The following is a 115343-nucleotide window of genomic DNA, read 5'->3' on the forward strand; positions in this document are numbered from 1 at the left end:
TACGCCGGGAATCCGGGCCCGTACGTCCTCCACCGACTCCAGCGAGAACCGGCCGTGCACCGAGCAGTGCCCGCGCCACAGGATCATCCTGGCGTTGCGCAGCTGCTCGACGGTCAGGCCGCCGTTCGGCTTGTGCGGGTTGTAGAGCACGCAGTCGTCCAGCGACATCCCCATGTCGCGGACCGCGGTGTTGCGGCCCAGGTGCTGGTCGGGGAGGAAGAGCACCTTCTCGCCCTGCTCGAACGCCCAGTCCAGGGCGCGCTTGGCGTTGGACGAGGTGCAGATGGTGCCGCCGTGCTTGCCGGTGAACGCCTTGATGTCGGCCGAGGAGTTCATGTACGAGACGGGGACGACGGTCTCCGCGAGACCCGCGTCCGTGATCACGTCCCAGCACTCGGCGACCTGCTCGGCGGTGGCCATGTCGGCCATCGAGCAGCCCGCCGCCAGGTCCGGCAGTACGACCTTCTGGTCGTCGGAGGTCAGGATGTCCGCGGACTCGGCCATGAAGTGCACGCCGCAGAAGACGATGTACTCCGCCTCCGGCTTGTTCGCGGCGTCCCGCGCGAGCTTGAAGGAGTCGCCCGTCACGTCGGCGAACTGGATGACCTCGTCGCGCTGGTAGTGGTGGCCGAGCACGAAGACCTTGTCCCCGAGCTTCTCCTTGGCCGCGCGGGCGCGCTCCACCAGGTCCGGGTCGGACGGCGAGGGCAGGTCACCGGGACACTCCACGCCGCGCTCGCTCCTGGGGTCGGCCTCGCGGCCGAGCAGCAGCAGGGCGAGGGGCGACGGCTGGACGTCGAGGTCGATCTGACGGGGCTGGGCGGTGGTCACGACACGCACCCTTTCTGTTCTGCGAGCTGCGAGAGGGGCCCGGGAAAGAAGGAACGAGGGGCCTTTTCGTCGAAATGACGCTATCTATCATAACTGCTTTACGTCACTTTGACGATGCCGATCTCGTCGATTTGACGAATTCCCCGGACGGGTCCCGGGCGGCCCTGGGACGGACCCCTGGACGGGACCCCTGGACGGAGCCCTGGACGGACCCGGGGTGGACCCTGGGCGGACCCGGGGCGGGTCCTGGGCGGTTCCCGGGCGGGTTCCCGTCACACCGCCCACGTCCCCCGAGGGGCGGGGTGTGCGAGCATGAAAGGACAAGACAGACGCTCAGGCCCGGAATGAATCCGCGGCCCCGCCGGTTGCAACCGTCGGCAAGCAGTCCGTACAACCCGGGAGAGATGTAGATGTCCGTTCAGGACGACAAGACCACCGTGAGCGACGGCATTCTCCTGTCCGACGCCGCCGCGGCCAAGGTCAAGGCCCTGCTCGACCAGGAAGGCCGGGACGACCTGGCACTCCGCGTCGCCGTGCAGCCCGGTGGCTGTTCGGGCCTGCGGTACCAGCTCTTCTTCGACGAGCGCTCGCTCGACGGCGACGTCCTCAAGGACTTCGACGGAGTGAAGGTCGTCACCGACCGGATGAGCGCCCCGTACCTGGGCGGTGCCTCCATCGACTTCGTCGACACCATCGAGAAGCAGGGCTTCACGATCGACAACCCGAACGCCACGGGCTCCTGCGCCTGCGGCGACTCGTTCAACTAGCAGGACGACGAAGGCGGTTGCCCCGGGATCCCAGATCCGGGGCAACCGCCTTCGTCATGCGTACGCACGCGGGTACGGGCCGCGCGGACACGGGCCCGGCCGGGCTCAGCCCTTCGGCACGGCCTTCCCGTCCTCGCCCACCACGCTCCGCCCCTCCAGGGGCTTCTCCAGCGTCACCGACTCCGTGAGCTTCTTCGCGAGCGCGATGCAGATCCGCTTCGGGTCCGGATGCGTCTCGACGATCCGCACCTTCACCGAGCCGCCGTCCTCGACCGCCTTCGCCGCGTAGTCGCTGCACACGCCGCCCCAGAAGGTCAGGGAGAGCTTCCGGCCGTCCGTACGGTACGACTCGACATGCCGGTCGGGAGTGGTCCCAGGACCGGCCGTGGGGTCCGTCGAGGGGCCTGCCGTCGGATCGCTCTTCGGCGGCGCGGGCTCCACCAGGAACTTCGGCTCCACCGCCGGGTACGTCACCGTGTACGGCGCCTCGCCGCCCGCCGGAGCCACCCGGAACAGCCAGGACGGCACCAGCATCCGCTGCCCGTCCGCGTACTGCGCGGCCAGGCCGAAGACCGCCGAGCCGACCGTCACCGTCCGCTGCGGCACCTGGCGCGGCTCGCACGGCAGGATCTTCCCCCGCGGAGGCGCGGGCTCCACCGGCTCCACCGCGAGGTCCGTCCCCTTCGTCTCCCTCACCGGTACGGGACCCGTGCAGTCGGTGGTCTTCGGCGGGGTCACGCCCCGCCCGGCCCCGTTGAGCAGCTCCAGGGCCTTCCCCGCGCCCACCACCGGGTACTCGGCGCCCTTGTTGAGGCCCTTCAGCTGCCCGCTGCCGCCCACCACACTGCCGTCGGGCCCGACCGGGATCCCGGTCGTCCAGCCGTACGTCGGCAGCCCGCCGACCACCGGATCCGCGTTGACCACCCGCGCACCGCCCAGCACCTGCCCCGCGTCCAGCTTCGCGTCACCGAGACCCAGCGCCTTCAGTACCGGAGCCGCCGCCTTCTTCGCGGCCGCCTCGTCCACCGGCGTGCCCGACACGCACCGCTTGCCCCGGACGCAGTCGGTGCTGCCCTTCGCCTGCGGTGCGCGCGCGAACGTCCAGGTGCCGGGCGCCCGTTCACTCACCCGCAGCTGACTGCCGGAACCGTCGGGCAGCGCCCCCACCAGCCAGGAACCACCGCTCAGCCGCGGGGCGCCCGAGACGCCGAGCGCCTTCGCCAGCCGGCTCACCTCGTCGGCGCCGACCGCGCCCTGCGCCCGGTACACCGGGGCGGAACCCGGCCCGTCCGGCAGCTTCCCGGCCGCCCGGTACACCACCCGGCCGAAGCCGCCGCCGTTCGGATCGGGCTCACCGGGGGCGATCCCGACGGGACCGCTGCCGGTCGGCCCGGACGACGTACCACCGGAATCCGCGCCGCCGGAACCCGCGTCCGTATGGCCGTTGAGCGCCAGCGGCGGAGGGTTGCCCCCGGGGCCGCCGGGCTCACCGGGGCTGCCCGCGCCGCCGTCGCCCGCGGTGGACGCCCAGTACGCGCCCCCGCCTCCGACCAGCAGCACCGCAGCCGCCACGGAGGCGGCGGCCAGCGGGGACAGCCGTCGACGGGGAGTGGGTCGCGCCTGCTGCTCGCTGCTCACCGGGTTGCTCCTTCGCCTGCGCCCGCGCGGGGCGGCTGATGCGGACGCCCCCTTTACAGGAGACACCGATGGGACGGCGCGAGCGACCTTCCGGTTCCCGGGGCGGCGGCCCCGTCCCCGCTCAGGCCCCGTACTCGGGCATCGCCCCCACCAGCCGCGCAGAGGCCGACGGCACCACGACACCGTGGATCAGCGACGCGGGCACGCTCTCGGCGACGGCCGCGGGCACCGACCAGTGCGCCACCATGCGCGCGCAGTCGCCCCGCAACTGTGCCCACCCGCCGTCCACTTCGACAGAGACGGTGACAGAGGCGGTGCCGGGGGCGGTGACGGTGGCAGCGGTACGGACGATCTGCTTCGGCATGCGAGGAGCTCCCGTGCTCTAGGGGCCCGCCGGATTCGCGGAACCCCGGACTCCTTGCACCGTATGCACCTGCGACCTCACGAAAAAAGCCCTACTATCGGGTAGTTTTGCCTCTTCGGCCGTTCGAGCGCGACCCGGTAGTTTGGGCTGCTGTCATCGTCTTCTTCCGGTCATCACCACAGGGAGCAGCCCCGCCGTGCGTATCGCAGTCACCGGCTCCATCGCCACCGACCACCTCATGACCTTCCCCGGCCGTTTCGCCGACCAACTGGTCGCGGACCAGCTGCACACGGTCTCCCTCTCCTTCCTCGTCGACAACCTCGACGTACGGCGCGGGGGAGTGGGCGCCAACATCTGCTTCGGCATGGGACAGCTCGGCACCAAGCCGATCCTGGTCGGCGCGGCCGGCTCGGACTTCGACGAGTACCGCGCCTGGCTCGACCGCCACGGCGTGGACACCGCCTCCGTCCGGATCTCCGAGGTCCTGCACACGGCCCGCTTCGTGTGCACCACGGACTCCGACCACAACCAGATCGGCTCCTTCTACACGGGCGCGATGAGCGAGGCCCGCCAGATCGAGCTGAAGTCGGTGGCCGACCGCGTCGGCGGCCTGGACCTCGTCCTGATCGGCGCGGACGACCCGGAGGCGATGCTCCGTCACACGGAGGAGTGCCGCTCCCGCACCATCCCCTTCGCCGCCGACTTCTCGCAGCAGATCGCGCGCATGTCGGGCGACGACATCCGCACGCTCCTCGAAGGCGCCACGTACCTCTTCTCCAACGAGTACGAGAAGGGCCTCATCGAGTCGAAGACCGGCTGGACGGACGCCGAGATCCTCGCCAAGGTCGGCCACCGCGTCACCACGCTGGGCTCGCGCGGCGTGCGCATCGAGAAGCTCGGCCTGGACCCGATCGAGGTCGGCGTCCCGGAGGAGGACGCGAAGGTCGACCCGACGGGCGTCGGCGACGCGTTCCGTGCGGGCTTCCTCTCCGGCCTGGCGTGGGGCGTGGGCCTGGAGCGCGCGGCCCAGATCGGCTGCATGCTGGCGACCCTGGTCATCGAGACGCTGGGCACGCAGGAGTACACGCTGAGCCGCGCGGGCTTCATGGAGCGCTTCACCAAGGCGTACGGGGACGAGGCGGCGGCGGAGGTCCGCGGCCACCTGGGCTGACGGCTCACGGGGAAGGGGCGGCCTCGCCGGGGCCGGGCCGGGATGGGCGATCGCGAGCACGTGCGGTCGTGAGGGTGGGGCTCCGAGTGGGGGCCGCCCCCTTGCCCACCCGTCCCGCCCGGCTAGCTCAGGCGGCGCACCACGTATGCCACGCCCCGTTCCCGCGACTCCTCGCCCACGTACTCCTGCCCCCGCATCCCGCACCAGGCCGGGATGTCCAGCCGGGCCGCCGCGTCGTCGGACAGCACCGTCACCGTGCCCCCCACCGGCACGTCCCCGATGACCTTCGCCAGCTCGATCACCGGGATCGGACACCGCTTGCCGAGCGCGTCCACGGTGAGGGTCGCCGAGCCCTTGACGGCAGGGGCCACGGTCGAGACCCCCAGCGACTCCCGCACCCCTCTCACCGCCCCCGGCAGCACCTCCAGGAACTTCTCCACGTCCGACGCCGCCGTCCCCCACGGCAGCGAGACCCGTACGTTCCCCTCCGACAACACCCCCATCGCCCGCAGCACATGGCTCGGCGTCAGGGTGCTGCTCGTGCAGGAGGACCCCGACGACACCGAGAACCCGGCCCCGTCCAGCGCGTGCAACAGGCTCTCCCCGTCCACGTACAGGCACGAGAAGGTCACCAGGTGCGGCAGCCTCCGCACCGCGTCGCCCACCACCTCCACGTCCTCCACCAGCTCCGGCACCCGCACCCGGATCCGCTCCACCAGCCCCCGCAGCCGCTCGCCCTCCTCAGCGGCCTCCGCCCGCACCGCCCGCAGCGAGGCCGCGGCGGCCACGATCGCGGGCAGGTTCACGAAGCCGGGCGAGCGCCCGGCCTCCCGCTCGTCGCCCACCCCCTGCGGCGCGTACCTGACCCCCTTGCGCACCACCAGCAGCCCGACCCCGGCAGGACCGCCCCACTTGTGCGCACTCGCGGTGAGCAGCGACCACGGCCCCCGGACCTGCTCCCACCCCAGCGACTGCGCCGCGTCCACCAGCAGCGGCACACCCACCTCCCGGCACTGCTGTGCGACTTCCGCCACCGGCTGGACCGTGCCGACCTCGTGGTTGGCCGACTGCAGACAGGCCAGCGCCGTGTCCGTGCCCACCTCGCGCACGAAATCGGCGACGTCGACCGCCCCGTCGCGCCCCACCCTCACCTCGCTCGCCGACCCGCCGTCCGCCACATGGGCCGCCGCCGAATGGAGTACGGACGAGTGCTCGACCGCGGAGGTGACCAGGTGGCGGCCGACACGCCGACGCGCCGCGAGGGTTCCGGCAATTCCCGCGTGCACGGCGTGCGTTCCCGAAGGGGTGAAAACGAGCTCGTCGGGGCGGCACCCGACGGCCTCGGCCGCGGCCTCCCGCGCGGCGTCCAGGAGCAGGGCGGCCCGCCGCCCCTCCCGGTACAGGCGGGCCGGATCGGCCCAGCCCTCGTCCAGCGAGGCAAGCAGCGCCTGGCGGGCAACGGGGTGCAGGGGGGCGGCGGAAGCGGCGTCGAAGTAGGGCACCCGGCCACGCTAGCCGCCGCCCGCGCCCGGCCCCGTACCGCCATCGGGGGAGGGGTCGTCAGATCCCGGGCGGAGGCAGGGGTTCCGTCCGCCGCGCACCGGTGGGCCGCGGCGGGACCACCCCTTCGGGGTGGGGCGCGGCGCGTTGGGCACCCTCCCCGCGCGACCCCAAATAGCGTCCAGTAGGGTTTGGTCCGCATAAACATCCAAACCCCTGCCCGCGTCAGGGCCGGCGACCGACCGAGTTAAGACGGCCGCAGCCAACTACACGCGCGGGCGAGACTCTCGGGAAGGCGCTACGTGAGTCCCAACGGCTCCGACCGCTCGTCGCGGCGCCCGATGCGGCGGAAGCTGCTCCAGGTGCTGACCGCGGGCGTGGTCCTGGCGACCGCCTCTGGTTGCTCGTACACATGGGAGGACTTCCCCCGTCTGGGGATGCCCACCCCGGTAACGGAAGAGGCGCCGCGGATCCTCTCCCTCTGGCAGGGCTCGTGGGCGGCAGCGCTCGTCACGGGCGTGCTGGTGTGGGGCCTGATCCTGTGGAGTGTCATCTTCCACAGGCGCAGCCGCACCAAGGTCGAGGTACCTCCGCAGACTCGTTACAACATGCCCATCGAGGCGTTGTACACGGTCGCCCCGCTCATCATCGTCTCGGTGCTGTTCTACTTCACCGCCCGTGACGAATCGAAGCTCCTGCATCTCGTCGAGAAGCCGACCCACACGATCAATGTGGTCGGCTATCAGTGGAGCTGGGGCTTCAACTACGTCGAGGACGTGGACGACAACAAGTCCACCGGTCTGAAGACCGACCCCAAGACCAAGCTGAAGACCGGCGTTCCCAAGGAACTCGGCGCGATCCCGGACAAGTACACGAAGCAGTTCCCGGACGGCGCCGACGGCGTCTACGAGTACGGCATCCCCGGCACCCGTAGCCCCGACACCGGCAACCCCGGCCCCACGCTGTGGCTGCCCAAGGGCGAGCGGGTCCGGTTCGTGCTCACCTCGCGCGAGACGATCCACTCCTTCTGGGTGGTGCCGTTCCTCATGAAGCAGGACGTCATCCCGGGCCACACCAACGCCTTCGAGGTGACGCCCAACAAGGAGGGCGTCTTCATGGGCAAGTGCGCGGAACTCTGCGGCGTGGACCACTCCCGGATGCTCTTCAACGTCAAGGTCGTCTCTCCTGAGGAGTACAAGCAGCACCTCAAGGACCTGAAGGAGAAGGGCCAGACCGGCTACATCCCGGCCGGCATTGAGCTGACCGACCCGGCCCGGAATGCGGAGACGAACAAACTGTGAGCATCCTCAACGAACCCAAGGGTGCCGCGGCAGCAGTCGACTCGTACGAGAACGAGCTGCCGGTACGGCGCAAGGAGCCGGGAAACATTGTGATCAAGTGGCTCACCACCACTGACCACAAGACCATCGGCTCGATGTACCTCATCACGTCGTTCGTGTTCTTCATCGTCGGCGGACTGATGGCGCTCTTCATGCGCGCCGAGCTCGCTCGTCCCGGCACGCAGATCATGTCGAACGAGCAGTTCAACCAGGCGTTCACGATGCACGGCACGATCATGCTGCTGATGTTCGCGACGCCGCTGTTCGCCGGATTCGCCAACTGGATCATGCCGCTGCAGATCGGTGCGCCCGACGTGGCGTTCCCGCGGCTGAACATGTTCGCGTACTGGCTGTACCTCTTCGGCTCGATCATCGCGGTGGCCGGCTTCCTCACCCCGCAGGGTGCGGCCGACTTCGGCTGGTTCGCCTACTCCCCGCTGTCGGACGCGGTCCGCTCGCCGGGTGTCGGCGCCGATATGTGGATCATGGGTCTGGCCTTCTCCGGCTTCGGCACGATCCTCGGTTCGGTCAACTTCATCACCACGATCATCTGCATGCGCGCGCCCGGCATGACGATGTTCCGCATGCCGATCTTCACCTGGAACGTGCTGCTGACCGGTGTGCTGGTCCTGCTCGCCTTCCCGGTGCTGGCCGCCGCGCTGTTCGCCCTGGAGGCGGACCGTAAATTCGGTGCGCATATCTTCGACGCGGCCAATGGCGGCGCGATTCTATGGCAACACCTCTTCTGGTTCTTCGGCCATCCAGAGGTGTACATCATTGCTCTGCCATTCTTCGGAATCATTTCCGAAGTGATCCCGGTCTTCAGCCGCAAGCCGATGTTCGGCTACATCGGTCTGATCGCCGCGACCATCGCGATCGCCGGTCTTTCGGTCACCGTCTGGGCCCACCACATGTATGTGACGGGCGGCGTGCTGTTGCCGTTCTTCTCCTTCATGACGTTCCTCATCGCAGTGCCGACAGGTGTGAAGTTCTTCAACTGGATCGGCACGATGTGGAAGGGCTCACTGTCCTTCGAGACACCGATGCTCTGGGCCGTCGGCTTCCTGATCACCTTCACCTTCGGTGGTCTGACCGGCGTCATCCTGGCCTCGCCCCCGATGGACTTCCACGTCTCCGACTCGTACTTCGTCGTCGCGCACTTCCACTACGTCATCTTCGGCACCGTGGTCTTCGCGATGTTCTCCGGATTCCACTTCTGGTGGCCGAAGTTCACCGGCAAGATGCTGGACGAGCGGCTCGGCAAGATCACCTTCTGGACGCTGTTCGTGGGCTTCCACGGCACGTTCCTGGTGCAGCACTGGCTCGGGGCCGAGGGCATGGCGCGTCGTTACGCGGACTACCTCGACGCCGACGGCTTCACCGCGCTGAACACGATCTCGACCATCAGCTCCTTCCTGCTGGGTCTGTCGATGCTCCCGTTCTTCTACAACGTGTGGAAGACCGCGAAGTACGGCAAGAAGATCGAGGTCGACGACCCCTGGGGCTACGGCCGCTCTCTTGAGTGGGCCACCTCCTGCCCGCCGCCGCGGCACAACTTCCTCACGCTGCCGCGCATCCGGTCGGAATCCCCGGCGTTCGACCTGCACCACCCGGAGATCTCCGCGATCGACCAGCTGGAGAACCACCGGGACAACGGCATCGAGTCGCTCGCCCTCAGCGCGAAGGAGACGGGCAAGTGAAGATTCAAGGCTGGCTGTTCATCTGGCTGAGCGTTTTCATCCTGATCATGGCCGGCGTGTACGGCGTGTGGTCGAAGGAGCCCGCGGGCACCACGGCGCTCGTCCTGGCCTTCGGGCTGAGCCTGATGATCGGCTTCTACCTGGCCTTCACGGCCAAGCGGGCCGACGCCATGGCCCAGGACAACAAGCAGGCCGACGTCGCGGACGAGGCCGGCGAGCTGGGCTTCTTCGCCCCGCACAGCTGGCAGCCGCTCGCGCTGGGCATCGGCGGCGCGTTCGCCTTCCTGGCGATCGCGATCGGCTGGTGGCTGCTGTTCTTCTCGCTGCCGCTGATCCTGATCGGGCTGTTCGGCTGGGTCTTCGAGTTCTACCGCGGTGAGAACCGCACGCAGTAAGGCACGGCGGAGGCCGCCCTTCCGGCGGTACCTCTTCGAGGGGCCCGTACACCTGGATACGTCCAGGTGTACGGGCCCCTCATTCGTTTGCAGTCACTTGGGGCCTGCCAACGCGCCCGAACTGACGATGATTCATATCGTGTGATCATGAGCCACGCACCCCGCACCCGGACGGTCCTGAGCTGCACCCTGCTGATCGCCTCCCTCGGGGCGGGGCTGACCGCATGCGGCGAACCCCAGGGCAGTCCGCTCTCCTCGACGCCGTACGACGCGGCGCGGCAGATCTCCTTCAACGGGACGCCGGGCAGTACCGACGCCGACCCGGAGAAGCCTCTTGAGGTGACGGCGACCGGCAACGAGGGCCGGATCACCGACGTCACCGCCGCGGACGCCGCAGGACGCCAGGTGGCGGGCGAACTCTCCGCCGACGGGTCCCGCTGGCACTCCACCGCTCCGCTGGCCGCAGGGGCCCAGTACACGGTCCGGGTCAGCACCGAGGACCTGGAGGGCGCCCCCGGCGTGCGCAGGCTCAGCTTCCAGACCGCCCCCGGCAAGAAGAAGCTGAAGGTCACCTTCGGCCCCGACGCGGGCAAGTACGGCGTCGGACAGCCCCTCACCGCCGAACTCAGCGAGAAGGTCAAGGACCCGCGCGCCAGGGCGGTCGTCGAGCGCGCCCTCAAGGTCGACTCGAAGCCCGCGGTCGAGGGCGCCTGGTACTGGGTGGAGGACAACCTCCTGCACTACCGCCCGCGTTCCTACTGGCCCGTCAGGGCCACCGTCAGGGCGTACAGCAACCTGGAGGGCATCAAGGTCGCCAAGGACCTGTACGGGGCCGCGTCGGCGCCCCTGCGGATCAACATCGGCGACAGGATCGAGGCCGTCACCGACGCCTCGTCGCACTACATGACGGTCAAGCGCAACGGCGAAGTGATCAACACCATTCCGGTGACCACGGGCAAGCCCGGCTACTCCACCCGCAACGGCGTCAAGGTCGTACTGGGCAAGGAGTACTTCGTACGGATGCGCGGCACCAGCATCGGGATCCCGACCGGCACCAGCGACTCCTACGACCTGCCGGTCTACTACGCGACCCGGGTCACCTGGAGCGGCGAGTACGTGCACGCCGCGCCCTGGTCCGTCGGCTCCCAGGGCTACGCCAACGTCAGCCACGGCTGCACGGGCATGTCCACCGGCAACGCCGCCTGGTTCTACGAGACCGTCACCGAGGGCGACATCGTCAAGGTCGTCGGCAGCTGGGGCGAGGAGATGGACCCCTTCGGCAACGGCTTCGGGGACTGGAACATCCCCTGGAAGAAGTGGCGCAAGGGCAGCGCCCTGCTCGCCTCCACCGAGGAGCAGCGCGACCGCGTCTACGCCCCCCGCCTGCGCCCGCAGGTCTGAGCGGGGCCAGGGGGGAGCGGGGAGACGGCGGGTGACCTCGGGGCCGTACGGCGGGAGTTCGGGCCCCTGTGGGCGCGGTCAGGGCCGCTGCGGGCGCAGTTCAGGCACCGACCGGTCAGGCCCTGACCGGCTTGGCGGTGCCCGCGAGGCGGTCGCGCAGCAGGCCCGCCAGGGCGGCGGCGAACCCGACCGGCTCGACGGGGAGCGTCACCGCCGCCTCCGCACGGCTCCAGGTGGCCAGCCAGGCGTCCTGCGGACGCCCCATCAGGAGCAGTACGGGCGGGCAGTCGAAGACCTCGTCCTTGATCTGCCGGCAGACGCCCATGCCGCCGGCCGGGACGGACTCGCCGTCCAGCACGCACACGTCGATGCCGCCCGCCTCCAGCGCCTTCAGGACGGCCGGCAGCGTGGCGCACTCCAGGAACTCGACCGGCGGTACGTCGGCGGCCGGCCTGCGACCGGCCGCGAGGCGCACCTGCTCGCGGGTGTTGGCGTCGTCGCTGTAGACCAGCACCGTTGCGGTCGGCTGCTGCATGGTTCCTCCGTGACGTCCGGTTGCGCGGTGATCTGCGCTGTGATCTCGGGGATTTCGGGGTTTTCAGGGCTCTACAGGCGGCCGGCCGGGCCGGTTCCGATGCGCGGATGCTACTCCGTCGCACCCCTCGTCCACACCGGTTCGTACGGTCCTTCGATGGGCCGTTCGGGCAGGACACACCCTCTTGACACTCCGAACGGCACCCCCCGGGGTGAGGGCGGGATAAGCGACCGACATAATGTCGGTCGTGGCGACAGCAACGACAGTAGATACCGGGCACGCGCACCCGTCGGTCAATCGGCCGAACCTCACCAGCGTCGGAACCATCATCTGGTTGAGTTCCGAGCTGATGTTCTTCGCGGCCCTCTTCGCGATGTACTTCACCCTGCGATCGGTGACGGGTCCCGAGTTCTGGGCGGAAAAGGCCTCGGCCTTGAACTTTCCGTTCTCGCTGACCAATACCTCGATCCTGGTGCTCTCCTCCCTCACCTGTCAGCTCGGCGTCTTTGCCGCCGAGCGGGGCGATGTGAAGAAGCTCAGGACGTGGTTCATCATCACGTTCGTGATGGGTGCGATCTTCATCGGCGGCCAGGTGTACGAGTACACCGAGCTGGTCAAGCACGAGGGCCTCTCGCTCTCGTCGGACGCTTACGGCTCGGTGTTCTACCTGACGACCGGCTTCCACGGACTGCACGTGACAGGCGGTCTCATCGCCTTCCTGCTGGTCCTCGGCCGGACGTACGCCGCCAAGAGGTTCACCCACGAGCAGGCGACAGCCGCCATCGTCGTGTCCTATTACTGGCACTTCGTCGATGTCGTCTGGATCGGCCTGTTCGCCACGATCTACATGATCAAGTAATCCGGGCGCACCAAGCTGGGCCCGGGCCCGAAACACTTCCCGCATCGACGCAGAAGATCCTGACACCGGGGTAATCCGTGAAAAAGCTCTCCGCACGACGACGCCATCCGCTGGCGGCGGTCGTCGTCCTACTCCTCGCGCTGGCGGCCACTGGGGGGCTGTACGCCGCGCTTGCGCCCGCGGGCAAGGCGCAGGCCGACGACACCTCCCAGTCCCTCGCCATTGAGGAGGGCAAGAAGCTCTACGCCGTTGGCTGCGCAAGCTGCCACGGAACCGGCGGTCAGGGCACCACCGACGGTCCCTCCCTCGTGGGCGTGGGCTCCGCCGCTGTGGACTTCCAGGTCGGCACCGGCCGCATGCCGGCGCAGCAGCCCGGCGCGCAGGTGCCGAAGAAGAAGGTCATCTACACGCAGGCGCAGATCGATCAGCTCGCCGCGTACGTGGCCTCCCTCGGCGCCGGCCCGATCACGCCGACCGAAAGCCAGACCAACCCCGACGGCGCAGACGTCGGCAAGGGTGGCGAACTGTTCCGCACCAACTGCGCGCAGTGCCACAACTTCACTGGTGAGGGTGGCGCCCTGACGCACGGCAAGTTCGCTCCGCCTCTGACGGACGTCTCGCCGAAGCACCTCTACGAGGCCATGCAGACCGGCCCGCAGAACATGCCCTCCTTCCCGGACAGCACCATGCCGGAGAAGGAGAAGAAGGACATCATCGCGTACGTCAAGGCCGTGAACGGCGAAGAGACCCCGAGCCCCGGCGGCTTCGGACTGGGCAATCTCGGCCCGGTCAGTGAGGGTCTGTTCGCCTGGATCTTCGGTCTGGGTGCGCTCATCGCAGTTGCCGTCTGGGTCGCGGCCCACACCGCTAAGGCCAAGAAGTCATGAGTAGCCAAGAGAATCCAGAAGAGGCCCTGCCTGCTGAGCAGGGCGACGCGCACGGTGAGGTAGCGCGCCAGGACGATCCGTTCGCGGACCCGGGCCTGCCCGCGCACAAGCCGCGTATCCAGGACATCGACGAGCGCGCGGCCAAGCGGTCCGAGCGTGTGGTCGCGTTCCTGTTCACGCTGTCCATGCTGGCCACGGTGGCCTTCATCGCCTCCTTCGTGGCGTTCCCGATCGACAAGATCGTGTACGTCTGGCCGCTGGGCCACGTGAGCGCGCTGAACCTCTCGCTCGGCCTGACGCTCGGCATCGCACTCTTCTGCATCGGCGCGGGCGCGGTCCACTGGGCCCGCACCCTGATGTCCGACGTCGAGGTGGCCGACGAGCGCCACCCGATCGCGGCCGAGCCCGAGGTCAAGGCCAAGGTCATGGCCGACTTCAAGGCCGGCGCCCAGGAGTCCGCGATCGGCCGTCGCAAGCTGATCCGCACCACGATGTTCGGCGCACTGGCCCTGGTGCCGCTGTCCGGCGTCGTCCTGCTGCGCGACCTCGGTCCGCTGCCGGAGAAGAAGCTCCGCGAGACGCTCTGGGCGAAGGGCAAGCTGCTCATCAACCAGAACACGATGGAGCCGCTGCGCGCCGAGGACGTCGTCGTGGGTTCGCTCACCTTCGCCATGCCGGAAGGCCTGAAGGAGAGCGACCACGAGTTCAACACCGAGATCGCCAAGGCCGCCCTGATGATCGTCCGCATCCAGCCGGACGAGATCAAGGACAAGCAGCAGCGCGAGTGGGCGCACGAGGGCATCGTCGCGTACTCGAAGATCTGCACCCACGTGGGTTGCCCGATCAGCCTGTACGAGCAGCAGACGCACCACGTGCTCTGCCCGTGCCACCAGTCCACCTTCGACCTCTCCGACGGCGCCCGTGTCATCTTCGGCCCGGCCGGTCACGCCCTGCCGCAGCTGCGGATCGGCGTGAATGACGAGGGTTACCTCGAAGCGCTGGGCGACTTCGAAGAGCCCGTCGGTCCTTCGTTCTGGGAGCGCGGATGAGTACTGCGACGACAACCGATGCCAAGCCGCAGCAGAAGGCGCCCGCCGGTGAGCGGGTCGCCGACTGGGCGGACGGACGGCTGGGGATCTACTCCCTCGCCAAGTCCAACATGCGCAAGATCTTCCCGGACCACTGGTCCTTCATGCTCGGCGAGATCTGCATGTACAGCTTCATCATCATCATCCTCACGGGTGTGTATCTGACGCTGTTCTTCCACCCGTCCATGAACGAGATCGTGTACCACGGGTCGTACGCCCCGATGCACGGCATCCGCATGACGGAGGCCTACGCGTCGACGCTGGACATCAGCTTCGACGTCCGTGGCGGTCTGCTGATCCGGCAGATCCACCACTGGGGCGCGCTGATCTTCCTCGCGGCGATGTTCGTGCACATGATGCGCGTCTTCTTCACGGGTGCCTTCCGCAAGCCGCGCGAGGTCAACTGGCTGTTCGGCTTCCTGCTGTTCGTCCTGGGCATGTTCACCGGCTTCACCGGTTACTCGCTCCCGGACGACCTGCTGTCGGGCACCGGTGTCCGCTTCACGCAGGGCGCGATCCTGTCCGTGCCGGTCGTCGGCACGTACATCTCGATGTTCCTGTTCGGCGGAGAGTTCCCTGGCCACGACATGGTCGCCAGGTTCTACTCGGTCCACATCCTGTTGTTGCCGGGCATCATGCTCGGCCTGATGGTGGCTCACCTGATCCTGGTCTTCTACCACAAGCACACCCAGTTCGCGGGCCCCGGCCGGACGAACAAGAACGTCGTCGGCATGCCGCTGCTGCCGGTCTACATGGCCAAGGCCGGAGGCTTCTTCTTCCTGGTCTTCGGCGTCATCGCGGTCATCGCGGCGGCGTTCACGATCAACCCGGTCTGGGCGCTCGGCCCGTACCGTCCGGACCAGGTGTCCACCGGCGCCCAGCCCGACTGGTACATGGGCTTCGCCGAGGGTCTGGTGCGTGTCATGCCGGGCTGGGAGATCAACCTCTGGGGCCACACACTGGTCCTGGGCGTGTTCATCCCGCTGACGCTCTTCGGTCTGATCCTCGCCGCCATCGCGGTGTGGCCGTTCCTGGAGTCCTGGGTCACCGGGGACAAGCGCGAGCACCACATCGCGCAGCGTCCGCGCAACAGCCCGACCCGCACCGGGTTCGGCGTCGCCTGGATCACGGTGTACTTCATCGGCCTCGTCGGCGGTGGAAACGACCTGTGGGCCACGCACTTCCACCTGTCGCTCAACTCGATCAGCTGGTTCGTGCGCATCGGCTTCTTCGTCGGTCCGGTCCTCGCGTTCATCATCACCAAGCGGATCTGCCTGGGTCTCCAGCGCAGGGACGCCGAGAAGGTGCTGCACGGGCGTGAATCCGGCATCATCAAGCGGCTGCCGCACGGCGAGTTCATCGAGGTGCACGAGCCCCTCAACCAGAACCAGCTGCACACGCTCACGGCGCACGAGCAGTACGCGCCGGCCGAGATCGGTCCCGAGGTGGACGAGAACGGCGTCGAGCGCAAGGTGGGCGCCACCCAGAAGCTGCGCGCCAAGCTCAGCAAGGGCATGTACGGCGAGGGCAACCAGATCGCCAAGCCCACCGCCGAGGAGTACAAGGAGATCACCAGCGGCCACGGCCACCACTGATCACCTGAACCGGTTCTGACCGAACCGTACTGTTCGCCACGGCAAGAGCCCCGTCCGTACCCCGGACGGGGCTCTTCGCCGTCCGCGGGGCTGGATAGGGTGTTCCCATCCCTTACCGGCTGCCCTCAGTGGCACATGGACTCCTGGAGCGGACCATGAACGTTGTGACCCCAGTTGGCGGCGACAGCGTGGCGGCCCGCAGCTGGCCGGGCATCCTGAACCTCCTGCTGCGCGGCGAGAACCTCGGTGTGGACGACACGGCCTGGGCGATGGACCGCATCATGACCGGCGAGGCCACCGACGCGCAGATCGCCGGATTCGCGGTCGCGCTGCGCGCCAAGGGCGAGACGGTCGAGGAAGTCACCGGACTGGTACGGGCGATGTACACGCACGCCCGCACCATCGAGGTGCCGGGCCCCAGCGTCGACATCGTCGGCACGGGCGGCGACCTCGCCAAGACCGTCAACATCTCCACCATGTCGGCCGTCGTCATCGCCGGCACGGGCGCCAAGGTCGTCAAGCACGGCAACCGGGCCTCGTCGTCGGCGAGCGGCTCCTCCGACGTGCTGGAGAAGCTCGGCGTCAATCTGGACCTGACGCCGCGCCGGGTGGTGGAGGTCGCCGAGGAGGCGGGCATCACCTTCTGCTTCGCCGTGAAGTTCCACCCCGCGCTGCGGTACGCGGCCAAGGCCCGCAAGGAGCTCGGCGCGCAGACCACCTTCAACATCCTGGGCCCGCTCACCAACCCGGCCCAGGTGCGCGCCCAGGCGGTCGGCGTGGCCGACGCCCGGATGGCCCCGATCGTGGCCGGCGTGCTCGCCGAGCGGGGGAACTCCGCGCTCGTCTTCCGCGGCGACGACGGCCTCGACGAGCTGACCACCACCGCGACCTCGCGGGTCTGGATCGTCCGGGACGGGACCGTCCGGGAGCAGGCCTTCGACCCGCGCGACGTGGGCCTGGAGCTCGTCCCCGTGGAGGCGCTGCGCGGTGCGGACGCCTCGTACAACGCGGACGTCGCGCGCAGGCTCCTGGCGGGGGAGAAGGGCCCGGTGCGGGACGCGGTGCTGCTCAACACGGCGGCGGCGCTGGTCGCCCTGAACCCGGGCGGCGGCTCGCTGAACGAGGAGATCGCGGCCGGCATCGAGCGGGCCCGCGAGTCCCTCGACTCCGGGGGCGCGCAGCGGGCGCTGGAGCGGTGGGTGGCGGCCAGCAACGCCTGACACCTCCGGCCGGGTACGCGCGCGTATGTGTCCGGCGGATACGCGTGTGTGTGTCCGGCGGGTACGCGTGTGTGTGCCCGGCAGGCACGTGGGTGTGACGCAGAGCGCAGTCCAGAATTCGGACTGCGCTCTTGCGCGTTGTTGATCGTGTGGCAGGATGCTGCACAGGTCATGAGTGACAGCGACTACGGCCCCGGCCCGCTGTCCGGCAACCCTCCGTCCGTGGCGGGGTGCCCCGGGTGAAGACCAGGTCGTAGGCAGCGAGGTCTACGGCAAGCGCGGACCCCTGCGCACTCTTTTCGGAGTGGCGCGCCCCTGGGGTCCTGGTCCTCAAGGGAGCAGTCTCGTGAGCAAGCGAATGCGATAGGGCCTTCGGCCCCGTTCCACCTTCACCTCCGTACGGCCGTCGTCTGCGACGGCCGCGCGTTGAGGCAACTCCCGTACGGTGCACGGCCGTTGAGCCGTCGTACCCGCGGGCCTTCTGAAGCCATTCCGCCTTGTCCTGCCCAGGAGTTTCGTCATGCCCGCATCGCCCGTCGCCAGCGCCACCACCGCTTCCGCCACCGCCGTCTCCGGCACTGCCGCTTCCGTCGCCGAGTCCGCCGACCCCTGCTGCGCCGCGCCGCTGCCCGTCCTCGGCCGGGACGTGGCCGTGCCGCTCGTCACCGGCGGCGAGGTCGGCTACGCGGCCCTCGACTACGCCGCCAGCGCGCCGGCCCTGCAGCGGGTGTGGGACGACGTCGCCGCGTACGCCCCGTACTACGGCAGTGTGCACCGCGGTGCCGGGTACCTGTCGCAGCTCTCCACGGACCTCTTCGAGAACAGCCGGGCGACGGTCGCCGAGTTCCTCGACTGCCGCGACGGCGACCAGGTGGTCTTCACCCGTTCGACGACCGACTCGCTGAACCTGCTGTCGGCCGTACTGCCCGCCGACTGCCAGGTGTTCGTCTTCGAGACCGAGCACCACGCGTCGCTGCTGCCCTGGCAGGACGCCAAGGTGACGTACCTGAACGCGCCGCGGACCCCGGCGCAGGCCGTCGAGACGCTGGAGCGGGCACTCGCCGACCGCGACCCTTCCCCAAGCTCTCAGCTTCGTTCGAGCAGGGGAGGCCCCACTGGCCCGGCGCTGGTCTGCGTGACGGGCGCGTCGAACGTCACCGGTGAGATCTGGCCGGTGAAGGAGCTGGCGGCGGCCGCCCACGCCCACGGTGCGCGGATCGTGCTCGACGCGGCGCAGCTGGCGCCCCACCACCCGGTCTCCGTAAGGGAGTTGGACGTCGACTGGGTCGCCTTCTCCGGGCACAAGCTGTACGCGCCGTTCGGCTCAGGAGTCCTCGCGGGCCGGGCCGACTGGCTGCAGGCGGCCGAGCCGTACCTGGCAGGCGGCGGGGCGTCGAAGAAGGTCGCACGGCGTACGGACGGCGGCGTGGACGTCGAGTGGCACACCACCGCCGCTCGCCACGAGGCCGGTTCGCCGAACGTCATCGGCGTCTACTCGATCGCCTCCGCCTGCAAGGCGCTCACCGAGGCCGGGTTCGACTCGCTGGTCGAGCGCGAGCAGGCGCTGGTGCGCAAGGTGCGCGAGGGGCTCGCCGAGGTCGGTGCGGTGAAGGTGCTGTCGCTGTTCGGCGACGACGCGCCCCGGGTCGGCGTCATCTCGTTCGTGGTGGACGGCTGGAACAGCTCGCACTTCGCCGCCGCGCTCTCCGCCGAGTACGGGATCGGCGTGCGGGACGGCCTGTTCTGCGCCCACCCGCTGGTCCGTACGCTGCTCGGCAGCGACCCGCAGGACCCGGGCGAGTGCGGCGCGCCGGAGGCCGAGCCGGGCGAGCGCTCCCTGAACGCCATCCGGGTCAGCTTCGGAGCGGGCACGCCGGACGAGCACGTGGAGCGTTTCGTACGGGCGGTCAAGGAGCTCGTCGAGAACGGTGCGCAGTGGAACTACCGCACCGAGGACGGGCGTTGCGTCCCGGCGGTCTGAGGGAGTCGTTCTCGTCGGCGGGCGGTGCGCGCGCCCAGCTGGATCATCCGCAGGGCCCGCTCGGTCGCGTCGGTGAGGAACTCGCCGCCCCGGCCGAGGGCCTCGGTCAGCGACACGGGTGCGGGCAGGATCGCGCTGTACGCGTCCGCGCCGACCGCCCTGATCTCGTGCGCGCCCTCGCCGATGGTGCCCGCCAGGACCAGGACCGGACGCCCCAACTCCCGTGACCTGCGCGCCACTTCGGCAGGCACCTTGCCGCGCGGGGTCTGGTGGTCGAGGGCACCCTCGGCGGTGATGACCAGGTCGGCGCGGGCGAGGCGGGCGTCCAGGTCGAGGTGGTCCAGGAGTACGTCGAAGCGGGGCAGGAGCCGGGCGCCGAGTGCGGCGAGGCCCGCTCCGAGGCCGCCGGAAGCGCCGGTGCCGGGGCCGTGGCGCAGGTCGGCGGTCGTGGCGAGGTCGCGCTCCAGGACGTACGCCCAGTGTTCCAGGCCCGTGGAGAGCGCCTCGATCTGCGGCGGGGTGGCTCCCTTCTGCGGGCCGAAGACGCGGGCGACGCCGTGCGGGCCGCACAGGATGTTGTGCGGGTTGCAGGCCACCAGGAGTTCGGTGACGGCCAGGCGGGGGTCGAGGCCGGTGGCGTCGATGCGGTGGAGGCGGCTCAACGCGCTTCCACCGTACGGGAGTTCCTCGCCCCTGCTGTCGAGGAGGCGTGCGCCCAGGGCCTGGAGTGCGCCGGCGCCCCCGTCCGACGTACCGGAGTCGCCGCAGCCGACGAGGACGCGGCGCGCGCCGTGGTCGAGGGCGGCGCGGACGAGCTCTCCGACGCCGAACGTGGTGGTGGCGCCGGGGTCGCGCAGGGAGCGCGGCACCAGGGAGAGCCCCGCCACGGCGGCCATTTCGACCACGGCGGTGGCGTTGTCGAGGAGTGCGAAGTGGGTGCCGACCTGCTCGCCCGTCGGGCCGGTTGCGGGCAGGGCGACGAGGCGTCCGCCGGGGGTGGCGGCGGCGAGGGTACGGGCGGTGCCCTCACCGCCGTCGACCAGGGGGATCAGGTCGAGTGCGGCGTGCGGGAGCACCTTGCGCACTCCGGCGGCGATGGCTTCGGCGGCGGCCTCGGCGGACAGGGACTCCTTGAAGCCGCTGGGGGCGATGGTGACATGACGTACCGGCACGGGAACTCCAGGGTTCAGCGGGTGGGGAGCAGGACGGGCACGCCGAGCAGCGGCCAGACGACGAGCGCGAACAGCAGCACCGTCGCGGCGGTCAGCGGGGCCAGTACGGCGGAGAGTCTCAGCAGGTCGCGCGGGGTGTAGGTCGGTGTGCCCGGGATGTCGGCGAAGAGCGTGACGGGCTTCGCCGAGGCCGGGAGGGTGTGACAGAAACCGGCGGCGGCCGTGGAGGCGAGGGCGGCGGCCACCGGGTTCACCCCGGCGGTGACGGCCGCCGCGACCACCAGCGGGACGAGGACGCTGGAGCGTGCCGAGCGGGACTGGAGCATCAGGTGCGCGGCGGTGCTGACGACGACGACCGCGGTCAGGAACGCCCAGGGCGGGAAGCCGGCCAGCGGGAGGTTCGACATCAGCCAGTGGGCGGCGCCCGACTGGGAGAGGGCCACCCCCATCGCCATCGTCGCCGCCATGAAGAGGAGCAGCGACCACGGGACGGTCGTCAGCGCCTCTTTGAGGCGTACGGTGCCGAGCGCGGGGGAGGCGGCGACGACCGCGCCGATCAACGCGACGACGGCGGGCGGGACCTGGTGCAGGGGCTCGCTGCACCACAGGAGGACGACGGTTCCGAGCAGGGCGGCACAGCGGGCCTCGGACGGCGTGAGGGGGCCGGTGACGGGGCGGTCGCTGTGCTGCTGTATCTGCGCAGGGGTGATCGCCGCGGGGATGCGGCGGTCCTCGCGGCGGGTGGTGAGGAGGAGCACGGCCTCGGCGGCGAGGTGGGACGAGACGACGGCCAGCGGCAGCCCGAGGAGCAGCCACTGGGTGAACCCGATGCGCTCGCCGGTCGCCTCCCAGAGCACCGACACGGTGATCAGGTGCGCGCCCGCGCCGATCAGGGTGGCCACGGCGGAGAGCAGGATCACCGTCGGGAAGAGCAGCGCCAGCATGACGACGACACGGCGGCGGTCGGCCAGGGCCTTGGCGAGGGCCAGGAACACGGGCAGGGCGAGCGCGGCCCGCCCCGACGTCGCGGGCACGGCGAAGGCGGTGACGACGAGAGCGGCGGTGCTGAGGTGCACGAGCTGACGCACCGAACGCGCCCCGCCGACCAGGAACGCGGCGGCACGCCCTGCGAGACCGGTGCGGGTGACGGCGGCGGCCAGTACGAACGCGCAGATCAGCAGCCAGACGGTCTCGTTGCCGAGCGTCCCGAAGAGGGTCTCGCTGCCGATCACCCCGGTGACGGTGAGCGCGAGCCCGGCGCCGAGCGCGATGTACGTGTCGTCGACGGGGGTGGCGATCCAGGCGGCGGTGGCGAGGACGAAGACGAGGAGGGTGATGCGGGCGTTGGCGGAGAGCGAGGGGGTGAGGGAGGGGAGGGCGAGGGGGACGCAGAGGGTGAGGGTGAGGAGGAGGGTGGCGTAGTGGTGGACGGAGGGGGCGCGGTGGGGCCGAGTCGAGGGCGGACTGGTTGTCGGGGTCACGGGACCGAGTCTCGTGAGGGTGGGTGAGGGGGCGGTGAGGGGGCGATGAAGGGGACTTCATGTGGGGGCGGGGGGCTGGGCGGGGGTGTAGGCGGGCGGTCGCGGAGGGGCGTGCCGCGGTGGGGGCCGCCCCCTTGCCCACCCGTTCCGCCCCCGGGGGGCGGCCCCGCTGCCCAAGAGGGCTAGGTGCTACGGCAGTCGGTAGCCCATTCCCCGTACCGTCTCCACCCGCTCCGCCCCCAGCTTCTTTCGTAGGGCGCGGACGTACACGTCCACGATGTTCGAGCCTGGGTCGAAGTCGTACCCCCACACATGGGACAGGATCTGTTCCCGTGACAGGACCTGGCCCGGGTGGCGCAGGAAGAGTTCGAGCAGGACGAATTCACGGGCCGTCAGGTCCACCGTCCGGTCGGCCGCCCGTGCCCGCCGCGTCCGCAGGTCCAGCGAGAGGGCCCCGCTCCGCAGCACCGTCACCTCCGGCACGCGTGCCGCCGTGCGCAGCCGCAGCCGCACCCTGGCCAGGAGTTCCTCGAAGCGGAAGGGCTTGGTCATCCAGTCGTCGGCGCCGCCTTCGAGACCGGCGACCGTGTCCCGTACCGAGTCCCGTGCCGTCAGTACGATGACGGGGGCCGTCACCTGCGCCTCCCGCATCTCCCGCAGCACGGTGAACCCGTCCCGGCCGGGCAGCCCGATGTCCAGCAGGACCAGGTCGAAGCCGCCCGTACAGGCGTAGTCGTACGCCGTGTCGCCGTCGGCGGCGACCGTCGTCGTGAAGCCGTTGGCGCGCAGGCCCTTCTCGACGAAGGACGCGATGCGTTCCTCGTCCTCGACGATGAGGATGCGGTTCATGAGGCGTTCGATGTCCCTTCCGGTACGGGGGCCGAAGCGGCCACGGGGTCCAGTACGAGGGCGAAGGTCGCGCCCCCGCCCTCCGTCGGCCGCAGTTCCGCCCGGCCCTGATGTCCTTCGGCGATCGCCTTGACGATGGACAGGCCCAGGCCCGCCCCGGTCGCCCGGGTGCCGCGCCTGGCCGTGCCGCGCCGGAACCGGTCGAAGATCACCGCCGCGTCCTGCGGCTGCACCCCCGGCCCGCTGTCCGCGACGTACAACTCGATCCGCGCACCGCCACCGGGCAGGACCTTCTCGCGCGAGCCGACGCTGATCCGGCTGCCCCGCGCCGTGTGCTGCACCGCGTTCTGCGCGAGCTGCACCATGGCCTGGGTGATCCGCTGCGGGTCCAACAGGGCTTCCCTGTCGGCCACTTCGGCCAGTGTCCAGTCCCGCTCGCCCAGCGCCCGCGCCTTCACGAACACGTCCGCCGTCAGCTCCGCGACCTGCACCGGCTCCGGTGCGACGAAGTCGGGGCGCTCCGCCTTCGCGAGCAGCAGCAGGTCCTCGACGATGCGGCTCATCCGGTCGAGCTCCTCGGTGACCAGGCGGACCGTCTCCTCGCGCTCCGCCGGGTCGTCGCCCATCAGCTCCAGGTGCCCTCGCACGATCGTGATGGGGGTGCGCAGCTCGTGGCCCGCGTCGTCGACGAACTCGCGCTGCGCGGCGAACGCCCGCTCCAGCCGGTCCAGCATCCCGTTGAAGGTCTCCGCCAGGGCCGCGATGTCGTCGCGGCCCTGCACCGGGATGCGCCGGGTGAGGTCCTGCTCGGTGAGCTGCGCGGCCGTCGTACGGACCAGGCGGACCGGAGCGAGTATCCGGCCCGCGACCGCCCAGCCGATGCCGGTCGTCATCAGCAGCGCCACCCCGGAGATGGCGAGGAGGGTACGGAACACCACGTCGGCGACGGCCCGTTCGCGCCCGGTGTGGAAGGCGACCACGAAGGCGCCCTCGGTGGGGCCGCCCCTGCCGACCGAGATCGGCACCTTCGCCCAGGCGATCTCCCCGTCGGCGCGCTCCAGCGTCCCCGAGGCGGCGCCGGAGGCGAAGATCTCGGTCAGGGACGCCGAGTCCTGGTGCAGCGCGGTGCCCGGCGGGAAGTCGCGGGGCTGGCGCAGGACGCGCGGGCGGGGTCCTGGAACGCGGGTGAGTCCGAGGAGCTCCTCGTCCGGGTCGGAGTACTGGCGCTGCAGGAAGACCTTGAGCAGCTGCTCGGTGTCCGTGAAGGGTCCGCCCGTCTCCGGATCGACGCCCTGCGCCACGAAGTTCGCGAACTCCCGCGTCTCCTGGGTGAGCAGCTGGCTGATCCGTCCGTCCACGTCGCGCAGCAGTATGGACCGGGTGGTCGTCGCGACGGCGCCCAGCGCCACCGCCATCACCAGCAGCAGCCACAGCAGGATGCGTACGCGCGCGGAGACGCGGAGCCCGCCGCTGCCGGGGCCGGCCGCCCCGCCGCGGCCGGGTTCAGTTGCCGTCGTCACCGGGACGCTCGCCCCTGTCGTCGAGGTCATCGTCGTCGTCCCCGGTCGCCGACGGCCCCGGTACGACGGCGTCCCCCACGGGGGAGTGCGACGGTGTGCCGGAGGGCGCGGCGGGAGAGGGGGAGGACGGGCGCGGGGTGGCCGCGGGCCCCGTGGTCAGCTCGACCTTGGGCGGCACCTTCGGTGCCTGGGGGGCGTCGGTCAGTGCGTAGCTCGTCGCCGCGATGCCCAGCGGTATCGCGACGACGGCGGCGAGGGTCGCCAAGCGGTGGGAGAAGGCCATGGTCCGAGCCTGGCAGCCGCCGGGCCTCCCGCACATGAGGGCCGGATGAAGAACCCTTCATGTACGGGACGGAGGCGTCGGTCGGTACGGGGCAGAGGCGTCAGCCGTCGAGGCCGATCGCGAACGCGGCCTCCAGGTCGTGCTGCGAGTACGTACGGAACGCGACGTGCGTGTCCGTGCCCTCGACGCCCGGGATCTTGCTGATGGAGCCGGGGATGATGTCCGCCAGGTCGTCGTGCCGTCCGACGCGCACCATGGCGATCAGGTCGTACGTACCGGTGACGGAGAAGACCTCGCTGACGCTGTCCAGCGCGGCGATCGACTCGGCGATCTCGGGGATCCGGTCCACGCTGGTCTTGATGAGCACGATCGCGGTGATCACGGCTGGCTTTCTCCCTCGGTGGCCGGTGGTACTGCTGAGCTCTTCACTCTAGTCGTACGGCGACCACGCGCAGACGTACGCCGATAGCGCGCCCACGCGTAGAGGAAGCCGACGGCGAAGCCCACCACGTGCGCGAGATAGGCCACCCCCGCCCCGGTGCCCAGTCCCTGCGCGGCCAGCCACTGGAGCACGAACCAGAAGATCAGCACGATCCAGGCGGGGAAGCGCAGCGGGAGGAAGAGGAGGAAGGGGAAGAGGCTGGTGACCCGGGCGCGGGGGAACAGGCGCAGGAACGCGCCGAGTACGGCGGAGATCGCCCCCGACGCCCCGACCAGCGTCTCGTCGGAGGACGCGTGCACCAGGGCGTACACGGTCAGGGCGAAGTAGCCGGTGACGACGTAGAAGAGGGCGAAGGCGGTGCGGCCCATGCGCTCCTCGGTCATCGCGCCGAAGACGTACAGGAAGAGCACGTTGCCCAGCAGGTGCAGCCAGTTGCCGTGCACGAAGAGGGCGGTGAACGGGGTGGCGAGGGAGTGCGGGGTGGCCCGCACCAGCTCGTCGGGGACGACGCCCCAGCGTTCGAAGTACGTGCTCTGGGCCGCGGCGAGGGCGTCGCCGGTGCCGTACGAGGGGTTGAAGCCGGAGGCCGGGCCGAGGAGGAAGACCACACAGCACACGCCGATCAGGGCGTAGGTCACGACGGGGGCGTGCGCGAGGTCCTGCCAGCGGGCGGCGACGTTCCGAGCCGTTCCGGCGGCCTTGGCCGTGACCTTGATCATGGGTTCGAGCATGACGCAACGTCCGGGCCCTTCCGGGCTGCCCCGCCGATCTCAAGGGTCGGCCGCCCTCCGCGCGGGGTACCGGTAAGGCCGTAGGGTTGCGCGCAGGGTATCCGCAGTTCGACGGCGCACCGCGGCAACGACGTACGACGGCACGCGTGCAGACGCGTGACGACACTTGAGAAGAGGACGGTACGCATGACGACGACGGTTCCCCTGCCGACTGCCGGTACCCGGTGGCGCTGCACCCTCTGCGGAAACCTCACCCGGTTCGACGTGACCCGCTCGTCGAAGGTCGTCGAGTACGTCCACCTCGACCTGGCCGGGGAGTCGAAGGTCGAGGAACGCGAGGTGGTCAGTGAGACCATCGAGTCCGTGCGCTGCCGCTGGTGCAACGCGGTGGACCAGATCGAATTGGTGGACAGGCCGGACGCCGTCTCCTAGGTAACCCTGGGAGTACCGGTGCCCGGCAGGGCAGTACCCGTGAGGGTATGGAAGGTAGTGGGGTGACGGATCGTGGAGCCTGCAAGCGGCGCTGAGCCGGCCGGCCCGGCCGACGACGCCGCAGAGGTGCTCGACCGCCCGTTGCCGGAGGGTGTGCGACGACGGGTCGTGACGCTGGTCTCGGACGCCTTCGGCGGCCTCAGCGTCGCGGAACTCCCGGCCCAATTGCGGCAGTACGCCCGATTCACCCCCACCAGACGCGCCAAGTTCGCGGGCAACGCGATGGCGGCGGCGCTGGAGAGCGACCCGGTCTTCCGGCAGCGCATCGGCGAACGGCTGCGCGAGGCGCAGCCCGAGCTGGCGAGTGCGCTGGAGGCCGGGTCGCCGCCTGCCGCCGCCGACCCCGTCGACGTCGCGGCGGCTGCGTACGTCCTGCGCCCGGTCGGCTGGGTCAAGCTGGTGGCCGCCGCGGGCGAGGAGGCGCAGCGCGCCGACGCCGAGCGCGCCGACGAGGCCGCCCAGCAGGAACTGGAGCAGCTGCGCGCCGAGCTGGCCGACGCCCGGGAGCGCACGAGGGCGGAGACCGACCGGCTGCGCACCGAACTCGAAACCGCCCGCAGGGAGTCCGACGCCGCCCAGCGCAAGCTGCGCGGCGCCCTCAGTGACGTCAAGCGCGGCGAGGCGGCGCTCCGCAAGAACCAGGCCGAGATCGACGGCATCCGCAGCGAGGCGGCCGCCCAGGTCGCCGCGGCCGAGGCGGAGACGCGGCGGCTGCGGGCCAGACTGGGGGAGGCCGAGGCGTCCGCCGAGGCCGGGCGCCGTGCCGTACGGGAGGGGCGCAGCGTCGAGGACATGCGGCTGCGGCTCCTCCTGGACACGGTCCTTGAGGCCGCCCAGGGGCTGCGTCGCGAGCTTGCCCTGCCGCCTTCCAGCGGGCGTCCCGCGGACACCGTGGACGCGGTCGAGCCGGGGCGGATGTCGCCCAAGGACATCGCGGCCAGGGCCCTTTCGGACACGGATCCGGCCGTTCTGGACCAGCTGCTCGCGCTGCCGCAGGCGCATCTGGTGGTCGACGGCTACAACGTGACCAAGACCGGCTATCCGACGATGCCGCTGGAGAAGCAGCGGCTGCGGCTGCTCGGCGGGCTCTCCATGCTGGCCGCCGCGACCGGCGCCGAGGTCACCTGTGTCTTCGACGGCGCGGAACTGGCCGCTCCGGTGCTGCTCGCGCCGCCGCGCGGGGTGCGGGTGCTGTTCAGCAAGGCGGGCGTGACGGCCGACGAGCTGATCCGTCAGCTGGTACGGGCGGAGCCGACCGGGCGGCCGATGATCGTGGTCTCCACGGACCGCGAAGTCGCGGACGGGGTCGCGAAGTCCGGCGCCAGGCCGGTCGCTTCGGCGATGCTGCTGAAGAGGCTTTCGCGCGTTTAGAGGGAGTGGGGTGTGATGCCCAACTTCTGTGCTTGTTGCCCGAATTGAAGCGATCCCATGCTGGCTTTCTGTCAACTCCCCATGACACAGCGTGTGGCGCGAGCGATGAATGTGCTGCGAGGGCGAGATTTTTCCTGTGAGGATTTGAACTGATCACAAGAAGGTCACTAAGGTCTGGGCTCGAACCTTCGCGCGGTTGATCACTCATCCGGAGTATCAGTGAGGGTCACCGCCAACCACGCCGGTCGGCGGCTGAGGAAGAAGGAGCTCGCCTCCGTGGCGTCCCACCGTCGACCCAAGCAGCCGAGCCGCTTCCGGGTGACCGCGCTCACCGTGACCGCCGCCGCAGCCGTGGTCATGTCCTCCCAGGCGGCCAACGCCGCGCCCAAGCCGGACAAGAAGGAAGTCAAGGCGAAGGTCGACGCGCTCCACGAGGAGGCGGAGGGCGCAACCGAGAAGTACAACGCGGCGAAGGAGAAGCAGGGGACCCTGGAGAAGCAGGTCAAGAACCTCCAGGACTCGGCGGCCCGCGGCCAGGGCGAACTCAACGAGATGCGCAAGGGTCTCGGTTCGCTGGCCACCGCCCAGTACCGGTCCGGTGGCATCGACCCGTCGTTCCAGCTCTTCTTCTCCTCCGAGCCGGACCAGTTCCTGGACCGCGCCGCGGCGATGGACCAGCTGAGCGGCAAGCAGGCCGAGTCGCTCCGCAAGATCCAGGCGAAGCAGCGCACCCTCGCCCAGCAGCGCGAGGAGGCGTCGGGCAAGCTCGCCGACCTCTCCGCCGTGCGCAAGGAGCTCGGCGAGAAGAAGCAGACGATCCAGGGCAAGCTCGCCGAGGCGCAGAAGCTGTACAACACGCTGACCGCCGCCGAGCGGGCCGCCATGGAGAAGAAGGAAGAAGAGCGCGCCAGCCGTGACGCGGACGAGCGCGCCGACTTCGGCGGCGGCGAGGTCGCGGCCGGCTCCGGCGTGGGTGCCGCCGCCATGGCCCAGGCCAGGACGAAGATAGGCGCGCCGTACGACTGGGGCAACAAGGGCCCCAACGCGTTCGACTGCTCCGGGCTGGTCTACTGGGCGTTCCAGCAGATCAACGTGACGGTGGGCGGCAGCACGTACAGCCAGGAGAGCGCGGGCCGGAAGATCTACGACCGGAGCGAACTGCGCCCCGGCGACCTGGTCTTCTTCAACAACCTCCAGCACGTGGGCTTCTACGCGGGCAACGGCATGTCGCTGCACGCCCCGAAGCCGGGCGCCAACGTGCGCGTCGAGGACATGAAGTACCTCGGCCCGTTCCAGTTCGGAGTGCGCGTCGGAGGCTGAGTCCGACGCATCCCCGGCACCCGGGTGCCGCTCGCGACGCGCCCGCGATACCCGGAGTCCGAGGCCGAACACACCGCCCGTTCGGGCGAATTGTGATCCGCCGTGCTGACTGCCCGCCCCGCCGATGACCTGGTCACCGGCGGGGCTTCGTGCTGTCCCGGGCCCTTTCGCGGGCGCCCGGGTCTTTGGCCGCCGTGTGACGGTCCCGCTACTGTCTGCCAGCGCAGTGACCGTCGAGGAGTCCGCCCGCCCGGGCGGCAGGGCGCTGCCACCCAGCAGTGGAAGGAGTGCGGCTTCCTGTGGCGTCACACCGTCGTCCCTCGCAGTCCGGGCTCACACAGAGCACCCGGGTCACCGTCCTGTCCGCCGCGGCCGCGACCGCGGCGGCGGCTCTCGGGGCCGGCCAGGCCCATGCCGACCCGGTGGGCGCAGGCGCGACCACGGCCACCCAGGCCACCGTCGACCGGCTCTTCGCGCAGGCCGAGAAGGCCACCGAGCAGTTCAACCAGGCCAGCGAGCGCGCCGACACGCTCCGCAAGGACGTCGGCAGGGCCCGCGACCGCACCGCCCGCGGCCAGGAGCGCATCAACCGGATGCGCGGCGTGCTCGGTCAGCTGGCCGGAGCCCAGTACCGGTCGGGCGGCATGGACCCGTCGGTGTCGCTGCTGCTGTCCGAGAACCCGGACGGCTACCTCGACAAGGCCGCCGCCCTCGACCGCATCAGCGCCCGCAACGCGGGCAAGCTGCACGAACTCACCGAGGCCCAGCGCCGGCTCGACCAGGAGCGCGCCGAGGCCTCCCACAAGCTGGCCGAGCTGGACCGCAGCCGGGCCGTCGTCTCGCGCCACAAGCGCACCGTCGAGCACAAGCTCGCCGAGGCCCGCCGGATGCTCCAGGCGCTGCCCGCCCCCGAGCGCGCCGAGTTCGACCGCGCGAACCGCAGCGGACGCGACACGATGCCAGACATGTCCGGCATCATGCCCTCGTCGTCGCGTGCCGCCGCCGCAGTCCTGGCCGCCCGCAACGCCGTCGGGAAGCCGTACGTCTGGGGCGCCAACGGCCCTTCGGGATTCGACTGTTCGGGCCTGATGCAGTGGTCGTACAGCCAGGCAGGCGTCTCCCTGCCGCGCACCTCGCAGGCCCAGCGGTACGCCGGCCAGCAGGTCTCGCTCGACCAGGCGCAGCCGGGCGACCTCGTCGCCTACCGCGACGACGCCAGCCACATCGGGATGTACATGGGCAACGGGCAGGTCGTGCACGCGCCCTACCCGGGGGCCCCGGTGCGCTACGACCCGGTGGGCATGATGCCGGTCTCGTCGGTGACCCGGGTCTGAGGCGCCGCACTCGCCCGATCCGTCCGATCCGTCCGCCGTACGATCGCCCCATGGCAGGTCACACGGGCGGCAGACGGTACGGGCGGCGGGCGGTGCTCGCCCTGGGGCTCGGCGCCGGGGGGCTCCTCGCGGGGTCCTGCGCAGCCCCGCCCGCACCGGCCGACACCGCCTCCCGGGACGTACGGCGGCTGCTTGAGCGGCGGGCCGCCGCCCTCGCCGGCCGCGACAGGGCCGCCTTCCTCGGCGTCCTCGAACCCGGCGCGGCAGGGCTGCGCGAGCGGCAGCGGCAGGAGTTCGACCACCTGGCGGGGGTGGGGCCCGCGACCTGGGAGTACGAGCTGACCGGGCTCGACAGGACCGGCGAAGGACTCGCCACCGCACGGGTGGACCTGCGGTACCGGATCGCGGGGTACGACACGGTGCCCGCCGTCACCGCCCGCCTCGTCGACCTGGTACGCCGCGCGGGGCAGTGGTACGTGGCGGGGGACCGGCCCCGGCAGGCCGGTGCGCAGGAGATCTGGCAGCAGGGCCCTGTGACCGCCGTGCGCGGGAAGCGGGCGGTCGTCCTGGGCGCCGGGCAGGACCGGGACCGGCTGCGCTCGATCGCGGACACCGCCGACCGTGCGACGGCCGCCGTCGCACGTGCCTGGCCCGGAGCGCGCGACCTCAAAGAGGTGCTCCTCGTACCGTCGACGCTGGACGGGATGGGGGCACTGCTCGGGGCACCGGCCGCCGGGTACCGGGGCATCGCCGCCGTCACCACCGGGGCGAGCGGCGGCGGGCGGCGGACATCGGCGGACCGGGTGATCGTCAACCCGGAGGCGTACGGCGTGCTGGGGGCGGCCGGACAGGAGGTCGTCCTCACCCACGAGACGACCCACGTGGCCACCCGGACGGTCACCACCGCGTCGACCCCCATGTGGCTGTCCGAGGGCTTCGCCGACTGGGTGGCCTACCGGGAGAGCGACCGGGCCCCGGTGCAGGTCGCCCCCGAACTCCGGCGGACCGTCGTGCGGGACGGGCCGCCCGCCGTCCTGCCGGACGACGGGGACTTCGGCTTCACCGGGGACGCGGAGCGGCTGGCCGGGGCGTACGAGGGCGGCTGGCTGGCCTGCCGGATGATCGCCGAGCGGTCCGGCGAGCGGGCGCTCCTCGCGTTCTACCGCTCCGTCGGCGGGCACCCGCAGCGCGACGGGGCGGTGGAGAACGCGCTGCACGGCGAACTCGGCACCGGGCTCGATGAGTTCACCGCCCAGTGGCGCGCCTACTTGCGGGCCCAGCTCGGCTGACGTTCCGCCGCGGCCGCCGCCTGTCCGGACTTCCCGGCCTGTCCGGCCTGCCCTGCCTTCCCCGCCGGTACGTGGCGCTGGGTGGGCAACGGGTGCGAGGCGCCCGCAGGTTCGGTGACCGTGTGCCGCCACAGGGTGCGGCAGGCCAGCACCGTCGCCGCCACCAGCAGGCCGTTGCGCACGAACATCAGGGACAGGCCCAGGGCGTCGCTGGAGACCACGTGCGAGAACCAGATGGGGAATTCGAGGCAGGTGACGAAGGTCGCCGCCAGCACCAGGTGCGCGGGGCGGTCCATCCGGCTGCCCCGGAACACCAGACAGGCGGCCGCGAGCCCCACCAGCCACAGCAGGTACTGCGGGCTGATCACCCGGCTCGTCGTGGTGAACAGCAGCACCGCCACGAAGGCGGCGTCGCAGGCCGTCGAAGCGGTGAACAGCCGGGCCCGCAGCCGCCACACCAGCAGCCACCCGAAGGCCAGCACGGTGAGCACCATCGCGAGGGTGCTCACCAGGGACACGTACGGGCCGAGGAACTCCACCGAGCCGTAGTTCAGCAGCACTTCGCCCTCCCAGCCGAAGTGCCGGGCCACGTGGAAGACCAGCGCACCCAGCGACTCCACCTCGGTGCCCCGGTCCCGCTGGAACGTCAGGAACGCGAGCGCACCCGGCATCGACACCGAGAACAGCAGCACCAGCGCGCCCGCCGTCAGCAGGAACGCCGTCCACGACGTCCGCGTCGTGCGCCCGCGTGCCGTCCCCGCGAGCAGCATGGCGGGCCAGACCTTCAACAGGGCCCCCAGGGCCGCCAGGGCCCCCATGGCGCGCGGCCTGCGGGCGCCCGCGAGCAGCGCCGCGACCGCGATGCCGGTGACCATCACGTCGTAGCGCGCGTACGAGGTGGGGCCGAGCAGCGCAAGACCGGCGATCCACACCCAGGCGCCCGCCATCCGCTTGCCGGGGCGGCGGCCCGCGTACAGCAGCAGCCCGGTCACCACGGCGTCGGCGAGGAACGCGAGGACGAAGAAGGCGTGGGCGTAGTCCAGGAACGGCAGCAGCCCGGGGGAGAGGACCGCGAGGGCGGCGGCCGGCGGGTACTGCCAGGTGATGTCGTCGAGCGGGAAGGTGCCGCTGCGCAGCACCTCGTACCAGCCCTGGTAGATGACCGAGATGTCGCTCGTGACGTCGGGGCCAGGGAAGACCAGCACCTTGAACACGCAGAGCAGCAGCAGGGTCCTGGTGACGACCCAGAGCGTCACGGGCGCGGCGGGTACGGTGCGTACGAAGGGTACGGATCGTACGACGGGCAGGGCCGGGAGGCCGGGGCGTCCGGTGCCGCTCGTTGTCATGACCATCCTTGTCCGGGGCGAATTCGGTAGGGACATGATGCAGGGCGCGGACGTGCCTGGGCGATGACGCGGGGCCGCCCGGTACTGTCGGCGGCGATGGACAAGACCTTGATCGTGACCAACGACTTTCCGCCGCGCCCCGGCGGCATCCAGGCGTTCCTGCACAACATGGCGCTGCGGCTGGACCCCGGGCAGCTGGTCGTCTACGCGTCCACCTGGAAGCGCGGGCGCGAGGGCGCGGAGGCGACGGCCGCCTTCGACGCGGAGCAGCCGTTCCCGGTGGTGCGGGACCGTACGACGATGCTGCTGCCGACGCCCCGGGTCACCCGGCGCGCCACGCAGCTGCTCCAGGAGCACGGCTGCACCTCGGTGTGGTTCGGGGCGGCGGCGCCGCTCGGGCTGATGGCGCCCGCACTGCGCCGTGCGGGAGCCCGCCGACTGGTCGCCACCACGCACGGGCACGAGGCGGGCTGGGCCCAACTCCCGCTCTCCCGGCAGCTGTTGGGGCGGATCGGCGAAGGCACGGACACGATCACCTATCTGGGCGAGTACACACGGTCGCGGATCGCCGCCGCACTCACCCCCGAGGCCGCCGGACGGATGGTCCAGCTGCCGCCCGGCGTCGACGAGAAGACGTTCCACCCCGGCTCGGGGGGCGCCGAGGTCCGCGCGAGGCTCGGGCTCACCGACCGGCCCGTGGTGGTCTGTGTGTCCCGGCTGGTGCCGCGCAAGGGGCAGGACACCCTCATCGAGGCGATGCCGCGGATCCTGCGTGCGGTGCCCGACGCGGTGCTGCTGGTCGTCGGCGGCGGACCGTACGAGAAGGACCTGCACAAGCTGGCGCAGGACACCGGGGTCGCCGACTCGGTGCGCTTCACGGGGGCGGTGCCCTGGGCGGAGCTGCCCGCGCACTACGGGGCCGGTGACGTCTTCGCGATGCCGTGCCGGACCCGGCGGGGCGGTCTCGACGTCGAGGGCCTCGGCATCGTCTACCTGGAGGCGTCCGCGACCGGGCTGCCGGTCGTCGCGGGCGACTCGGGGGGCGCGCCGGACGCCGTACTGGACGGGGAGACGGGATGGGTGGTGCGCGGCGGCGACCCGGCCGAGTCCGCGGACCGCATCGTGACCCTGCTCCAGGACCCGGACCTGCGCCGCCGGATGGGCGAACGGGGCCGGGCCTGGGTCGAGGAGAAATGGCGCTGGGACCTGCTGGCGGAGAAGCTCAAGACACTGCTGTAGTACACGAGCGGGGCGCCCCCTTCAGGGGCGCCCCATTAGGGGCGCGGGGCTGTGCTGATTTGCGGCTCCGCCGCGTGGGCGCGACCAGCCACAACGCACCCGCAGGTGCACCACGCCCCCCGCCCAGCGCCAGCGCTCAGCGCCCCGCGCTCACGCCCGGTAGATCGCTTCGATCTCGTCCGCAAAGTCCTTCGCCACCACATTCCGCTTCAACTTCAGCGAAGGCGTGATGTGGCCCGCCTCCTCGGTGAACTGGGTCGGCAGGATGCGGAACTTGCGCACCGACTCCGCCTTGGAGACCGCCGCGTTCCCGTCGTCGACCGCGCTCTGCACCGTGGCGAGCAGGTCGGCGTCGTCCCGCAGCGTGACCGCCGTCGAGTCCGCGGGCTTGCCGTGCTCCACGGCCCACCGGCCCAGGAACTCCTCGTCGATGGTGACCAGCGCGCCGACGAACGGCCGCCCGTCGCCGACCACCATGCACTCCGCGACCAGCGCGTGCGCCCGGATGCGGTCCTCGATGACGGCCGGGGCGACGTTCTTGCCGCCCGCCGTCACGATGATCTCTTTCTTGCGGCCGGTGATCGCGAGGTAGCCGTCCTCGTCGAGGGTGCCGATGTCACCGGTGTGGAACCAGCCGTCGGTCAGCGCCTCGGCGGTGGCCGCGGGGTTGTTCCAGTACCCCTTGAAGATGTGCTCGCCGTGCAGCAGGACCTCGCCGTCGTCGGCGATCCGCACGACCGAGCCGGGCAGCGGCTGTCCGACCGTGCCGACCTTCGGCCGGTCGTACGGGTTGAACGCGGTCGCCGCACAGGACTCGGTGAGCCCGTAACCCTCAAGCACCGTGAACCCGATGCCGCTGAAGAAGTGGCCCAGGCGCTCGCCCAGCGGGGCGCCGCCGGAGATCGCGAACTCGCAGCGCCCGCCGAGCACCGCGCGCAGCTTGCTGTAGACCAGCTTGTCGAAGACCTTGTGCTTGAGCTTGAGGCCGAGCGTCGGGCCCTCGGGGGTGGCGCTCGCGCGGCTGTAGGCGATCGCCGTGTCGGCGGCCTTGTCGAAGATCTTGCCCTTGCCGTCGGCCTGCGCCTTGGCGCGCGCCGAGTTGTAGACCTTCTCGAAGACGCGCGGCACACCGAGGATCAGCGTCGGCCTGAAGGAGGCCAGCTCGTCGGTGAGGTTCTTGATGTCCGGTACGCAGCCCAGCTTGATCGGCGCCATCACGGACGCCACCTCGACGAGCCGCCCGAAGACGTGCGCGGCGGGCAGGAACAGCAGCACCGAGCACTCGCCGGTGCGGAACAGCGGCTTCAGGCGCTCCACCACATTGCCGCACTCCGCGAAGAAGCTGCGGTGCGTGAGTACACAGCCCTTGGGGCGTCCCGTGGTGCCCGAGGTGTAGACGATGGTGGCCGGGTCGTCGGCGCCCGCGACCGCGCTGCGCTCGTCGACCGTCTCGTCGGAGACGTCCGCGCCGAGCCCGTTCAGCTGCTCGATCGCACCGGACTCGATCTGCCACACCTGCTTGAGGGCGGGCAGCCGCTCCCGTACGGACTCCACGGCGGCGGCGTGCGCCTCGCCCTCGACGAGGACGGCGACGGCGCCGGAGTCACCGAGGATCCACTGCACCTGCTCGGCGGAGCTGGTCTCGTACACGGGTACGGTCACCGCGCCCGCGCTCCAGATCGCGAAGTCCAGCTGCACCCACTCGTACCGGGTGCGGGACATCAGGGCGACCCGGTCGCCCGGCTCGACACCGGCGGCGATCAGGCCTTTGGCAGCGGCACGCACCTCGGACAGGAACTGGGTGGCGGTGACATCGGTCCATGTACCGGCGACCTTGCGGCCCATGACCGCGGTCTGCGGGTGCTGAGCGGCGTTGCGGCGGATGAGATCCGTCAGATTGCCGTCCGAGGGGACCTCGTACAAAGCCGGAAGGCTGAACTCGCGCAAGACTGCTGCTCCTCATCAGGCACCGGTCGCCACATCAGCGTGGAGCCGGCTGCGGTCCAAGGTCGGGCAGGTGCTCAGTGGGGGATGAGCACGACTGGACTGCCCGGACGTTACCCACGAGTACTCGGTTCCCGATAGGGGGTCCCGGCCAGATGTACGCTGCGTCACACTGTTCGGGCGTCGCCTACCGCACAGTAATCCACGCCGGGGGCGACTCGGAAGTAACCGCAGGTCCGGCCGGTCCGCCGGTGGCCCCGACCGCCTTCTACCGGGCGATCGGCCGGGGTTCTAGGCTGATCGCCATGCGAGTTCATGTGGTGAGCGACGTGCACGGGAACGCGGCTGACCTGGCCCGCGCGGGCGACGGGGCCGACGCGCTGATCTGTCTCGGCGACCTCGTCCTGTTCCTCGACTACGCCGATCACTCGCGCGGCATCTTCCCCGACCTCTTCGGCACCGAGAACGCCGACCTCATCGTGGAGCTGCGCACCGCCCGCCGCTTCGACGAGGCCCGCACGCTGAGCCGCCGGCTGTGGGCGGGCCTCGACCGGCAGGCCGCCACGGACGCCGCGGTGCGCAAGCAGTACGCGGAGATGTTCGCCGCCTTCCCCGAGCCGACGTACGCCACGTACGGGAATGTCGACATGCCGACGCTCTGGCCCGACTTCGCGGGCCCCGGCACCGTCAGTCCCGGCACCCGCGTGCTCGACGGGGAGCGCGTCGAGATCGGCGGACTGGTCTTCGGCTTCGTCGGCGGCGGGCTGCGCACCCCGATGAACACGCCCTTCGAGATCGGCGACGAGGAGTACGCGGCCAAGGTCGAGGCGCTCGGCGAGGTCGACGTGCTCTGCTCGCACATCCCGCCCGAGGTGCCGGAGCTGGTGTACGACACGGTGGCACGCCGCTTCGAGCGCGGCAGCGGCGCCCTCCTGGAGGCGATCCGCAGGACCAGGCCCAGGTACTCCCTGTTCGGGCACGTCCACCAGCCGCTCGCCCGCCGGATGCGGATCGGGTCGACCGAGTGCGTGAACGTCGGGCACTTCGCCTCCACCGGCCGGCCCTGGGCCCTGGAGTGGTGAAGGCCCGGCCCCGGGGCCGTGGAGGGCGGTGCCGCCGGAGCCCTGGGGAGGCGGACGGGGCCGGTCACGATAGCCTTCACGCGGCACGAGCCTTCACGCGGCACGCACCAGCCAGCCCACCCCGGTCCGGACCCTGAGGAGCCATCGCGATGGCGGAACACACGAGCTCTAGCATCACCATCGAGGCGGCACCGGCCGATGTCATGGCCGTCATCGCGGACTTCGACCGCTACCCCGACTGGACGGGCGAGGTGAAGGAGGCCGAGGTGCAGGCCAAGGACGACAAGGGCCGCGCCGAGAAGGTCCGCCTGGTGCTCGACGCCGGTGCGATCAAGGACGACCACACCCTCGCCTACACCTGGACCGGCGACAACGAGGTCAGCTGGACCCTCGTCAAGTCCCAGATGCTGCGCGCCCTCGACGGCTCGTACCGCCTCGCGGCCACCGCGGGCGGCGCGACCGAGGTGACGTACCAGCTCACCGTCGACGTCAAGATCCCGATGCTCGGCATGATCAAGCGCAAGGCCGAGAAGGTCATCATCGACCGCGCCCTGGCCGGTCTGAAGAAGCGCGTCGAGTCCGGCCCCAAGAACTGACCTGAGGGGTACGGGAGTTCTGGAGTTCGGGGGGTTCTGGCATGAGCGTGGTGCGTACGGTCCTGGTCACCGGTCCCGGCGGTGCGGGCCGCACCACAGTGGCGGCCGCGACCGCCCTCGCCGCCGCCCGCGAGGGTGCGCGCGTGCTGCTCCTCGGCACGGACCGGGAGGACACCCTGGGGGCGGCCCTGGGGACGTCCGTCGGCGCGATATCCGCCGGCCCGCCGTCGCCTCTTGAGGCGGCCCCTCCGGAGACCTCCTCTCCGGAGGCCTCTCCTCTTGAGGCCGTCCCTCCGGGGGAGGCCCCGAACCTGTTCGTCGCGCGCATCGACGCCGCCGACGACTTCCGAACGGAACTGGCCGCCCTCCAGGAGCGCGCGGGCGCCGCCCTCGACCTCCTCGGCGCCACCGCCCTGGACGCCGACGAGCTCACCGAACTCCCCGGAGCCGAGCCGCTCGCACTGCTCAGGACCCTGCGGACGGTGTGCGGCGCTCGGCCCGCCGCGTCCGGAGCCCCGTACGACCTGGTCGTGGTCGACATGCCGCCGACGCACGCCACCCTCGCCGCCCTCGCGCTGCCCGGGCAGCTGCGCCGCTATCTGCGCAGGCTGCTGCCGCCGGAGCGGCAGGCCGCCCGTTCGCTGCGGCCGATGCTGGCGCAGCTCGCCGGGGTGCCGATGCCCGCCCAGTGGCTGTACGAGACGAGCGCACGGTGGGAGGCCGAACTGGCCGCCACCCAGGCCGTGGTGGAGAACCCCGCCCTGTCGGTGCGCCTGGTCGTCGAGCCCGGTCCTGCCGCCGCGGAAGCCCTGCGCACCGCCCGCCTCGGGCTCGCGCTGCACGGCCTCGCCCTGGACGCGGTCGTCGCCAACCGGATGCTGCCCACCGCCTCCCCCGACCCCTGGCTCGCCGCGCTCTCCGCACAGCAGCAGGAGCACCTCAAAGAGGTGCACGAGGGCCCGCAGGCGGTACGCGAACTGCCCCACCTGGGACGCGCCCCGCACGGCGTGCAGGACCTGGCGCTGCTCTCGTACGAAACGGGGCGCGCTCTCGCGGGCGGTGTCCCGGAGCGCACCGTCGAGGACCGGATCGCCGAGGACGGCGTGCTGGTGTGGCACCTGCCGCTGCCCGGTGCGGCCAAGAGCGAGCTCGGCCTCGTCCGGCGCGGCGACGAACTCGTCCTGACCGCCGGGCAGTTCAGGCGGATACTGCCGCTGCCGTCCGCGCTGCGCAGGTGCACGGTGTCGGGCGCCGCACTCGGCGACGGTGTGCTGCGGGTGCGCTTCACCCCCGACCCGGGGCTGTGGCCGCAGGGCCGGTGAGTCCCGGCCGTGCGCGGCTGATCGAGGCCGTGCCGCCCGGTGGCGGAGGGGTGACGAGGCCCTGAACGGCGTACCGCTGTTCGGGTAACGTCGAAGGCGTACGGATCCGTTACTTCACCCCGCGTCGCAGGAGTGCGCCATGAGCGAAGCCACCGACCGCCCCGACGAGCCCCGTGCGTCCCAGGCGTACGACGCGGACGCATGGGCGACGGCGTGCGAGGAGGACCTGGCCGCCGAGAAGGCCCGCCGCCGCGCACAGTACGGACCGCAGTCCGGATCGGCCGCCGAGGAGCTGCGGCGGCTGATGGACGCGGTCGCCGGCAAGGTCTCCTCGCTCCAGTCGCCCCTGTTCGGCATGGCCGCACAGGGGGTCGCCCAGCAGTTCGTTCAGCAGGCGAAGGCAGTCGTCGAGCCGGTCGTGGAGCGCAACCCGCAGGTCTTCGACCACCTCGCGGCAGCGGGGAACGAGCTGCTCGCCGCCTACCGGTCGGCAGTCGCCGGACACGAGCAGCGCTGGACGAAGGAGTCCACCGATTCCGCAGGACGTACGGACAGCCGGTCGGACCGCATGGACAAGTCGCCCAAGTCATCCGAAGGTGGACCGGATGACCCCGAGGACCGTTCAAAAGGTGAACACATCGACCTCGACTGAGACCCCTCCTCGGGTACGGTGGCCCGGGGAGCCTGTCGCTGGCTCCGAGCGGGGTTCGACCTAAAACTGAGGGACACATGGGACTCACCATCGGCGTCGACATCGGCGGCACGAAGATCGCGGCCGGAGTGGTCGACGAAGAGGGACAGATCCTCGAAACGTACAAGGTGAAGACACCGCAGACCCCCGAGGAAATGGTCGACGCGATCTCCGCGGCGGTCTCCGAGGTCAGTACGGGCCACACGATCGAGGCCGTCGGCATCGGTGCCGCCGGCTACGTGGACGACAAGCGCGCCACCGTGCTCTTCGCCCCGAACATCAACTGGCGTCACGAGCCGCTCAAGGACAAGGTCGAGCAGCGCGTCGGCCTGCCGGTCGTCGTCGAGAACGACGCCAACGCGGCCGCCTGGGGCGAGTACAAGTTCGGGGCCGGCAAGGGCCACGAGGACGTCATCTGCATCACCCTCGGCACCGGCCTCGGCGGCGGCATCATCATCGGTAACAAGCTGCGCCGCGGACGCTTCGGCGTGGCCGCCGAGTTCGGCCACATCCGGGTCGTCCCGGACGGGCTGCTGTGCGGCTGCGGCAGCCAGGGCTGCTGGGAGCAGTACGCGTCGGGCCGCGCGCTCGTCCGCTACGCCAGGCAGCGCGCCAACGCCACCCCGGAGAACGCCGCGATCCTGCTCGGCCTCGGTGACGGCACCGTCGAGGGCATCGAGGGCAAGCACGTCAGCGCCGCCGCCCGGCAGGGCGACCCGGTCGCGGTCGACTCCTTCCGCGAGCTGGCCCGCTGGGCGGGATCGGGCCTGGCCGACCTGGCCTCGCTCTTCGACCCGTCCGCGTTCATCGTCGGCGGCGGCGTCTCCGACGAGGGCGAACTGGTCCTGGACCCGATCCGCAAGTCGTTCCGGCGCTGGCTGATCGGCGGCCAGTGGCGGCCGCACGCCCAGGTGCTCGCGGCGCAGCTCGGCGGCAAGGCCGGGCTGGTGGGCGCGGCGGACCTGGCACGCCAGGGCTGAACACCCGTCCGGGGCTTCATCCGTGCCCGTCGCGTCCTCTTCAGGACTCGGCGGGCACCGGTCTATGTTGGCCCGCATGGCGACCGATCTCCTGCCCCCGTCCGTCACGGAACCCGACGGCTCGGCCGTCGTCCGCGTCCTCAGCTACAACATCCGCTCGATGCGCGACGACCGGAACGCGCTGGCCCGTGTGGTCCGGGCCTGCGAGCCCGATCTCGTACTGATCCAGGAGGCGCCGCGCTTCTTCCGCTGGCGCAAGAAGGCCGCGTGGCTCGCCGCGCACAGCGATCTGGTGGTGCTGGGCGGCGGGGCGACGGCGGCGGGCCCGCTGCTGCTGTGCTCGCTGCGGGCGACGGTGGAACGGACCGAGGACGTGCTGCTGCCGCGCACCCCCGGACTGCACCAGCGGGGATTCGCGACGGCGGTGGTACGGATCGGGGGCGCGCGGCTCGGGGTGCTGAGCTGCCACCTGAGCCTCCAGGGGGAGGAGCGGTACGCGCAGGCGGGGCTGCTGCTCGATCAGCTGGCCGCGATGGGGGTCACCCATGCGATCGCCGGGGGCGATCTGAACGACCGGCCGGACGGGAAGTCGTTCCAGCTGCTGGCGAGCTCCTTGCAGGACTGCTGGGCGGTGGCGCCGTGGGGCGGCGAGTACACCTCCGTGCCGGAGAACCCGCACCAGCGGATCGACGCGATCTTCGCGACGGAGGGCGTGAAGGTACTGGGGTGCGGAGTGCCGGAACTGCCGCCGGCGGACGTGCGCGCGGCCACGGACCACTTGCCGGTGCTGGCGGCGGTACGGGTGCCGGCCGGCGGCTGAGGGGGCAGGCATTTAGGGGCGCGGGGAACTGCGCGACCAGCCACGACGCACCCGCACGAAGACCACCGGCCCGGCGGCCAGCCACGACGCACCCGCACGAAGACCACCCACCGCCCTGCGCCGAGCAGCCCGCCTCAGACCACCGCCCCGCGGCCCGGGTCCTCGTCCTCCTCGTCCGAGTGGCTCATCCGCGCCACCAGCGTGCCGAAGCCGCCCAGGAAGCCGCCGATGCCCAGGACCTGGATCCACCAGGTCATGTCCCAGCCCAGTACGACCGCCAGCAGCATCAGCAGCGGACCGCCGACCACCGCCAGCCAGGCGAACTTGGACGTGACGTCGGCCTCCGGAAGCTCCGGGTCCGGCGGCACGAAGTGCCCCTCGTCGCCGTCGTCGAGGTCGTCGTCCTTCGCCTCGGCCGGGGCGAAGTCCCGGGGGCCGCCCGCACCGACGCCCGGGGCGAAGACGACCGAGCTGCCCAGCGGCCGGTCCTCCACGGACCCGGGCCCGGAGCCCGACCTGCCCGGCCCGTCGCCGTTGACCCCGTCCTCCAGCCGCGCCAGGTCGTCCACCGACTTGAAGGGCTTCGCCCCCGGCGGGTCCGGCGGCTCGTCCCCGTACCCCGCCACGATCGCCTCCCAGACAGCGGTCTCGTCCAGAGGAGTGGCGGCGTCGTCCTTCCGGCCGTCGCTGACGGCCTCCGGCTCCCGCTCCTCCTCGCGGTCCGCGCGCTCCGCGTTGTGCTCAGCCACCGGCAGTGCTCCCCTTCTTCCCGACGCTCGGAGCGAGGCGGCCGATGAACGCGTGACTCTCGTCGAAGATCCGCTTCGCGTCATGGTCCAACGTCGCCACGTGGTAGCTCTGTTCCAGCAGGATCTCGGTGACGTCGGCCGACGAGACCCGGCTGAGGACACGGGCCGAGTCGGCGGGCGGCACCACGTGGTCCTGCGGGCTGTGCAGCAGCAGGAGCGGCTGGGTGACCTGCGGCAGCTCGCCGTCGACCAGGCGGAAGAACTTCCGCAGCGAGTGCGCCGCGTGCAGCGGGACCCGGGTGTAGCCCACTTCGTGGGCGCCCTCCAGGGCGATGTCGTCGGCCACGCCCTTGGTGGTGCGTACGAAATGACGGGCGACCGGCAGGGCGTGGGCCGCGAGGCCGTGCACCTTGTTCCCCGGGTTGACGACGACGATCCCGGCGACCGCGTCGCCGTGCTTGGCGGCCAGCCGCAGCGCGAGCGCGCCGCCCATGGACAGGCCGAAGACGAAGACCTGCGAGCAGCGCTCGGAGAGGGCGCGCAGCTCGCGGTCCACCTCCGCGTACCAGTCCTGCCAGCCGGTGAGCTGCATGTCCTCCCAGCGCGTGCCGTGGCCGGGGAGGAGCGGCAGGGACACCGTCAGCCCCCGCTCGGCCAGATGGTCGGCCCAGGGACGCAACGACTGCGGGGAACCGGTGAAGCCGTGGCAGAGAAGGACGCCTACCTCTCCGCCCTCGTGGCGGAACGGCTCGGCTCCAGGGAGGACCGGCACCGGGGTCTCCTGTTCATGAGGACGGACGGGGCGGTACGGACGCTACAGAGGGTTCGGACGGTACAGAGGGTACGGACGGTTCAAAACCGCACGGGCGAAGCGGAGAACGGGCTGCGCCGAGGGGTCCTGAAGATGACTTCACCGTACGCGACCGGACCGACACCGACCAGGTCCGTCGGCCCTCCGGCCCAGGGGCCCTACCCGTCCGAAGGACCGCCGGGCACGAGAACGCACCCGCCCCGCGGTACCGCGGGGCGCGGGCACGCGCGTGGGAGAGAGCGCAGGCCGCACACGGGTTATGGTCTTTTCGACAGACAAGGGAAGGCACACGTTGATCTACGGCGCAATGAAGTTCTCCATCGGAGGGTCCCTGAAGCTCGCCTTCAGGCCCTGGGTGGAGGGCCTCGAAAACATTCCCGCGGACGGGCCGGCGATCCTCGCGAGCAACCATCTGTCGTTCTCGGACTCCTTCTTCCTGCCGGCCGTGCTGGACCGGAAGGTCACCTTCATCGCCAAGGCGGAGTACTTCACCTCGCCCGGTGTGAAGGGCAGGCTCACCGCCGCCTTCTTCAAGGGCGTCGGCCAGCTCCCGGTGGACCGCTCCGGCGCACGGGGTGCGGGCGAGGCGGCGATCAAGGCGGGCATCGAGGTCGTCGAGGGCGGCGGCCTGTTCGGCATCTACCCGGAGGGCACCCGCTCCCCGGACGGACGCCTGTACCGCGGCAAGCCCGGCGGCCTCGCGCGCGTGGCGCTCGCGACCGGCGCCCCGGTGATCCCCGTCGCGATGATCGACACGGAGAAGATCCAGCCGCCGGGCAAGGTCGTCCCCAAGTTGATGCGTCCCGGCATCAGGATCGGCAAGCCGCTCGACTTCAGCCGCTACCACGGCATGGAGGGCGACCGCTTCATCCTGCGCTCGGTGACCGACGAGGTCATGTACGAGATCATGAAGCTCTCCGGCCAGGAGTACGTCGACATCTACGCCACCGCCGCGAAGCGGCAGATCGCGGACGCGGAGAAGGCGGCCAAGGCGGAGAAGGCGGAACTGGAGAAGGCCGAGAAGGCCGCCCAGGCAGAGCTGGAGAAGGCGGCGAAGGCCGCACAGGCGGAAAAGACGGCACGGGCGGAACGTTCCGGGGACTAGCTGCGTCGTCCGTCGCAGGGGCCGTCCGGCCCGCAGGGGCGTCCGTCCAGGGGTGGGGGAAATGGCCAAGGCTCAGCGCGAGCGGGTCGTACGGATGTCGGTCGAGCAGCCGCTGTGGCGCGCGCTCACCGGCTATCGCGTGCTCACGATGGTCTACGCGGTGCTGTTGTACGTGTTCACCAGGGACGAGTTCGAGCGTCCCTGGGTGGCGATCGCCTATCTGGCGGTGATGGCGGTGTGGACCCTCGCCACGCTCCCCAGGGTGGCGAACGCGGCCAGCTGCACCAAGCCCTTCCTCGTCGCCGACCTCACCGTCGTCATCGTCGGCATCCTCCTCACGCCGCTGGCGAACTTCCAGGCGCAGCAGATCGACGGGCCGACCCTGCCGACCATATGGGCCGCCGGATCCGTCCTCGCGTACGCCATCAAGGGCGGCTGGCGGTGGGCGGCCTTCGCCTCCACGCTCGTCGCCGCCGCGAATCTGATCGAGCGCGGCACGCCCAGTCGGGACACCCTGCACAACGTGCTGCTGGTGTGGGTCGCCTCCATCGCCATCGGGTACGTCGTCGAGGTCGCCCGCGCCTCCGAGCGCACGCTCGCCCGCGCCCTGGAGATCGAGGCGGCCACCCGCGAGCGCGAACGCCTCGCCCGGGACATCCACGACAGCGTCCTCCAGGTGCTCGCCATGGTGCAGCGGCGGGCCAGCGCGCTGGGCGGCGAGGCGGCCGAACTGGGCCGGATGGCGGGGGAGCAGGAGGTCGCCCTGCGCACCCTGGTCTCCAGCGGCCTGGTCCCCACCACGCGGGCCTCCGAGGACGCCTCGCAGGGAGCGGTGGTCCGCAGGGTCGAGGTCGACGAGCCCGACGGCCCGAGCGGCCCGGTCGACCTGCGCTCGCTGCTCGCCCCGCACGCAGGGGCGAAGGTCTGCTTCGCGGAACCGGGTGCTCCGGTGCTCCTCGAACCCGCGGCGGCGATGGAGCTGGCGGCCGCTGTCAGTGCCGCCCTGGACAATGTCCGCAGGCATGCGGGACCGGGCGCCCAGGCCTGGATCCTGATCGAGGACGAGCCGGCCGAAGTGATCGTGACGGTACGGGACGACGGACCCGGCATCCCGGAAGGGAGACTCGCGCAGGCCGAGGGCGAGGGGCGCCTCGGTGTCGCCCTGTCGATCCGCGGGCGGCTGCGGGAACTCGGCGGCAGCGCCGAACTGCTCTCGATTCCGGGGCAGGGCACGGAAGTTGAACTGAAGGTTCCGCGAACGGTGCGGGAACCACGGGGGAAGACGAAACGATGAGCGAAGTGACCGAACAGCAGCAGACGCAGCAGACGCAAGCGGACCGGGACGCACAGTCGATCAAGGTGATGGTCGTCGACGACCACCCGATGTGGCGGGACGCGGTCGCCCGCGACCTGGCCGCCGCCGGCTTCGACGTGGTCGCCACCGCGGGGGACGGCCCGCAGGCGGTGCGGCGGGCCCAGGCCGTCGTGCCCGACGTGCTGGTGCTGGACCTCAACCTGCCGGGCACGCCGGGCGTGCAGGTCTGCAAGGAGCTGGTCGGTGCCGACCCCAAGCTGCGGGTCCTGGTGCTGTCCGCGAGTGGCGAGCACGCCGACGTACTGGAAGCGGTGAAGTCCGGGGCGACCGGCTACCTGCTCAAGTCGGCGTCCACCGACGAGCTCTGCGACGCGGTCCGCCGCACCGCCGTCGGCGACCCGGTCTTCACCCCGGGCCTCGCCGGACTGGTGCTCGGCGAGTACCGGCGGCTCGCCTCGGACCCGGCCCCCGCGGCGGCCGACGAGCCGAAGGCCCCGCAGCTCACCGACCGCGAGACGGAGGTGCTGCGGCTGGTCGCCAAGGGACTCTCGTACAAGCAGATCGCGGAGCGTCTGGTCATCTCCCACCGCACCGTCCAGAACCACGTGCAGAACACCCTCGGCAAGCTCCAGCTGCACAACCGCGTGGAATTGGTGCGGTACGCGATCGAGCGCGGTCTCGACGATGCCTGAGCGCGGTCTCGACGGCGGCTGAGCGGGCGCTCTAGCTTGGTGGGTCCCAGTGCTCGGCGCAGCGAAGGGACCAGCAGTTGAAAACACACACTGCCACGAAGGTCGGAGTTCTCACCGGGGGCGGTGACTGCCCGGGGCTCAACGCGGTCATCCGCGCCGTCGTCCGCAAGGGCGTACAGAGCTACGGATACGAGTTCGTGGGCTTCCGGGACGGCTGGCGCGGCGTCCTGGACGACCACCGCACGGTACGCCTGGACGTCGAGGCGGTCCGCGGCATCCTGCCCCGCGGCGGCACCGTCCTCGGCTCCTCACGCACCAACCCCCTCACCGACGGCGAGGACGGCGTCCGCCTCATAGAGGCGACGATGGCCAGGCACGGCGTGGAGGCGCTGATCGTGATCGGCGGCGAGGACACCCTCGGCGTCGCGGCCCGGCTGTCCGGCGAGTACGGCATCGACTGCGTCGGCGTCCCCAAGACCATCGACAACGACCTCTCCGCCACCGACTACACCTTCGGCTTCGACACGGCCGTCTCCATCGCCACCGAGGCCATCGACCGGCTGCACACCACAGCCGAGTCCCACATGCGGGTCCTCGTCGTCGAAGTGATGGGCCGCCACTCCGGCTGGATCGCCCTGCACTCCGGGCTCGCGGGCGGCGCCAACGTCATCCTGGTGCCCGAGCGGCGCTTCGACATCGAGCAGGTCTGCGGCTGGATCACCTCGCGCTTCCGGTCCTCGTACGCCCCGATAGTCGTCGTGGCGGAGGGCGCGATGCCCAAGGACGGCGACATGGTGCTGAAGGACGGCACGCTGGACTCCTTCGGACACGTACGGCTGTCGGGCGTGGGGGAGTGGCTGGCCAAGGAGATCGAGAAGCGGACCGGCAAGGAGGCCCGTACGACCGTCCTCGGGCACGTCCAGCGCGGCGGTACGCCCAGCGCCTTCGACCGCTGGCTCGCCACCCGCTTCGGACTGCACGCGATCGACGCGGTCCACGACGGGGACTTCGGGACGATGGTGGCGCTCCAGGGCACGGACATCGTGCGGGTGCCGATAGGGGAGGCGACGGCGAAGCTGAAGACGGCGCCGCCGGAGCTGTACGCGGAGGCGGAGGTCTTCTTCGGCTGAACGGACCCACGGCGGCTCCTCCCGGAATCTCCCCGACGAGTGGCTCGGGCCCTCCAGATCGGCGATATTAGCTGAATCCGTCCCGAGCCTCTCGATCTGGGGTAAACCCGTGAAAATACTGGCATTCGGCGTGCAGGCCGACGAGCAGCCGCTGATCGAGAAGGCCTGCACGGACGCCGGTCTGGGCGACCCGCACTGCCTGAAGGTCTTCCTCACCGAGGACACCGCCCCCATCGCCGCGGGCCACGAGGTGATCAGCACCAGCGTCAACGCCGACCTGAACGCCCGCGTCCTGCGCGTGCTCGCGGCCGGCGGGACCCGCATGATCGCCCAGCGCTCCACCGGCTTCAACAACATCGACCTCGACGTGGCCCGCGAGCTCGGCCTCGCCGTCGCCCGCGTCTCGTACTACTCGCCCTACTCCGTCGCCGAGTTCGCGTGGACCCTCGCCATGGCCGTCAACCGCCGGATCGTCCGTGCGGCCGGCCGCACCCGCGACTTCGACTTCCGGCTCGACGGACTGCTCGGGCGCGACATGCGCGGCCGTACGGTCGGGGTGCTCGGCACCGGCAAGATCGGCGAGGCGTTCACCCGGATCGCCCACGGCTACGGCATGCACCTCCTCGGCTGGGACGTCGCCCCCAATCCGGAGTGCGTGGACCTCGGCATGGAGTACGTCGACAAGGACGAGCTCCTCGCCTCCGCCGACCTCGTCAGCCTGCACGTGCCCCTGCTGCCGAGCACCCGTCACCTCATAGATGCGGCGGCGCTGCGCTCCATGAAGGACGACGCGATCCTGGTGAACTCCAGCCGGGGCGGACTCGTCGACACCGACGCCCTCGTCGACGAGCTGCGCGCCGGCCGCTTCGCCGGGGTCGGCCTGGACGTGTACGAGGCGGAGGCGGGCCTGTTCTTCCTCGACAAGTCCCTGGAGGTCGTCGAGGACGACACCCTGGCCCGCCTGGTCACCTTCCCGAACGTCCTGGTCACCTCGCACCAGGCGTACTACACGGTCGACGCACTGGGGCAGATCATCGACGCGACCGTGCAGAACGTCACCGACTACCTGGCCGGGCGGACCGGCGAGAACTTCCTGGTCCCGGCCCCGCCCGGCTCCTCAGACCGCGGAGCGGCTGAGTAGCCCCGTCAGCAGCTCCGTCACCACCGCCGTGCCCCGCAGGCTCAGCACCGACTCCGGGTGGAACTGGACCGAGGCGAACCCGGGGCCGCGCAGTGCGTGCACCTCGCCCGTCCCGGCGTCCCCGGCCACCTCGATGCCGTGCGCGCGCAGCTCCGTCGCCTCCGCCCCGTCGCACACCGCCGTGAAGCTGTTGTAGAACCCCACCGTCTCCGGCCGCCCGAACAGAGTGATCCGCTCCTGCGCCCCCTGGTACGGAACCCGCTTCCGTACGATCTCCAGGCCCAGCTCCGTCGCGATCAGCTCGTGCCCCAGGCACACCCCGAGCACCCCGTGCGTGACGCCTCCCCGCTCGTGCCTGCTCAGCAGGTCCGCCGTCAGCGCCCGCAGCAACCGCATCTTCGGATCGGCCGCGTCCGCCGGGTCGCCGGGCCCCGGGCCCAGCACCACGGGGCCCGGGTGCGCGAGCGCCGCCTCCCGCAGCCCCGGCTCGTCGTAGCGCCGTACGGACACCTCAAGACCCGACGCGCGCAGCACGTGCGCCAGCATCGAGGTGAAGGTGTCCTCGGCATCCACCACCAGCGCATGCCCGGACAGCGTCTCGGCCCGCTCCTGCATCTTCAGCCAGAACGGCGCCAGCTGTGCCCGGCGCCCGTCCAGTGCCGCCCGCACCCGTGCGTCGTCGGCCAGCAGCGGCCGGGCCGACTCGTCCCGCGGGCGTCCCGGGCGCACCCCCAGCGCCGTCAGCACCCCCGCCGCCTTGGCGTGCGTCTCGGCCACCTCGCCGGCCGGGTCCGAGCGCCGTACGAGGGTCGCGCCGACCGGCACCCGCAGCCGGCCGTCGGGGGAGATGTCGGCGGTACGGATCAGGATCGGCGAGTCGAGGGTCTGCGCACCGGACGCGTCGTGCCCCAGGAGGGCCAGGGCGCCCGCGTAGTAGCCCCGTCCGCCCGCCTCGTGGCGCTCGATCACCCGGCATGCGTTCTGCACCGGCGACCCCGTCACCGTCGCCGCGAACATGGTCTCGCGCAGCACCTCCCGCACGTCCAGCGAGCTGCGCCCCCGCAACTCGTACTCCGTGTGCGCCAGATGGGCCATCTCTTTGAGGCGGGGGCCGACGACCACTCCGCCCATGTCGCCGACGGTGCACATCATCTTGAGCTCCTCGTCGACGACCATCGACAGCTCCTCGGTCTCCTTCGGATCGGCGAGGAAGTCCAGCAGGTCGTCGGAGGTCGGCCCGTCGGCCGGGTAGCGGTAGGTGCCGCTGATCGGGTTCATCACGACCGTCCCGCCGGACATCCGCACATGGACCTCCGGGCTTGCGCCCACCAGCGTCCGGTCCCCGGTGTGCACCACATACGTCCAGTAGGCGCCCCGCTCCCCGTCGAGCAGCCGCCGGAAGAGGGCCAGCGCGTCGGCCGCGGCGAACCCCGGGATCTCCCCCGTGTACGTCCGCCGGACGACGAAGTTCGCGCCCTCGCCCCGGCCGATCTCCTCGTCGACGACCCGTTGGACGATCTCCGCGTACTCCTCGTCGCCGACGTCGAAGCCGCCGCCCGTCACCCGCACGTCGTGCGCGGGCAGCGCGTCCAGCACGCCCTCAAGAGGCAGTTCGTACGCCTCGTCCGGGACCAGCACGCTCAGCGGCGTCCCGTCGTCGCGCACGTCGAAGCCGCGCTCCCTGATCTGCCGGAACGGTACGAGCGCGAGCGCCGGCCGCCCGGCGTCGCCCACCGGCAGGTCCGCGAGCCGCTCCGCCTCGTGCACCGGGCCGATCAGCACCTCGACGGTGTCGTGATCACGGCCGGGCGTGCGTCGGCGCAGCAGCGCGAAGGGCGGGCAGGCGTCGTCGAGCAGCCTCTGCAGGAGGTTCGTGGGGAGCATGGGGGTTCCTTCCGGGGCGGTGGGAGCCGGGGAGGGAGGAACGGCCTGAAACGCGAAAGGCCGCCCTCCTGGGGCGGCCTGTGCGTCAGTGGATGTACGCGCGATCAGTGGGCCGCCGGATGAGCGGTCCACCACCAGTTCTGCATCTGGGTCGTCGCGAACATGTGCCGCACCCTACCCCACGTACGAAGCCGGCCGCGGGGCGAAAAGAAGTTGTGCACAACCCCTCCTGTCAAGAGCGTTTATGGCCTAACTTCCGAGCGGCGGCCCCGCGGAACCGGTGCGGCGGCCGCCCGGTTCTTTCGGAAGGTGTGCTCAGTGGCTCCTCGCGTCAGTGTGATCGTCCCCGTGCGCGGAGGCACCGCGCACCACCACCTCGACAGGTGCTTCGGTTCCCTGCTCACCCAGACGCTGGGGCAGGAGCAGCTGGAGATGGTTGCCGTCGACGTTTCCGGGGGCGACAGCGGCGCGGCCCGCTGGCTCGACGCGTTCGCCCTGCACCGGGCGCAGGTGCGGGTGGTCCCGTACACCGAGGGGGTGGGGGCGGAGGAGGGAGTCGCCCGATCCATTGGCGACTACGTCCTCGTCCTCGACCCCGCCCACCACCTCGCCCCTGAGGCACTGGAACGCCTCTTGAGGACGGCCGAGGAGGACGGCGCCGACACCGTCCACGGGCGCAGCGCGGGCGGCGGCGACGGCGATCCAGGGGACGGCCCAGGGGACGGCCCCTGCATCCTGCGCCGCCGCTCCTCCCTCGGCGACGGCCCCCGTACCGCCTCCGCCGTGACCGACTACGACTGCCACTACCCGGAGGACCAGGAAGCCCGGCCCGCCTCCCGCGTGGTGCTCCGGCAGAGCCCGGCGGCCCCGGTCTGGGACGACGGGGTGCTCCTGCTGACCGGCACGGCCTCCCTGTCGCACACCGCACCGTCACCTCAAGAGGTGCGGCTGCTGCTGCGCACCGGCGGCGAGGGCGGCACCGAGATCACCGTGCCCGCCGAGACCGGCCCCGACGGCGACTACCGGGCCACGATCGACCCCGCCCGCGCCGCAGGCCCGCGCCTGCCGCTCGCCGACGGCAACTGGACGGTACGGATCCGGGTCATCGCGGGCGGCCTCACCCGTACCGCGTGGCTGTGCGCCGCCGATCCGATGCCCGCACCCGTTCCGTACCTCGCCGGCGGCGGTTCGGCGCCCGTCGTCCCGGTGGCCGCCTACGCCTCCGTACCGCACCACCACCTCAACCTCGACGTCGGCGCCCGCCGCCACCCGCTGGGCGCGGACGCCAGGGCCGTCGTCACCCGGCGCTTCCTGCGCGCCCCGTACCTCACCGCCGCCGTGACCCTGCCGGGCTGTACGGGCCTGGCGGAGCTGGACCTGCTGCTGGTCGGGGGAGAGGAGCGGGTCGTGCTCGAAGACCTGTCGGTCACCCGGCACCCCGGCGACCGGTTCACGGTGTCGGCGCCGCTCGGGGCGGTCGGCGGCGGTGCGTGGGAACTGTTCCTGCGGGTGGCCGCCGGGCCTTTCGTACGGCAACTCCCGCTCGCGCCCGCCGAGGGCGGCGCCGCCCCGCTCGCACTGACTGTTCCCAGCCATTGGCGGTGGACCCGGCGTCTCATTTCGTGAGCGCGGCGTGGAGCACCGGGTCGCACCCCGTAGGCTGGCCGGGTGACCGTGAACGCGAAGACCACCCTCACCGGTGGCAACACCTGGCGCGACCTTCCTGCGGCGCAGCAGCCCGAGTACCCCGATGCTGAGGCGCTGCGCGATGTTGTCGCGGACCTCGAATCGTATCCGCCGCTCGTTTTTGCGGGTGAGTGCGACCAGCTGCGCGCCCGACTGGGAGCCGTCGCCAAGGGCGAGGCGTTCCTGCTCCAGGGCGGTGACTGCGCCGAAGCCTTCGACGCCGTGTCGGCCGACCACATCCGCAACAAACTCAAGACGCTCCTCCAGATGGGCGCCGTGCTGACGTACGCCGCGTCCGTGCCCGTCGTCAAGGTGGGCCGGATCGCGGGTCAGTACAGCAAGCCGCGCTCCAAGGGGACCGAGACCCGCGACGGCGTGACCCTGCCGACGTACCGCGGCGACTCGGTGAACGGCTTCGCCTTCACCGAAGAGGCGCGCATCCCGGACCCCGAGCGCCTCAAGAGGATGTACCACGCCTCTGCATCCACCCTCAACCTCGTGCGCGCCTTCACCACCGGCGGTTACGCGGACCTGCGCCAGGTGCACGCCTGGAACCAGGACTTCGTGAAGAACTCGCCGTCCGGCCAGCGCTACGAGCAGCTCGCCCGCGAGATCGACAACGCGCTGAACTTCATGAAGGCCGCCGGGACCGACCCGGCCGAGTTCCGCACGGTCGAGTTCTTCGCCTCGCACGAGGCGCTGCTGCTGGACTACGAGGCCGCGCTGACCCGCGTGGACTCCCGCACCAGCAACCTCTACGACACCTCCGGCCACATGGTCTGGATCGGTGAGCGCACCCGGCAGATGGACGGCGCGCACATCGAGTTCGCGTCCCGGATCCGCAACCCGATCGGCATCAAGCTCGGCCCGACGACCACGGTCGACGAGGCGCTCGGCTACATCGACAAGCTGGACCCGGACCGCGAGCCCGGCCGGCTGACCTTCATCGTCCGCATGGGCGCCGACAAGGTCCGCGACAAGCTGCCCGAGCTGGTCGAGAAGGTCACCGCGTCCGGCGCCACCGTGGCGTGGGTGACCGACCCGATGCACGGCAACACCTTCGAGGCCGCGTCCGGCCACAAGACCCGCCGCTTCGACGACGTCCTCGACGAGGTCAAGGGCTTCTTCGAGGTCCACAAGGGCCTCGGCACCCACCCGGGCGGCATCCACGTCGAGCTCACCGGTGACGACGTCACCGAGTGCGTGGGCGGCGGCGACGAGATCTTCGTCGACGACCTGCACCAGCGCTACGAGACGGCCTGCGACCCGCGGCTGAACCGCAGCCAGTCGCTCGACCTGGCGTTCCTGGTGGCGGAGATGTACCGCGACCAGTAGGTCTCCCGCGCACGTACGACCGTGGGGCACGGATCCATGTGATCCGTGCCCCACAGTCATGTGCCCAGAAGGGCTTTTGGGAGCAGGGTCAGCCGGGTAAGGTTAGGTTTACCTGACTGGTGATCGACCTGGCTGAGGGATCGAGGTGTCCGCGTGTTCGTCTGCTCCTGCTTCGGCGTGACCGACCAGCAGATCAAGGCCCACGCCGCCGCCGGAGCGTGCACCCCGCGCCAGATAGCCTCCGTCACCAAGGCCGGCACGGACTGCGGGAACTGCGTTCGTACGATCCAGGGCCTGCTGGGCCGGGGCGCGTGCCCCCGCCGCGACCTGATCGAGAAGCACGAACTGGCGGCCGCGGCGGATCGGGCGGACCTCAAAGAGGCTGCCTAGCCCCGGGCGGAGAAACGATTGCCCGGGCGACGGTGCTGCTGGGCCCCGCTGCTGCTCAGGCCTCGCTCGGCTGCTCGATCAGCTGGGCGATGTAGAGCGGCTCACCGAGCTTCTCCACCAGCTCCAGCTGGGTGTCGAGGTAGTCGATGTGGTGCTCCTCGTCGGCCAGGATGTCCTCGAAGATCTTGCAGGACGTGATGTCGCCCTTGCCCCGCATGACCTCGGCGCCGCGCTTGAGACGGTCGATCGCCTCGGCCTCGATCTGCCGGTCGGCCTGGAACATCTCCGTGACGGTCTGGCCCACGCGGACGTGGAAGAGCCGCTGGTAGTTCGGCAGGCCGTCCAGGAACAGGATGCGGTCGGTCAGCAGCTCCGCGTGCTTCATCTCGTCGATCGACTCCGACCGCGTGTAGGCGGCGAGCTTCGTCCAGCCGAAGTTCTCCTGCATCTTCGCGTGGAGGAAGTACTGGTTGATCGCCGTCAGTTCGGCGGTCAGCTGCTCGTTGAGAAATTCAATGACCTCGGGGTCGCCCTGCATCGCTGGGCTCCTTCCAGGGGTGTGGCCGGGCAGATTGCGCGCATCCTTGCACCGCGCCTCCGGACCCGTCCAGTAAGTGCATGCTTAGTAGGAGTTGCCCGAATCGGGCCAGACCCGGTCATGACCACCCTCCGCTGTCTGTCACCATGGAGGCATGGGTCAGCCGGAAAGCCGGGAATACCGCGAAATCGAGCACTCCGAGCTTCCGCCGGGACAACGGCTGCAGCGCGGCTGGCCGGTCACTCACTACGGGCCCGTCCCCAAATTCAAGCCCGAGCGCTGGGAGTTCCGCGTCTTCGGTGCCACCGCGGACGGCGAGAAGCGCTGCTGGACCCACGAGGAGTTCTCCGCGCTGCCGTTCTCGACGGTCGTCGCCGATCTGCACTGCGTGACGAAATTCAGCATGCTGGGGGCCGAATGGGGTGGTGTGGCCGCCCGTACGGTCCTGGAACTCGCCCCGCCGGCCCCGAACGTCACGCACGTCATGGTCTGGGCCGAGTACGGCTACAGCGCGAACGTCCGGATCGAGGACTTCACCTCCGAGCGCACCATTCTCGCCACGCACAAGGGCGATGATCTGCTCACCGCCGAGCACGGCTTCCCGCTGCGCCTGGTCGTGCCGCACCTGTACGCCTGGAAGGGCCCCAAATGGGTCCGCGGCATCGAGTACATGACGGCGGACCGCCGCGGCTTCTGGGAGGAGCGCGGCTATCACAACATCGGCGACCCCTGGCGCGAGCAGCGGTACTCGTACCAGGAGGAGCCGGGGGACGGCCCCGAGCTGTAGCTGCGGGGCCGCCTCTATGAGGGTGCTTTCCGTGCTTGCTCCGGGAGTGCTCAGTGGTGGTACTGGTGGACCACCGCGTGGCCCTTGCCGCGGCCGATCATCCACTTGTTGACGGGTGTGGTGACCACGAAGGCGATCGCGAGGGCGGCCGCGAGCACGCCCCAGAAGATGCCGTCCGACAGATGGGCGTCCATCGCGCCGGGCCAGAAGGCGATCACCCCGTTGTCGATCAGCTCCATCACGGCGATCGAGAGGGTGTCGGCGGCGAGGGCGACCTTGAAGGCGGTACGGAAGTCCACGCCCGCCTTGAGGATGCCGCGCAGCGTCAGCGCGTAACCGAAGAAGAACGCCAGCACGATCGCCAGGATCATCGTCGCCGCGTTGCCCCAGCCGAGTGCGGTGCCGATCACCATGCCGAGGACCTCGCCGATGGCGCACCCGGTGAGGCAGTGGAGGGTGGCCTGTGCGGCGGCACCCCAGGTGACCTTGGAGCCGCCGTGCCCACCGTGCCCACCGTGTTCGCCATGCCCGCCGTGCCCGCTGTGTCCGCCGTGCGCGTGCTGCTCGCCGTGTCCGGAGTGCGCGTGGTGGTCTGCGTGAGCGTGTGCCTCGTGGTGCTGCACGGTGTGCCCCCAACTCGGATAGCGGTTCCTGTCGATGACAGGAACCGTATACCCCCTAGGGGTATTCCTCAAGGGTGCTCGGGAAGCCTCAGAGCGCGCGCAGCTCCTTCAGTCGGGCCACGTCCGCGGCATGCCCCTCCTTGCCGCCGGGCGTCTCGATCACCAGCGGCACCCCCTCGGTCGCCGGGTGCGAGAACAGCTCGCGGAACGGGTCCGCACCGATGTGACCTGCGCCGATGTTCTCGTGGCGGTCCTTGTGCGCGCCGGTGACGTCCTTGGAGTCATTGGCGTGGATCAGCTTCAGCCGCCCCTCGCCGACGGTGTCCACCAGCAGGTCGAGGGTCTGCTTCATGCCGCCGGGGCCCGCCAGGTCGTGGCCGGCCGCGAAGATGTGGCAGGTGTCGAGGCAGACGCCCAGCCTGGGGTGCGAGTCCAGTGCTTCGAAGTACGGACCGAAGTCCCAGGTCCGCGAGCAGAGCGAGGAACCCTGGCCCGCCGTCGACTCCAGGAGGAGGTACGGGTCGTCGTCGTGGGTCAGCTCGTCGAGCAGCGGCAGCAGGTGGGTGCGCACCTGTGCCAGGGCCTCCGCGCGCGGCCGTCCGCCGGTCGCCGACCCCGTGTGCACGACGACGCCGAGGGCGCCGATGTCGCGGGCCCTGCGCAGCGAGTGGCGCAGCGATTCCACGGACTTCTCCACGGTCGCCTCGGTGTGCGAACCGAAGTTGATCAAGTACGGGGCGTGGACGTACGCCGGGATCCGCTCCTCGGCGCAGGCGGCCCGGAACTGCTCGTCCTGCGCCGGGTTCCCGACCGGGGTCGCCCAGCCGCGCGGGTTGGCGACGAAGACCTGGACGGCCTCGGCGCCCATCTCGCGGGCGTACGGCAGGCCGACCTTGGCGAGGCCGCCCGCGACGGGGATGTGACCGCCGACGGGATTGCGGGACGCCGGGAGACCGGCCGGGAACTGGGAGGGGGTGTCTGCGGTGCTCATCACCCTCCAGGATGCCGCACCGCCGCGGAGCCCCTGCCACAGGGCTGTGGGGGCCTCTGCAGGAAGCCCCCGTCCACAGGCCCGCGGGGGCTCCGGCCCGCGGAGGCCCCGCGTCGGCGGAAGCCCCGAGCCCGCGGAAGCCCCGCGCTACAGGACCTTCGTCGTGATCGTGATCCTGCTGCCCTCCGGGGCCTGCTCCCCGCCGGCCACCGACTGCTTGTCGATCACCTTGCTGAAGGACAGGAACGGCCGCTCCACCTCGACCTCGAAGCCCGCCTCTTTGAGGATGCGGCTCGCCTCGTCGCGCTCCTTGCCGAGCACGTCGGGCACCGGGATCATCCGGGGCCCCTTGGAGACGGTGAGCGTGACGCGCTCGCCCTCGCCGAGCCGGGTGCCCGCGGCGACCGACTGGCGGCCCACCTTGCCTGCCTCCGCCGGGGAGTTGACCTGCTCAGGCGCGACGTCGACCGTCAGGCCGAGACCTTCGAGCCTGCTCCTGGCGTCCTCGACGCTCTGCCCGGTCACCGACGGCATGTCCACCGGGGAACCCTTGCTGACGACCATCGCCACCGCGGAGTCCGGCGCCCGGCCGGTCCCGGCCGCGGGGTCCGTACTGATCACCGCGCCCCGCGGGACGTCCTCGCTGAACGCCCTGGTGACGACGCCCGGCGCGAGCCCCGCGTCCTTCAGCTCGCCCCTGGCCTTCGCCAGCGGCATCCTCGTGAGGTCGGGGACCTTCACGATCTCGGGACCGCGCGAGAGGACCAGCGTCACCGAGCCGTTGGCGCGGATCCGCTCGCCGGGCGCCGGGACGCTGTTCAGGACGGTGCCGCGCGCGACGGTGTCGCTGAACTTCCGCTCCACGCCCTTCACGTCGAGACCGGCGGCCTCCAGCTTCTTGCGGGCGTTCTTCTCCGACTGGCTGAGCAGCGGCGGGACCTGCGTGAACTGCCCCGAGTTGATGTACCAGACCCCGGCGCCGAGACCGAGCGCCAGCAGGACGGCCGTCACCAGTGCCACCAGCCCCCGCCGCGAGGGCATCGGCCGCCGCCGCTGGCGCCGTACGGGCGCGGGCTCGTCCGGCAGCGGCATCCGCAGCCTGCTGGTGTGCTGCTCGGTGGGCAGGGCCCGCGGGATGACACTGGTCCGCTCCTCGGGACCGGTGCTCACGATCTCCTTCGCCTGCGGAGGTACGACGTCCAGCTGCGCGTCGTCGAGAGCGGACCGCGCGGTCCGCGCCTGCCCCAGCAGCTCGACCGCGTCGAACGGGCGGGCCTGCGCGTTGCGCGCCGTCGCGCTCGCCACCAGCTCGTCGAGCTCCAGGGCCAGCCCGGGCACGGCGGCGGACGGCGGCGGCACGTCCTCATTGAGGTGCTTGTAGAGCACCTGGGCGGCAGTGCCGCCGGAGTGCGGCTTGCAGCCGGTGAGCATCTCGTACAGGACCACGCCGCAGGCGTACACGTCGGCGCGGGTGTCGGCGGTGCCGTGCTCGATCTGCTCGGGAGCGAGGTAGGAGACCGTGCCGAGGACGGACCCCGTCGTGCTGGTGACCGTGTCCACGGCGCGTACGAGACCGAAGTCGGCGACCTTCACCCGGCCGTCGTCCCCTATCAGGACGTTCTCCGGCTTCATGTCGCGGTGCACGAACCCGGCCCGGTGCGCGGCGCCGAGGGCGGCCAGCACGGGCTCCAGGATGTCGAGCGCGGCGCGCGGCTGGAGCGCGCCGCGCTCGCGCAGCACGTCGCGCAGGGTGCAGCCCGCGATGTACTCCATCGCCAGGTAGACGTAACTGCCGTCGGTGCCCTGGTCGAAGACGCCCACCACATTGGGGTGCGCGAGGCGGGCGACGGACTTGGCCTCGCGGATGAACCGCTCGACGAAGGAGTCGTCGGCGGCCAGCGAGGGGTGCATCACCTTGAGTGCGAGCACCCGGTCGAGGCGGGTGTCCACGGCCCGGTAGACCGTGGCCATCCCGCCGACGGCGATGCGTGCCTCGACGCGGTAGCGGCCGTCGAGCAGCTGCCCGACGAGGGGGTCCTGGAGGGTCGTGTCCACGGAGGGAGTCTACGAGCCGGTAGGGACAGGTCGGGCGTGGATGTACGTGCTGCGGCTGTACTGAAGCCGAGCTGTGACGGCCGGGGGCCCGGGGGCCGGGGGCACGGGGCACCACCCCCTGGCCCCCGGACCCCGGGCCGGTCCGTACCTGCGGGTGCGTGGGGGCCGGCCGCGCAGTTCCCCGCGCCCTGTACGCGTGGCCCCGGAGCTCAGAAGGCCGGCCGCTCCGGGTCCAGCCGGGCCAGCCCCTCGCCCGGTGACGACGCCTCCGCGAAGTGGCGGCGGGGGATGCGCCCCGCCCGGTGCGCGAGACGGCCCGCCTCCACGCCGTGCCGCATCGCCTCCGCCATCAGCACCGGCTCCTGCGCCCGCGTCACCGCGGAGGCGAGCATCACACCCGCGCACCCCAGCTCCATCGCCAGCGCCGCGTCCGACGCGGTCCCCGCCCCCGCGTCCAGGATCACCGGCACCCCGGCCCGCTCCACGATCAGCTCGAAGTTGTGCGGGTTGCGGATGCCGAGCCCCGAGCCGATCGGCGAACCCAGCGGCATGACCGCCGCACAGCCCACGTCCTCCAGCTTCCGCGCGAGGACCGGATCGTCGTTCGTGTACGGGAGCACCGTGAAGCCGTCGTCGACCAGCACCTCCGCCGCGTCCAGCAGCTCGACCGGGTCGGGCAGCAGGGTCCGCTCGTCGGCGATGACCTCCAGCTTCACCCAGTCCGTGCCCAGCGCCTCGCGCGCGAGCCGGGCCGTGAGCACGGCCTCGCCCGCCGTGTAGCAGCCGGCCGTGTTGGGCAGCACCCGGATGCCCAGCTTCTCCAGCACGGACAGCACGGAGCCCCGCACGGACGGATCGAGCCTTCGCATCGCCACCGTCGTCAGCTCGGTCCCGGACGCGACGAGCGACCGCTCCAGCACCTCCAGGCTGGGCGCGCCGCCCGTCCCCATGATGAGCCGGGACGAGAAGCTGGCGCCGCCCAGTTCGAAGAGATCGTCTGCCATGTCGTCAGCCTCCCTGGACCGCGGTGAGCACTTCGACGCGGTCGCCCTCGGCGAGGGCGGTGGCCGCCCACCGGCCGCGCGGCACCACTGTTTCGTTGAGCGCGGCGGCCACGCCCGCGTGCGCGCGCGTGAGCGTCGCGACGAGGTCGCCGAGGGTGGTACCGGCGGAGACCTCGTGCCCCTCGCCGTTCACGGACACGTTCACCGGGGTGCTCATACGGGCTGCTCCTGTCGGTCCTGTCGGTCCTGCTGTTCCTGTCGTACGGGTTCGGAGGCGAAGCGGCGCGGGGTGAACGCCCTCGCCTCCTCGGGGAGTTCGCCGGTGGTCAGCACGTCCGCCATGACGTCCCCGGTGACCGGGGTCAGCAGCACCCCGTTGCGGTAGTGCCCGGTGGCGAGCAGCAGGCCCGGCAGGGCGGTGGGGCCGAGCAGCGGGGCGTTGTCGGGGGAGCCGGGGCGCAGTCCGGCCCGGGTCTCGGTGAGCGGGAGCTCGGTGATGCCGGGGACGAGCTCGTGGGCGTCGCGCAGCAGCTCGTAGACGCCGCCCGCCGTGACGGTGGTGTCCCAGCCGAGCTCCTCCGAGGTCGCGCCGACGACCAGCTCGCCGTTCTCGCGCGGCACCAGATAGACGTGACTGCCGCGCACCACGGCGCGCACCGTACGGCTCAGGAACGGCGCGTACGCGGGCGGCACCGTCAGCCGCAGTACCTGTCCCTTGACCGGGCGCACCGGCGGCAGCACCTCTTGAGGCACTCCGGGGAGCCGCCCGCTGAGCGAACCGGTGGCGAGCACCACCTGGTCGGCGGCGACCTCGGTGCCGTCGGCCAGCAGCGCGCCCGCCGCCCTCTCCCGTACGACGGAAAGCCGCTCGGCCGTCGTACGGTGCAGAACCACCCCGGCCCGCTCGCAGGCCGCCAGAAGGGCCGCTGCCAGCCGCCTCGGGTCGATCTGGTGGTCGCCGTCCACCCGCAGTCCGCCGCGCACGCCCGGCGCGAGCATCGGCTCAAGCCGGCGGCAGTCGCGCCCGCTCAGCCACTCCGACTCCAGGCCCGACTGCCGCTGCAGGGTGTGCAGTTCGCGCAGGTGGGCCCGGTCGTCGGCGTCCAGGGCCACCGCGAGAGTGCCGCACGCGCGGTAGCCGGTGTCCTGCCCCGACGCCTCCTCCAGCTCCGTCACGAAGTCCGGATAGCGGCGGGCGGAGGCGAGGTTGAGGCCGAGCAGGGTCTGCTCGCCGTAGTGGAGTTCGGTGACGGCCGCCAGCATTCCGGCCGCCACCCGGGCGGCGCCGCCGCCGGGTGCGGGGTCGGCGAGCACCGTGCGCAGCCCGCGCTGCGCGGCCCGCCAGGCCGTGACGAGGCCGATGATTCCGCCGCCGATCACCAGGACGTCGTACGGCCGTTGCTCAGAAACGTGTGGGGAAGTCTGCATGGGCGTCCAGCCCCTCCCTTCGCCGGCATGACCCGGATCAGGTTCGTACGGTCGGAGGCCCGGTCAGCCTCCCTCTCAGCCCGGTCGGCCGGGCTCCCGTGAGTGCTTGTACGGTGACCAGACTAGTCCTTGGGTTCAACAGACTGTGAGGGAGCACCCCGTGCCCCGTTCGCTCGACGGACTCGTCCTCGCACCGGTCGCCGACCAGGCCCCGGGGCAGGTCGGCACCCGCACCCGCTTCACCTACCACGAGCAGGACGGCCGGATCTGGGCCGATTACGCGGGCGGGGACGTCGTGCGCGGGCACCTCGTCGGCACGCGCGCGGGGGACCGGCTCGACTTCAGGTACGTACAGCTGAAGCAGGACGGAACGACCTCGTCCGGACATTGCCTGTCCCGGGTCGTGCTGCTCGTGGACGGCCGCGTTCGGCTGGAGGAGAGCTGGGCATGGGAGTCCCAGGAGGGCAGCGGTACGAGCGTCGTCGAGGAACTCCAGTCCTGACTGTGTGTCAGATACGTAAGGTGGTCGGGTGAGCGAGCAGAAGCGAATCGTCGTCGTCGGCGCGGGAATGGCCGGTGTGCAGACCGCCGTGGCCCTGCGGGAGCAGGGTTTCGACGGCCGGATCACACTCATCGGGGCCGAGCCCCACCCGCCGTACGACCGGCCGCCGCTGTCCAAGGCGGTGCTGCTCGGCAAGGCCGAGGGATCGGCCTTCGAGGTCGACTTCGACGCGCTCGGCGTCGAGCTCCGGCTGGGGCTCGACGTCACCGGAGTGCGCCCGGCGGACCACGAGATCGACACCCCCGCGGGGCCGGTTCCGTACGACGCCCTGGTACTCGCCACCGGGGCGGACCCCGTCACCCTTCCCGGCACCTCGGGCGTCCCCGGCGTCCACCTGCTGCGCACCGTCGACGACGCGCGGCGGCTGCGCCCCGTGCTGGACGCGCAGCACGACGTGGTGGTGGTCGGCGCGGGCTGGATCGGCGCCGAGTTCACCACCGCCGCGAGGGAGGCGGGCTGCACCGTCACCGTCGTGGAGGCCGCCGACCGGCCGCTCGCCGGGACGATGCCCGCCGAGATCGCCGCCCCGATGGCCGCCTGGTACGCCGAGGCCGGCGCCGAGCTCCTCACCCACGCGCGCGTGGCGGCGGTCGAGCCGGGCACCGTGCTCCTCGCCGACGGCCGCCGCATCCCGGCCGGCGCCGTCCTCGTCGGTGTCGGCGCCAGACCCGCGACGGCCTGGCTGAAGGGCTCCGGCATCGCGCTCGGCCCGGACGGCTCCGTCACCGCGGACGCGCACCTGCGCACCTCCGTCCCCGACGTGTACGCGGTCGGGGACTGCGCCTCCTTCCCCTCCGGGCGGTACGGCACCCGGCTGCTCGTGCACCACTGGGACAACGCGCTCCAGGGTCCGCGCACGGTCGCCGCGAACATCCTGGGCGGCGCCCCGCTGCCCTACGACCCCGTGCCGTACTTCTGGTCCGAGCAGTTCGGCCGCTTCGTGCAGTACGTCGGCCACCACGCGGACGCCGAGGAGACGGTCTGGCGCGGCGACCCGGCCGGCCCCTCCTGGTCGGTGTGCTGGCTGCGCGACGGCGCCCTGGTGGCCGTGCTCGCGGTGGGCCGCCCGCGCGACCTGGCGCAGGGACGCAGGCTGGTGGAGGCGGGGGCGGCGCTCGACCCGACGCTGGCCGCCGACCCTTCCGTACCGCTGAAATCGGCCGTACGGAAGCCGTAGGGAATCCCCCGCCCGGACGGGCCCGGGTACCGACTGTCAGTCCTGGATGGCACGCTTGTCCTGTGACCGAGATTGACGCAAAGATCGATTCCCTCGTCCCCGCCTGGCTCTACCTCCCCGACATCGCGGAGATGCTCGACCTGGAGGTGACGAAGGTGCGGCAGCTGGTGAAGGACGGCCAGCTCATCGCCGTGCGGCGCGGTGAGAACCGCTCGCTCCAGGTGCCCGCCGCCTTCCTCGACGGCGACAAGATCGTCAAGGGCCTGCCCGGTCTCCTGACGGTCCTGAAGGACGACGGCTTCTCCGACGCGGAGATGCTGGAGTGGCTCTTCACCGCCGACCCGACCCTGCCCGGCACCCCCGCGCAGGCCCTGAGCGAGAATCGCGGCACGGAGGTGAAGCGCCGCGCCCAGGCGCTCGCCCTCTGACGACGCCGCACCACACCACGGCGGTGTGCGGTCCGCCCGGCCGGGCGGACCGCACACCCGCCGCCGACCGGCGGGGGACACCCCGCCAGCACGGGGGAGACCCCGTCGACCACGGGGGGATCCGCACCATGCCCACGCCCAGCGCGCAGCTCGCCGACGCCCGGCTCTACCTCTGCACGGACGCCCGCAAGGCGCAGGGGGACCTCCCGGCGTTCCTCGACGCGGTGCTGTCCTCCGGCGTCGACATCGTCCAGCTCCGCGACAAGGGCATGGAGGCGGGCGAGGAACTGGAGCACCTGGCGGTCCTCGCCGACGCCTGCCGCCGGCACGGCAAGCTCCTCGCGGTGAACGACCGGGCCGACGTGGCGCACGCCATCGGCAGCGACGTCCTCCACCTCGGCCAGGGCGACCTGCCGGTCCCCGCCGCCCGCGCGATCCTCGGCGCCCGCAGCGACGACGTCCTGATCGGCCGCTCCACGCACGCCGAGTCCGAGGTCGACGCCGCCGTCGCCGAGCCGGGCGTCGACTACTTCTGCACCGGCCCCTGCTGGCCCACCCCCACCAAGCCCGGCCGGTTCGCCCCCGGCCTCGGCCTCGTGCGGTACGCGGCCTCGCTCGCCCAGCAGCGCCCCTGGTTCGCCATCGGCGGCATCGACGAGCACAACCTCGACGAGGTGCTGGCCGCGGGTGCCCGCCGCGTCGTGGTCGTCCGCGCGATCACCCGGGCCGCCGACCCGGCCGCCGCGGCCGCCGATCTGGCCAAGCGGATCAGGTCGTACGACCGATAGACGTCGGTCGTTGGCCGGATAACTGTCCGAAGGGTGGACAAGAAACCGGCATAACGGACCTTTGTCGCCCGGGTGGTTGGGGGTGCGGCATGCCCCTGGCTAACCTTTCGACATGGCCCTTGGCACAGCTTCCACCAGAACAGACCGCGCACTTACGGTGCGTGAGCTGCTGGAGACCGGAAAGACGTCGTTTTCCTTCGAATTCTCGGCCCGCAGGACCGAGAAGGGTGAGCAGAACCTCTGGAATGCCCTGCGCCGAGTCGAGGCGGTGGCCCCCAGTTTCGTCTCCGTGACCTACGGAGCGGGCGGCTCCACCCGCGAGGGCACCGTCAAAGCCACCCAGAAGATCGCCTCCGACTCCACCCTCACGCCCGTCGCCCACCTCACCGCCGTCGACCACTCGATCGCCGAACTGCGCAACATGGTCGGGCAGTACGCCGACGCCGGAATCCGGAACATCCTCGCGGTGCGCGGCGACCCGCCCGGCGACCCGATGGGCGAGTGGGTGCGCCACCCGGAAGGTGTGACGTACGCCTCCGAACTCGTCGCACTCATCAAGGAGTCCGGCGACTTCTGTGTCGGTGTCGCCGCATTTCCCGAGATGCACCCGCGCTCGGACACCTGGGATTCCGACATCCGCCACTTCGTGGAGAAGTGCCGGGCCGGCGCCGATTACGCCATCACGCAGATGTTCTTCGATCCGGAGAGCTATCTGCGGATGCGGGACCGCGTCCAGGCGGCGGGCTGCGACACCCCTATCATTCCTGAGGTGATGCCCGTCACGCTGGTCAAACAGCTGGACCGGCTTCCGCAGCTCAGCAACGCGCATTTCCCCGACGCCGTGAAAGAACGCATCCTCGCGGTCAAGGACGATGCGGCCGCTGTACGCTCCATTGGCATCGAGTTCGCCACCGAGTTCTGCGCGACGCTGCTTGCCGAAGGTGTACCGGGAATGCACTTCATCACGCTGAACAACTCGACGGCGACACTTGAGATCTACGAGAATCTCGGACTGCACGACACGCACCACACGCACGAAACGCACGACCAGACGTCACCGCCGACGCGGCCGTCGTCGTAGCAGTCACCACAGCTGTACTCGCGCCGCCGAGTCCACCAGGGGATCCGCGGCAGCAGGAGAGGGGCGTACATGGGCTGGACGGTCCTCTACATCGCATTCGGCGTCGTCGCGCTGTGGCTGCTCGGCGAAGTGCTGTTGCAGTACAAGGCGCGACTGCGCTGGCGGGTGCTCGCCTTCGCGGGGTTCGCCGTCGTCGTGGTCGGAGTGCTGCTGCCGTCCGTCCTGGTGATCGCGGCGGGCGCCGTCGCCTTCGCCGTCGGCCAGACGTACGTCACGCTGTCCTTCCGCCGCGGCTTCTCCACGGGCTGGGCGATCGGCGGCAACCCGGGCGCCAGCAAGCGCCGCAGGGGCAATGCGGGCGAATCCGCCGTACAGCAGCCGACCCTGCAGGTCTCTGACCTGGAGTACGGGGCGCAGGACCGGTCCGACGCCGGTCATGACGGCGCGTCCGGTTTCAACGGGGCGTCCGGTTTCGACGCCGCTCCCGGTTTCGACGGAGCGCCCGGCTTCGACACCCGGGGGCAGCACGGCACGACCGGCCGCCCCGACCCGCAGACCGCGGTCCACGAGCCGCAGCCGATGCCCGACGAGACCGGCCGGTACGGGATCTACGACTCCTCGGCGCCGTACGCCGCCTCGCAGGCCGCCGCACCCCAGCCACAGGGTGCCGCACCCCAGCCACAGGGTTTCGACGACTTCGGCAGCGGGTCCTACCCCGCCTACGACCCGCAGGGCGGCCAGCCGCACGACACCGGGGCCTACGCGTACGACGGCGGGCAGCAGCAGTACGCCGCCTACTCCGATCCGTACATCGGCTCCCAGTCCTACGGCAGCGGCGGCGACTACGACTCGTACGGCGGCCAGCACCAGTACGCCGGCGGCTACGGCGAGAACTACAGCGAGACGCCGCCCGGCGGAGTGTGGGTGCCGCACCAGCGCGACGGCGAGCAGCCGCTCGGCCCGGAGGCACCGCAGCAGCCGGCCGGTTACCCGAACGGCTACGACACCGGGGCAAACGGCCAGTACCGGTACTGACGTCCCGCACCGGTCAGCACGACGACGCCGCTCCACCCGCCGACAGCGGGTGGAGCGGCGTCGTGCTTGTCACGGGGACCTCGTCACTGGGAGCCGCGGAAGCCGTCCCCCTCCACGATCAGCCCGGCGACCAGCGCCCCCGACATCCCCGCGTGCGCGAGCCCGCCGCCCGGGTGCGCCCAGCCGCCGGCCGCGTAAAGACCGGGCAGCCCGGTGGTGTTCGACGGGGCGAGGAAGCGGCCGGACCGGCCGGCCAGCGAGGGCGGCGGAACCGCCCCGCCCGCCGCACCGGTCACGGCACGGGTGTCCCGGGGCGTACGGACCTCGCGCCAGCGGATCCGGTCGGCCAGGCCCGGAATCGCGGTGGCCGCGGCGGCCACCATGCGGTCCGCCCAGAGACCGGCCAGGTCAGGGCTGCCCCAGTCGTACGCGGCGTGCACCGGGGCGGCCGCGGTGAGCAGCACCGCCTCGTGCCCGTCGTCGGGGCGCAGGGCCGGATCGTCCGGGCGGGACACGAACACGGTCGGGGCAAGGCCTTCGCCGGCCGGGTCCGCCGGGCCCTGCCCGTCGAAGACCTCCCGGAGCTCGGCCTCCCGGTGCGCGGAGTGCACCACGCTCCGGTGCACGGCGCCCGGCTCCCGCGCCCCGTCGAGCGCCAGGAACACCGTCGTCCGGCCGGCCCGCACCGGCCCCGGCCCCGCTTCCGGCGTCCCGTGCGCGGCTTCCGGCGGTGATCCGTACGCGGCCCGCCCGCCCAGCAGTGCGGACAGCCGCTCCGGGGGTACCGCCGCGACCACCGAGTCCGCCTCGACGGCCGTCCCGTCGGCCAGCTCCACGCCCGCGGCCCTGCCGTCCTTCTCGACGACCGAGACGACCTCCGCTCCGAAGACGAACTCCACCCGGCGGGCCAGACACCGTTCGTGGAGCGCGCGGGCCAGCTCCCGGGTGCCCCCGGCCACGCACCAGCTGCCGAAGGTCTGCTCCAGATACGGCAGTACGGCGGCGGAGGCGGGGGCGTCGCGCGGGTCCAGGCCGTACGCCAGCGCGTAGCTCTCCAGCAGGGCGGCGAGCCGTGGATCGGCCAGCTCCCAGGCGGCGACCTCGGCGAGGGTGTCCGCCTGCCGGTCGCGGCGCAGCAGCCGCTTCTGCCGCACGGAGGGGTACGGATCGCGGCCCAGCACCTGGGGGTCGGGGCGCAGCGGCTCTTCGAGGAGCGGGCGCCGGGTGCGGTCCCAGGCGTCCCTCGCCCGGTTCATGAACTCGCCCCAGCGCTCGCCGAGGCCGGCCCCCAGCGCTTCCTCCAGCGCCGAGACGACACCGGCGCGCGAGGCGTTGGGAAGCGAGACCGACGTGCCGTCGGGGAAGAAGTGCCTGCTCGCCGGGTCGGTCTGCGCCATGCCGACGCACGATTCGAGGGGCTCCCTGCCCGTCTTCACGAACACGTCCCGGTACACGGCGGGCAGATGCAGCAGGTCGGGGCCCGTGTCGAAGACGAATCCGGCCCGCTCGAAGCGGCCCACCGAGCCGCCGTACGTCTCCCCGCGCTCGTACACCGTCACCCGGTGGCCCGCGACGGCCAGCCGGGCGGCGGTCGCCATCGCGCCGAGCCCGGCGCCGATCACCACAATCCGTGCCATGCCAGTGACTCTAACGGCCGCCACTGACAACTCAGCCGGGAGGCCGCCCACCCCTCTCCGCCAGGCGTTTCTCTTCGCGGCGCTGTGCTCTGCGCCGGCGGAACCGCTGGATCCGCCGGGCCAGGAAGACCAGTATCACCAGCCCGATCAGCAGCAGTGCGGCGGCGATCGACGCCGCCGCCACCGGATGGAATATGGCGAAGGTGATGACCCCCGCGACGCCCAGGTCCTCGGCGGTGCTCACCGCGATGTTGCTGAACGGCTCGGGCGAGGTGTTCACCGCCATCCGCGTCCCGGCCTTGACCAGATGGCTGACCAGCGCGGTCGAACCGCCCACCGCGCCCGCCGCCATCTCGGGCAGCGAGCCGTTCTGCCCGGCGAGCAGCGCCCCGACGACCGCGCCCGCGATCGGCCGGATCACCGTGTGGACGCTGTCCCAGAGCGAGTCCAGGTACGGGATCTTGTCGTTGACCGCCTCGCACAGGAAGAGGATCCCGGCGACCACCAGGACGTCGGTGCGCTGCAGCGAGGCGGGCACCTCGTCGGTCAGTCCGGTCACGCCGAAGACGCCGAGGAGCAGGACCACCGCATAGGCGTTGATTCCGCTGGCCCAGCCACTGGTGAAGACGAGGGGGAGTACTGACACGGAGGTGATCGTAGCCAGTCGGCGGCCCGGGCGGGGCGACTCGGCAGAGGTGACCGGGCGGCCGGATCCACCGGGCCGGACAGCGGCTCGTCGGGCCGGACAGCCGCTCAACCGGCCCGGACAGCGGCTCGTCGGGCCGGAAACGGAAACACCGGCCCGACGAGGCTCGATCCCCCCGAGCCCCGCCGAACCGGTGCACATCCCCCGTGACCCCGTTCCCCGTTGCGTCCAGGGTGCCGCGCCGCTTCCGCCGCCCCGTGTCGGCGGTCTCGGCGCGAGCGCCCCTTCCGTGTTCTCCACTCTGTCGTCCACGCAGGTGGGAGCCCATCCGCGTACCTACTCATCTCTGGTACTAGGTACGGATACTCAGGGCTGCGCGTTCAACCTCAGGCGCGGGCCGGGCCGGGGGCTCAGTGCGGGGTGCCGCCCACCCGCCCGTGCAGCAGCCGGGAGAGCGCCGAGTGGACGTCGTCCAGGGAGCGCTCGCTCTGGAACGCCTGCCAGTCCAGCGCGGCCACCAGCACCATCCCGACCAGCGCCGCGGCGGTCAGCGGGATGTCGATCTCCTCGCTCAGCTCGCCGTCCGCGACGCCCTCGGTGAGGACGGTCTCGACGACGGCCACCGCCTGCTGGCGCACCACCAGGAGCGTCGACTGCCACGCCCGGTTGGTGCGCCACAGCTCGGCCACGTACAGCTGGGTGAAGGCCGGGTAGCGGTCGATGAAGAGCAGACCGGCCCGGATCATCGCGTCCAGCGCCTCGACCTTGGTGCCGCCTCTTGAGGCGGTCTCGTCCGCCGCCTCCTGGAGGGAGGCGGTGAGCAGCCCGACGCCGTACCGCAGCAGCTCCTCGAAGAGCTCGCTCTTGCTCTTGAAGTTGTAGTAGACCGTGCCCTTGGCGACACCGGCCCGCTCGGCGATCTCCTCCACCGTGGTCGAGGAGAAGCCCTTCTCGGCGATGAGCGTCACGGCCGCCTCATAGAGCTTCTGCCGGGTGTTGCGGCGGCGCGTGCTGGTGCTGTCCATGGTGTCGATTCTCCCAGGTCTCGCGGCCTTCCCCGGGCTCTCCGACCGCGTGCTCACAGGCTCAGCTCGGGGTGCAGCCGATCCAGCGTCCAGACCTGCTTGCGCCGCGCGGACAGAGCGGTGAGGGCGAGCGCCCCTGCGGTGAAGGCGGCCAGCACCAGGCTGCCCGTCCAGACCGGCTCCAGGCCGCCGCCCGAGATCAGCCTGCGCAGCCCCTCGACGACGTACGTCATGGGCAGGAAGGGGTGGATCGCGTTGAAGAACGCCGGAGACGTCTGGACGGGGTACGTGCCGCCCGCCGACGTCAGCTGAAGCATCAGCACGGCGAGCACCAGGATGCGTCCCGCCGCACCGAAGCGGGCGTTCAACCACTGCACGATCGCCGCGAAGCAGCACGTCACCAGGGCCAGGAAGCCCAGTGTCCCGGCGGTGCGGGTCATCTCCAGGCCGAGCCCCCAGTGCAGTACGGACATCAGCGCGGCGATCTGGAGCACGCCGAGCGTCGCGACCGGCAGCCAGCCGGCGAAGGCGATCCGCCAGGCGGACGCACCCGCGGCCAGCGCCCGCCGGTTCAGCGGCTGGATCAGCATGTACGCCACCATCGCGCCCACCCACAGGGACAGCGGGATGAAGTACGGGGCGAAACCGGTGCCGTAGTTGGGCGCCTTGTGCATCGACTGCGAGGCGAGCTTGACCGGGTCGGCCATCACCTCGGTGCGCTTGTCCCGGGCGTCCTTGTCGTAGTCCGGGATCTTGGCCACGCCGTCGTGCAGCCCGCCGGCGAGCTTCCCGCTGCCGTCGGCGAGCTTGAACAGACCGCCGTCCAGGTTGTTCGCCCCGGTCTGCAGCTTGCCGACGCCCTTGTCGAGGTCGGTGGCGCCGGTACGCGCAGAGACGAGACCGGTGTGCAGCTTTGTGGCGCCCTGGGAGACCTTCTGGGCGCCGGAGTTGAGCGCGTTGACCTTGGCGACGGCGGACTTGAGGTCGTCGTCCAGGTGCGGTGCCTCGCTGACGAGGGCCTGCGACTTGGTCTGGAGGTCCGCGAGACGCGCGTCCAGGGTGGCCAGGTCGCCCTTGTTGTCCTTGACCATCGCGTTGACGTCCTCGGCGACCTTCGCGGCGTTCGCGGCGGCCGTCACGCCCCTCTTGAAGACGGGGCAGAGGCGGGCCTTGACGGCGGCGTCGGCGGCGGTGGCGTCGCCGTCGGCAGCGTCCTCGCAGAACTCCTTGTGCGCGGCGGCCAGGTCGTTGGACGCCTTGCGCGCGTCGGCCGCGGCCACCGGGGCGCCCTTCACCAGGGTGTCCAGGTGGTGGCGTGCCGCCTTCGAGGAGTCCGCGACCAACTGCGCGGCCCTGGCGATCGACTTGGCGTCGTCCTTGAGGTACGGGCGGACCTGGCCCGCGACCTTGTTGACCTTCTGGGAGAGCTCCTTGGTGCCGTCGGCGACCTGCTTGGAACCGGTCGCGAGGTCGGCGGCGCCCTTGTCGAGCTTCTTGATGCCGCCCGACAGGTCCCCGCTGCCCTTCTTGGCGTTCGTCAGCCCGTTGGCGAGGTCCTTGGAGCCCTTCTTCGCCTTCCCGATGCCGCCGTCGAGGTCCTTGGCCCCCTTGGCCGCCTTCTCGGTCGCCTCGTGGATGTCCGAGAACGAGATGAAGATCTTGTCGAGGAAGCTCCGGGAGGCGTTCGTGGACGCCGCCCTGCGCACCTCGGAGAACACCGACCGGGAGATCTGCCCGACGATGTAGTTGTTGGAGTCGTTCGTACGCACCTGGAGCGCGCCGGTCTCCGGAGAGTCGCCGGAGCTGGAGGCGATCCGCTCGCTGAAGTCGGAGGGCATGGTCAGCGACAGGTAGTAGCTGCCGTTCTCGACCCCGTCCTTGGCGTCCTTGGAGTTCACCTCCTGCCAGTCGAAGACCTTGCTGTCGAGCAGCTTCTTGGTGATCTCGTCACCGGCGGCGACCTTCTTGCCCGCGGCGTCCGCACCCTTGTCGTCGTTGACGAGCGCCACGGGGATCTTGTCGAGCGAGCCGTACGGGTCCCAGAAGGACCACAGGTACAGGGCCCCGTACAGCAGCGGCAGCAGCAGGAGCGCCACCAGTGCGGCCCTCGGCAGCTTCCCCCTGCCGAACCGCTTCAGCTCAAGAGCGGCCAGTTTCGGCGAACGCATCGGCCGTCCCCTTCTCGGTCGTGTCCTGCGTCGTGTTCTTCGCTGCGCCTGTCGCCGCGGCTGCGTCCGCGGCCGTCCCCGCGTCTGTGCCTGCGTCTGTGCCTGTGGTCGCGCCCGCGCTTGTGTCCGCGCCGGTGGCGCCGTCGCCTCTTGAGGCGTCGGTCGCGGTGCTGATCCGCAGCGCGTCCGCCGGCGGCTCGCTGCACACGGCCAGCACCGTCGTCCCCGCGTCCGCCACCGACCGCAGCAGCTCCCACGCCTGCGCGCGCTCCGCGTCGGAGAGCTTCAGGTCCGCGTCGTCCACCGCGATCAGCTGCGGCGAGGACATCAGCGCCAGTCCGACGGACAGCCGCAGCGCCTCCAGCCGCTCCAGGTCCCGTACGGACGTCCGCTCGCCCTTGGGCAGCGAGGCGAGGTCGAGCCCCGCCGCGGCCAGCGCGGCGTCGATCCTGGCCCGGGCCGCCGCCCGCCGTACCGAGGGCCGCCGCAGCAGCGAGCGCAGCGATCCGTCGAACCGGCGCTGCAGCAGGGCCCGTTCGCGCAGGTGCTCGGCGACGGTGAAGGCGGAGTCGAGCTCACTCACGCCGGCCACGGGACCCAGCGCGCTGACCCGCCGTACGCCCGCCATCTTCTTCGGCAGCCGCAGGCCGCCCACTTCGGCGTGCCCCTCGGTGGCACGCATGCGGCCGGTGAGCGCGAGCAGCAGACAGGTGCGGCCGGACCCGGAAGGACCCTCGATCGCGATGAACGACCCGGCGGGCGCGGTGCACTCCACGCCCCGGAACGCCCAGCCGCGCGGGCCCTTCAGACCAAAGTTCACTGCGGTCACTGCTGTCCCGGTGTGCGGGCTGTCCACGCACCCTCCCCATTTTTGAACTGACCGGTCAGTTCAAAAGTATGCCCTCGGATCCATCGTGCGAAAGCCCAGGTCAGGTCGGATTGTCAGTGGCGTCCCTCACAGTGGGCACATACGGCCACAGCGCCGTTGACCGACGACAGGAGGCTCGTCATGACTCGCGCTGGTGTCCACGCCGATGTCCACTCCGACGTCCACCCGGTGCAGCGCCGCTCCACGGCGCCGCCGGCCGCCCTCGACCTGCTCGCCCAGGCCCGCCGGGGGCTGGCGGACGCCGCCGCCACCGAAGCCGCCCACGAGCGGTACGCCACGGCCCACCTGGCCGCACTGCGCACCGCCGCCGCGGTCCTCGCCGCCCGCGGCCGCCCCGAGCCCGCCCCGCGCCGCAGGCAGCGCATCCGCAGCGCCTGGGAGGTGCTGCCCGAGACCGCGCCCGAACTGGCGGAGTGGAGCGCCCTGTTCGCCTCGGGCGCCGAGCGCCGGGCCCGCGCGGAAGCGGGCATACGCGGCGCGGCGAGCGCCCGGGACGCCGACGACCTGGTGCGCGACGCCGCGATGTTCCTCCGGATCGTCGAGCGGATGCTCGTACTCCAGCCGGTGCTCCCCAGGGCCAGGGACGGAGCGGAACCGGGCCCCGGGCAGACCCGCGACGCACCGGATCCCGGCACCCGGCCGGGCCCCGCGCAGGCGGGGTGACCTGGGCGGGGCCCGGGGGCCATTAGGCTGGGCGGAGCCTTGTCAGCGGGGTTGCCCGCACCGATTTGCCCCGCACCGTTCACCGAGGAGTCAATGCCGTGTCGGAATCGATGCGCCCCCGCGCCTCCCTCCGTACCGCCGTGGTCTGGGAGGTCCTCAAGGACGCCCTCGACCGCCGCGTCAAGGAGACCGGCCGCGACACCCTGGACGTCCTCGACACCGGAGGCGGCACCGGCAACTTCGCGGTGCCCGTCGCCAAGCTCGGCCACCGCGTCACCGTGGTCGACCCCAGCCCCAACGCCCTGTTCGCGCTGGAGCGCCGGGCCGCCGAGGCCGGGGTCGCCGACCGCGTCCGCGGCGTCCAGGGCGATGCGATCGGCCTGTTCGACGTGGTCGAGCGCGACGGCTTCGACGCCGTCCTGTGCCACGGCGTCCTGGAGTACGTCGACGACCCGGCCGAGGGCCTGCGCAACGTGGTCGCGGCCCTCCGCCCGTCCGGCACGCTCAGCCTGCTCGCCGCCGGCAGCGGCGGTGCCGTCCTGGCCCGCGCCCTGGCCGGCCACTTCAACGAGGCCCGTCAGGCCCTCACGGACCCGGCGGGCCGCTGGGGCGAGGGCGACCCGGTGCCCCGGCGCTTCACCGCCGAGCAGCTCACGGAGCTGGCCGACGGCGCGGGCGTCGAGGTCGGCGCCGTGCACGGCGTCCGGGTCTTCGCCGACCTGGTCCCCGGTGTCCTGGTCGACACCGAGCCCGGCGCCATGGAGGCCCTCCTGAAGCTGGAGGCGGCCGCCGCCGAGCTCGCCGCGTTCCATGCGGTGGCGACCCAACTGCACGTACTGGGCAGGAAGCGGGCCTGAGCCGAGGCCCCGCAGCACGCTCGACGGCGGCTCCGCAGTACGGCCGGCGGCGGTCCCGCAGCACGGCCGTCGGCGGCCCTGGGCCCGTCCGGAGCGGCTGCCGGGCACGTCCGGAGCAACGCCCGCCAACCCCTCGATCGGTCCCTCCACAGGGGCTGATCAGGGACGAGACCGGGTACGAGTGACGTACGGAGTCCGCCGCAGGCCCCCCGATCAGCCGCCGGGCCCCGTATGATCGGGGGACACCGTCGGCATGACGGGTCGGCCGTTGGGGAATGCACGCTTCAACAGCCAAGCCGGCACGGCGGCCCGGATTGGCGAATTGGCGTAGAGGGCGGGTTTCACGGGGGCGATTCCCTGCCTATTCTGAAAGGGCCGCATCCGGTCGCCCCCCGCGACCGACGAGTAGGAGGACTCCGTGCCGCTCTCGGAGCACGAGCAGCGAATGCTCGAGCAAATGGAGCGAGCGCTGTACGCCGAAGATCCCAAATTCGCGACAGCGCTTGAGGGAAGCGGGCTGCGTACGTACACCCGGCGACGGGTCTACCAGGCGGTCGCAGGCTTTCTTGTGGGTATCGCGCTCCTCATGGCCGGAATGGTCGCCCAGCAAATCTGGGTGAGCGTGGTCGGCTTCCTTGTCATGCTCGGCTGTGCCGTCCTCGCGGTCACCGGATGGCGCAAGGCTCCCAAACCAGGCGAACAACCCGTTCCCGGCATGGCGGCCGCAGGCCGCCGTCAGCCCAGGCAGCGCCGCTCGGTGATGAACCGCATAGAGCAGCGCTGGCAGCGCCGCCGCGACGAGCAGCAGGGCGGCTGACGCGAGCAGGGCCGACACCGGCAGGAGCGAGCAGTACGTGTGAGTTACACACGTGAGCAGTACACGTGAGGGGGCGGCCACCAGACGGTGGCCGCCCCCTCACACGTGTCCCCCACACACACCCGGGCCCCGTTCCTCACGTGTCCCCCCGTGAACCCGGGGACCGCTCCTCACCTGTCCCCACGCGCACCGGGTCCCGCTCCTCACCTGCGCCCAGGCCCCCTCGCACGTGTCCGCACGTCACCCCCGCTGACGGACCACCCGTCGGCGCACCGCCGCCGCCCTCCACCCGTCCAGCCGCGGCCGCCGCGCGGACAACCGCCCCACGAGTGCCGACCAGCGCCCGGACAGCGCCCACGCCACCCGTACGGCCGAGCGCGGCAGCAGCAGTGCCCGCAGCCGCGTCCGCCGGTTCACAGCCTCCCGCAGCCCGGCCCGTACCCGGTGCACCTCGTCCACCAGGCCACTGCTCGCCTGCGGCACCGGTGCGTAGAGCACCTGCTCCACCGCACCGGCCGCCCGGTGCACCGCCTCCGCCGGCGGACCCGCCAGCGAACCCAGCCGGACGATGCGCGCCGCCGTCTTGCGCGGCGTCTGTGAATCGTCGGGCGCGATGCCCAGGTCCCACGCCGAATCGGTGATCTCCCGCCAGGCCGCCAGGGTCCGCACCGCCGCGTCCGACGGCGTGCGGCCGCCCGAACCCAGCCGCCGGGCCCGTACCCGGGTGCGCCACAGCAGCGGGAGCAACGGCAGGAGTACGAGCGCCAGTACGCCCAGCGCGATCCCCACCACCGTGCCGGTCGGCGTACCCGTGTCGGTCGGGCCCACCGGGCCCGCCTGCGCGTTCTGACCGCAGTTTCCCTGCTTCCGCTCGGCGGCCGGGCAGCTGTCCGACGGCTTCGGTGCCGCGGTCGGCGCCGTCGTCGCGCCGGTGGTCGGCCGCGCCGGGTCGCTCGGGCTGTCCGTCGGGGTCTCCTGCCGGGTGTAAGCGGGGGCGCTGCCCCGTGTCGGGGTCGGCTCGAACCGGGTCCAGCCGAGACCCTCGAAGTACAGCTCGGGCCAGGCGTGCGCGTCCCGCAGCCCGACCGACATCGTGCCGTCCGACTTCGCCGTGCCCGGTGTGAAGCCCACCGCGACCCGCGCCGGGATGCCCAGCGTCCGCGCCATCGCCGCCATCGAGAAGGCGAAGTGGACGCAGAAGCCCTCCTTCTGCTGCAGGAAGCGGGCGATGGCCCGGGAGCCGGTGCCCGACTGCACCTGGGTGTCGTACGTGAAACCGCCCTCGGAGGCGAACCAGTTCTGGAGCAGGACCGCCCGCTCGTAGTCGTTGCCCGCGCCCTTCGTCACCTGGAGCGCCGTCTGCTTCACCACCGGCGGCAGGTCCACGGGCACCTTGGTGTACTCCTTGCGCAGCCCGGACGGGGCCGGCGGGGCCGACGCGAGGTCGTCCTTCGTCGGCTGCACGGCCAGGCTGCGGACGCTGTACCTGACACCGCTGGTGGTCTGGCCGCCGTCGCCGATCAGGGTGCGGCCCTCCGGCTCGTACCGCCAGCGCCCCTCGATGTCGACCTGCGACGCGGGGAAGGGCATCGGCAGCCAGATCTGGGAGTACGACCCGGCGGCCGAGATGTTGGTGGCGACCTCCGTGGTGGGGACGTCGGGGCCCAGACCGGCGGGACGGGGCAGCGGGCTGGTCACCTCTTTGAGCTTGCGCTCGGAGGACTTCCACGCGGTGCCGTCGAACTCGTCCAGGGCGAGGAGCCGCAGATACATGTCCTGGGTCTGCTGGGCCGTCGTCTTGTAGCGCAGCACCTCGCGGTCGATCGGCTGGTTGAGGCTCTCCTGGAGGGAGACCACGGGGTTCACCGCCGAGATCGTGCCGCCGCCCCCGCTGCCGCCGCGCCCCGGCCCCGCGCCGCCGAACAGACCGCCGTTCAGGGCGGGCAGCAGGGCGGGGACCAGCACGGCGACGCTCAGGGTGAGGGCGCCGATGCGCCGTCCGGTACGGATCGGGGCGAGCGGCGCACCGCTGCCCTGGTCCAGCCCCGCCGAGCCCTGCCGCGGCGCGCCCTGGGCGGCCCCGCCGAACACCCGGCCCCACTGGGCCAGACGGTCCCGGCCCTCGGCCAGGAGCAGCAGCAGATAGCCGGACGCGGCCAGCAGGAAGTACAGCCAGCTCGCACCGCCGCCGGACAGACCCGCGGCCACCGAGTACAGGGCGAGCAGCGGCAGCCCGGCCGGCGCCGCACTGCGGAACGTCACGGCGAGGGTGTCCACCGCGAGACCGATCAGCAGCACCCCGCCGATCAGCATCAGCCGGATGCCCTCGGACGCAGGCGCCGGAATGGCGTACCGGTTGATGTCGGCGGCCCCCGTCGTCAGCAGCCGCCCGAACTCCTCGACCGCGTCCGGGCCGGGCAGTACCCCGGCCACCGCCTTCGTCCCCGCGAACAGCAGGGTCACCAGCAGCATCGAGACGATCAGCTGGACGGCCATCGTCAGCGCCCTGGCCAGCGGCACCCGCCGCGCCAGCGCACCGACGCCCGCCTGCACGGCGAGCAGGACCGCCGCCGTGACGAACCAGCCCGCGTCCGTCACCAGCGGGATCAGCGCCGCGGACGCCATCAGGGTGGCGGCCAGCGCACAGAGCGTCATCCGCGCGCGCCCGCTCATGACCAGCCTCCCGAGATCCCCGACATCCCCGATGTTCCCGTCTTCGTGCTCAATGCGTCGACGGCGCCCGTGCGCTGCGCCTCCGCCTGCCGCCACAGGTCGGGCAGCGGCGCCCCCGGCGGTACGGAGACCGCCGTCCAGCCCGCGTCGCGCAGCAGCCGCAGCCGCTCCTCGGCCTGCTCCCGCAGGGCTCCCGCCGGGTCTTCCCCCTCGGTCCACAGCGCGCTGTCCGTGACGAACGCGACCGCCCCGCCGCTGCGCTGCCGCATCTGCGCCGCCACCGCCGCCTGCTCGTCGTCGAGGTCGCCGAAGAAGGCGATCAGCAGCCCCTCGTTGCCGCCCCTCAGGACGTCGTACGCAGGTGACAGACCGCCGTCCTCGGAGTGCCCGACGACGGCGAGGGTGTCCAGCATCAGCCCGGCCGAGTCCGCCGACTCCTGCGTGGAACCGGCGAAGCCGCCCCCGCCGTCACCCGGCACCGAGGTGCCGGTGTCCGTCAACAGTCGTACCGAAAAGCCCCGTTCGAGCATGTGCACCAGCGAGGACGCGGCCCCCGACACCGCCCACTCGAACGCCGAGCCAGGACCGGCCCCCAGATAGGCGGCCCGCCGGGTGTCGAGCAGTACCGTGCAGCGGGCCCGCTGCGGCTGCTCCTCGCGGCGCACCATCAGCTCGCCGTAGCGCGCGGTGGAGCGCCAGTGCACCCGGCGCAGGTCGTCGCCGTGCCGGTAGCCGCGCGGAATGATGTCGTCCTCGCCGGCCAGCGCGAGCGACCGCAGCCGCCCGTCGCCGTACCCGTTGGCCTCGCCCGTGAGACGTACCGGAGGCAGTGCCTCCACGCGCGGGATCACCGTCAGGGTGTCGTACGCGCTGAACGACCTGCTCAGCTCGCACATCCCGAACGGGTCCGTCAGCCGCAGCTGCAGCGGCCCCAGCGGATACCGCCCGCGCAGGTCGGAGCGGACCCGGTAGGACACCTCGCGCCGCCCGCCCGCCTCCACCTTGTCCAGTACGAAGCGGGGGCGCGGCCCCAGCACGTACGGCACCCGGTCCTGGAGCATCAGGAGTCCGGTGGGCAGCCGCGAGACGTTCTCCATCCGCAGGTGCACCCTGGCCTCCGACCCGGCGGGCACCCGGGCCGGGGCCAGCCGGCGGCTGCCCGCGACCCGGTAGCGGGTGCGGTACAGCACGATCACGCACATCAGCGGCAGCACCGCGAGCAGCAGCCCCACCCGCAGCAGGTCGCCCTGTCCCAGGACGTACGCGCAGACCGCCGCGGCGAGACCGGCGGCCAGGAAGGACCGGCCGCGCGTGGTCAGCCCGGACAGTGCCGCCCTGAAGCCGTTCTTCTCCCCGGTGCCCTGTTCCCCGGGCCCGGCCTCGGGGCCGGCCCCCGGCATCACAGCGGCCGGACGCCGGGCGTGCCGTACGGCGGCGAGGCCGCGGCGCCGCTGGTGGGCACGGGGGTGCGCTGGAGGATGTCCAGCACGACCTGCTCGGAGGTGCGCCGGTTCAGCTGGGCCTGCGCCGTCGGCAGCAGCCGGTGCGCGAGGACCGCCACCGCCAGTGCCTGTACGTCGTCGGGCAGCGCGTACTCCCGGCCGCTGAGAGCGGCGGAGGCCTTCGCGGCCCGCAGCAGGTGCAGGGTGGCGCGCGGCGAGGCGCCCAGGCGCAGGTCGGGGTGGTTGCGGGTGGCGCCGACCAGCTCGACCGCGTACCGCCGGACGGCGTCCGCGACGTGCACCGTGCGGACGGCGTCGATCAGCTTCACGATGTCGTGCGCGTGCGCCACCGGCTGGAGGTCGTCCAGCGGGGAGACCCCGCCGTGCACGTCCAGCATCTGCAGCTCCGCCTCGGGGGAGGGGTAGCCGATGGAGACGCGGGCCATGAAGCGGTCGCGCTGGGCCTCGGGGAGGGGGTAGGTGCCCTCCATCTCGACCGGGTTCTGGGTGGCCACCACCATGAACGGGTTGGGCAGCTCGTAGGTCTGGCCGTCGATGGTGACCTGCCGCTCCTCCATGGACTCCAGGAGCGCGGACTGGGTCTTGGGCGACGCGCGGTTGATCTCGTCGCCGATCACGATCTGCGCGAAGATCGCGCCCGGTTTGAACTCGAAGTCGCGCCGCTGCTGGTCGAAGATCGACACGCCCGTGATGTCGGACGGCAGCAGGTCGGGCGTGAACTGGATCCGGCGCACCGAGCAGTCGATCGATCTGGCCAGCGCCTTCGCCAGCATCGTCTTGCCCACGCCCGGCACGTCCTCTATGAGGAGGTGCCCCTCGGCGAGCAGCACGGTCAGCGAAAGCCGTACGACCTCAGGCTTGCCCTCGATCACAGCCTCCACCGACCTGCGGATCCGCTCCGCGGTGGTGGTCAGATCTGTGAGGCTCGCTCGATCGTCATAGGTCGTCACCCGGCCCTCCTCGGCCCTTTCGGGCCGGCGTCACGACGACGCGAGCGGCCCACCCCGAAACACGGACAGCGCGGCCGGAGGGTTCCCGGCCGGATGTCTTCCACGCATTCTTGTTGCCGTTACCGCTTCGTGTCACTCGCCTGTGGACAAGTGAATGCGAAATGCCGGAGTTAGGGCTTTTTTGTGCGCACTCGGACCGGATCCCCACCCGGCTCCCGGGCCCGACCTCAGGCCCGACCTCAGGCCGGACCTCAGGTCGGGTCGATCTCCCGCAGCAGGCCCTGCGTGACGTCGAAGACAAAGCCGCGCACGTCGTCGGTGTGCAGCAGGAACGGGGACGTCCGCACCCGCTGCATCGACTGCCGTACGTCCTGGTCCACGTCCCGGAAGGCCTCGACGGCCCAGGAGGGGCGCTGGCCCACCTCGTCCTCCAGCTCGTGCCGGAAGTCCTCGGTGAGGGACTCCAGGCCGCAGTTGGTGTGGTGGATGAGTATGACGCTCCGGGTGCCGAGCGCCCGCTGGCTGATGGTGAGCGAGCGGATCACGTCGTCGGTGACCACGCCGCCCGCGTTGCGGATGGTGTGGCAGTCGCCGAGCTCAAGACCGAGCGCGTCGTGCAGGTCGAGCCGGGCGTCCATGCAGGCGACCACGGCGACGTGCAGCACGGGGCGCGCGTCCATCCCCGGGTCCTCGAAGCCGGACGCGTACCGCTGATTGGCCGAGACGAGACGGTCGGTGACCGTCGGGTGGTCGGAGCCGTCGGCGCCGTCGGAGAAGGATGCGGAAGTCGACATGACTATGACGGTAATGGTCATGGGAGTGCCGGGCCCGCCGGGGAAGGGGAAAAAGAACGTCAACCGACCCTGTTGTGAGCTAACCCACAAGGCCTTCTCAAGGAATGGATTCCTTCCCTCGTACGAGTGAAAGACCGGCCGGAAGGTCTGTCGCGGGCACGGCGCGCGGTGTGCCGCCCGTTGATTGACCGCGAGGGCCGGTGGACTAAAGTGACGCGTTGTACGAAATCCAGTTAGTTCCCCGCGCGCGGCAGTGCAGCTCCTTCACCACGACGTACGGCCCGGCCTCCGCCCGCTCGTCGGTCGGCCCCTGCGGTCGGCTCCCCTTCCCGAGCGGGTGGGGACCGGGCCGTACGTAGACACACCCCAGCCGCGCGCTCCTGTCTGAGAGGGCGCATGAGCCAGACCCGACACGTCCCGGTGATGCTCCAGCGGTGCCTGGACATGTTGGCCCCGGCCATTTCCGAGCCAGGAGCGGTCGTCGTCGACTGCACCCTCGGACTCGGCGGCCACAGCGAAGCCCTCCTCACCCAGTTCCCCGAGGTCCGCCTGATCGGGCTCGACCGGGACAAGGAGGCGCTGCGGCTCTCCGGCGAGCGCCTCGCCCCCTTCGGCGACCGTGCCACCCTCGTGCACGCGGTCTACGACGAGCTGCCCGAGGTCCTCCAGAAGCTGGGCGTCCCGCGCGTGCAGGGCGTCCTGTTCGACCTGGGCGTCTCCTCGATGCAGCTCGACGAGGCCGACCGCGGCTTCGCGTACGCGCAGGACGCCCCGCTGGACATGCGGATGGACCAGTCGGCCGGTGTCAGCGCCGCCGAGGTCCTCAATACGTACGCGCCCGGCGAGCTGGTCCGCATCCTGCGCCAGTACGGCGAGGAGAAGCAGGCCAAGCGGATCGTCTCCGCCGTCGTGCGAGAGCGCGACAAGGAGCCCTTCAGTAACAGCGCCCGGCTCGTCGAGCTGATCCGCGACGCGCTGCCGCAGGCCGCCAAGCGCACCGGCGGCAACCCCGCCAAGCGCACCTTCCAGGCGCTGCGCATCGAGGTCAACGGCGAACTGGACAGCGTGGAGGCCGCCATTCCGGCCGCCGTGAAGGCGATCTCGGTCGGCGGCCGGGTCGTCGTCATGTCGTACCAGTCGCTGGAGGACCGCATCGTGAAGCAGGTCTTCGCGGCGGGCGCCGCCAACACCGCGCCGGCCGGGCTGCCGGTCGTCCCCGAGCGCTACCAGCCGCGCCTCAAGCTCCTCACCCGCGGCGCCGAACTGCCCACCGAGGAAGAGGTCGCCGAGAACCGCAGGGCGGCCCCCGCCCGGCTGCGCGGCGCCCAGCGCATCCGGGAGGAAGAAGCCGAGTGAGCAAACCGGCCAAGCAGTTGAGGGCCAGGCAGTTGAGAGGGAGGGCGGCAAGGCTCTCCGATTTGTTGCCGTCGGGTCCCCACCAGGCGGCCCGCACTCCCTTCGTGCTGCTGGTCGTGGTGCTTCTCGGCGGCGGGCTGATCTGCCTGCTCATACTGAATTCGGCGCTCAACGAGGGCTCGTTCAGGCTGAACGACCTCAAGAAGCAGACCACCGAGCTCACCGACGAGGAGCAGGCGCTCCAGCGCGACGTCGACGACCGCTCCGCCCCCGGCGCCCTGGAGCGCCGGGCCAGGGAGCTCGGCATGGTCCCCGGCGGCTCCCCGGCCTTCCTCGACCCCGACGGCAAGGTCCGGGGCACCCCCAGCCAGGCCCCGCCGCCGGAGCCCGCCCCCGAGCCCGTACGACCGCAGCGGGCACCCGCACCACCGCCCCCGGCGGCCGCGACCGCTCCGCCCGCAGGTCGGGTCCCGCCCGCGAACCGGAGCCCGGCGCCCCCGCAGGCCCCGCCGGCCGCCTCCACGACGCCGCCGCCCGCGCAGCATCCCCCGACGACCTCCGGCAGGTGACGCAGTGCCCCCGACGAAGGAACCACCGCGCCGGCGGGTTCCCGCTCCCGGCCGCCCGGCCGCCCGCAGGCCCGCCGCCCGCCCCGCAGGGAAGGCGAGGGCCGGGGCGAAGCCGAAGTCGCTGCGGCTCGGCAGCCCCAAGCCCCGGCTGCGTCTGGTCAGCCTCGGGCTGACGCTGGTGATGCTGGCCTTCGTCGTACGGCTCTTCCAGGTGCAGGCCGTCGACGCGGCCACGTACACCGACAAGGCCGAACGGCAGCGGCAGGCCCGGCACACGCTGACCGCCGAGCGCGGCGAGATCACCGACCGCAGCGGCATCGCACTCGCCGCCAGCGTCGACGCGCACGACATCACCGCCGACCCCTGGATGTACGCCCCGGAGCAGGCCAAGGTCCCGGACGCGCCGCAGCAGGCCGCCGCGATCCTCGCCCCCATCCTCGGCAGGCCCCCCGCCGAGCTGGCGAAGAAGCTGGCCACGCCCAAGACGCGGTACGTCGTCCTGGCCCGCCGGCAGACCCCGCAGGTCTGGAAGCAGATCAAGGACCTCAAGAGCGTCTACGCGGACCGGGCCGCCGCCGCGAACAAGCGCAAGCCCGACTCGGCCGTCAACCTCCTCGGCGGCATCCTCCAGGAGCCCAGCAGCACCCGCGTCTACCCCAACGGCGACCTGGCCGCCGGAATACTGGGCTTCGTCAACGCGGCCGGCCGCGGCGCGGGCGGCCTGGAGGTCCAGCTCGACAAGGAACTCGCGGGCAGGGACGGCAAGGTCACCTTCGCCCAGGCGAACGGCCGCCGGGTGCCCACCGCCGGCGCCGACGAGACCCCCGCCGTACCGGGCTCCGACATCGAGCTCACCATCGACCGCGACATCCAGTGGGCCGCGCAGAGCGCCATCGAGGAACAGGTCAAGAAGTCCAGGGCGGACCGCGGGTACGTCATAGTGCAGGACACCGTCACCGGCGAGGTCCTGGCCATGGCCAACGCGCCCGGCTTCGACCCCAACGACCTCTCCCGGGCGAACGCCGCCTCGATGGGCAACGCCGCCCTCCAGGACGCGTACGAACCCGGCTCCACCAGCAAGATCATGTCCATGGCGGCCGTACTGGAGGAGAAGGCGGCGACGCCGGACACCCACGTCGTCGTACCGAACCGGCTCAAGCGGGGCGACCGCAACTTCAAGGACGACATCGACCACCCGACCTGGAACCTCACCCTCAACGGGGTCCTCGCGAAGTCCTCCAACATCGGCACCATCCTGGCCACCGGGGAGCTCGGCAACACCCAGCCCGAGGCGAACCGGATCCTCCACTCGTACCTGACCAAGTTCGGCATCGGTCGGCGCAGCGGGCTCGGCTTCCCCGGCGAGACGTCCGGCATCCTGGCCCCGCCGGACAAGTGGTCCACCTCGCAGCAGTACACGATCCCCTTCGGCCAGGGCCTCTCGCTCAACGCGATGCAGGCGGCGTCCGTGTACTCCACGATCGCCAACGGGGGAGTGCGGATCGAGCCCACCCTCGTACGCGGCACGAAGGGCCCGGACGGGCGCTTCACGCCCGCGCCCGCCCCGAAGAAGACCCGGGTGGTCAGCGACCAGACCGCCAAGACCCTCGCCCGGATGCTGGAGTCCGTCGTCGACGACGAGGAGGGCACCGGCACCAAGGCCCGCATCCCCGGCTACCGGGTCGGCGGCAAGACCGGCACCTCCAACCGGGTGGATCCGCTGACCGGCCGCTACAAGGGCTACACCGCGTCCTTCGCCGGGTTCGCGCCCGCCGACAAGCCGCGGGTCACCGTCTACTGCGCCATCCAGAACCCCACGAAGGGCAGCTACTTCGGCGGCCAGATCTGCGGTCCGATCTACAAGCAGGTCATGGAGTTCGCCCTGAAGACCCGCCAGGTCGCCCCGACCGGCGGCAGACCCGCCCACCTCCCGGTCACCTTCACCCCGGGGTCCTGACCGGGCCCCGACCGAGTCCCGACCGAGTCCCGGCCGGGCCCCGAAGCAGGGGTCCGGCCCGGCCCCCGAAGCGGAATTCGGGGCGCTGAACCGGAATCCCCCGTACCGAAGCGGAAACCCTCAGTGACAACCCTCACCAACGACCTCCGAAAACGGGTTGCGCAGGCCCCCTGCTTTCGCCCGGAACCCGGTCCGCCGGGTACGCTCACCGCCGTGCCACACGCTGATCAGTCCCAAACCACCCAGAAGGACGCTCCGGTGAACTACCCCGGAGCGCCCAGGCCGGACCGGGTCCGCCCGACGACCCTCGGGGAGCTGGCCGAACGGCTGGGCATCGAGTCCCCAGGACCTGGAGAGACCACCGGAATCACCCACGACTCCCGCGCGGTCCGCCCCGGCGACATCTACGCGGCCCTGCCCGGCGCCCGGTTCCACGGCGCCGACTTCGCCTCGCAGGCCGCCGAACTCGGTGCCGCCGCGGTCCTCACCGACCCGACGGGCGCCGAGCGCGCCGCCGCGACCGGGCTGCCCGTACTCGCCGTCGAGAACCCGCGCGCCCGCATGGGCCAGCTCGCCGCCGACATCTACGGAAACCCCGGCCGCGACCTGCTCCAGATCGGCATCACCGGAACCTCGGGCAAGACCACCACCGCATATCTGGTGGAGGGCGGCCTGAAGCAGGCCGGAGACCTGCCCGGGCTGATCGGTACGGTCGAGATGCGGATCGGCGACGAGCGCATCAAGTCCGAGCGGACCACCCCCGAGGCCACCGACCTCCAGGCGCTCTTCGCGGTGATGCGCGAACGCGGCGTCAAGTCGGTCGCCATGGAGGTCTCCAGCCACGCCCTGGTGCTCGGCCGGGTCGACGCCTGCGTCTTCGACGTCGCCGTCTTCAACAACCTGAGCCCCGAGCACATGGAGTTCCACTCCGACATGGAGGACTACTTCCGGGCGAAGGCACAGCTCTTCACCCCGGAGCGGTCCCGCCTCGGCGTCCTCAACTTCGACGACGAGTACGGCCGCCGCCTGGTCACCGAGGCCACCGTGCCGGTGATCACGTTCTCCGCCGAGGGCCACCCGGACGCCGACTGGCGCGCCGAGAAGGTCGAGGTCGGGCCGCAGTCCAGCTCGTTCACCGCGCTCGGCCCGCAGGGCGAGCACATCCGGGCGACCGCCCCGCTGCCCGGCCCGTTCAACGTGGCCAACACCCTCGCCGCGATCGTCACCCTGGCCGCCGCCGGGTACGACCCGCAGACCGCCGCCGACGGCGTCGCCGCCGTCCCCGGCGTCCCGGGCCGCCTGGAGCGCGTCGACGCGGGCCAGGACTACCTCGCCGTCGTCGACTACGCCCACAAGACGGACGCCGTCGAATCGGTCCTGCGCGCCCTGCGCAAGGTCACCGAGGGCGAGCTGCACATCGTGCTCGGCTGCGGCGGCGACCGCGACCAGCAGAAGCGCGGCCCCATGGGCGCGGCAGCCGCACGGCTCGCCGACACCGCCGTACTGACCTCCGACAACCCCCGCTCCGAAGACCCCCTCGCCATCCTCGCCACCATGCTCGCGGGCGCCGCCGATGTGCCCGCCCACGAGCGCGGCGACGTCGCCGTGTTCGAGGACCGGGCCGCCGCGATCGCCGAGGCGGTCGCCCGTGCGAAGCGCGGCGACACCGTGCTGGTGGCGGGCAAGGGCCACGAACAGGGCCAGGACATTGCCGGAGTGGTCCGCCCCTTCGACGACCGCAAGGTGCTGCGCGACGCCATCGAGCGCCGCCGGCACGAGATGGGATGAAGCAGTGATCGCCCTCTCCCTCGCCGAGATCGCCGACCTCGTCAGCGGACAGCCGCACGACATACCGGACAGTGAAGTCACCGTCACGGGCCCGGTCGTCATCGACTCCCGCCAGGTCCGCCCCGGCAGCCTCTTCGCCGCCTACGCCGGTGAACGCGTCGACGGCCACGACTACGCGCGGCGCGCGACCGACGCGGGCGCGGTGGCCGTACTGGCCACCCGCCCCGTCGGCGTGCCCGCGATCGTCGTCCCCGACGTGACCGAGGCGCTCGGCGCACTCGCCCGCAGCGTCGTCGCGCGCCTCGGCGCCGACGTCGTGGCCCTCACCGGCTCCGCGGGCAAGACCAGCACCAAGGACCTGATCGCCCAGCTCCTGGAGCGCAAGGCCCCCACCGTCTACCCGGCGGGCAACCTCAACAACGAGATCGGGCTGCCCCTCACCGCGCTCCGCGCGGCCGAGGACACCCGCCACCTCGTCCTGGAGATGGGTGCCCGCTACGTCGGCGACATCCGCTACCTGACCGGCCTCGTCCCGCCGCGCATCGGCCTCGTGCTGAACGTCGGGACCGCGCACGTCGGCGAGTTCGGCAGCCGCGAGAAGATCGCCGAGGCCAAGGGCGAGCTGGTCGAGTCGCTGCCTGCCGACGGCGTCGCCGTACTCAACGCGGACGACGGTCTCGTACGGGAGATGGCCTCGCGCACCAAGGCGCGGGTGCTGTACTTCGGCGAGTCCGAGACCGCCGACGTACGCGCCACCGAGGTGCGGCTCACCGAGGACGGCCGCCCGGCCTTCACGCTCCACACACCCTCCGGGTGCAGTGACGTGACCATGCGGCTGTACGGTGAGCACCACGTGTCGAACGCGCTCGCCGCGGCCGCCGTCGCCCATGAGCTGGGCCTGTCCGTCGACGAGATCGCCGTGGCGCTCTCCGAGGCGGGGACCCTCTCCCGCTGGCGCATGGAGGTCACCGAGCGGCCTGACGGCGTGACGGTTGTCAACGACGCCTACAACGCGAACCCCGAATCCATGCGAGCCGCCCTGCGCGCGCTCGCGGCCATGGGCAAGGGGCGGCGGACGTGGGCGGTGCTCGGTCACATGGCCGAGCTGGGAGACACCTCGCTCGTCGAGCACGACGCGGTCGGACGGCTCGCCGTCCGGCTCAACGTCAGCAAGCTCGTGGCAGTCGGGGGCAGGGAAGCATCCTGGCTGCAACTGGGCGCCTATAACGAGGGTTCGTGGGGTGAGGAGTCGGTGCACGTGTCCGACACGCAGGCGGCGATCGACCTGTTGCGCGGGGAACTGCGTCCGGGAGACGTCGTGCTGGTGAAGGCATCCAGGTCGGTCGGTCTCGAATCGGTCGCCCAGGCACTGCTCGATCCCGCCACCGAGGGTGAGGTCGCAGGCGCATGAGCCAGATCCTCTTCGCAGGGGCCATCGGCCTCTTCCTGACGCTCATCGGCACACCGCTGCTGATCAAGCTGCTGGCCCGCAAGGGCTACGGCCAGTTCATCCGCGACGACGGACCCCGCGGCCACCACGGCAAGCGCGGTACGCCGACCATGGGCGGCATCGCCTTCATCCTGGCCACGCTCATCGCGTACGCCCTGACGAAGGTGCTGACCTCCAGTCAGCCGACGCTGTCCGGCGTGCTCGTGCTGTTCCTGATGGCGGGCATGGGCCTGGTCGGCTTCCTCGACGACTACATCAAGATCGTCAAGCAGCGCTCGCTGGGCCTGCGCGCCAAGGCGAAGATGCTCGGCCAGCTGATCGTCGGCATCGCCTTCGCGGTGCTCTCGCTCAACTTCGCCGACAGCCGGGGCCAGACCCCGGCGTCCGACCGGCTCTCCTTCGTGACGGACTTCGGCTGGTCGATCACGCCCGTGCTGTTCGTCGTGTGGGCGCTGTTCATGATCCTCGCGATGTCGAACGGCGTGAACCTCACCGACGGCCTCGACGGACTCGCCACCGGCGCCTCCGTGATGGTCTTCGGCGCGTACACCTTCATCGGCCTGTGGCAGTTCCAGGAGTCCTGCGCCAACGCACAGGCCCTGACCAACCCCAACGCCTGCTTCGAGGTACGGGACCCGCTCGACCTCGCGGTCGTGGCCTCCGCCCTGATGGGCTCCTGCTTCGGCTTCCTGTGGTGGAACACCTCGCCCGCCAAGATCTTCATGGGCGACACCGGCTCGCTGGCACTGGGCGGCGCGCTCGCCGGTCTGGCGATCTGCTCCCGCACGCAGCTGCTGATGGCCATCCTCGGCGGACTCTTCGTCCTCATCACCATGTCGGTGGTCATCCAGGTCGGCTCGTTCAAGATGACCCGCAAGCGGGTCTTCCGGATGGCGCCGCTCCAGCACCACTTCGAACTCAAGGGGTGGTCCGAGGTCCTTGTCGTGGTCCGCTTCTGGATCATCCAGGGCATGTGCGTGATCGTCGGTCTCGGTCTCTTCTACGCAGGATGGGCAGCCGGCAAGTGACCACCCAGGAATCCTGGAACGGCAGACACGTCACCGTCGCCGGTCTCGGCGTGAGCGGCATCAGCGCCGCCCGCGCCCTGGCCGGCCTCGGCGCCCGCATCACCGTCGTGGACGGCGGCGACAGCGCCACGCACAGGGCCCGCGCGGCGGAGCTCGAAGGCGAAGGCATCGCCGTACGTCTGGCGGACGCGGACACCCTCCCCGAGGGCACCGAACTGGTCGTCACCTCGCCCGGCTGGAAGCCCTCCAGCCCCCTCTTCGAGGCAGCGGCGAAGGCGGGCGTCGACGTCGTCGGCGACGTGGAGATCGCCTGGCGGCTGCGCGGCCCCGGCGCCGCCCCCTGGCTGGCGATCACCGGCACCAACGGCAAGACCACCACCACCCAGATGCTCGCGTCGATCCTCACCGCGGCGGGCCTGCGCACCGCGGCCGTCGGCAACATCGGCACCCCGATCATCGACGTGGTCCTCCAGGGCGAGGCGTACGACGTCCTCGCCGTCGAGCTCTCCAGCTACCAGCTGCACTGGGCCCCGTCCCTGCGCGCCCACTCCGCCGCCGTGCTCAACCTGGCGCCGGACCACCTCGACTGGCACGGCTCCATGGACGCCTACGCCGCCGACAAGGGCCGCATCTACGAGGGCAACGAGATCGCCTGCGTCTACAACGTCGCCGACCCCGCCACCGAACACCTGGTCGTCGAGGCCGACGTGGCGGAGGGCTGCCGCGCGATCGGCTTCACCCTCGGCACCCCGGGCCCGTCCCAGCTGGGCATCGTCGACGGCATCCTCGTCGACCGCGCCTTCGTGGCGAACCGGCAGAAGAACGCCCAGGAGCTCGCCGAGGTCTCCGACGTCACCCCGGCCGCCCCGCACAACCTCGCCAACGCCCTCGCGGCCGCCGCGCTGGCCCGTGCGTACGGCGCGAAGCCCGCAGCCGTACGGGAGGGCCTGCGCGCCTTCCGCCCGGACGCGCACCGCATCGAGCACGTCGCGGACGTGGCCCAGGTCGCGTACATCGACGACTCCAAGGCCACCAACATGCACGCCACCGAGGCGTCCCTGGCCGCGTACGAGTCCATCGTCTGGATCGCCGGCGGCCTCGCCAAGGGCGCCACCTTCGACGGACTCGTCGAGAAATCGGCGGAGCGGCTGCGTGGCGCCGTCCTGATCGGCGCCGACCGTGCTCTCATCCGCGAAGCCCTCGCGCGACACGCGCCCGAGGTGCCGGTGGTCGACCTCGACCGGACCGACACTGGGGCGATGCTGGCGGCGGTCCGTGCAGCGGCTGCACTCGCCAAGCCGGGGGACACGGTACTGATGGCCCCGGCCTGCGCCTCCATGGACATGTTCGCCAACTACAACGAACGCGGCGAGGCCTTCGCCGACGCCGTACGCGAACTGGCCGGGGCCGAGGCGGACAACGGGCGGTAGACACCCCGGCCGGCGACCGGCCCCGGCTCATCAGCGCAACTGTTGTTGGAGGGGACCACCGAGATGCCGGCCACGGCCAGAAGAACGTCAGGCGCACGTCCCGCCGCCGCGCGCGGCGGGACACCGGCCAGGACCGCGCGCGGCCCCGGTGGCCCCCGCAAGCTGTACGAGCAGGTCCGCAGGGCCTGGGACCGGCCCCTGACGGCGTACTACGTCATTCTCGGCAGCGCCCTGCTGATCTGCGGGCTCGGCCTGGTGATGGTCTACTCCGCGTCGATGATCAAGGCGCTCCAGCTCCACCTGGTCAGCTCGTACTTCTTCCGCAAGCAGTTCCTGGCGGCCGCCATCGGCGCCGTCCTGCTGCTGGCCGCCGCCCGGATGCCGGTCAAGCTGCACCGTGCACTTTCCTACCCGCTGCTGGCCGGCACGGTCTTCCTGATGGCGCTCGTCCAGGTCCCCGGGATAGGGCACGCGGTCAACGGCAACCAGAACTGGATCTCGCTGGGCGGCCCCTTCCAGCTCCAGCCCAGCGAGTTCGGCAAGCTGGCCCTCATCCTGTGGGGCGCCGACCTGCTGGCCCGCAAGCAGGACAAGCACCTCCTGGCCCAGTGGAAGCACATGCTGGTGCCGCTCGTGCCGGTCGCCTTCATGCTGCTCGGGCTGATCATGCTCGGTGGGGACATGGGCACCGCGATCATCCTCACCGCGATCCTTTTCGGCCTGTTGTGGCTGGCCGGTGCGCCGACCCGGCTGTTCGCCGGCGTCCTCGGCTTCGCCGGATTCCTCGGCTTCGTCCTCGTCAAGACCAGCTCCAACCGGATGGCCCGCCTCGACTGCGTACTGAGCACCGAGATGGGCCCCGAGGGGCAGTGCCAGCAGGCCGTGCACGGAATCTACGCCCTCGCGTCCGGCGGCTGGTTCGGATCCGGGCTCGGTGCGAGTGTGGAAAAATGGGGTCAACTCCCCGAACCCCACAACGACTTCATCTTCGCCATCACCGGCGAGGAACTGGGTCTGGCGGGGACGCTGTCGGTACTCGCCCTGTTCGCGGCCCTAGGCTATGCGGGTATCCGCGTGGCCGGACGCACGGAGGACCCCTTCGTGAGGTACGCCGCGGGAGGTGTGACCACCTGGATCATGGCGCAGGCCACGATCAACATCGGTGCGGTGCTCGGCCTGTTGCCGATCGCCGGTGTCCCGCTCCCGCTGTTCTCGTACGGGGGCTCGGCGCTGCTGCCGACCATGTTCGCCGTAGGGTTGCTGATCGCCTTCGCGCGTGACGACCCGGCGGCGCGGGCCGCACTGGCCATGAGGCGGCCCGGGACGAGATGGAAAACGATGAGACGGCGCGTCAAGAAGCGTCCGTCCGGAGAGCGGTGAATTTCGGTGCATGTCGTACTCGCCGGTGGGGGGACCGCCGGCCACATCGAGCCCGCGCTCGCCCTCGCGGACGCCCTGCGCAGGCAGGACCCCACCGTGGGGATCACGGCCCTCGGCACGGAACGGGGCCTGGAGACCAGGCTCGTACCCGAACGCGGCTATGAGCTGGGTCTCATCCCGGCCGTACCGCTGCCGCGCAAGCCCACGCCCGAGCTGATCACCGTCCCCGGACGGCTGCGCGGCACCATCAAGGCCGCCGAGCAGATCCTGGAGCGCACCAAGGCGGACTGCGTCGTCGGCTTCGGCGGCTACGTGGCGCTGCCCGGCTACCTCGCGGCCAAGCGCCTCGGGGTGCCGATCATCGTCCACGAGGCCAACGCCAGGCCCGGCCTCGCCAACAAGATCGGCTCGCGGTACGCGGCCGCCGTCGCGGTCTCCACGCCCGACAGCAAGCTGCGGGGCGCCCGCTACATCGGCATTCCGCTGCGCCGCACCATCGCCACCCTCGACCGGGCGGCCGTACGCCCCGAGGCGCGCGCCGCGTTCGGGCTCGACCCGAACCTGCCGACGCTGCTGGTCTCCGGCGGCTCGCAGGGCGCCCGCCGCCTCAACGAGGTGGTCCAGCAGGCCGCTCCGTACCTCCAGCGCGCCGGAATCCAGATCCTGCACGCGGTCGGCCCGAAGAACGAAATGCCGCGCGTGGACAACATGCCCGGAATGCCGCCCTACATCCCGGTACCGTACGTGGACCGGATGGACCTGGCCTACGCGGCGGCCGACATGATGCTCTGCCGTGCGGGCGCCATGACCGTCGCCGAGCTCTCCGCCGTCGGGCTCCCCGCCGCCTACGTCCCGCTGCCCATCGGCAACGGCGAACAGCGGCTCAACGCCCAGCCGGTGGTCAATGCCGGCGGCGGACTGCTGGTGGACGACGCGGCCCTCACCCCCGAGTGGGTGCAGGCCAACGTCCTGCCGGTGCTCGCCGATCCGCACCGGCTGTACGAGATGTCGCGCGCGGCATCGGAGTTCGGCCGCCGGGACGCCGACGAGCTGCTCGTCGGCATGGTCTACCAGGCGATCGCAGCACGCAGGGCCGGCTGACCGGCCCCCGACGCAGGAGCGAGAGGCACGTGGCAGGACCGACGACCCGCGAACGCGGTACGAAACAGAAGTCGGGCCCTGCCACGCCCCGGGCACCCCGGAAGGGACGCCCGGGAGGGCGGCTGCGGATTCCCGTCAGCCGCCCGGTCGTTCTCTGTCTCGCCCTTTCGATCCTGCTCGCCGGTGGCGCGGTCTGGGCGCTCTACGGCTCCGAGTGGCTGCGCGTGGAGCAGGTCAAGGCCACCGGGACACAGGTTCTGAGCCCCGGTGAGGTGCTCGCCGCGGCCGCGGTTCCGACCGGAGTTCCGATGATTTCCGTCGACACGGGAGCCGTGGAGGACCGGGTTCGCGAACAATTGCCCCGGATCGACACGATCGACGTGGTCCGGTCGTGGCCGCACGGAATCGGTCTGAAAGTGACGGAGCGAAAGCCGGTGCTCCTCATCGAAAAGGGCGCGAAGTTCACCGAAGTGGACCGCCACGGTGTGCGGTTCGCCACTGTGGCGAAGGCCCCGAAGGGGGTGCCCCTCCTCGAACTGGCCGCGCAGCGCTCCTCGAGCCTGCGCCGTTTCGGCGAACAGCGGCTGCTGGAGGGGGCGGTGCGCGTCGCCGGTGAGCTTCCGGCGGCCCTGGCCCGTAACCTGACGTCGGTGAAGGTGACTTCGTTCGACTCGATCACACTGGAACTCGGTCGTGGCCGAACTGCCTTCTGGGGCAGTGGCGAGGACAACGCGGCCAAGTCGCGTGCGCTTCTCGCTCTCATGAAAGCGGCGCCCGAAGCGGGACACTTCGACGTAAGTGCCCCCACCGCCCCGGCGGCGAGCGGGAGTTGACGGTCGTTCGACCTGGCCAGCCCCCTGGTTGGTCAGCGATATGGGTGATCACATAGGGTGAAAAGAAAAACGGGAGGTTCGGCGTGTTCGTTGAACGCGCACCACTTGTCGACTTAGTGTCCTGTTCGGAAGAGTCCAAGGAACAGACACACTGGTAACCCTAAACTTCAGCGTTAGGGTTCGGGTCGGCGTTCGGACCGTCCCAAATCGGCATCAGTCGTCGCGGCGCTGCAAACTCCGTGGCGGCACGTAAATCGAGGCGAGAGGCCTTCGACGTGGCAGCACCGCAGAACTACCTCGCAGTCATCAAGGTCATCGGTGTCGGCGGCGGTGGTGTCAATGCCATCAACCGGATGATCGAGGTCGGTCTCAAGGGCGTCGAGTTCATCGCGATCAACACCGACGCGCAAGCGCTGTTGATGAGCGACGCCGACGTCAAGCTGGACGTCGGCCGTGAACTCACCCGAGGCCTTGGCGCCGGCGCCAACCCGGACGTCGGCCGGAAGGCGGCAGAGGACCACCGCGAAGAGATCGAAGAGGTCCTCAAGGGGGCCGACATGGTCTTCGTGACGGCAGGCGAGGGTGGTGGCACCGGAACCGGTGGCGCCCCCGTGGTCGCCAACATCGCCCGTTCGCTGGGCGCCCTGACGATCGGTGTGGTCACCCGCCCGTTCACCTTCGAGGGCCGGCGGCGTGCGAACCAGGCGGAGGACGGCATCGCCCAGCTCCGCGAAGAGGTCGACACCCTCATCGTCATTCCCAACGACCGGCTGCTGTCGATCTCCGACCGTCAGGTCAGCGTGCTCGACGCCTTCAAGTCGGCCGACCAGGTCCTGCTCTCCGGTGTCCAGGGCATCACCGACCTGATCACCACCCCGGGCCTGATCAACCTCGACTTCGCCGACGTCAAGTCGGTCATGTCCGAGGCCGGTTCGGCGCTCATGGGCATCGGCTCGGCGCGCGGCGACGACCGCGCGGTGGCGGCGGCGGAAATGGCGATCTCCTCGCCGCTTCTCGAAGCCTCCATCGACGGCGCCCGTGGCGTACTGCTCTCCATCTCCGGCGGCTCCGACCTCGGTCTCTTCGAGATCAACGAGGCGGCCCAGCTGGTCAGCGAGGCGGCCCACCCGGAGGCCAACATCATCTTCGGCGCCGTCATCGACGACGCCCTGGGTGACGAGGTACGGGTCACCGTCATCGCCGCCGGATTCGACGGCGGACAGCCGCCGGCCCGGCGGGAGAACGTACTGGGCGCCGGCGCGGGCAAGCGCGAGGAGCCCGCCCCGGCCTCGCGCCCGGCCCCGGAGCCCTCGCGCAACACCGGCATCGGTTCCGTACCGGTGCGCGAGGAGGCCCCGGCCCCGGTCGAGCAGCCCGCGCCGGTCAACGAGGTCCCCGCCCCGCCGACTTCGCCGCACGTCCCGCCGGCCCGCCCGTCGTACGCGGACAGCGCGGCCGAGGAGCTGGACGTGCCGGACTTCCTGAAGTGACCGGAACACATAAGTGATACAGCGGTACGACGACGAGAACGGCGCGCACTTCGCCTTCACCGACAGGTGGGGCGGGGTGAGCGCCGTTCCGTACGAGCAGCTCAATCTCGGCGGAGCGGTCGGCGACGACCCCGACGCCGTACGGAACAACCGCCGGCTGGCCGCCGAGTCCATGGGGCTCGACCCGGCACAGGTGGTCTGGATGAACCAGGTGCACGGGCGGGACGTCGCGGTCGTCGAAGGGCCCTGGGCGCCCGGCGCCGAAATCCCCTCGGTCGACGCGGTCGTGACCGCCCGTCGGGGGCTCGCCCTCGCGGTGCTCACCGCGGACTGCACCCCCGTCCTGCTGGCCGACCCGGTCGCCGGAGTGGTCGGGGCGGCCCACGCGGGCCGGCCCGGGATGCTGGCCGGGGTGGTGCCCGAGACCGTGAAGGCGATGATGTCGCTCGGCGCGGAGCCCGCCCGGATCAAGGCGCGGACCGGGCCTGCGGTCTGCGGGCGGTGCTACGAAGTGCCCGAGCAGATGCGCGCCGACGCCGCCGCGATCGAACCGGCTTCCTGGGCCGAGACCAGCTGGGGCACCCCGGCGGTCGACGTCACCGCCGGAGTGCACGCCCAGCTCGCGGCGCTCGGGGTGCGCGCGCGGTCGCAGTCGTCGGTGTGCACGCGCGAGTCGGGCGACCACTTCTCCTACCGGCGGGACCGGACCACGGGTCGGCTCGCCGGATATGTCTGGTTGGACGGGTAGGACATGACGGACCGTACGGAAGGCGCCGGTATCTCGGCGCGCAAGGACGAACTCGCCTCGAACCTGGCACAGGTGGAGGAACGTATCTCTTCCGCTTGTGCAGCTGTCGGGCGCGCGCGTGAAGAAGTGACCCTGATCGTGGTCACCAAGACCTACCCGGCGAGCGATGTACGACTGCTCGCCGAGCTGGGGGTGCGTCATGTCGCGGAGAACCGCGACCAGGACGCTGCCCCCAAGGCCGCACAGTGCGCCGACCTGCCGCTGACCTGGCACTTCGTCGGTCAGCTGCAGACCAACAAGGTGCGCTCGGTGGTCGGTTACGCGGACGAGGTGCAGTCCGTGGACCGGCTCAAGCTGGTCGGTTCCCTGTCCGCGGCGGCCGTACGGGCCGGGCGCGAGACCGGGTGCCTGATCCAGGTGGCCCTGGACGCCGAGGTGGGCGAAAGGGGCGAGAGGGGCGGCGTTTCCCCCGACGGGGTCGAGGAGCTGGCGGCCGCGGTGGCCGCCGCCGAGGGGCTCAGGCTGGACGGTCTGATGACCGTGGCCCCCCTCTCCGGGGTGTACGCGGGGCGCCAACGGGCCGCTTTCGGGGCATTGATGGAAATCTCGTCCCGCCTGCGCACGGCACATCCGACTGCCACCATGGTGTCTGCGGGAATGAGTGCGGACCTGGACGAGGCGGTGGCTGCCGGTGCGACACATGTGCGCGTCGGCACTGCGGTACTCGGCGTCCGCCCTCGCCTCGGGTAACGTCGCGAAGCAGTCGGACCACAGCAGAAAATATGGTCATCCCCACTATTCGGGGGCAGGCCCAGTGGATCGCGGGCACTTGGTGACGAGGCCGATCCACCACAGAGCGGAGGACTCAGGAAATGGCCGGCGCTATGCGCAAGATGGCGGTCTACCTCGGCCTCGTGGAGGACGATGGGTACGACGGCCGGGGTTTTGACCCCGACGACGACTTCGAACCCGAGCCGGAGCCGGAGCGCGACCACCGTCGTCACCAGCCCCCGCACCAGGCCGAAAGGGAGCGGGACGAACCGGTACGAGTGGTACAACCCCCGGCCCCCCGCGAGCCCGTTCAGCTTCCGGCAGAAAGCGGACGACCCGCCCGAATCGCCCCCGTGGCGTCCATCACACCTGAACGTCCGAGCCTGGAGAAGAACGCACCGGTGATCATGCCCAAGGTCGTGTCCGAGCGGGAGCCGTACCGCATCACCACGTTGCACCCCCGGACCTACAACGAGGCCCGTACCATCGGGGAACACTTCCGCGAGGGCACTCCGGTGATCATGAATCTCACGGAGATGGACGACACGGATGCGAAGCGACTTGTCGACTTTGCCGCGGGACTCGTCTTCGGTCTGCATGGCAGCATTGAGCGAGTGACGCAGAAGGTGTTCCTGTTGTCGCCTGCTAACGTCGATGTCACGGCGGAGGACAAGGCCCGTATCGCAGAGGGCGGTTTCTTCAACCAGAGCTGACAGAGCCGAGAGCAACACAACCGGAAACAACCGGCCTTGGGGCCGGACTGAGGCGAGAGCCAGGGGAGAGGGACGCACGGGAATGGGCATCGCACTGGACGTGATCTACATCGCGCTGATGTGCTTCCTCGTCGTGCTGATTTTCCGGCTCGTCATGGACTACGTGTTTCAGTTCGCGCGCTCATGGCAACCCGGCAAGGCGATGGTGGTCGTTCTTGAGGCCACCTACACTGTCACCGATCCACCGCTCAAGCTTCTGCGGCGGTTCATTCCGCCGCTGCGTCTCGGGGGCGTGGCACTCGACCTGTCCTTCTTCGTTCTGATGATCATCGTCTACATCCTGATCAGTGTTGTGAACAACATTGGGAGCAGGGTGTGAGCGATACGGTCTTGCCGACTGCCGACGACTACGTAGAGGTGAAGAAGAGATGCCGCTGACCCCCGAGGACGTGCGGAACAAGCAGTTCACGACCGTCCGCCTCCGAGAAGGCTACGACGAGGACGAGGTTGATGCCTTCCTCGACGAGGTCGAGTCCGAGCTGACCCGTCTGCTCCGCGAGAACGAGGACCTGCGGGCCAAGCTCGCCGCAGCGACCCGTGCGGCCGCGCAGAACCAGCAGCAGCAGGGCATGCGCAAGCCCGAACCGCAGGACAACCGGCCCGGTGGCCCGGGCGCGCCCGTTCCCGCGGCCATATCCGGACCGCCGCAGCAACAGCAGCAGCCGCCGCAGATGGGGCAGCCCCAGCAGCAGGGTGGCCCGCTCCAGCTCCCGGCAGGACCCGGTGGCCACGGCCCCGGCCCGCAGCAGGGCCAGCACGGTCCCGGTCCGATGGGCCAGGGTCCGATGCAGGGCCAGCACGGTCCCGGCCCGATGGGCCAGAACCCGATGCAGCAGGGCGGCCCGATGGGCCAGCAGCAGGGCATGGGCCAGGGCCCGATGGGCGGCCCCATGGGCCAGCCCCCGATGCAGCAGCAGCCGCCGCAGCAGCAGATGCCGCAGCCCGGTGGGGACAGCGCCGCGCGCGTGCTCTCGCTGGCGCAGCAGACCGCCGACCAGGCGATCGCGGAGGCCCGTTCCGAGGCCAACAAGATCGTCGGCGAGGCCCGTTCGCGTGCCGAGGGTCTGGAGCGGGACGCCCGTGCCAAGGCCGACGCACTGGAGCGGGACGCGCAGGAGAAGCACCGCGTCGCGATGGGCTCGCTGGAGTCCGCCCGCGCCACGCTGGAGCGCAAGGTCGAGGACCTGCGGGGCTTCGAGCGCGAGTACCGTACGCGGCTGAAGTCGTACCTGGAGTCGCAGCTGCGTCAGCTGGAGACCCAGGCCGACGACTCGCTGGCTCCGCCGCGGACCCCGGCGACGGCTTCGCTGCCGCCGGCCCCGCAGATGAGCAACTCGATGGCTCCGGCCGGTGCGGGTTCGATGGGTCACTCCATGGGCGGCAACCCGTCGATGGGCGCGCCCTCTCCCATGGGCGGCGGTCAGTCGAACGGTGCTCCGTCGTACGGCGGTCAGCAGCAGATGACGCCGGCGATGACCCAGCCGATGGCACCGGTGCGGCCGCAGGGTCCGCAGCCGATGCAGCAGGCGCCTTCGCCGATGCGCGGGTTCCTGATCGACGAGGACGACAACTGAGGCGGTTGGTGCGCGTGATGAGCGCGTAGCCGTCGGCAGGCTGAGGGGCGGGCCCCGGGACTTCGGTCCTGGGGCCCGCCCCTTTGCCGTGGGCGGGGTGCGGTGTCGGGGGCGTGCGGTCGGGAGGGTGGGGCTCCGCGTGGGGGGGCCGCCCCCTTGCCCACCCGTTCCGCCCCCGGGGGGCGGCCCCGCTGCCCAAGGGGGCTAGGGGTCGGCGGCGTCAGCCGCCCACGGGGGCAGGCATTTAGGGGCGCGGGGAACTGCGCGATCAGCCACGGCGTACCCGCGGGGAGATCACCAGCCGCGCAGTGGATACCGGAAGGGCCCGGAAGCGACTGCTTCCGGGCCCTTCCTGCGGGGGAGCTAGACCTTGCGCAGGTGGAAGGTCAGGGAGAGGGGCTCGTCGGTGAAGGGCGCGCCGAACGTGGTGTCCGGGGTGCCCTCCGCGTAGTCCGTGGCCAGGACTTCGTCGGAGATGAGGGTGGCGTGGGCCGTGAGGGCTTCTGCCGTCTCCGGGGACGAGGCCGTCCAGCGGACCGCGATGCGGTCGGCGACGTCGAGGCCGGAGTTCTTGCGGGCCTCCTGGATCAGGCGGATCGCGTCGCGGGCCAGGCCCGCCCTGCGGAGTTCCGGGGTGATTTCGAGGTCGAGGGCGACCGTGGCGCCGGAGTCCGAGGCGACGGACCAGCCCTCGCGGGGGGTCTCGGTGATGATCACCTCGTCGGGGGTGAGGGTGATCGTTTCGCCGTTCACCTCCAGCGGTGCCTCGCCGTCGCGCAGGGCGAGGGAGAGGGCTGCGGCGTCGGCGGCCGCGACCGCCTTGGCGACGTCCTGGACACCCTTGCCGAAGCGCTTGCCCAGGGCGCGGAAGTTCGCCTTGGCGGTCGTGTCGACCAGGGAACCTCCCACCTCGGAGAGGGAGGCCAGGGAGGAGACGTTGAGCTCCTCGGTGATCTGGGCCTGGAGTTCGGGGGAGAGGGCGGCGAAGCCGTTCGCCGCGACCAGGGCCCGGGAGAGCGGCTGGCGGGTCTTGACGCCCGACTCCGCGCGGGTGGCGCGGCCCAGCTCGACCAGGCGGCGCACCAGGGCCATCTGGGTCGAGAGGGTGGGGTCGATGGCGGCCAGGTCGGGCTTCGGCCAGGTGGCGAGGTGGACGGACTCCGGGGCGTCCGGGGTGACCGGGACGACCATGTCCTGCCAGACCCGCTCCGTGATGAAGGGGGTCAGGGGGGCCATCAGGCGGGTGACCGTCTCGACGACGTCGTGCAGGGTGCGCAGGGCCGCCTTGTCGCCCTGCCAGAAGCGGCGGCGCGAGCGGCGCACGTACCAGTTGGAGAGGTCGTCGACGAAGGCGGAGAGGAGCTTGCCCGCCTTCTGGGTGTCGTACGACTCCAGCGCCTGCGTGACCTGGTCGACCAGGGCGCCCAGCTCGGACAGGAGCCAGCGGTCCAGGACCGTGCGGTCGGCGGGCGCCGGGTCGGCGGCGCTGGGCGCCCAGTCGGACGTACGGGCGTACAGGGCCTGGAAGGCGACCGTGTTCCAGTACGTGAGGAGGGTCTTGCGGACGACCTCCTGGATGGTGCCGTGGCCGACGCGGCGGGCCGCCCACGGGGAGCCGCCGGCCGCCATGAACCAGCGCACGGCGTCCGCGCCGTGCTGGTCCATCAGCTGGATCGGCTCCAGGGTGTTGCCGAGGTGCTTGGACATCTTGCGGCCGTCCTCGGCGAGGATGTGGCCCAGGCAGACCACGTTCTCGTAGGACGACTTGTCGAAGACCAGGGTGCCGATCGCCATCAGCGTGTAGAACCACCCGCGCGTCTGGTCGATGGCCTCCGAGATGAACTGCGCCGGGTAGCGCTTCTCGAAGATCTCCTGGTTCTTGTGCGGGTAGCCCCACTGCGCGAAGGGCATCGAACCGGAGTCGTACCAGGCGTCGATGACCTCGGGAACACGGGTCGCCGTCAGCGAGCAGCCGTCCTGGGTGCAGGTGAAGGTGACGTCGTCGATGTACGGGCGGTGCGGGTCGAGGGAGGACTGGTCCTGGCCGGTCAGCTCGGAGAGCTCGGCGCGGGAGCCGACGCAGGTGAGGTGGTTGTCCTCGCACCGCCAGATGGGCAGGGGGGTGCCCCAGTAGCGGTTGCGGGAGAGGGCCCAGTCGATGTTGTTGGTCAGCCAGTCGCCGAAGCGGCCGTGCTTGACCGTGTCCGGGTACCAGTTGGTCTTCTCGTTCTCTTCGAGGAGACGGTCCTTGACGGCGGTCGTACGGACGTACCAGGACGGCTGCGCGTAGTAGAGCAGCGCCGTGTGGCAGCGCCAGCAGTGCGGGTAGCTGTGCTCGTACGGGACATGACGGAAGAGGAGACCGCGCGCGTCCAGGTCGGCGGTGAGCTGCTCGTCGGCCTTCTTGAAGAACACGCCGCCGACGAGGGGGATCTCCTCTTCGAAGGTGCCGTCGGGGCGGACCGGGTTCACGACCGGGAGGCCGTACGACTTGCAGACCACGAGGTCGTCCGCGCCGAAGGCGGGGGACTGGTGGACGAGACCGGTGCCGTCCTCGGTGGTGACGTAGTCGGCGTTGACCACGAAGTGGGCGGGCGCGGGGAACTCGACCAGGTCGAAGGGGCGCTGGTAGGTCCAGCGCTCCATCTCGGCGCCGGTGAAGGACTCGCCGGTCGTCGTCCAGCCTTCGCCGAGGGCCTTTTCGAGGAGGGGTTCGGCGACGACGAGCTTCTCGGTGCCGTCGGTGGCGACGACGTAGCGGACCTCGGGGTGGGCCGCGACGGCGGTGTTGGAGACCAGGGTCCAGGGGGTCGTCGTCCAGACGAGGAGGGCCGCCTGGCCCGCGAGGGGGCCGCCGGTGAGGGGGAAGCGGACGAAGACCGAGGGGTCGACGACCGTTTCGTAACCCTGGGCCAGCTCGTGGTCGGAGAGGCCGGTGCCGCAGCGGGGGCACCAGGGGGCGACGCGGTAGTCCTGGGTGAGGAGGCCCTTGTTGAAGATCTCCTTCAGGGACCACCAGACGGACTCGATGTACTCCGGGTCCATCGTGCGGTACGGGTTCTCCAGGTCGAGCCAGTAACCCATCCGCTCGGTCAGCTCGGTGAAGGCGTCGGTGTGGCGGGTGACGGACTCGCGGCACTTGTCGTTGAACGCGGCGATGCCGTAGTTCTCGATGTCCTTCTTGCCGTTGAAGCCGAGTTCCTTCTCGACCGCCAGCTCGACCGGGAGGCCGTGGCAGTCCCAGCCGGCCCGGCGGCCGACGTGGTAGCCCTGCATCGTACGGAAGCGGGGGAAGACGTCCTTGAAGACGCGGGCCTCGATGTGGTGCGCGCCGGGCATGCCGTTGGCGGTCGGCGGGCCCTCGTAGAAGACCCACTCCGGGCGGCCGTCGGACGCTTCGAGGGACTTCGCGAAGACCTTCGCCTGCTCCCAGAAGTCGAGCACGGCGTGTTCGAGGGCGGGCAGGTCGACCTGTGCGGGGACCGGGTTGTACTGCGGCTTCGGCGGCGTCGGCAGTGTCATGGGGTGTTCTTCCTCCGGCGGACTCATTGCTTCCGTCGGAGGGACGAGAGCGATCGTGCTGCTCCCGCGGTACCACCCTCCTTGACCCCGGACGACGTGCGTCCGCGGCCCCCTCATTAGGGGCGCGATGCCGGGTCTACTCGCCCGCCGCGGGTGCGGGGGCTTTCTTCCGGCGGCTCCGGGGTGATGCTTCGCGCCGTGCTCGCCCCCGGGCTCTCACCGTCCCCGGATCGCTCATCGCTGCGTGCGGCGCTACTCGGCCCCATCGATGCCTTTCGCTCCGGCCAGTGTACGGGTCGGGGTGCGGAGCGGCAGACCGGTTTTCCGGGGGCGGACGGGGAGCGGGCGCGGGGTGCAGGGGCGGGCCGGCCGTGACCCGAATGGGCACACGGGGCGCTGCGGGCTCCGGGCCCGCTGGTTCGGAGCGATTACCCGGCGGAGAGCTGGGCACAACGGATGCAGGTTCGTCTCGATACGGCGTGGGGAGGGCGGAACCGGCGGCGTGCCCCGTTGCCGCGGCGTGGGGGTCGATTTATCGTCCCAGCACGATTCGCGTGCAAGATCACAAAATGTGAAGGGGCCGCGGCCATGGTGGCTGAGAAGACCGCCGCAACGAAGAAGACGGCGTCGATGAGAACCACCGGAGCGGCGGCCGAGAAGACTTCCGCCGAGGAGTTCGCGGCGGCGCTCGCCGAATCGCTCGCCGAGAAGGAGCAGGGCGCTGCCGGGAAGAAGGCGACCGGGAAGGCAGCCGGGAAGAAGGCCGCGCCGGTGAAGCAGGCGGCGAAGAAGACGGTGAAGAAGACGGCCGGGACGGCTCCGGCGAAGAAGGCCGCGAAGAAGGCTCCCGCCAAGAAGGCGGCGGCCGGGGCAGCGGCCGCGGACAGCGGGACCGGGGCGGGCGCGGCCGAGGAGGAAGCGGCCGATGCCGGGGCGCCGGTGAAGAAGGCCGCCGGGAAGAAGGCGGCGGCGAAGAAGGCCCAGGCCAAGAAGGCCGGTGCCGGGAGGACGGCTGCCGCGGATCCTGCCGCGGCGGCCGAGCAAGTGGCCGCGCCCGCGGCCGAGGGGGCGGCCGAGGCCGCGGAGACGGGAGCCGAGACGGTGGTTGCGAAGAAGAGTCCGGGCGGCGCCACGACGGCCGGGGCCACGACGGCCAGGAAGAAGGCGGTGCCGGCGGCCCGTGCCACCACGGTCGTGGTGCCGGGCGAGCTCGCCGTACGGCCCGGGGAGGACCCGTGGACGCCGGAGGAGATCGCCGAGGCACGTGCCGAGCTCGACAGCGAGATCCTGCGGCTGCGGGCCGAGATCGTGTCGTCCGAGGAGGCGCTGACCGGGCTGATGCGTGACTCCGGCGACGGCGCGGGCGACGACGACGCGGACACCGGGACCAAGAACATCACCCGCGAGCACGAGATGTCCCTGGCCGCCAACGCCCGCGAGATGCTGGAGCAGACCGAGCGCGCCCGCGACCGGCTGGACTCCTGGACGTACGGCATCTGCGAGAACTGCGGCAAGCCCATCGGCAAGGCCCGGGTACAGGCCTTCCCGCGCGCCACGCTCTGTGTGGAGTGCAAGCAGAAGCAGGAGCGGCGCTACTAAGCGCTCCGCTGGATGTGCCGCGAGGTGCCGTTGCTCATCTGCGGCGCCGTCGTGGCTGGTCGCGCCCGCGCGGCGGAGCCGCAGATCCAGTACGGCCCCGCGCCCCTGTGGGGCGCTGCCGAACCGCAGCGGACTTCCCCCGTCCCGCTCAGGGGCCCTGTGGACCGGCCCGGTCCACAGGGCCGTGGCGGGGTGCCGCCGCGGTGCCCCCCGGGGTGCGGAGGGCGTTGCAGGCCCTCGGAGTCCGTACGTGTGTGCCGTACCCTCGTCCTCATTCAGGTACGAGGGCGAGGGACTGACGTGGCAGAGGCGGAGCGCATCATCGGTACGCCAGATGTGGAGGGAGCCGGGCCGGAGCAGTCCTCGGGTGACGAGGGCGCTGCGGAGACGGCTGCCGGGAAGACGGCGGACGCCGAGCGGAAGGCCGCCGGGCCGATGGACGACGCCGAGCGGAAGGCCGCCCGGCCGGTGGCCGACGGCGAGCCGCAGGCCGGTGCCGGTGCGGACGCCGATGACGAGGCGGCGGCCGACGGTGCGGCGAAGCCCGCCGGGCGGGGGAAGCGGAAGCTCGCGATCCTCTTCGTGTTCGCGCTCGTGGCGTACGCGCTCGACCTCGGCAGCAAGCTGCTCGTGGTGGCCAAGCTGGAGCCCAGCGGCGAGACGATCCCGCTGATCGGCGACCTGCTGCAGCTGCGGGTGATCCGCAACGCGGGGGCCGCGTTCGGCTTCGGCGAGGCGTACACGATCGTCTTCACGATCATCGCGTCCTCGGTGATCGTGGTGATCGCCAGGCTGGCGCGCAAGCTCTACAGCATGCCGTGGGCCATCGCTCTCGGGCTGCTCCTCGGCGGGGCGCTGGGCAATCTCACCGACCGGATCTTCCGTACGCCCGGCTTCCTGGAGGGGGCGGTCGTCGACTTCATCGCGCCCGCGCACTTCGCGGTCTTCAACCTCGCGGACTCGGCGGTCGTCTGCGGCGGAATCCTGATTGTGATCCTGTCGTTCCGGGGCCTGGACCCGGACGGGACCGTGCACAAGAGCTGAGGTCAGGGTCCCGGTGGAGGGGCCGGGGGCGGCTTTCGGTAAGGCTTGTCGGTGCGGTCCTGCATACTCGACGGGTGAGTACGATTCCCGAGATCCGCACCCTGTCCGTTCCCGATGGCCTTGAGGGCGAGCGCGTCGACGCCGCCATTTCCCGGATGTTCGGGTTCTCCCGGACCAAGGCGGCCGAGCTCGCCGCTGCCGGAAAGGTCCAGGTCGACGGCGCGGTGGTCGGGAAGTCCGAGCGCGTGCACGGCGGGGCCTGGCTGGAGGTCGAGATGCCCGCCCCCGCCGCCCCCGTCCAGATCGTCGCCGAGCACGTCGAGGGCATGGAGATCATCCATGACGACGACGACGTGCTGGTGATCGTGAAGCCGGTGGGCGTCGCCGCGCACCCCAGCCCCGGCTGGACCGGCACCACCGTCATCGGCGGCCTCGCCGCCGCCGGATACCGCATCTCCACCTCCGGCGCCGCCGAGCGCCAGGGCATCGTGCACCGGCTCGACGTCGGCACGTCGGGCCTGATGGTCGTGGCCAAGTCGGAGCGCGCGTACACCTCGCTCAAGACGCAGTTCCGCGAGCGTACGGTCGACAAGCGCTACCACGCCCTGGTCCAGGGCCACCCGGACCCGATGAGCGGCACCATCGACGCCCCCGTCGGCCGGCACCCCCAGCACGACTACAAGTGGGCCGTGGTAGCCGAGGGCAAGCCGTCCGTCACGCACTACGACCTCATCGAGGCGTTCCGCGCCGCGTCCCTGCTGGACATCAAGCTGGAGACGGGCCGCACACACCAGATCCGCGTGCACATGTCCGCCCACCGCCACCCCTGCGTCGGCGACACGACCTACGGCGCGGACCCGACCATCGCCAAGCGTCTCGGCCTGACCCGGCAGTGGCTGCACGCGATGCGGCTCGGCTTCACGCACCCGGGCAGCGGCGACTGGGTCGAGTTCGAGAGCCCGTACCCGGACGACCTCCAGCACGCGCTGGACGTGATCCGCGCGGAGAGCGAGTGACCGCCTCCTCGTACGCGGTGCGGGTGGCCGCGGGGCCCGAGGACCTCGACGCGTGCTTCGCGGTGCGCAAGGAGGTCTTCGTCGTCGAGCAGGAAGTGCCCGCCGAGCTGGAGTACGACACGTACGACGACACCGCGGTGCACGTCCTGGCGATCGCCGAGGACGGTACGCCGCTGGGCACCGGGCGGCTGCTGTACGGCGCCGACGCGTCGGCGAGGACGGGCAGCGGCCCGGAGGTCGGCTCGCTCGGGCGGCTCGCCGTGAGCGGGGCGGCGCGCGGCCTCGGCATCGGGGCGGCGCTGGTGCGCGGCATCGAGGACGCGGCGCGGACGCGCGGTCTGACCGCGGTCGACCTGCACGCGCAGACGCACGCGCTGAGGTTCTACGAGCGGCTGGGGTACGCGGCGTACGGGCCGGTGTTCCTGGACGCGGACATCGACCACCGGGCCATGCGCCGGGAGCTCTGACCCCTCCGGCGCCGGGGCCAGGCGGTTCGGGCCGAGCGCCCTGCCGCCGTACGGCACCCCTTCTGTGACGTTTTGCCGCCCTTCGTGGCAGGCTTGAGGCCTTGATCATCGTGTGGATCACTGCTTCGAACTGCCCGGAGGGCACCCCGTGGAACAATTGGCGCTGCTGTTCGTGCTGTTGCTCGGGGCGGTGGTCTCCGTGCCGCTGGGGGAGCGACTGGGACTGCCCGCGCCGGTGCTGATGACACTGGCCGGGGTGGTGCTCGCGCTCATCCCGTTCGTACCGAATCCGGATATTCCGCCGGAGTTCATTCTTCCGCTGGTGCTGCCGCCACTGCTGTACGCGGCCGTGCAGCGGACCTCCTGGCGGCAGTTCACCGCCAACTTCCGGCCGATCCTGCTGCTCGCCGTGGCGCTCGTCTTCGTGACCACGGCGGCCGTCGCCGCCGTCGCCAACGCCGTCGTGCCCGGACTGCCGATCGCCGCCGCCGTCGCGCTCGGGGCGCTCGTCGCGCCGCCCGACCCGGTCGCCGCTACCGCCGTCGCGGGCTCGCTCGGACTGCCCCGGCGGCTGGTGTCGATCCTGGAGGGCGAAGGGCTCTTCAACGACGTCACCGCGATCGTGCTCTACCACGTGGCCATCGGCGCCGCCGTCAGCGGAACCTTCTCCTGGCCCGCCGCGATGGGCGAGCTGGTGCTGTCCGCCGTTGTCGCCGTCCTGGTCGGCGGCGGGCTCGGCTGGATCAGCAACAAGCTCATGGGGTACCTCGGCGACGCGACGCTCCAGATCGGGCTGACGCTGCTGGTGCCGTTCGTCAGCTACGTACTGGCGGAGGAGTTCCTGGGGTCGGGCGTACTGGCCGTCCTGACGTCGGCGCTCTACCTCGCCTCGCACGCGGTCGACGCCGACGACGTGCAGGGGCGGCTCGCCGGGCAGACCTTCTGGCAGATCGTGGACACCCTGGTCACCGGGGTCGCCTTCGGCCTGATCGGCCTGGAGCTGCACTCCGTCTTCGGCCTCGCGGACGGGCGGCTCGGCGAGATGCTCGGCTGGGGCGCGCTGGTGGTGGTCGTGGTCGTCGGCGTACGGCTGCTGTGGCTGCTGCCCGCGACCTGGCTCGCGAAGCGGCTGCACAAGCGGCGCGACGTGGACGAGGACATTCCGATGAGCTGGCGGGAGACCGTCGTCATGTGGTGGGCCGGAATGCGCGGGGTGGCGTCGGTGGCGCTGGTGCTCGCGATCCCGCTCAAGACGGAATCGGGCGAGCCGTTTCCGGCCCGGGACGAGATCCTCTTCGTCGCGTTCTGCGTGATCATGACCACGCTGGTGTTCCAGGGGCTCACCCTGCCCTGGCTGGTGCGCAAGCTGGGCGTACGGGCGGACACGGACGCCGAGCGCGATCTGGAGCACACCCTCGCGGTACGGGCGGCGAAGGCGGCGAAGCGACGGCTGAAGGAGATCGAGGAGGTCGAGGAGCTGCCCGACGATCTCACCGAGCGGCTGCTGCGGGGCGCCTTCGACATCGGGGCGCGGATCAGCCCGGACATCGTCGACGAGGAGCGCCGCGAGGCGTACGCGACGCGGGCCGGCCGGGTGAAGGCGGTGGCCCGCATCCAGCGGGAGATGATGTCGGCCGCCCGGCACGAGGTGCTCGCGGCGCGGAACGAGCCGGGGGTGGACCCGGAGGTGGTGGACCGGGTGCTGCACCAGCTGGACGTACGCAGTCTGAGGTAGCGCCAGGTCGTACGCGGTCCGAGGCAGCGCTTGGACCACGCGGTCCGAGGCAGGGCCCGGTCGTACGCGGTCCGAGGCAGGGCCCGGTCGTACGCGGTCCGAGGCAGGGCTGGGCGTACGCAGTCCGGGGTAGCGCCCGGAGTCCGGCTCGGCCGCTGGTGCCGGTGGTGGCCGGGGGCGGCTGCATCGAAAGGTGCAGCGCGGATCGTCACTGCTCACGACGTTCGGTGGTGATCGCCCCGAGACGATGAAGGGACCGCAAGGGCCTGATTCGCCAGGGGAGTTGAGCATGACCGAGACCGCCACGGGGACTGCAGTGGGGGCGGTGCGCACCGGGGGCGGGCGGCTGCCCCTCCTCGACGTACTGCGCGGGGCCGCCATCCTCGGCACCCTCATGACCAACGTGTGGATCTTCACCTCGCCCGGCTCCGAGTGGGGCATCCTCCAGGGCGGCATGGACTCGCCGCTCACGGACGGGACGTTCGGAGGTGCGGCGGAGGGGGCCTTCCGGCTGTTCGCGGACGGCAAGTTCCTGTCGATGCTGACGGTGCTGTTCGGGGTGGGGCTCGCCATCCAGTACGGATCGGCGCAGCGGCGCGGGGAGCGGTGGCCGGGCCCTTACAAGTGGCGGGCGCTGTTCCTCTTCGCCGAGGGGACCGTGCACTTCGTTCTCGTCTTCGCGTGGGACGTACTGATGGGGTACGCGGTGACGGCCCTGGTGGTGGCCTGGACGCTCACCCGGACGGAGCGGTTCCGGCGGGTGGCGATGTGGGTGACGGGGAGCTTCCACCTGGTGGGCATGGGGCTGCTGACGGTGGTGCTGATCGGGGGAGGCGGAGGAGAGGGCTCCGCGAAGGTGAGCGAGGAGGTCGTGCGGCTGTACGCCGACGGCGGGTACCTGGAGCAGATCGCCTTCCGGCTGCAGAACGCGATCGCGCTGCGGCTGGAGCCGGTGCTCACCTTCTCGCTGCTGGTGTTCCTGTTCCTGCTGGGCGTACGGCTGTTCCGGGCGGGCGCGTTCGGCGCGGACGGGGCGGGGCGGGCGATCCGGGCGCGGATGGCGCGGTGGGGGCTCGGGATCGGCGTACCGCTGACGGTGGCGGCGGGACTCGGTGGCGGGGACTTCTTCCTGGTCGAGCGGTACGTGGCCGCGCCGGTGCTCGCGGTGGGGTACATGGGACTGATCGGAGTGCTCCTCGACCGGGTCCGGGGGGACGGGGTGCTGGTGAGCGGCCTCTCGGCGGTGGGCAGGACCGCCCTGTCCTGCTACGTGCTGCAGAACGCGGTGTGCGTGGTGGTGGCGTACGGATTCGGGCTGGGTCTCGCGGAGCGGTTCGCGGGGAGCGGGCCCTGGTGGGTCATGGGGCTGTGGGCCGTGGTGAGCGCGGGGCTGATGGTGGGGGCTTCCCTGTGGCTGCGGCGGTTCCGGAAGGGGCCGCTGGAGGGGGCGCAGGGGTGGGTGCTGGGACGGTAGCGGCCGGGGCGCACCGGGTGCGGGCGGGGGAGCCCGCCGTGCGTGCGGCACCCGGTGCGCGCGGCGGGATCAGCCGTGGCCGGTCCTGGGTTCGGTGGTCGGGGCGGGGGCGTCGTCCGAGGTGCGGACGGTGGCGTTGTTGGTGTGGAGTTCGGAGGAGCGGGGCGGGCGGCCGTTCGACGGGTGGAGGTCAGGCCACTGGCCGTCCGGCGGGAGGACGGCGTTCGCGGTGGCGACCCGGGGGAGCGCGTAGGGGTGCTTCTCGCAGAGCCAGGCGACCATCTGCTCGCGGACCGAGCACCGTACGGTCCAGATGTCGTCCGCGTCCTTCGCGGTGACCACGATCCGCACCTCGATCGTGTTCGGGGTGGTGCCGGTGAGGGCCAGGCTCCAGTCGCGGCCGTCCCAGCCGGGGGTCTGCGCGAGTACCTCCCGGAGGTGCTCGCGCATCAGGGGCAGCGGGGCGCTGTGGTCGAGCTGGAGGAAGACCGTGCCGGTCATCTGCGCACCGCCGCGCGACCAGTTCTCGAAGGGCTTGCTGGTGAAGTACGACACCGGCATGGTGATCCGGCGCTCGTCCCAGGTGCGTACGGCGAGGAAGGTGAGGGTGACCTCCTCGACCACGCCCCACTCGCCGTCCACGACGACCGTGTCGCCCAGTCGCACCATGTCGCCGAACGCGATCTGGAAGCCCGCGAAGAGGTTGCCGAGCGTCGACTGGGCGGCGACACCGGCGACGATGCCGATGATGCCCGCCGACGCCAGCATCGACTTCCCGACGGCCTGCATGTTGGGGAAGGTCATGAGCATGGCGGCCACCGCGACCACGCACACCACCGCCGTCACGATGCGCATGATGAGCGTGACCTGGGTGCGCACCCGGCGCACCCGGGCGGCGTCCCGGGACTGCTGGGACGCGTAGCGCGCGTACGACGACTCGACGATCGTGGCGACGATCCGCACGATCAGCCAGGCCGCCGCGGCGATCAGGACGAGGGACAGGGTCTGGCCGATGCCCGCCTCGTGCTCCTCGACGAGGGCGAGTGCGGTCTGGTCGTACGCCCCGCGCAGGAGCGCGGTGAGGAGTACGACCAGCAGGGGCGGCCGGCAACGGCGCAGCAGCCCCCACAGCGGGGTCTCGTGATGACGGGCGTCGGCACGGCGCAGCAGGACGTCGACCGCCCAGCCGACGAGCAGCGTGAGCACGACCGAGCCGCCCAGCACGATCAACGGACGCAGTACGTTCTCCATGACTTCGTGACTCCGGCGCAGGCTGGCAGGATGGACGGAATGGACATCATCCTTTTCCACTCCGTCTACGGTCTGCGCCCGGCCGTGCATGCTGCCGCGGAACGGTTGCGCGCCGCCGGGCACCAGGTGCACGTGCCCGACCTGTACGAGGGTCAAACGGCCGGCACCGCCGAGGAGGGCCAGGCGCTCCTGGACCGGATCGGCCGTGAGGAGCTGCTGCGGCGGGCCGTGGTGGCCGCTGCCCCGCACTCCGACAAGGGCCTCGTGTACGCCGGGTTCTCCTGGGGCGGCGCCGTCGCGCAGAACCTCGCGCTCGGTGACGAGAAGGCCCGCGGGCTGCTGCTTCTGCACGGCACCTCGGACATCGCCGAGGACGCGGCGGTCGACGAGCTGCCCGTACAGCTGCACGTCGCGGACCCGGACCCGTTCGAGTCGGGCGACTGGCTGAACACCTGGTACCTCCAGATGCAGCGGGCCGGTGCGGACGTGGAGATCTACCGCTACCCCGGCGCCGGGCACCTCTACACGGACCCCGAGCTGCCGGACTACGACGAGACGGCCGCCGAGCAGACGTGGAAGGTCGCCGTGGGATTCCTGGCGACGCTCTGACGCTCTGACGGTTTGCGGGAGGCGGGCGGAGACGCCCGGGGGTGCGAGGCCGGAGGCGGGCGGAGACGCCCAGGGCGCGAGGCCGGAAGCCCGTCGTGTGGAACCCGGGCCTCCGCCCCCTCCGTACCCGAGGATCAGCGCACGGGCTGGTACACCCGCTCCACCTGCTGGGTGCCCGAACGCGTCCGGTAGGACCTGCGCCACGAACTCGTCGCGTCCTGGCGGGTCTTGTCGGAGATCGCGTAGTAGTCCATCTGCGAGTGCTCGGCCGTGACGTCCAGGACGCCGTAGCCGTGCGAGTCCATGTCCACGTACTTCACATGGCGGTTGGCGGCCTTGACGGCGGTGGCCGCGACCAGCGAGACGGTCTGCGGGGCGACGTGCAGCATGTCGTCGAGGTTGTCGGAGGTCACCGAGGTGACGACGAACTCGACGCCGGCGGAGCCCGACGACGGGTACGTCGCGGCCTTCACCGGCACGTCGTTGGCCCACGACATGTGGATGTCGCCGGTCAGGAAGACCGCGTTGCCGATGCCGCGGTCCCGCAGGTGCCCGATGAGCTCCTTGCGGTCGTCCGTGTAGCCGTCCCACTGGTCGGTGTTGACCGCGAGACCCTCCTTGGGCAGGCCGACGAGTTCGGCCAGCGGCGCCAGGAGGTGCGCGGGTACGGACCCGAAGGCGACCGGCGAGATCATCACGGACGTACCGACGAGCTTCCAGGCGGTGTCGGAGGCGGCCAGTGAGGACTTCAGCCAGTCCAGCTGGGCGCGGCCGGTGATCGTACGGTCCGGGTCGTCGACCTTGCCGCTGCCGACCTTCACCTGCTGCGAGCGGAAGGAGCGCAGGTCCAGGAGGTGCAGATCGGCCAGCTTGCCCCAGCGCAGGCTGCGGTAGACGGTGCCGGCGGTGGAGGCGCGCACCGGCATCCACTCGAAGTAGGCCTGCTTGGCGGCGGCCACCCGGGCCGCCCAGTCGCCCTCGGCGTCCGGGGTGTGGTTCTCGGCGCCGCCGGACCAGGCGTCGTTGGCGAACTCGTGGTCGTCCCAGATCGCGACCACCGGGTGTCTGTGGTGCAGGGCCTGGAGGTCGGGGTCCGTCTTGTACTTGCCGTGCCGGGTGCGGTAGTCGGCGAGCGTGACGATCTCGTGCTTCGGCTCGTGCTGCCGCACGACGTACTTGGGCTCGGGGTAGCCGCCCGAGGCGTATTCGTAGATGTAGTCGCCGAGGTGCAGGACCGCGTCCAGGTCGGCGCGGGCCGCGAGGTGGCGGTACGCGGAGAAGTGGCCGGACTCCCAGTTGGCGCAGGACACCACGCCGAACCGGACCCCGGCGGTGGTGGAGTCGGCGGCCGGGGTGGTGCGGGTGCGCGCGACGGGCGAGAACACATCGCCGCAGGAGAAGCGGAAGTAATAGGCGGTCTCCTGGCGCAAGCCCCTTACATCGACCTTGACGGTGTGGTCGGTGGCGGCGGTCGCGGTCGTCGTCCCCCGTGCGACGACGCGGCCGAAGTCCTTGTCCTCCGCGACCTCCCAGCCGACCGCGGTGTCCGGTCCTGCGCCGGAGCCGGGTATTGCCTCGGGGACCGGGGTGACGCGGGTCCAGAGCAGGACGCCGTCGGGCAGCGGGTCGCCGGAGGCCACGCCGTGCAGGAAGGCGGGAGCGGTGGCGGCGGAGGGTGCCGCGGCGGCGGGGAGGGCGGAGACGCCGACGAGGGCGGGGACGGCGACGGTGGCGGCAGCGGCTTTCAGGGCCGTGCGGCGGGACGGGGTCCGTGTGGCGCTGGGGACACCCGTGGCAGGAGTGAATTGACTGGTCACGGGTGATCACATTACTGATCAGTATGTGGTCGGGGTGGGCGAACTGTGAATGTTCGCCCACCCGTTGACCAGGCGTTCACTCCTCTTTGAGGAGGCGTCAGGCCCTTTGACGGAGCGTCAGGCCTTGAGGGCCTTCTCGACCGCCGCCTTGAAGTCCTCCGGCGCCATCGGAGCGCTGTCGCTGCCCTCCTTGACGACCGTCTTGCCGTCCATCTTCAGGCTCGGGGTGGCCTTGATGCCGCTGGCGTCGAACTTCGCCGACATCTTCAGCGCCCAGGCGTCGTAGGTGCCGCCCTTGACCGCGTCCTGGAACTTCTTGTTGCCCTTGAGCGCCGGGACCTGGTCGGCGATCTTGATCAGGTAGTTGTCGTCGGCGAACTTGTCGACGCGCTCGTCGGGGTGGTTGGCCTGCGAGTACAGCGCGCCCTTGAAGGAGAGGAACGCCTCCGGGCTCACGTTCAGCGCGGCGCCCAGCGCGCTCGTCGCGTTCTTGGAGCCCTCGCCGCCCGCCATGTTGTCGATGAAGGTGGCGCCGATGTACTGGATCTTGTACTTGCCGGCGTCGACGTCCTTCTTGATCTGCTCGCCGTTCGCCTGCTCGAAGCCGGCGCAGCTCGGGCAGCGCGGGTCCTCGTACAGTTCCAGGGTCTTCTTCGCGTCGGCCTTGCCGACGACGACCGTGGTGCCGTTCTCGCCCGTGGTGTTGGCGGGCTTGGCGACCGTGGCCTCCGCGGCGGCCTCCCAGGCCTTCGGCTTGTTGGCCTGGACGACGGCGTAGCCGACGCCGCCGGCTATCGCGAGGACGGCCACGACCGACCCCGCGACGATGATCTGCCGCTTGGTCTTGTCCTTCTTGGCCTGCCGCTCGCGCTCGGCGCGCAGCCGCTCGCGGGCCGCCTGCTTGTTCGCCTGGTTGTTGCGTGCGCTCATGATCGTTCCAATTCCGTGGGTGCTGAACTGCCGTATGGGAATGCCCGGCCCGGCGGACGTACGGCTGCGCGGGTTCGGCGGCAGCCGTGCGGGTACGGCGGGGCTCAGGCGGTGAGGACGAACCCGGCGGCGGGCGGCCCGCGCCGGCCCACGGAGTGCACCAGCAGCCGGTTGCGCAACACCTCGGCGGCGTCGCGGCACAGCGCGGAGCGCCCGGGACCCCGTACCGGGAAGACACCCGCCACGGAGGCGACCGCGAGCAGCAGCGGCCGGAAGGCAGCCACGGCGGCCGTACGGAGCAGGCCGGCCAGGGCCGCCTCCCCGCACCGCAGCCAGAGGGCGGCCAGCAGTCCGACCGCCACGTGCGCCCCGAGCAGCAGCCAGGGCAGCGCGGGGTCGGGGGAGGAGAGCAGGACCCAGAGGCGTTCCTTCGCCCCGGAGTGGACGAAGGGGGCGCCGACCGGCGTCCCGCCGCAGAGCACGTCGAGCCCGAAGGAGCGCAACGCACCGGCGACGGGCCCGCCGGAGGGCCCGTAACAGACGTGCTGTCCGGTGGTGAAGAGGGTGTCCGCCGCCAGTTCCAGCGGCACGAGCAGGACGGCTATGCGGCCGAAGCCGCGCTCCCGTCCGGCCAGTGCGTACGCCAGGCCGAACACGGCGGCGCCGAGGACGGCGACCGTGAGCGGGGGCAGCGGGGCTCCGGACAGCAGCACGTGCGAACCCACGGACAGCGTCACG

Annotated in this window: 104 protein-coding genes and 2 riboswitches (2 of these 106 cut by a window edge); of the genes, 65 read left to right on the plus strand and 39 right to left on the minus strand. The window is 71.3% G+C overall.

Translation table 11 applies throughout. The annotated features are described in order from the left end of the window. A protein-coding gene (gene nadA / locus ACH4SP_RS16825; protein WP_398415440.1) for a quinolinate synthase NadA crosses the window boundary here: on the minus strand, nt 1-840 show its 5' portion. It extends 354 nt beyond the left edge of the window; the window shows 840 of its 1194 coding nt (coding positions 1-840); its start codon is at nt 838-840; its stop codon lies off the left edge, out of view. A 401-nt stretch (nt 841-1241) separates the two neighbouring features. On the opposite strand from nadA, the gene ACH4SP_RS16830 reads away from it, so the two are divergent. Beyond that, a complete protein-coding gene (locus tag ACH4SP_RS16830) occupies nt 1242-1598 on the plus strand; it encodes an iron-sulfur cluster assembly accessory protein (RefSeq protein ID WP_266654790.1) in 357 nt (118 codons plus the stop codon). Nucleotides 1599-1703: 105 nt separating this feature from the next. Here ACH4SP_RS16830 and ACH4SP_RS16835 read toward each other — a convergent pair whose 3' ends face one another. Both ACH4SP_RS16835 and ACH4SP_RS16840 read right to left on the minus strand, forming a co-directional pair. Then, nucleotides 1704-3236 carry a hypothetical protein gene (locus ACH4SP_RS16835; protein ID WP_398415443.1) on the minus strand — a complete coding sequence of 511 codons (1533 nt, stop codon included), beginning with the start codon at nt 3234-3236 and terminating at the stop codon, nt 1704-1706. A gap of 121 nt (nt 3237-3357) precedes the next feature. After that, complete coding sequence (locus ACH4SP_RS16840; protein WP_398415445.1) at nt 3358-3600, minus strand: hypothetical protein; 243 nt, start codon at nt 3598-3600, stop codon at nt 3358-3360. A gap of 196 nt (nt 3601-3796) precedes the next feature. Here ACH4SP_RS16840 and ACH4SP_RS16845 point away from each other — a divergent pair, with 196 nt between their 5' ends. Further along, the gene (locus tag ACH4SP_RS16845; RefSeq protein ID WP_398415447.1) at nt 3797-4771 is read left to right on the plus strand and encodes a carbohydrate kinase family protein; all 975 of its coding nucleotides are present in this window, start codon (nt 3797-3799) and stop codon (nt 4769-4771) included. A 122-nt stretch (nt 4772-4893) separates the two neighbouring features. Here the strand turns inward: ACH4SP_RS16845 and ACH4SP_RS16850 are convergent, their stop codons facing one another. After that, a complete protein-coding gene (locus tag ACH4SP_RS16850; protein ID WP_398415449.1) occupies nt 4894-6273 on the minus strand; it encodes a cysteine desulfurase/sulfurtransferase TusA family protein in 1380 nt (459 codons plus the stop codon). A 300-nt stretch (nt 6274-6573) separates the two neighbouring features. Here ACH4SP_RS16850 and coxB point away from each other — a divergent pair, with 300 nt between their 5' ends. The 4 genes from coxB (at nt 6574) to ACH4SP_RS16870 (ending at nt 11107) form a co-directional block, all read left to right on the plus strand. Then, nucleotides 6574-7572, plus strand: a complete 999-nt coding sequence (gene coxB, locus ACH4SP_RS16855; protein WP_398415451.1) for a cytochrome c oxidase subunit II — start codon at nt 6574-6576, stop codon at nt 7570-7572. After that, nucleotides 7569-9311, plus strand: a complete 1743-nt coding sequence (ctaD, locus tag ACH4SP_RS16860) for a cytochrome c oxidase subunit I (RefSeq protein WP_398415453.1) — start codon at nt 7569-7571, stop codon at nt 9309-9311. The genes coxB and ctaD overlap by 4 nt, the downstream gene beginning before the upstream one ends. Next, nucleotides 9308-9706, plus strand: coding sequence for a cytochrome c oxidase subunit 4 (locus tag ACH4SP_RS16865; RefSeq protein WP_398415455.1), 399 nt, complete (start codon nt 9308-9310; stop codon nt 9704-9706). The genes ctaD and ACH4SP_RS16865 overlap by 4 nt, the downstream gene beginning before the upstream one ends. A gap of 147 nt (nt 9707-9853) precedes the next feature. Further along, entirely contained in the window at nt 9854-11107 is a 1254-nt protein-coding gene (locus tag ACH4SP_RS16870; RefSeq protein ID WP_398415457.1) for an Ig-like domain-containing protein, read from the plus strand. A gap of 115 nt (nt 11108-11222) precedes the next feature. On the opposite strand, the gene ACH4SP_RS16875 is transcribed toward ACH4SP_RS16870, so the two are convergent. After that, a complete protein-coding gene (locus tag ACH4SP_RS16875; RefSeq protein ID WP_398415458.1) occupies nt 11223-11642 on the minus strand; it encodes a hypothetical protein in 420 nt (139 codons plus the stop codon). A gap of 238 nt (nt 11643-11880) precedes the next feature. Between ACH4SP_RS16875 and ACH4SP_RS16880 the strand changes: the two genes are divergently transcribed. From ACH4SP_RS16880 to ACH4SP_RS16905, 6 genes are all read left to right on the plus strand, one after another. Then, entirely contained in the window at nt 11881-12501 is a 621-nt protein-coding gene (locus ACH4SP_RS16880; protein ID WP_398415460.1) for a heme-copper oxidase subunit III, read from the plus strand. 77 nt (nt 12502-12578) lie between these two features. Continuing rightward, nucleotides 12579-13388 carry a c-type cytochrome gene (locus ACH4SP_RS16885; RefSeq protein WP_398415461.1) on the plus strand — a complete coding sequence of 270 codons (810 nt, stop codon included), beginning with the start codon at nt 12579-12581 and terminating at the stop codon, nt 13386-13388. After that, nucleotides 13385-14437, plus strand: coding sequence for a Rieske 2Fe-2S domain-containing protein (locus ACH4SP_RS16890; protein WP_398415463.1), 1053 nt, complete (start codon nt 13385-13387; stop codon nt 14435-14437). Before ACH4SP_RS16885 ends, ACH4SP_RS16890 begins: the two co-directional genes overlap by 4 nt. Continuing rightward, nucleotides 14434-16071: a cytochrome bc complex cytochrome b subunit gene (locus tag ACH4SP_RS16895; RefSeq protein ID WP_398415465.1), complete on the plus strand. Its 1638-nt coding sequence runs from the start codon at nt 14434-14436 to the stop codon at nt 16069-16071. Before ACH4SP_RS16890 ends, ACH4SP_RS16895 begins: the two co-directional genes overlap by 4 nt. 155 nt (nt 16072-16226) lie before the next feature. Then, on the plus strand, nt 16227-17291 hold the full coding sequence (trpD, locus tag ACH4SP_RS16900) for an anthranilate phosphoribosyltransferase (protein ID WP_398415467.1): 1065 nt from the start codon (nt 16227-16229) through the stop codon (nt 17289-17291). Between the two features lie 167 nt (nt 17292-17458). Beyond that, nucleotides 17459-17576: riboswitch (SAM riboswitch) on the plus strand. Nucleotides 17577-17811: 235 nt separating this feature from the next. After that, nucleotides 17812-19272 carry an aminotransferase class V-fold PLP-dependent enzyme gene (locus ACH4SP_RS16905; RefSeq protein WP_398415469.1) on the plus strand — a complete coding sequence of 487 codons (1461 nt, stop codon included), beginning with the start codon at nt 17812-17814 and terminating at the stop codon, nt 19270-19272. Here ACH4SP_RS16905 and ACH4SP_RS16910 read toward each other — a convergent pair. The 7 genes from ACH4SP_RS16910 to ACH4SP_RS16940 all read right to left on the minus strand — a co-directional run bounded on the left by ACH4SP_RS16910 (nt 19233) and on the right by ACH4SP_RS16940 (nt 25657). After that, nucleotides 19233-20444 (minus strand): glycerate kinase, encoded by a 1212-nt coding sequence (locus tag ACH4SP_RS16910; RefSeq protein ID WP_398415470.1) that lies wholly within the window; start codon nt 20442-20444, stop codon nt 19233-19235. The genes ACH4SP_RS16905 and ACH4SP_RS16910 overlap by 40 nt on opposite strands. 14 nt (nt 20445-20458) lie before the next feature. Then, nucleotides 20459-21925 (minus strand): SLC13 family permease, encoded by a 1467-nt coding sequence (locus tag ACH4SP_RS16915; protein WP_398415472.1) that lies wholly within the window; start codon nt 21923-21925, stop codon nt 20459-20461. Between the two features lie 189 nt (nt 21926-22114). Next, nucleotides 22115-22774, minus strand: coding sequence for a response regulator transcription factor (locus ACH4SP_RS16920; protein WP_398415474.1), 660 nt, complete (start codon nt 22772-22774; stop codon nt 22115-22117). Further along, complete coding sequence (locus tag ACH4SP_RS16925) at nt 22771-24324, minus strand: ATP-binding protein (protein ID WP_398415476.1); 1554 nt, start codon at nt 24322-24324, stop codon at nt 22771-22773. The genes ACH4SP_RS16920 and ACH4SP_RS16925 overlap by 4 nt, the downstream gene beginning before the upstream one ends. Continuing rightward, nucleotides 24278-24577 (minus strand): small hydrophilic protein, encoded by a 300-nt coding sequence (locus ACH4SP_RS16930; protein WP_398415478.1) that lies wholly within the window; start codon nt 24575-24577, stop codon nt 24278-24280. The genes ACH4SP_RS16925 and ACH4SP_RS16930 overlap by 47 nt, the downstream gene beginning before the upstream one ends. Before the next feature lie 100 nt (nt 24578-24677). After that, nucleotides 24678-24959: an Lrp/AsnC family transcriptional regulator gene (locus ACH4SP_RS16935; protein ID WP_189821770.1), complete on the minus strand. Its 282-nt coding sequence runs from the start codon at nt 24957-24959 to the stop codon at nt 24678-24680. Then, nucleotides 24956-25657 carry a rhomboid family intramembrane serine protease gene (locus ACH4SP_RS16940; RefSeq protein WP_398416286.1) on the minus strand — a complete coding sequence of 234 codons (702 nt, stop codon included), beginning with the start codon at nt 25655-25657 and terminating at the stop codon, nt 24956-24958. The genes ACH4SP_RS16935 and ACH4SP_RS16940 overlap by 4 nt, the downstream gene beginning before the upstream one ends. Nucleotides 25658-25936: 279 nt before the next feature. Between ACH4SP_RS16940 and ACH4SP_RS16945 the strand changes: the two genes are divergently transcribed. The 5 genes from ACH4SP_RS16945 to ACH4SP_RS16965 all read left to right on the plus strand — a co-directional run bounded on the left by ACH4SP_RS16945 (nt 25937) and on the right by ACH4SP_RS16965 (nt 31556). Then, nucleotides 25937-26182 carry a hypothetical protein gene (locus ACH4SP_RS16945; RefSeq protein WP_362422100.1) on the plus strand — a complete coding sequence of 82 codons (246 nt, stop codon included), beginning with the start codon at nt 25937-25939 and terminating at the stop codon, nt 26180-26182. Between the two features lie 69 nt (nt 26183-26251). After that, nucleotides 26252-27613 carry an NYN domain-containing protein gene (locus tag ACH4SP_RS16950; protein WP_398416288.1) on the plus strand — a complete coding sequence of 454 codons (1362 nt, stop codon included), beginning with the start codon at nt 26252-26254 and terminating at the stop codon, nt 27611-27613. Nucleotides 27614-27889: 276 nt separating this feature from the next. Continuing rightward, the gene (locus ACH4SP_RS16955) at nt 27890-28933 is read left to right on the plus strand and encodes an NlpC/P60 family protein (protein WP_398415483.1); all 1044 of its coding nucleotides are present in this window, start codon (nt 27890-27892) and stop codon (nt 28931-28933) included. Between the two features lie 299 nt (nt 28934-29232). After that, nucleotides 29233-30267 carry an NlpC/P60 family protein gene (locus ACH4SP_RS16960; RefSeq protein WP_398415485.1) on the plus strand — a complete coding sequence of 345 codons (1035 nt, stop codon included), beginning with the start codon at nt 29233-29235 and terminating at the stop codon, nt 30265-30267. Between the two features lie 50 nt (nt 30268-30317). Beyond that, nucleotides 30318-31556 carry a hypothetical protein gene (locus tag ACH4SP_RS16965; RefSeq protein WP_398415487.1) on the plus strand — a complete coding sequence of 413 codons (1239 nt, stop codon included), beginning with the start codon at nt 30318-30320 and terminating at the stop codon, nt 31554-31556. On the opposite strand, the gene ACH4SP_RS16970 is transcribed toward ACH4SP_RS16965, so the two are convergent. Continuing rightward, nucleotides 31532-32902, minus strand: coding sequence for a glycosyltransferase 87 family protein (locus tag ACH4SP_RS16970; RefSeq protein ID WP_398415489.1), 1371 nt, complete (start codon nt 32900-32902; stop codon nt 31532-31534). The two genes, ACH4SP_RS16965 and ACH4SP_RS16970, sit on opposite strands and share 25 nt — an antisense overlap. 96 nt (nt 32903-32998) lie before the next feature. Here ACH4SP_RS16970 and ACH4SP_RS16975 point away from each other — a divergent pair, with 96 nt between their 5' ends. Then, nucleotides 32999-34141 carry a glycosyltransferase family 4 protein gene (locus ACH4SP_RS16975; RefSeq protein ID WP_398415491.1) on the plus strand — a complete coding sequence of 381 codons (1143 nt, stop codon included), beginning with the start codon at nt 32999-33001 and terminating at the stop codon, nt 34139-34141. A gap of 150 nt (nt 34142-34291) precedes the next feature. On the opposite strand, the gene ACH4SP_RS16980 is transcribed toward ACH4SP_RS16975, so the two are convergent. Beyond that, nucleotides 34292-36088: an AMP-dependent synthetase/ligase gene (locus ACH4SP_RS16980; protein ID WP_398415493.1), complete on the minus strand. Its 1797-nt coding sequence runs from the start codon at nt 36086-36088 to the stop codon at nt 34292-34294. A 302-nt stretch (nt 36089-36390) separates the two neighbouring features. Here ACH4SP_RS16980 and ACH4SP_RS16985 point away from each other — a divergent pair, with 302 nt between their 5' ends. From ACH4SP_RS16985 to ACH4SP_RS17010, 6 genes are all read left to right on the plus strand, one after another. After that, nucleotides 36391-37167 carry a metallophosphoesterase gene (locus ACH4SP_RS16985; protein ID WP_398415495.1) on the plus strand — a complete coding sequence of 259 codons (777 nt, stop codon included), beginning with the start codon at nt 36391-36393 and terminating at the stop codon, nt 37165-37167. A 149-nt stretch (nt 37168-37316) separates the two neighbouring features. Continuing rightward, entirely contained in the window at nt 37317-37763 is a 447-nt protein-coding gene (locus tag ACH4SP_RS16990; RefSeq protein WP_398415497.1) for an SRPBCC family protein, read from the plus strand. A 50-nt stretch (nt 37764-37813) separates the two neighbouring features. Further along, the gene (locus tag ACH4SP_RS16995) at nt 37814-39085 is read left to right on the plus strand and encodes an ArsA family ATPase (protein WP_398416290.1); all 1272 of its coding nucleotides are present in this window, start codon (nt 37814-37816) and stop codon (nt 39083-39085) included. A 139-nt stretch (nt 39086-39224) separates the two neighbouring features. Next, complete coding sequence (locus ACH4SP_RS17000; protein ID WP_398415499.1) at nt 39225-39737, plus strand: DUF5304 domain-containing protein; 513 nt, start codon at nt 39225-39227, stop codon at nt 39735-39737. A gap of 77 nt (nt 39738-39814) precedes the next feature. Continuing rightward, nucleotides 39815-40756 carry an ROK family glucokinase gene (locus ACH4SP_RS17005; RefSeq protein ID WP_398415501.1) on the plus strand — a complete coding sequence of 314 codons (942 nt, stop codon included), beginning with the start codon at nt 39815-39817 and terminating at the stop codon, nt 40754-40756. 76 nt (nt 40757-40832) lie between these two features. Further along, a complete protein-coding gene (locus ACH4SP_RS17010) occupies nt 40833-41576 on the plus strand; it encodes an endonuclease/exonuclease/phosphatase family protein (RefSeq protein ID WP_398415503.1) in 744 nt (247 codons plus the stop codon). Nucleotides 41577-41710: 134 nt separating this feature from the next. Here ACH4SP_RS17010 and ACH4SP_RS17015 read toward each other — a convergent pair whose 3' ends face one another. Next, nucleotides 41711-42325: a hypothetical protein gene (locus ACH4SP_RS17015; RefSeq protein ID WP_398415505.1), complete on the minus strand. Its 615-nt coding sequence runs from the start codon at nt 42323-42325 to the stop codon at nt 41711-41713. Then, entirely contained in the window at nt 42318-43097 is a 780-nt protein-coding gene (locus tag ACH4SP_RS17020) for an alpha/beta hydrolase (protein WP_398415507.1), read from the minus strand. The genes ACH4SP_RS17015 and ACH4SP_RS17020 overlap by 8 nt, the downstream gene beginning before the upstream one ends. Before the next feature lie 346 nt (nt 43098-43443). Here ACH4SP_RS17020 and ACH4SP_RS17025 point away from each other — a divergent pair, with 346 nt between their 5' ends. From ACH4SP_RS17025 to ACH4SP_RS17045, 5 genes are all read left to right on the plus strand, one after another. Next, nucleotides 43444-44241 (plus strand): lysophospholipid acyltransferase family protein, encoded by a 798-nt coding sequence (locus tag ACH4SP_RS17025; RefSeq protein WP_398416292.1) that lies wholly within the window; start codon nt 43444-43446, stop codon nt 44239-44241. 61 nt (nt 44242-44302) lie between these two features. Further along, entirely contained in the window at nt 44303-45535 is a 1233-nt protein-coding gene (gene macS, locus ACH4SP_RS17030) for a MacS family sensor histidine kinase (RefSeq protein ID WP_398415509.1), read from the plus strand. Next, nucleotides 45532-46248: a response regulator gene (locus ACH4SP_RS17035; RefSeq protein WP_398415512.1), complete on the plus strand. Its 717-nt coding sequence runs from the start codon at nt 45532-45534 to the stop codon at nt 46246-46248. The genes macS and ACH4SP_RS17035 overlap by 4 nt, the downstream gene beginning before the upstream one ends. Nucleotides 46249-46325: 77 nt before the next feature. Then, a complete protein-coding gene (locus ACH4SP_RS17040; protein WP_398415513.1) occupies nt 46326-47378 on the plus strand; it encodes a 6-phosphofructokinase in 1053 nt (350 codons plus the stop codon). Nucleotides 47379-47487: 109 nt separating this feature from the next. Further along, nucleotides 47488-48519 (plus strand): 2-hydroxyacid dehydrogenase, encoded by a 1032-nt coding sequence (locus ACH4SP_RS17045; RefSeq protein ID WP_398415515.1) that lies wholly within the window; start codon nt 47488-47490, stop codon nt 48517-48519. Here ACH4SP_RS17045 and ACH4SP_RS17050 read toward each other — a convergent pair. Together ACH4SP_RS17050 and ACH4SP_RS17055 are read right to left on the minus strand one after the other, a co-directional pair. Next, on the minus strand, nt 48496-50403 hold the full coding sequence (locus ACH4SP_RS17050) for an anthranilate synthase family protein (RefSeq protein ID WP_398415517.1): 1908 nt from the start codon (nt 50401-50403) through the stop codon (nt 48496-48498). The genes ACH4SP_RS17045 and ACH4SP_RS17050 overlap by 24 nt on opposite strands. A 104-nt stretch (nt 50404-50507) precedes the next feature. Next, nucleotides 50508-50567, minus strand: a complete 60-nt coding sequence (locus tag ACH4SP_RS17055) for a trp operon leader peptide (RefSeq protein ID WP_398416294.1) — start codon at nt 50565-50567, stop codon at nt 50508-50510. 154 nt (nt 50568-50721) lie between these two features. Between ACH4SP_RS17055 and ACH4SP_RS17060 the strand changes: the two genes are divergently transcribed. From ACH4SP_RS17060 to ACH4SP_RS17070, 3 genes are all read left to right on the plus strand, one after another. After that, nucleotides 50722-52029 (plus strand): glycosyltransferase family 2 protein, encoded by a 1308-nt coding sequence (locus tag ACH4SP_RS17060; protein ID WP_398415519.1) that lies wholly within the window; start codon nt 50722-50724, stop codon nt 52027-52029. Between the two features lie 42 nt (nt 52030-52071). Next, the gene (locus ACH4SP_RS17065) at nt 52072-53424 is read left to right on the plus strand and encodes a class II 3-deoxy-7-phosphoheptulonate synthase (protein ID WP_398415521.1); all 1353 of its coding nucleotides are present in this window, start codon (nt 52072-52074) and stop codon (nt 53422-53424) included. Between the two features lie 153 nt (nt 53425-53577). Then, on the plus strand, nt 53578-53814 hold the full coding sequence (locus tag ACH4SP_RS17070) for a bacterioferritin-associated ferredoxin (RefSeq protein ID WP_398415523.1): 237 nt from the start codon (nt 53578-53580) through the stop codon (nt 53812-53814). A gap of 55 nt (nt 53815-53869) precedes the next feature. On the opposite strand, the gene bfr is transcribed toward ACH4SP_RS17070, so the two are convergent. Then, nucleotides 53870-54352 carry a bacterioferritin gene (gene bfr, locus ACH4SP_RS17075; protein WP_398415525.1) on the minus strand — a complete coding sequence of 161 codons (483 nt, stop codon included), beginning with the start codon at nt 54350-54352 and terminating at the stop codon, nt 53870-53872. A 154-nt stretch (nt 54353-54506) separates the two neighbouring features. Between bfr and ACH4SP_RS17080 the strand changes: the two genes are divergently transcribed. Continuing rightward, on the plus strand, nt 54507-55139 hold the full coding sequence (locus ACH4SP_RS17080) for a sulfite oxidase-like oxidoreductase (protein WP_398415527.1): 633 nt from the start codon (nt 54507-54509) through the stop codon (nt 55137-55139). A 50-nt stretch (nt 55140-55189) separates the two neighbouring features. On the opposite strand, the gene ACH4SP_RS17085 is transcribed toward ACH4SP_RS17080, so the two are convergent. From ACH4SP_RS17085 to thiO, 6 genes are all read right to left on the minus strand, one after another. Then, on the minus strand, nt 55190-55762 hold the full coding sequence (locus tag ACH4SP_RS17085) for a DUF4396 domain-containing protein (protein ID WP_398415529.1): 573 nt from the start codon (nt 55760-55762) through the stop codon (nt 55190-55192). A gap of 88 nt (nt 55763-55850) precedes the next feature. Then, nucleotides 55851-56753, minus strand: a complete 903-nt coding sequence (locus ACH4SP_RS17090) for a deoxyribonuclease IV (protein ID WP_398415531.1) — start codon at nt 56751-56753, stop codon at nt 55851-55853. 147 nt (nt 56754-56900) lie between these two features. After that, on the minus strand, nt 56901-58808 hold the full coding sequence (gene pknB / locus ACH4SP_RS17095; protein WP_398415533.1) for a Stk1 family PASTA domain-containing Ser/Thr kinase: 1908 nt from the start codon (nt 58806-58808) through the stop codon (nt 56901-56903). A gap of 209 nt (nt 58809-59017) precedes the next feature. Then, nucleotides 59018-59812, minus strand: coding sequence for a thiazole synthase (locus ACH4SP_RS17100; RefSeq protein ID WP_398415535.1), 795 nt, complete (start codon nt 59810-59812; stop codon nt 59018-59020). A 4-nt stretch (nt 59813-59816) separates the two neighbouring features. After that, nucleotides 59817-60029: a sulfur carrier protein ThiS gene (thiS, locus tag ACH4SP_RS17105; protein ID WP_398415536.1), complete on the minus strand. Its 213-nt coding sequence runs from the start codon at nt 60027-60029 to the stop codon at nt 59817-59819. Beyond that, nucleotides 60026-61240, minus strand: a complete 1215-nt coding sequence (gene thiO / locus ACH4SP_RS17110; protein WP_398415538.1) for a glycine oxidase ThiO — start codon at nt 61238-61240, stop codon at nt 60026-60028. The genes thiS and thiO overlap by 4 nt, the downstream gene beginning before the upstream one ends. Then, nucleotides 61238-61350: riboswitch (TPP riboswitch) on the minus strand. Its footprint overlaps the gene before it by 3 nt. Nucleotides 61351-61400: 50 nt before the next feature. Here thiO and ACH4SP_RS17115 point away from each other — a divergent pair. The 6 genes from ACH4SP_RS17115 (at nt 61401) to ACH4SP_RS17140 (ending at nt 66311) form a co-directional block, all read left to right on the plus strand. Then, nucleotides 61401-61742 (plus strand): hypothetical protein, encoded by a 342-nt coding sequence (locus ACH4SP_RS17115; RefSeq protein WP_398415540.1) that lies wholly within the window; start codon nt 61401-61403, stop codon nt 61740-61742. A 67-nt stretch (nt 61743-61809) separates the two neighbouring features. Then, nucleotides 61810-62979, plus strand: coding sequence for an NAD(P)/FAD-dependent oxidoreductase (locus tag ACH4SP_RS17120; protein ID WP_398416296.1), 1170 nt, complete (start codon nt 61810-61812; stop codon nt 62977-62979). Nucleotides 62980-63041: 62 nt separating this feature from the next. Then, on the plus strand, nt 63042-63407 hold the full coding sequence (locus tag ACH4SP_RS17125; RefSeq protein ID WP_398415542.1) for an Rv2175c family DNA-binding protein: 366 nt from the start codon (nt 63042-63044) through the stop codon (nt 63405-63407). 128 nt (nt 63408-63535) lie between these two features. Then, the gene (gene thiE, locus ACH4SP_RS17130; protein ID WP_398415545.1) at nt 63536-64195 is read left to right on the plus strand and encodes a thiamine phosphate synthase; all 660 of its coding nucleotides are present in this window, start codon (nt 63536-63538) and stop codon (nt 64193-64195) included. A gap of 112 nt (nt 64196-64307) precedes the next feature. Next, entirely contained in the window at nt 64308-65276 is a 969-nt protein-coding gene (metF, locus tag ACH4SP_RS17135) for a methylenetetrahydrofolate reductase [NAD(P)H] (RefSeq protein WP_398415547.1), read from the plus strand. Nucleotides 65277-65345: 69 nt separating this feature from the next. Next, complete coding sequence (locus ACH4SP_RS17140; protein ID WP_398415549.1) at nt 65346-66311, plus strand: hypothetical protein; 966 nt, start codon at nt 65346-65348, stop codon at nt 66309-66311. Nucleotides 66312-66394: 83 nt separating this feature from the next. Here the strand turns inward: ACH4SP_RS17140 and ACH4SP_RS17145 are convergent, their stop codons facing one another. The 5 genes from ACH4SP_RS17145 to ACH4SP_RS17165 all read right to left on the minus strand — a co-directional run bounded on the left by ACH4SP_RS17145 (nt 66395) and on the right by ACH4SP_RS17165 (nt 72643). Then, nucleotides 66395-67948: a phytoene desaturase family protein gene (locus tag ACH4SP_RS17145; RefSeq protein ID WP_398415551.1), complete on the minus strand. Its 1554-nt coding sequence runs from the start codon at nt 67946-67948 to the stop codon at nt 66395-66397. A 31-nt stretch (nt 67949-67979) separates the two neighbouring features. Beyond that, nucleotides 67980-68594, minus strand: a complete 615-nt coding sequence (locus tag ACH4SP_RS17150) for a DUF4126 domain-containing protein (RefSeq protein ID WP_398415553.1) — start codon at nt 68592-68594, stop codon at nt 67980-67982. Nucleotides 68595-69004: 410 nt separating this feature from the next. Next, on the minus strand, nt 69005-69619 hold the full coding sequence (locus ACH4SP_RS17155) for a TetR/AcrR family transcriptional regulator (RefSeq protein ID WP_398415555.1): 615 nt from the start codon (nt 69617-69619) through the stop codon (nt 69005-69007). A gap of 53 nt (nt 69620-69672) precedes the next feature. Continuing rightward, the gene (locus ACH4SP_RS17160; RefSeq protein WP_398415558.1) at nt 69673-71787 is read right to left on the minus strand and encodes a YhgE/Pip family protein; all 2115 of its coding nucleotides are present in this window, start codon (nt 71785-71787) and stop codon (nt 69673-69675) included. Next, a complete protein-coding gene (locus tag ACH4SP_RS17165; RefSeq protein ID WP_398415560.1) occupies nt 71759-72643 on the minus strand; it encodes an ATP-binding cassette domain-containing protein in 885 nt (294 codons plus the stop codon). Before ACH4SP_RS17165 ends, ACH4SP_RS17160 begins: the two co-directional genes overlap by 29 nt. A 153-nt stretch (nt 72644-72796) precedes the next feature. Between ACH4SP_RS17165 and ACH4SP_RS17170 the strand changes: the two genes are divergently transcribed. The 3 genes from ACH4SP_RS17170 (at nt 72797) to ACH4SP_RS17180 (ending at nt 75013) form a co-directional block, all read left to right on the plus strand. Continuing rightward, complete coding sequence (locus ACH4SP_RS17170) at nt 72797-73339, plus strand: SAV_6107 family HEPN domain-containing protein (RefSeq protein WP_398415561.1); 543 nt, start codon at nt 72797-72799, stop codon at nt 73337-73339. A 98-nt stretch (nt 73340-73437) separates the two neighbouring features. Further along, entirely contained in the window at nt 73438-74196 is a 759-nt protein-coding gene (locus ACH4SP_RS17175; protein WP_398415563.1) for a methyltransferase, read from the plus strand. Between the two features lie 418 nt (nt 74197-74614). Continuing rightward, the gene (locus ACH4SP_RS17180; RefSeq protein ID WP_398415565.1) at nt 74615-75013 is read left to right on the plus strand and encodes a DUF3040 domain-containing protein; all 399 of its coding nucleotides are present in this window, start codon (nt 74615-74617) and stop codon (nt 75011-75013) included. Between the two features lie 240 nt (nt 75014-75253). Here the strand turns inward: ACH4SP_RS17180 and ACH4SP_RS17185 are convergent, their stop codons facing one another. The 4 genes from ACH4SP_RS17185 to ACH4SP_RS17200 all read right to left on the minus strand — a co-directional run bounded on the left by ACH4SP_RS17185 (nt 75254) and on the right by ACH4SP_RS17200 (nt 80893). Continuing rightward, nucleotides 75254-77686, minus strand: coding sequence for a DUF3488 and DUF4129 domain-containing transglutaminase family protein (locus ACH4SP_RS17185; protein ID WP_398415566.1), 2433 nt, complete (start codon nt 77684-77686; stop codon nt 75254-75256). Beyond that, complete coding sequence (locus tag ACH4SP_RS17190; protein WP_398415568.1) at nt 77683-79086, minus strand: DUF58 domain-containing protein; 1404 nt, start codon at nt 79084-79086, stop codon at nt 77683-77685. Before ACH4SP_RS17190 ends, ACH4SP_RS17185 begins: the two co-directional genes overlap by 4 nt. Next, nucleotides 79086-80099, minus strand: coding sequence for an AAA family ATPase (locus ACH4SP_RS17195; protein WP_398415569.1), 1014 nt, complete (start codon nt 80097-80099; stop codon nt 79086-79088). The genes ACH4SP_RS17190 and ACH4SP_RS17195 overlap by 1 nt, the downstream gene beginning before the upstream one ends. A 251-nt stretch (nt 80100-80350) precedes the next feature. Beyond that, entirely contained in the window at nt 80351-80893 is a 543-nt protein-coding gene (locus ACH4SP_RS17200; RefSeq protein ID WP_398415571.1) for a beta-class carbonic anhydrase, read from the minus strand. A gap of 396 nt (nt 80894-81289) precedes the next feature. On the opposite strand from ACH4SP_RS17200, the gene rsmH reads away from it, so the two are divergent. The 16 genes from rsmH (at nt 81290) to ACH4SP_RS17280 (ending at nt 99141) form a co-directional block, all read left to right on the plus strand. Further along, nucleotides 81290-82249 carry a 16S rRNA (cytosine(1402)-N(4))-methyltransferase RsmH gene (gene rsmH, locus ACH4SP_RS17205; protein WP_398415573.1) on the plus strand — a complete coding sequence of 320 codons (960 nt, stop codon included), beginning with the start codon at nt 81290-81292 and terminating at the stop codon, nt 82247-82249. Beyond that, on the plus strand, nt 82246-82818 hold the full coding sequence (locus tag ACH4SP_RS17210; protein ID WP_398415575.1) for a septum formation initiator family protein: 573 nt from the start codon (nt 82246-82248) through the stop codon (nt 82816-82818). Before rsmH ends, ACH4SP_RS17210 begins: the two co-directional genes overlap by 4 nt. Nucleotides 82819-82822: 4 nt before the next feature. Next, nucleotides 82823-84775, plus strand: a complete 1953-nt coding sequence (locus ACH4SP_RS17215) for a peptidoglycan D,D-transpeptidase FtsI family protein (RefSeq protein ID WP_398415577.1) — start codon at nt 82823-82825, stop codon at nt 84773-84775. Between the two features lie 123 nt (nt 84776-84898). Then, nucleotides 84899-86563, plus strand: a complete 1665-nt coding sequence (locus ACH4SP_RS17220; protein ID WP_398415579.1) for a UDP-N-acetylmuramoyl-L-alanyl-D-glutamate--2,6-diaminopimelate ligase — start codon at nt 84899-84901, stop codon at nt 86561-86563. A gap of 4 nt (nt 86564-86567) precedes the next feature. Continuing rightward, on the plus strand, nt 86568-87974 hold the full coding sequence (gene murF, locus ACH4SP_RS17225) for a UDP-N-acetylmuramoyl-tripeptide--D-alanyl-D-alanine ligase (protein WP_398415581.1): 1407 nt from the start codon (nt 86568-86570) through the stop codon (nt 87972-87974). Next, entirely contained in the window at nt 87971-89041 is a 1071-nt protein-coding gene (gene mraY, locus ACH4SP_RS17230; protein WP_398415583.1) for a phospho-N-acetylmuramoyl-pentapeptide-transferase, read from the plus strand. The genes murF and mraY overlap by 4 nt, the downstream gene beginning before the upstream one ends. Next, the gene (gene murD, locus ACH4SP_RS17235; protein WP_398415585.1) at nt 89023-90471 is read left to right on the plus strand and encodes a UDP-N-acetylmuramoyl-L-alanine--D-glutamate ligase; all 1449 of its coding nucleotides are present in this window, start codon (nt 89023-89025) and stop codon (nt 90469-90471) included. The genes mraY and murD overlap by 19 nt, the downstream gene beginning before the upstream one ends. 63 nt (nt 90472-90534) lie before the next feature. After that, a complete protein-coding gene (ftsW, locus tag ACH4SP_RS17240; RefSeq protein ID WP_398415586.1) occupies nt 90535-91851 on the plus strand; it encodes a putative lipid II flippase FtsW in 1317 nt (438 codons plus the stop codon). A 6-nt stretch (nt 91852-91857) separates the two neighbouring features. Then, entirely contained in the window at nt 91858-92952 is a 1095-nt protein-coding gene (murG, locus tag ACH4SP_RS17245; protein WP_398415588.1) for an undecaprenyldiphospho-muramoylpentapeptide beta-N-acetylglucosaminyltransferase, read from the plus strand. 29 nt (nt 92953-92981) lie between these two features. Then, on the plus strand, nt 92982-93785 hold the full coding sequence (locus tag ACH4SP_RS17250; RefSeq protein ID WP_398415590.1) for a cell division protein FtsQ/DivIB: 804 nt from the start codon (nt 92982-92984) through the stop codon (nt 93783-93785). Nucleotides 93786-94060: 275 nt separating this feature from the next. Continuing rightward, nucleotides 94061-95275 carry a cell division protein FtsZ gene (ftsZ, locus tag ACH4SP_RS17255; RefSeq protein ID WP_398415592.1) on the plus strand — a complete coding sequence of 405 codons (1215 nt, stop codon included), beginning with the start codon at nt 94061-94063 and terminating at the stop codon, nt 95273-95275. Between the two features lie 13 nt (nt 95276-95288). After that, nucleotides 95289-96023, plus strand: a complete 735-nt coding sequence (gene pgeF / locus ACH4SP_RS17260; RefSeq protein WP_398415594.1) for a peptidoglycan editing factor PgeF — start codon at nt 95289-95291, stop codon at nt 96021-96023. A gap of 30 nt (nt 96024-96053) precedes the next feature. Continuing rightward, entirely contained in the window at nt 96054-96773 is a 720-nt protein-coding gene (locus ACH4SP_RS17265) for a YggS family pyridoxal phosphate-dependent enzyme (RefSeq protein ID WP_398416298.1), read from the plus strand. Nucleotides 96774-96895: 122 nt separating this feature from the next. Then, complete coding sequence (locus ACH4SP_RS17270) at nt 96896-97507, plus strand: cell division protein SepF (protein ID WP_398415596.1); 612 nt, start codon at nt 96896-96898, stop codon at nt 97505-97507. An 82-nt stretch (nt 97508-97589) separates the two neighbouring features. Beyond that, the gene (locus ACH4SP_RS17275; RefSeq protein WP_398415597.1) at nt 97590-97886 is read left to right on the plus strand and encodes a YggT family protein; all 297 of its coding nucleotides are present in this window, start codon (nt 97590-97592) and stop codon (nt 97884-97886) included. Between the two features lie 49 nt (nt 97887-97935). Then, nucleotides 97936-99141 carry a DivIVA domain-containing protein gene (locus ACH4SP_RS17280; protein ID WP_398415599.1) on the plus strand — a complete coding sequence of 402 codons (1206 nt, stop codon included), beginning with the start codon at nt 97936-97938 and terminating at the stop codon, nt 99139-99141. Nucleotides 99142-99504: 363 nt separating this feature from the next. Here ACH4SP_RS17280 and ileS read toward each other — a convergent pair whose 3' ends face one another. Further along, the gene (gene ileS / locus ACH4SP_RS17285; protein ID WP_398415602.1) at nt 99505-102663 is read right to left on the minus strand and encodes an isoleucine--tRNA ligase; all 3159 of its coding nucleotides are present in this window, start codon (nt 102661-102663) and stop codon (nt 99505-99507) included. A gap of 588 nt (nt 102664-103251) precedes the next feature. Between ileS and ACH4SP_RS17290 the strand changes: the two genes are divergently transcribed. From ACH4SP_RS17290 to ACH4SP_RS17315, 6 genes are all read left to right on the plus strand, one after another. Beyond that, nucleotides 103252-104262 carry a TraR/DksA C4-type zinc finger protein gene (locus ACH4SP_RS17290; RefSeq protein WP_398415605.1) on the plus strand — a complete coding sequence of 337 codons (1011 nt, stop codon included), beginning with the start codon at nt 103252-103254 and terminating at the stop codon, nt 104260-104262. Nucleotides 104263-104562: 300 nt separating this feature from the next. After that, nucleotides 104563-105306, plus strand: coding sequence for a signal peptidase II (lspA, locus tag ACH4SP_RS17295; RefSeq protein ID WP_398415607.1), 744 nt, complete (start codon nt 104563-104565; stop codon nt 105304-105306). A gap of 74 nt (nt 105307-105380) precedes the next feature. Continuing rightward, entirely contained in the window at nt 105381-106322 is a 942-nt protein-coding gene (locus ACH4SP_RS17300) for an RluA family pseudouridine synthase (protein WP_398415609.1), read from the plus strand. Beyond that, nucleotides 106319-106789: a GNAT family N-acetyltransferase gene (locus ACH4SP_RS17305; protein WP_398415611.1), complete on the plus strand. Its 471-nt coding sequence runs from the start codon at nt 106319-106321 to the stop codon at nt 106787-106789. Before ACH4SP_RS17300 ends, ACH4SP_RS17305 begins: the two co-directional genes overlap by 4 nt. Nucleotides 106790-106937: 148 nt before the next feature. Continuing rightward, nucleotides 106938-108524, plus strand: a complete 1587-nt coding sequence (locus tag ACH4SP_RS17310; protein ID WP_398415613.1) for a Na+/H+ antiporter — start codon at nt 106938-106940, stop codon at nt 108522-108524. A 289-nt stretch (nt 108525-108813) separates the two neighbouring features. Further along, nucleotides 108814-109998 carry a DUF418 domain-containing protein gene (locus ACH4SP_RS17315; protein WP_398415615.1) on the plus strand — a complete coding sequence of 395 codons (1185 nt, stop codon included), beginning with the start codon at nt 108814-108816 and terminating at the stop codon, nt 109996-109998. A 69-nt stretch (nt 109999-110067) separates the two neighbouring features. On the opposite strand, the gene ACH4SP_RS17320 is transcribed toward ACH4SP_RS17315, so the two are convergent. Further along, a complete protein-coding gene (locus ACH4SP_RS17320; protein ID WP_398415616.1) occupies nt 110068-111249 on the minus strand; it encodes a mechanosensitive ion channel family protein in 1182 nt (393 codons plus the stop codon). A gap of 30 nt (nt 111250-111279) precedes the next feature. On the opposite strand from ACH4SP_RS17320, the gene ACH4SP_RS17325 reads away from it, so the two are divergent. Next, nucleotides 111280-111858 carry a dienelactone hydrolase family protein gene (locus ACH4SP_RS17325; protein WP_398415619.1) on the plus strand — a complete coding sequence of 193 codons (579 nt, stop codon included), beginning with the start codon at nt 111280-111282 and terminating at the stop codon, nt 111856-111858. Nucleotides 111859-111992: 134 nt separating this feature from the next. On the opposite strand, the gene ACH4SP_RS17330 is transcribed toward ACH4SP_RS17325, so the two are convergent. The 3 genes from ACH4SP_RS17330 to ACH4SP_RS17340 form a co-directional block, all read right to left on the minus strand. Then, nucleotides 111993-113675 (minus strand): alkaline phosphatase D family protein, encoded by a 1683-nt coding sequence (locus tag ACH4SP_RS17330; protein WP_398415621.1) that lies wholly within the window; start codon nt 113673-113675, stop codon nt 111993-111995. 117 nt (nt 113676-113792) lie between these two features. Next, a complete protein-coding gene (locus ACH4SP_RS17335) occupies nt 113793-114605 on the minus strand; it encodes a thioredoxin domain-containing protein (RefSeq protein WP_398415623.1) in 813 nt (270 codons plus the stop codon). 104 nt (nt 114606-114709) lie between these two features. Further along, a protein-coding gene (locus tag ACH4SP_RS17340; RefSeq protein WP_398415625.1) for a hypothetical protein crosses the window boundary here: on the minus strand, nt 114710-115343 show its 3' portion. 59 nt of this gene lie beyond the right edge of the window; 634 of the gene's 693 nt are visible here — the last part of the coding sequence; its start codon lies off the right edge, out of view; its stop codon occupies nt 114710-114712.

The sequence above is a fragment of the Streptomyces sp. NPDC021093 genome, from assembly GCF_044333135.1.
In the GTDB taxonomy this organism is placed as follows: domain Bacteria; phylum Actinomycetota; class Actinomycetes; order Streptomycetales; family Streptomycetaceae; genus Streptomyces.

Bases quoted from the DNA above. Each gene is read 5' to 3' on its own strand.
- ACH4SP_RS16830 (WP_266654790.1), top strand. From the start codon at position 1,242: ATGTCCGTTCAGGACGACAAGACCACCGTGAGCGACGGCATTCTCCTG.
- ACH4SP_RS16840 (WP_398415445.1), bottom strand. From the start codon at position 3,600: ATGCCGAAGCAGATCGTCCGTACCGCTGCCACCGTCACCGCCCCCGGC.
- ACH4SP_RS16870 (WP_398415457.1), top strand. From the start codon at position 9,854: ATGAGCCACGCACCCCGCACCCGGACGGTCCTGAGCTGCACCCTGCTG.
- ACH4SP_RS16875 (WP_398415458.1), bottom strand. From the start codon at position 11,642: ATGCAGCAGCCGACCGCAACGGTGCTGGTCTACAGCGACGACGCCAAC.
- ACH4SP_RS16880 (WP_398415460.1), top strand. From the start codon at position 11,881: ATGTCGGTCGTGGCGACAGCAACGACAGTAGATACCGGGCACGCGCAC.
- ACH4SP_RS16890 (WP_398415463.1), top strand. From the start codon at position 13,385: ATGAGTAGCCAAGAGAATCCAGAAGAGGCCCTGCCTGCTGAGCAGGGC.
- ACH4SP_RS16895 (WP_398415465.1), top strand. From the start codon at position 14,434: ATGAGTACTGCGACGACAACCGATGCCAAGCCGCAGCAGAAGGCGCCC.
- trpD (WP_398415467.1), top strand. From the start codon at position 16,227: ATGAACGTTGTGACCCCAGTTGGCGGCGACAGCGTGGCGGCCCGCAGC.
- ACH4SP_RS16905 (WP_398415469.1), top strand. From the start codon at position 17,812: ATGCCCGCATCGCCCGTCGCCAGCGCCACCACCGCTTCCGCCACCGCC.
- ACH4SP_RS16920 (WP_398415474.1), bottom strand. From the start codon at position 22,774: ATGAACCGCATCCTCATCGTCGAGGACGAGGAACGCATCGCGTCCTTC.
- ACH4SP_RS16925 (WP_398415476.1), bottom strand. From the start codon at position 24,324: ATGACCTCGACGACAGGGGCGAGCGTCCCGGTGACGACGGCAACTGAA.
- ACH4SP_RS16930 (WP_398415478.1), bottom strand. From the start codon at position 24,577: ATGGCCTTCTCCCACCGCTTGGCGACCCTCGCCGCCGTCGTCGCGATA.
- ACH4SP_RS16945 (WP_362422100.1), top strand. From the start codon at position 25,937: ATGACGACGACGGTTCCCCTGCCGACTGCCGGTACCCGGTGGCGCTGC.
- ACH4SP_RS16965 (WP_398415487.1), top strand. From the start codon at position 30,318: ATGGCAGGTCACACGGGCGGCAGACGGTACGGGCGGCGGGCGGTGCTC.
- ACH4SP_RS16970 (WP_398415489.1), bottom strand. From the start codon at position 32,902: ATGACAACGAGCGGCACCGGACGCCCCGGCCTCCCGGCCCTGCCCGTC.
- ACH4SP_RS16975 (WP_398415491.1), top strand. From the start codon at position 32,999: ATGGACAAGACCTTGATCGTGACCAACGACTTTCCGCCGCGCCCCGGC.
- ACH4SP_RS16985 (WP_398415495.1), top strand. From the start codon at position 36,391: ATGCGAGTTCATGTGGTGAGCGACGTGCACGGGAACGCGGCTGACCTG.
- ACH4SP_RS16990 (WP_398415497.1), top strand. From the start codon at position 37,317: ATGGCGGAACACACGAGCTCTAGCATCACCATCGAGGCGGCACCGGCC.
- ACH4SP_RS17000 (WP_398415499.1), top strand. From the start codon at position 39,225: ATGAGCGAAGCCACCGACCGCCCCGACGAGCCCCGTGCGTCCCAGGCG.
- ACH4SP_RS17005 (WP_398415501.1), top strand. From the start codon at position 39,815: ATGGGACTCACCATCGGCGTCGACATCGGCGGCACGAAGATCGCGGCC.
- ACH4SP_RS17010 (WP_398415503.1), top strand. From the start codon at position 40,833: ATGGCGACCGATCTCCTGCCCCCGTCCGTCACGGAACCCGACGGCTCG.
- ACH4SP_RS17025 (WP_398416292.1), top strand. From the start codon at position 43,444: ATGAAGTTCTCCATCGGAGGGTCCCTGAAGCTCGCCTTCAGGCCCTGG.
- macS (WP_398415509.1), top strand. From the start codon at position 44,303: ATGGCCAAGGCTCAGCGCGAGCGGGTCGTACGGATGTCGGTCGAGCAG.
- ACH4SP_RS17035 (WP_398415512.1), top strand. From the start codon at position 45,532: ATGAGCGAAGTGACCGAACAGCAGCAGACGCAGCAGACGCAAGCGGAC.
- ACH4SP_RS17050 (WP_398415517.1), bottom strand. From the start codon at position 50,403: ATGCTCCCCACGAACCTCCTGCAGAGGCTGCTCGACGACGCCTGCCCG.
- bfr (WP_398415525.1), bottom strand. From the start codon at position 54,352: ATGCAGGGCGACCCCGAGGTCATTGAATTTCTCAACGAGCAGCTGACC.
- ACH4SP_RS17080 (WP_398415527.1), top strand. From the start codon at position 54,507: ATGGGTCAGCCGGAAAGCCGGGAATACCGCGAAATCGAGCACTCCGAG.
- ACH4SP_RS17090 (WP_398415531.1), bottom strand. From the start codon at position 56,753: ATGAGCACCGCAGACACCCCCTCCCAGTTCCCGGCCGGTCTCCCGGCG.
- ACH4SP_RS17100 (WP_398415535.1), bottom strand. From the start codon at position 59,812: ATGGCAGACGATCTCTTCGAACTGGGCGGCGCCAGCTTCTCGTCCCGG.
- thiS (WP_398415536.1), bottom strand. From the start codon at position 60,029: ATGAGCACCCCGGTGAACGTGTCCGTGAACGGCGAGGGGCACGAGGTC.
- thiO (WP_398415538.1), bottom strand. From the start codon at position 61,240: ATGCAGACTTCCCCACACGTTTCTGAGCAACGGCCGTACGACGTCCTG.
- ACH4SP_RS17120 (WP_398416296.1), top strand. From the start codon at position 61,810: ATGGCCGGTGTGCAGACCGCCGTGGCCCTGCGGGAGCAGGGTTTCGAC.
- thiE (WP_398415545.1), top strand. From the start codon at position 63,536: ATGCCCACGCCCAGCGCGCAGCTCGCCGACGCCCGGCTCTACCTCTGC.
- metF (WP_398415547.1), top strand. From the start codon at position 64,308: ATGGCCCTTGGCACAGCTTCCACCAGAACAGACCGCGCACTTACGGTG.
- ACH4SP_RS17140 (WP_398415549.1), top strand. From the start codon at position 65,346: ATGGGCTGGACGGTCCTCTACATCGCATTCGGCGTCGTCGCGCTGTGG.
- ACH4SP_RS17145 (WP_398415551.1), bottom strand. From the start codon at position 67,948: ATGGCACGGATTGTGGTGATCGGCGCCGGGCTCGGCGCGATGGCGACC.
- ACH4SP_RS17155 (WP_398415555.1), bottom strand. From the start codon at position 69,619: ATGGACAGCACCAGCACGCGCCGCCGCAACACCCGGCAGAAGCTCTAT.
- ACH4SP_RS17160 (WP_398415558.1), bottom strand. From the start codon at position 71,787: ATGCGTTCGCCGAAACTGGCCGCTCTTGAGCTGAAGCGGTTCGGCAGG.
- ACH4SP_RS17170 (WP_398415561.1), top strand. From the start codon at position 72,797: ATGACTCGCGCTGGTGTCCACGCCGATGTCCACTCCGACGTCCACCCG.
- ACH4SP_RS17185 (WP_398415566.1), bottom strand. From the start codon at position 77,686: ATGAGCGGGCGCGCGCGGATGACGCTCTGTGCGCTGGCCGCCACCCTG.
- ACH4SP_RS17190 (WP_398415568.1), bottom strand. From the start codon at position 79,086: ATGCCGGGGGCCGGCCCCGAGGCCGGGCCCGGGGAACAGGGCACCGGG.
- ACH4SP_RS17200 (WP_398415571.1), bottom strand. From the start codon at position 80,893: ATGTCGACTTCCGCATCCTTCTCCGACGGCGCCGACGGCTCCGACCAC.
- rsmH (WP_398415573.1), top strand. From the start codon at position 81,290: ATGAGCCAGACCCGACACGTCCCGGTGATGCTCCAGCGGTGCCTGGAC.
- mraY (WP_398415583.1), top strand. From the start codon at position 87,971: ATGAGCCAGATCCTCTTCGCAGGGGCCATCGGCCTCTTCCTGACGCTC.
- murD (WP_398415585.1), top strand. From the start codon at position 89,023: ATGGGCAGCCGGCAAGTGACCACCCAGGAATCCTGGAACGGCAGACAC.
- ftsW (WP_398415586.1), top strand. From the start codon at position 90,535: ATGCCGGCCACGGCCAGAAGAACGTCAGGCGCACGTCCCGCCGCCGCG.
- ACH4SP_RS17270 (WP_398415596.1), top strand. From the start codon at position 96,896: ATGGCCGGCGCTATGCGCAAGATGGCGGTCTACCTCGGCCTCGTGGAG.
- ACH4SP_RS17275 (WP_398415597.1), top strand. From the start codon at position 97,590: ATGGGCATCGCACTGGACGTGATCTACATCGCGCTGATGTGCTTCCTC.
- ACH4SP_RS17280 (WP_398415599.1), top strand. From the start codon at position 97,936: ATGCCGCTGACCCCCGAGGACGTGCGGAACAAGCAGTTCACGACCGTC.
- ileS (WP_398415602.1), bottom strand. From the start codon at position 102,663: ATGACACTGCCGACGCCGCCGAAGCCGCAGTACAACCCGGTCCCCGCA.
- ACH4SP_RS17290 (WP_398415605.1), top strand. From the start codon at position 103,252: ATGGTGGCTGAGAAGACCGCCGCAACGAAGAAGACGGCGTCGATGAGA.
- ACH4SP_RS17315 (WP_398415615.1), top strand. From the start codon at position 108,814: ATGACCGAGACCGCCACGGGGACTGCAGTGGGGGCGGTGCGCACCGGG.
- ACH4SP_RS17320 (WP_398415616.1), bottom strand. From the start codon at position 111,249: ATGGAGAACGTACTGCGTCCGTTGATCGTGCTGGGCGGCTCGGTCGTG.
- ACH4SP_RS17325 (WP_398415619.1), top strand. From the start codon at position 111,280: ATGGACGGAATGGACATCATCCTTTTCCACTCCGTCTACGGTCTGCGC.
- ACH4SP_RS17335 (WP_398415623.1), bottom strand. From the start codon at position 114,605: ATGAGCGCACGCAACAACCAGGCGAACAAGCAGGCGGCCCGCGAGCGG.